The organism is Leptospira limi (assembly GCF_026151395.1).
GTDB lineage: Bacteria > Spirochaetota > Leptospiria > Leptospirales > Leptospiraceae > Leptospira_A > Leptospira_A limi.
In genome coordinates this window covers 1,095,760-1,211,102 of record NZ_JAMQPV010000001.1, presented here as the reverse complement: position 1 = coordinate 1,211,102, position 115,343 = coordinate 1,095,760, and the positions used below count along the sequence as shown (strand labels likewise).

Below are 115,343 nucleotides of genomic sequence, written 5' to 3'. Positions count from 1 at the left end.
TGATGCAATGGGTAAATCCATGCAAGGTGCAGGTGGAGCACTGGTATTTGGATCTGTATTCCAATCCATTGTCCAACGAACAAAAACAGATCCTGGTTTCAAAAACCAAAGCCCGGAAAACTGGCTCAGGTCCAATTTACAAGAACTCCAATTGATTTTTGAGACATTTGATGGAACCATGTTAGTTTCCTTAAGTATGGGTCTCATCGAAGAAAAAACTGGTAAATTGTTTTTTCTGAATGCAGAACACCCCATGATTGTACTCTTCAGAAATGGAAAAGCCAACTTTTTATATCCCATTGTATCCTATCGCAAACTAGGCACGCTGGGTGCCTTCCCCATAAAGGAAGTCAATCAGTTCCAACTCCAGCCCCATGATGTTCTCTTCATTGGTTCCGATGGGAAGGATGACCTTCTCACCAAAAATGATGAAGGAGAGTGGGAAGTGCTCTCAGAAGATGAGAATTTCTTAGAAATCGTGGAAAACACAAAAGGAAATTTAGATTCCATCATCAATGAAATTGATTCGATTGGCCAAGTCATCGATGACATTTCCATCATTCGAATCTCTTATGAAACAGAATGAACAAGTTTGCAAAAGGTTAGAAAAGCCTTCTCCCTTTGCCTCTAAAAGCCAATTTATTTCCCAAAAATCTGGGTCCGGACCGTCCAATACATGGAAACATGAATGAACCATTCTAAACTAAAACTTCCCATTAAAATGGGATATGGGTTTGCAGAGACTGGCATAACAGCCGTTCAACTTTTTACTCAAATTTATCTTCTCAAATACTATACAGAGATCGTTGGACTCAATTCCAGTTTAGCAGGAATTGCTTTGTCAATTTCAGTGATTTGGGATGCAATCAGTGACCCACTCATGGGGCGGATTTCTGACCATACCATCACTCGATTCGGTAGACGAAGGCCATTTATCTTCATCGGTGGAATTTTATTATCCATATCAGTGCTTTTACTTTTTTCGCCCCCTTCCCTTTCTTCCCAAATGGGTAAATTTGCGTATTTACTAAGTGTTTATCTTTTAGTGAATACAGCGATGACAGTTATCTCAGTACCTCATATTGCACTTGGTGGAGAACTAAGTTTTGAACGAAATGAACGGACTTCTGTGTTTGGTTGGAGGTTATTCTTTAGTAACATAGGAATGTTAATTGGAATGATTGTGCCAGCGGCCATCTTACAATCTCTAGGTGATGAAAGTGCTAAGGAAAATATCATCACCTCTCGGACTGTCGCTGGAGAAATTGTTTCACTCGTTATCCTTGTATCTTCTATCATCACCTTTTTAGTGACAAAAGGCAAAGATACAATCCAATCTGATAAAACAAAACAACTCCCATTCTTTGTGTCCTTTGGTTCTGTCTTAAAAAACAAAATGTTTCTCATATTATTATTTGCATTTATCATAGCAACGATTGGTAGAACGTTTAACTCCGCAATTGCATTATACTATTATGAATACCGATTGGGATTAAAGGAATCCCAAGTGGTCATCAACATCTTATTGCCATTTTTTCTTGTACTCATGTTATCCATTGGTTTTTGGGTTTGGATTTCCAAAAAGATCGGAAAAAAAATCCCTGCATTTCTTGGTGTATTTGGTTTAGGCCTTCTAACTGTGATCGTGTATCCTTTATTTCCTTACGGAGAACTAAGACCCCCGCTCATCGCAGCCTTCTTTGGTGGGATCTTCGCAGGATCCATTCTCATCATGGACTCCATCCTGACAGATGTTGTCGACTATGATGAATACAAAACGGGTGAAAAACGGGAAGGACTCTATTTTGGAATATGGAAGATGGGCGTAAAATTTTCCCAAGCCTTTGGAATCGCACTCACTGGTTTTTTACTCGATTTCATTGGGTTTCAAAATGGACTCACAGAACAATCGACTGAAGTAGGATTTCGCTTAGCTATGATTTTTGGTCCCGGAGTTGGCTTCTTCTTTATCTTGGGATCAATTGTTTTTTTATTTTTTCCCCTCACAGATGCAAAACACATCCAAGTGCAAAGAATCCTAACAAAAAGAACATTGAAAAAGATCCATCGGTAAATTATATTTGAACCCCATGGTACCAAAACAGAGACTTCAATTCATTGCCTTCCTATTGATTTATTTTATAGTCCCTTTTTCGGCCTGTTTATTTACATTATTGTTTGCAAATTACACTAGTAATGTTTTTTTACCAGAAAGGTTTTTAGTCTTATTTGAAGCGACCGAAACAACGCAGGACTTCACCTTGCTCGCGTTAACCTGGGGACCATTTCCCATCATCACAGTCATTTTGTTCTTTTATAGCCTTCCCGTTTCGAACTACCTATTCAATAAAAATAAATGTAATTATTTATCGGAAGAAAGAGCGCGCCATCGCATTGTCCACTCACCCCTCATCATCAGTTTGTTTGGTTTTATTGGTTGGGAATTATCCAATTTTTTATCTGTTTATCGAATTGATACACTGTTTCCTTCCGCTCCTCCTCAAAGTATCGTTACTGTTACTATCTTGTTTGCATTTTGGGGACTCTTTGCATTTGCTTTTTCTTATGCAACAACCAACTATTTAAATCGCAAATTAATCATTCCTTGTGTATTTCCAGAGGGTGGACTCGGGAAATATGCAAAAGGAAAACAATTTTCCATCGTCACAAAACAAATTATCTTTTGGGCCGCTTCTACATTATTCCCAATCATCTTATTGGTATTTGGATTATTAGAACGCACAAACCACAATATATTCCAACTACATGATTTAGTGCATACAGATGTTTTGTTTGGAGTGATTGCGATCATGTTATTTTTTTCCTTTGTATTCTCTGTCACATTTGCCATCAGCTTACAACACCCTCTCAACCAAATAGAAGAAGCAACAGAACTCATCAAAGAACAAAAATTTGATACAAGGGTAACTATTTTTAGTTCTGATGAACTTGGACTTTTAGGAGACGCCGTCAACGAAATGGCAGAGGGACTAGCGGAAAGAGAAAGGATCAAAGATACTTTTGGTAGAATTGTTGACCCGCGTGTTAGAGATTATCTACTTTCCAACGAACATAGCCTTGGTGGTAAAGTTGTTGATGCTACAATTTTATTCTCAGACTTAAGAGACTTTACGAAACTATCCGAAAAACGGACTCCCGAAGAAGTATTATATATCTTAAATCGATATTTCCAAGAAATGAGCAATGCGATCGAAGTTCACGGAGGATTTATCAATAAATTCATAGGGGATGCGATCCTTGCCGTATTTGGAACACCTATGCCCATGTTAGATCATGCAGATCGTGCCTTTCAAACTGCCTTGGAGATGCAAAGGAATTTAGGATTACTCAACCAACAATTTATGAAAGAAGGATTAACCGAACTCAAAATGGGAATAGGCATTCATACCGGAAGTTTGCTTGCGGGTAACATTGGTTCCACCAATCGAATGGAATTTACAGTTATTGGAGATACCGTGAATACCGCATCTCGAGTCGAAGGACTTTGTAAAGGTTTACAAAAAAACCTTCTCATCACAGAAAATACAGCAAACCTCATTTCACCATCCATCCGCTCTCAGTTGCAACTTGAAGGCGAATATGAACTCAAAGGAAGAGAATCAAAAGAAAAAATTTATTCTTATCCTATCTTATAAGTGAGGATAAAATTGGAATTTAGAGTTGAATCGTTTTAGAAATGAAGTCAGAATGGTGATTATGAAATTTGCAGTTGGGATACTTTTGTTTGGTTTCCTGTTCTCTTCTTGTAACGAGATCAAATTGGTAAACACACAAGATGTTCTTGATTTGCTAAAAGATGATGGAAGCTCAAATGCAAATTCGGCATCAAACTCTTCCTCTCCAACAAACAATTCTTCCTTTCCCAATGGAAACTCGCAAAACTTAAACTACTATGGTCTTACTGACTCACCAACGGGAACCAATACCTATGGTTCTTCGGGTTCCACGGTGGGCAATCCTCTCGGTTATTAATTCCGATTCTTTATTTAATAAACTCAAAGAAGTCATCAAGCAGTGGTCGGAAACAGGACCGAATCGTTACCTTTGCCACCTTCTCATTTTTCGGACCATAATTGAGTATGATATCATTTGGATCTCGGATGAAGGAAAAGATTTTATTGATCTGCATCTCTGCGTGCCCATCTTTTACCTTCACTATGTATTCAAATTCATGTTCATTGGCATCTACTTCCCCAATCCCATAAGGAACGTAACACTTAATCAGACCAATCCCTCGAAGTTCCCCCATCTCTTGGTTTTCAAATTCAATTTTGGAAAGTTCTGGGTCTAATTTGTATTCCAACCACTGTTTTGCTTTCAGAAAACTTCTCGTTTTTTGGTAGGATTTGTTGTCCCTTGCATCTTCAGTTGTACGCATATTTGCAGAAACAACCCAAAGTTTCAAACACATAGAGTTTTGGAACAAAAGGAAAAAAGCGAATAATAACAAGACTCGTTTTGGCATCATCTCTAAGCTTCTTTCCCCTCACTCGGATCGCAAAACAAATCTTCACATAAATGGAAAATTTTCTCCTTATTCGGTTGGACCGGAAATGGAATTACGTTTTTGGGCAATGGGGATGTGTTCTGGTTTGTTTTTTTGATCTTATGTCTCTTCGACTCGATTCTATCTCTCACCTTATTATTTTCGGAATTGGCCTCCCTCATTCTAGAGTGCCCAAATAAAAATTGGATTGAATTTGTTAGGGCATCACTTTCAATCTTGAACATGCCCGATTTTGATCGTATTGATCTAATGAATTATGCCATGTATGGAAATGATTTTGATCCCCAATGGGACGAAATCCGCGCCTTTATTAAGTCCAATGCTTCTGCTCAAAAAGAATTGGAGGAAATCAAACGTACCGTGCCAAGCCCCCATGTTGGGAAAAGACGTATGCCAAATGCTCCTACAAATGACCCAAGAGAATTGAGTGGAGAAAATCCAAACGCAGAGCCAAGAAAACCAAGTAGTGGGAATGACACCAAATCTTGGTGGCAAAAAATTTTAGGAGATTGAAATGGAAAATACCGTAGACCAAGTCAAAAAAAACGTCGAGAACATCAAAAAGTTTGTCACTCCGTTTTTTAATTTGGCTGTGAACACAACGGTTTACGGTTACCATAACATTGTCCCAACAGGCAAACTTATCCTCACATGTAACCATAGAAGTGATATGGATCCCTTTGTGATTGGATCTGTGTTTCCGAGGTTTATCTCTTGGATCGCCGCCGAATATACCACAAGGATTCCTCTTTTCAAAGACTTCGTGGAAAAAACAGGAACCATTCCTATGGCCATCGATGGAAACATTTCCATGGCCAGTATCAAAAAGGTACAACAGGTTTTTAAAAATGGAGATGTGCTTGGGATTTTTCCAGAAGGACATGATTATATGGTGCAGAATGATTTTTCTGCTCCCCTAGCTAAATTCCACTCTGGGTTTGCTGCGTTTAGTTTGCGTAACAAAGTGGACATCCTTCCTTCTGTCATCATTCCAGAAGAAGAAACCATCACTGATTACCCGATCCCACCACTCGTTCGTGCCTTTATGGGAATGCCAAAAGAAGTTTGTGATATCAAACGTAGAGTAGTGTATAAAAAAATCAATGTGGTCTTTGGTGAAGTCATCAAGTATGAGAACTTTGCTCACCTTCCGCTTGACAAAGGTATGGTGGCCGTTTCAGAAGAAACAAAACGGCGCATGGGTGAATTACAGAAAGTAGATTATTTAAAGAAATAATCGAACCCAAGTTGGGTTCAATTGTTTGGTAATTCCTTAGATTTCCACTTCTCCCGAGAACACTTCTTTGGCTGGACCTGTCATCATCACTGATCCATTCTCTTTCCATTCTACATGGAGGGTTCCCCCTCTTAGGTCAATGCGGACAGATCGTCCGGTTTTCCCATTGAGAATGGAAGATACCGTCACTGCACAAGCCCCTGTACCGCAAGCCAAGGTTTCACCTGTTCCTCGTTCCCAAGTCCTTTGGTAAAGATGGTCTTTTCCTCTAACGGATACAAATTCCACATTCACTCGTCTTGGGAACAGTGGATGGTTTTCAATGATAGGTCCAATTTCTCTTACGGGAAAGGCATCAGCATCATCCACATAAATCACACAATGTGGGTTTCCCATACTAACAGCAGTAAAACGATATTTTTTTCCTTGGACTTCGATTTCTTGGTTGATCACAGGTTCTTCCCCTGGCCATACTATTGGCACAAGTGAAGGTTTGAGAATAGGTTCTCCCATATCCACAGTCACCATTTCGACTTTTCCATTCGTACCTGTTTTTAAATCTAAGGTAAGAACACCTTTTCCCGTTTCGATGGTTGGTTTTTGGTTTTTGGTAAGACCATGGTCATACACAAATTTACCAACACAACGGACTCCGTTACCGCACATTTCAGAGGAACTTCCATCAGAATTGTACATATCCATTTGAAATTCGCCGGAATTTGAATTACGGATGAAAATCACTCCATCGCCACCGATCCCAAAATTACGGTCGGATAGTTTTTGGATTTGTTCTGGTGTGAGTCGGATGTCGTTTTTCGTAGCATCAATGTATACGTAGTCGTTTCCGATCCCTTCCATTTTGGTGAAGTTGATTTTCATCTGTTCCTCTCTTATCACCCAATGATTTTTTGGTCAGTGTCCTTGGCAAGTTCTATCAAGGATTTTTAGTTTGACCCTTGTTCCCAAGGATTAGACTGACAGAATCGAACATGAAATCTTGTATCCTTTGCCAATCAACCGAGTCCAAAACTGTTTTCAATGAAAATGGAACTCCCATTTTGGAATGCCAAAATTGTGGCCATGTCTATTCTTCTTATGAACAAGAAGAACACTACGAAGGGTATTGGGACGGCGCAGAACAAACATATGATTTGGAATGGTGGGACAACGCCCATAGAGCTGTCTATGCTGACTTCATCAAAACCTATCTAGGAGAATCCAAAGGAAATCTTTTGGATGTAGGTTGTGGGTTGGGATTTTTTGTGAAAGCTGTTCTCACACAAAAACCAGGTTGGACGGCCGTTGGGTATGAGATTTCCAAACAAGCAGTCAAGTTTGCCAACGAACAAAATGGTATGAAAACTGTCTATGCAGGCCTTGTACAAGATTCCAAACTCACAAAAGAAAGTTTTGATATCATCACACTTTGGGATGTGATTGAACACATTCCAAAACCACACTCACTTCTCACTTACTTACATGGACTCCTCAAACCTGGTGGCGTTTTATTTTTACAAACACCAAACTTCCCAATCCAATTGGCAAAAGCCAATCTTAAGGTAAAGTTAAAAGGAATGAAGGAAGGTGTACATTACTTAGAAGCGAAAGACCATGTGAACAATTATAAAATGTCCACCTTAGCAGAACTTGGCAAACAATGTGGATTCACAAAACCAGAATACAAGGTTCTTATGCCAATCCTTTCTGTATCAGGGAGTAAGAGTAAACTGGCAGTGTATGTAAAACTCGCTTATTATATCTTCACCAAACTTGTGTTTGCGATCAGTTTCAAAACCATCAACTGGAACAATACTTTATTTTTGACTCTGAAGAAGCCATGACCTAGCATATGTTAGGCCAGCAAGGATATTGGATGCCCTCCAAATTGGATTAGGATGGGCATTCCAATCCTTTTGAAGCGCAGAAGTTTCGTCCGCATCCAAAGGATTCACCTCATCTCCCTCTCCCCACATCTTTGGAATATGGATGCAAGCGATTCCATGAGAACTGGCACCGAGAATATCATCTTCCCAATTATCTCCTAAGAGGATACAATCTTTGGGATCTTCGTTGGCCGTTTTCATCACATACTGAAAAAACTCTTTGGTTGGTTTCTCAAACCCCACTTCTTCGGATGTGATGAGTGAGAAGCGAAACTCTTCTGGTAAAAATCCTCGGACCTTCAACAATTGCGTACGAAGGGTTTCATTTGTTGTGAGGTAAATGGGGAATTCTTTTGAGAGAGAAATTAATAAGGGAAATAAATAAGTTTGGTATCTCTCTTTCTTTTTTTCTTCTGCATAAAACGAGAGAAAATGCAAATAATACCGATCTTCCATCCATAAGACACCATCAATGTCTTGGGTTTGGAACCCATTCCTTTGAGTAGACCCCATCCTCTCCCACATCAATTTAAAACATAACAATCGGAGACGGTTGGAACTATGGTGTTTGAGTTGGGACTTCACATGTTTTCTTGCCGCTTCATATAACTCTAAAAAGTTTCCACCTAACTTTCGCCCCTGCCAATCCTTTGCACAATTTTCAATTGCGTATGCATACGCTTCTTTGGATGGTAAAATGGTATTGTCTAAATCTAAAAATAAAGCCATTACGGAAAGTGAAACGGAAACATTTCCTTCTGTCAACGGTTTGAGAAGGATTTATGGCTTGTCATGTTGTGAAAGTTTAAATAGAATCGTGGGATGATTTCCTTATCATCCATCCTCGCAACCTTATTCCTTTTACTTGGTTCCATTTTATTTGGATATGGAATTATCACGGATGGAGATCCCATTTATACAAAATCCCTAGGTTGGAATCTCAATCTGATATGGGGGAGTGTTGTATTTTGTGTGGGGATCTTATTTGGATTGGGGAATTGGCTTTCCAACCAAATCCCCCAAAAAGAAAAAAACTAAACGGTTACTTTCTCTAACACTAAAGATAGAAACGGCACTAACGATTCAAGAATTTCAGGAAGTTCGTATTCCAAAATATCACCAGCGTATACAATGTCATTTTTTTCCATTGCAGAAGCAATGTTCGAAAGAGTCGTATTCAATTGGCCAACCAAATCAGAAAGTTTTTTATCCTCAAACGACAATTCTTGCCAATTTAACTCAGTATGACGAGTTTGGATCGAAACCAGTGCCGACATAAGACCCGTTAAGCGACCCACAGCATCATTTAAGATTTCTGATGCTAAATGATCTTTTCCTGATTGGAAGTTTTCGTTCACTAACATAAAATCTTTGATCACTTTGTCTTTTTGGTCCACAAATTTAGAAATGATTTCGATCAGTTCGGATTCATCCAATCGCATTACGGCAAGCCTTGTGCTTAGGTCCATCAAAAACAATTTTACATCACGAAGGTCTTCTAAAAACGATTCGATTGCTTTTGTGGAATCAAGAACGAGTGACCCGTTGTCTAAGGATTCAAGTATTTCTTCTACGTTTTTTCCTTTTCCCATCGGTTGGATGAGGTTTAGATTGAGGTTGAGAAGTTTCGTTGTCGTACGAATCATGGAAATGATCCACGGGATCCCTTCTTTTAAATCCTCAGATTCTTTTTCAGTTAAAGAGTCACGTCCCACAAGAGTGGAACCCACTTTGTCTACGTAATTGTCTACTTCGACGAGACTATCTTCGATGACATCCAATTCTTCACCAACATATAAATCCAATCGTTTTGTGTCTTCAATGCCAACAGAGTCAAGGTCTGATCTATTTAATTCTTTTCCGTTCACGGTGAAATGTCGTAAATATTTGCCATTTGATTCGATCCATTTTTGAATTTGATCGAACACTTGGCCGAGGTTGGTTTCTCCATCCAATTTAGTATCTAACTGTTGTTCATTGATATAAATATTCATCATTCTCCACCGTTCCCTCTAAACATATTATTCTGTAAATAGTTCCCAACTGATTTGTTTTTTCCTACACCTTGTTCCATGTAGAGAAATCTTTGTTTTAATTTGGCTTCAAAGCTAATGAGATGGGATTCATGTTCTTTGATTTTTTTATTATTTCCAGCAACACTCTCTTCTAAGAGTTTTACCTTACTTGTCACAATACCGGAAGCATATTGGTTATAAGGTTTTAGAATTTCGAGAAGCCTTATCCCAACTCCCTCTTCCATCTTCGCATCATTATTCGGATCAGATGCAAATAAATCCCTAACTCCATCTGGGTTTTCAGATAGAACAGCTATGAGTTTTTCTTGGTCAATTTGTAACAAACCATCTTGGATTTTTTCCCAGTTAGATCCAACAGCACCAGTTGAAATTCCTATGTCTGTCAAAACACGGAATCCATTTTCTTTGGTGGCAGGATAATACGAGTTAGCTGTTGTTTTCAAAGAAGCGATGAGGCGTAAAATGGAATTTTCACCAGCTAGAAGCCCGGATTTGGATTTATTATCCCAAAAATCTCTGGAAATATCAGCGGCCTTAGAATCATCACTTTCTTTTTTATCTGAAATTTTTCCATTTTTTTCAACTGAAGTTACTTCTTTGGAGAACTTCATGAGATCATTATAAGCATCTACCCATTCTTTGATGAGGGCAGATCCTTTTGCATGGTCGACATGGATTTTTAAAGTAACAGGTTCCTCTGTCACCTTATGCACATTAAATGAAATTCCTTCTAATACATCTGCGATGCCATCATTGGTTTCTCGTGTAATCTCAACTCCATCAATTTTGATTTTAAGATCTTTGGCTTCTTGTAACACTTTCACAGGTTCTGCGGTTCCAGGTGCTTGGGGAGTGACAAGTGTTACCGATTTGATTTGGATAGGTGTCGTGGCAGAATTGGAAACAATGATGCCTGTGAGGTTTTTATCACTCGCAATATCACCTGCTTGGAAAATATACTTTAATTCTGTTTTATTAATGGGAAGGAATTTATTACGCACACTCCCTTCCTTCTCAAAACTCATCCCCATCTCCATAACAGCAGGAGCTTCCCCCACAACTTCCACTTCCAGGTACGCACGTTCTTTGATTTCGGTAACTGCAATGGGAATTGTATATGCGGTGTCTGGTTTTAGAAAAATTCCTTCTTCCGATTGTGAGATTTTTTCAGTTTCTAATTCTGATTTTTTAAATTTTGATAGGTCCCAAACCTTGGCTTTGGTTCCATCGAGGGAAAGAAGTTGTTTCGTGTCTTCAGTAACGGCTTTATTTTCACCAACAAGTCCAGCAAGTTTCAAAATTCCATTGGGATCTGAAAACTGAAGTTCGTTTTTTTTACCTGTTTTAACGGATGTTAATGTAATAATAGAAGAGTCTTTATCAATTTTGATGATGGAAGTTTCAACTAAACTACCTGCCATATTCTTAATGGCACTCGAAAGTTCAGAAAGCCCCCCACCTGGGAAAGTCACTGTCTCTTTGGATTTACCAGAATATACGGTAAAACTTCCTTCAGGAAGTCGAATGTCTGTATCAATTTCAACACCAGATAACTGGTGTTTACTTGCCATTTCAATGATTTCAAGTGAGCGATTTCCCGACTTGGCAGCACGGGATGCTTCTCCAGTGATCACTCCTTCCACAGAAGAGGACACGGATTTGGTAGCAAATGGAGCCGTAAACGAAACAAGGGCTCTGGTTTTGGTTTGTAAGTTGGTCGTTAGATTTTTGACCTCTCCCCAAATCTGAATCTGCATTTTGGCATATTCATTTTCGGTCTCCCATCGTTTGATGGGCCGGCGTTCCAATTCGACCAGTTTTTTAACGATATCGTTTGTGTTTTGCCCGGTCATCAGACCCGGCATGGTGTATGCTGGCATATCGTCCCAAATCCCTCTGAATCTAGTGTCGTCGAATTCTACAAAAGGATTAGGAATTTACAGAATTTTTTCCTTCCCAAATCCTAGAATTATGACTGCTAACCCTACAGAAAAAATAGAAATGGGGAACCAAAATATCTTTTTCGACCGCGAACTTTCCTGGATCGACTTCAATTACCGTGTACTAGAAGAATCCTTTGATAAAGAAAATCCACTCTTAGAACGGCTAAAATTTTTATGCATCACTGAATCCAATTTGGATGAGTTTTTTATGGTGCGTGTGGCGGGCCTTCTCAATTTGAAAAATGCGGGGATCGAAGAAAAAAGCCTGAATGGAAAAAGAACATCAGAAACCATCGCAGAACTTTATTCTAAAGTTGGCCAATTTGTTAAAAAACAATATGAATCACTGGATGAGATCTTAATTGAACTCAAACAAAACAAAATTGTAGTCGTACAAGATCCAAGTGAACTTGCAGGTGATGACATTCAGTTTGTGAAAAATTATTACAAACGCGAAGTATCATCCATTCTCACTCCACTGGCCATCGATCCATCTCACCCTTTTCCCCATATTCTCAATCGAACTCTAAATCTTGGGATCACATTGTATTCAGATGATGACAAAAACAAAATTAAGGAACTTTTTGCGATTGTCCAGGTGCCAAGTGTATTACCTAGATTTTTGCAATTACCTCCCAACCTAGAAAGTGATACTAGAAGGTATTTTCCATTAGAAGAGATCATTAAACTCCACTTAGGTGATTTGTTTTATGGAATGAACGTAAAACAAATCCATACCTTTAAGATTGTAAGAGATGCTGATATCTCAATCAATGAAGAACAAAACATTGGTGACCTTCTCACCACAATGAAAAACGAATTAAAAAACAGAATGTGGGGAGATGCTGTTCGTTTGGATGTCCACTCAGGTGCAGGCCATATCAAGGAACTACTCCGGGGTTTATTGGAACTCGAAGAATACCAAGTAATGGAGATTCCCACCTTACTTAGTTTAAACGACATGATGTTTTTCCAAAGTTTGGAAAAAACAAGCCATTTAAAGTATTCGTATCCAGTTCCAAAATCTGGTTTTGCAGCCAAAAAAAGTGAATCGATATTTTCTGAGATTCGCAAAAACGATCACTTACTCCACCACCCATATGAAAGTTTTAAATCGATAGAAGACATGTTAAAAATTGCAAGCCAAGACCCAAAGGTCCTTGCAATCAAAATGACCTTGTACAGAACTTCTGGAGATTCTCCCATTATACAATACTTAGGTGAAGCAGCTGAGAATGGAAAACAAGTAACAGTACTTGTGGAACTCAAAGCTCGATTTGATGAAGAAAGGAACATACGTTGGGCAAAAAAATTAGAAGATAGTGGAGTTCACGTTGTTTATGGTGTTGTGGGTCTTAAAATCCATTGTAAGATGTTACTCATCGTTCGTAGAGAAGAAGACAAACTAAACCGTTATGTCCACCTTGGAACAGGGAATTATAACTCAACAACAGCAAGGTATTACACAGACATTAGTTTGTTCACAGCAAATCCTGAGATCACAGAAGATGTTGCCATTCTCTTTAACACAATCACAAGTTCAGGCAAAATGCCTAGACTCTCTAAAATTTATGCAGCACCAACATTTCTAAAAGAAGAGTTTTTACGACTCATCCAAAGAGAAACTGACAACGCAAAATCAGGAAAACAGGCTCGTGTCATTTTCAAAATGAACTCTCTTGTTGACCCAGATGTGATTTTAAAACTTTATGAAGCATCCCAAGCAGGTGTAAAAATCGATTTGATTATCAGAGGAATTTGTTGTTTGCGACCAGGAATTCCAGGTGTTTCCGATCGTATAAATGTTCGTTCGATTGTTGGTAGGTACTTGGAACATTCCAGGATTTATAGTTTTGAAAATGGTGGAAAACCAGAAGTTTACTTAGCCTCTGCAGATTGTATGCCAAGAAACTTCCTTCGCCGAATTGAAGTCATGTTTCCGATCTTACAAGACAAACATAAAAAACGAATCGCAAAAATACTAGAATTACTCCTACGAGACAATACACAAGCGCGTGTATTGGAATCAGACGGAAGTTATACGAGACTCACTCCAGGTGATGATGATCCTGCTGTGAACTCACAAATTGATATGGTAGATATCTAAAGGAATCAAAATGGATTTTACAAAAACAAAAACTGAACTAGGAAAACTCATCGGAGAAAAAAAAGTCATCCAAAAAAACGATGGAACCATGGATGATGCCTTATTCGATTCTTACGGAACCGATCGCACAAAAGTATACCCTCCGAATTACCAAGTATTAGTATTCCCTGAATCGACTGAAGATGTAGCATCCATTGTTTCTTATGCATACCAAAATGGAATCTCTATAGTCCCATCCGGTGGAAGGACTGGTTATGCTGGTGGTGCTGTTGCAAAGGACGGGGAAATTGTGATTTCAATGTCGAAAATGAACCAAGTGATGGATTTTGATCCTTTTCTTGGCACCTTACACATCCAAGCTGGGATGATCACAAAAAACCTCCACAAAGAAGCAGAAGAAAGAGGGTTTTATTTTCCAGTAGATTTTGCTGCAACAGGATCCAGCCACATCGGCGGAAACATTGCAACAAACGCTGGTGGTGTTCGAGTTGTACGTTATGGACTCATCCGAGACTGGATTTTAGGGCTAACGGTTGTTACAGGTAAAGGAGAAGTTTTTCGTTTTAACGGCGAAATTTTGAAAAACAATACGGGTTATGATCTAAAACATTTATTCATTGGTTCGGAAGGAACCCTTGGTATCATCACAGAAGCTGTTGTCAAACTCACTAAACCACCCAAAGACATTCGTGTGATTTTCTTAGCAGTCCCAGAATACAAAAACATTTTGGAAATTTTCAAAGAAACACATAACTTCGATTTACCTTTATTAGCGTTTGAGTTTTTAACCGATTATTGTTTGGATAAAGTGAAAGAACACTTAGGTGTTCCAGACCCATTCCAGGCAACTAGCAAGTACTATGTGCTAATGGAATTTGAAGTAAACAACGAAACCGATGAAGAAAAACTCTATTCGATTTTAGAATCCATCACAGAAAAAGAACTCATCACCGATGGATCCATTGCACAAAACTCAAGGCAAAATGAAACCTTTTGGAAGTATAGAGAGGGAATTTCGGAATCACTTTCTCTTGCTTATACCGTTCATAAAAATGATATTTCCCTCCCACTCCGAAATATGGAGGCCTTTTTAGGGGAAATGACTGCTCTTCTTTCCCAAAAATACCAAGGATTTTCCATTGCTCTTTTTGGTCATATCGGAGATGGAAACCTTCACTTAAACATTGTGAAACCAAAAGACCTGTCGGATGAAGTATTCTTCAAACAATGCAAACAAGTGGACCCTGAGATGTTCCAACTGATCCAAAAATACAAAGGTTCCATTTCTGCAGAACATGGAATTGGACTTCTCAAAAAAGACTATTTGGGATTTTCCCGTTCCCAAGGGGAATTGGATACCATGAAAGCGATCAAATTGGCATTTGACCCCAAAGGGATATTGAACCCAGGAAAAGTGCTGTAAACAAAGACAAAGCATTTCGAATTGATATTTTTTTTGGTCGTTCTGCTTATTTGGTAAGCAATGGCCAAAAAAATGCTAGATTTTAATCAGAGATGGTCTAAACTGTAACTATGTTCAGAAAGATTACAAAAATCGTTGGAGTCACTCTCCTAACAATCTCTCTGGGCAGTGCATTCCTTTCGGAAGAAAATGTTTTGGTACGCACTCGCGGGGCTAAATCCAGCCGAGTGACAGGAAAGTCCCAACTTTCGGGATCTCATTTCCTTGTGAGCCAAAATACAACTTCAGAAGAAGGGACTGGCACAAAAGATTTAGAAGACATCCTCACTTGGAATGGAAAGGGAATCACTGGATTTTGGGCCATCACTGTCACCCAAGAACCATTTGAAGCTACACAATGGAATTCAAAACTCCTTTCTGACCAATATCTAAACTTACCTCCACCTGTATAACTCCTCTCTACCGCTTTAACCTGTGTCCCGTTAGGGGCACAGGATGTTTTTATTTTATTCCAATAGAATTGTTTCTCATTTGCCAAAACTTAACCGACTGTACCAGAGTGGTTTCGCGCTCTGGGCAGTCTTTTTTTTCATACTTTTTCGTCCCATCCACTAACAATTGTGCAGAATGTGAAATCCATTGCACATTCTCAAAATTTGGCACCGATTAAAAGATTGAGTATAGACTTCGGTAGGAATATGTGGACATTATGACGGGAAACTGGTCAAATAAACTGATTGCACTGCTACTTGTGGCAACCGTAGGTTTCCCATTTGATAGCAACTCAGACGCCGTTTCCGAATACTTCGAAGCAAACCTCCAACAGATCAAAAAATCATACACCAATGCCCTAGAAGCACCTGAGGACACTACAATTGAAGTCCCTCAGATCACGTCGATTGATGATAATGCTACTTTAAGCCGTTCACGAGCTGACTTTTTAGATTTTATCAATGAGTACAAAAACTATGATCTCTCAGAAGATTTAATCATCTCTTATATTGACTTACTTTCTATCGGGATACTAATCCCAAATTTACTTTCTTCTCTACTGCTCAACATTCCTCCCCCAATTTCTCTCGCTTAAACCTTTATCGGCACTTACGAATCCGGAAGTAAACCACCTAACAAGGATGGTATACCTGCATTCGTTGCACTCAAGAATTTAAAAAATTTGGTAACTTATGAACGCTTATTACAAAATCGGCATCTACCTATCCCTTCTGTTTGTGACATCCATTCTTTCAGAAGAAATGAAAGTCGCACAAGCAAGTGAGGCTCTCAGGAGACAACTAACGGATGATAATCCAAGGTCTTCCCTTGGATCTAGTCTGTATCCAGATGACCAAAAATACACCCGAGACATTGATTTAGAAAAAGCTGAATCCTTGTTATGGAAAAACAACTTACTCCTCATTGCATCTAGATTCCAAATCGATGTTAAAAAAGCGGGAATATTACAAGCAGGGTTATATGCAAACCCAAACATAGCCATTGACCAAAGTATTTATGCTGAACCTACACAGAGGTATTTTGATACAACTCGTTCGGGTCAATCTGTTGTCCAAATACAACAAGTTTTTTTGCTCGGTGGTAAAATTGATAAACGAGTTAAAGTCGCAGAACTAAATGCTAAAATTTCTGAACAAGAATTTTATGACTTAACCAGAGCACTCATTACAAAACTGAGAAGAACGTTTTATACAATTTACTTCTATAAAAAGGCAGTGGTTTTTTATGACCAAAGTATAGCTTCTATTGAAAAAACAGTAGAGTCCTCTGAACTCGCTTACAAACGAAGAGCTCTCTTACAAGCAGAACACTTACGTCTTAAAGCTTTATTATTCTTTCTGAAAAAAGAGAGAGAAGACTTAGCTATTAAAGTCTACGAAAAAGAAGCAGAATTAAAAATCCTATTGAATGATGATTTTTATCGCGATGCTAGGGTTGAATTTTCACCTAAAATCAATGAACAACATTTGGATTCCATAGTTCCAAATAATGTAAAACTCGAAGATTTAGTTGAGATCGCACGTGAGAATCGACCAGACCTTAAAAAAGCATTACAAACATTACGTTATGAAGAAGCAAATCTAGAACTCCAATATGCAAATGCCATTCCTGATTTATCCTTTGGTCCTGTATATAACAGAGGAGGAACGGCTTTTCAAAATTATTGGGGAGTAACTGCACAGTTAACTGTTCCATTATTTGATCGAAACCAAGGGAATATCCAAGCAGCGGAAAAAGCAATTTTAGTTCGTAAACAAGAACTAAAAAACAATATCTTGGAAGTAGAAAACGAAGTGGCTGTTGCTTACCAATCTGCTCGTATCAAAGACGCTTTATACAAACGATTCATCGATGCTTATATCAAGGATTACGGGAGTTTATCTTTAGATATGATTATGAGTTATGAAAAGAAATACATCACGATCCTCGAGTTCGCTGACTTCTTTGAAACTTACCGATCAAGTGTTGTTGAGATGTTAAAACTCCAAACGGATCGTATGGAAGCCATTGAAAATGTAAATTATGTCGTGGGAAAAGGAATCTTCATCCCCAAGTCCGAAAACCAAACTTATCCAAAATCTGAGGAATAAAATGTTAGTTACCTTAAAATCGTTAAATCAAAAAGCAAAAATCCTCCTGATTTCTGGAGTTGTATTGATTGTAGTCGCTGTTCTGTTTTTGGTGTTTTCCAAAAGTGCAAAACCTGCTCACAAACATCCTGAAAAGGCAGAAGTATTTGATGATGGATTACGAATTGAATTTAAACCCAACAGTCCAGGCCTTGAGATCGTTAGATCAACCGTCATTGGTGGAGGTGGAGAGTTTGTAAGTTTAGAAGCACCTGCAAGGCTTATTGCTTCCACTTCTCCTTCAGTTAGTAATGGCTCAAGAATCATTCTCTTCGAATCAGCCGAGTTAAACGATTTGTATGTCGGTTATGTCCATGCAAAGAACAAACTCCACAGATCCAATAAAAACCTAAATCGTATTAAAGATATGTTTGTTCACCGAGTTGCTACAGAAAAAGATTTGGTAGAATCTGAAACTGATGCTGGTAACGATGCAGCAGAACTCGCAGAATTCGAAGGAAAACTTCGGGCACAAGGATTAAATCCAAGTGAGTTAAGCACGGCAGGAAGTTTAAAAGCTTGGATCATTACTGATGTTCCTGAATCACAAATCTCTACCTTAAAAAAAGGAAGAAAAGTAAAAGTGGTTTTTGCCTCTTTCCCTGATGAAGAGTTTATTGGAACTGCTGAAGCCATCGGGGATAACGTAGACCCATTAACGAGAACTGCAAAAATGCGTATTATCGTTGTGAACGAAAAATACAGATTAAAACCAGGTATGTTTGGTGTTGTAAAATTCCCCGAACAAACTGGTGGAGATAGTGTTGTATTACCTTATACTGCAATTGTAACTGTTGAAGGTAAAAACTATGTGTTTGTCGAAGAAAAACCATTAACATTCAAAAGACGTGAAGTTGTTTTGGGAATCTCAACAAAAGAACGAGTGAACATCATCGAAGGACTTTCTCCTGGTGAAAAAGTTGCGATCCAAGGTTCCATATTGTTAAAAGGTCTCAGTTTTGGTTTCTAAGATGAAGCAGATAATCTTTAGTCTTTTATTTCTTACTGTTCTAGGAACCAATTTATATTCTCAATCATCTCCTTATCCAAAGGATAAAAATGGGAATGAAATCAAACCAGAATGGACTCCTTCTAAACCAAATGAATCTGCTTTTGGTGATGATGAAAAACTAAATCAAAATAGTTTAGATGAAAAACGATTACCAAAAACGACTAACTTTTGGGTTTATGGTGCATCGATTGGTTCTCCTGCGAGTATTAATTTTAATTTAGGTTATTACTGGAAAGACATCGTATTACGAGGGTCTGGTGGTGTATGGGGACCACAATGGAAAGGTGGCCAAATCGATTTGGGTTATACCTTTTGGAAAACACCTGTCATAACTCACAGTATCTCAATTGTAGGTGGTTATTTTGAAGTAAATCCATTTGCACCTGAAGTGGGTCGTGGTGGTCAATCCTCATACCCAACTGGAGTAAACATTCCTGGATACAATAGACGAGATCCAACACAGGAAGATTTACTCATTCGCTCCTATATTAATTCCATCGATTCCAATGTGGCTACTTATCTCGAATACGAAAGTAGAGAGAGACAAAGAGTTCATTTAACTCAAAGATATATTGGAGTTACGTACGACTTTTTACTTGGAAACTTCTTCCTTCAGTTAGGTGGAGGAATTGGCCAAGGCGATTATAGAAACCCTCAGCTTTTGCTACAAATGGGTTACCTCTTCAATACGAGGGAGTATCATGATTAAAGATTTTATCGAAACAGCACTTAAAAATCGAATTACCACAATCATTGCAGCAATTGTTGCAGTATTATTTGGAATTTGGGCATGGATAGACATTCGTAAAGAAGCATATTCCGACATCGCTGACACTCAAGTTCGATTGATTGCAAAATTTCCTGGGAAAGCAGCTGTAGAAGTTGAAGAAAGGGTAACTCTTCCCATAGAACGTGTATTAAACGCAATTCCTAAGGTTGCGGTGCGACGTTCAAGAACCATCAATGGTCTCGTTGTATTCCAATTTGTTTTTGAAGATGGAACAGACGATTATTTTGCACGTATGAGACTTATGGAACGTGTGGCAGATGCCGACATTCCAGAAGATGTACACCCTGCATTAGGACCCATGAGTTCACCTGTGGGTGAGATTTATCGATATGTTTTAGAATCTTCCGAGAATCACACCCCAATGGAACTACGAACCATCCAAGATTGGATTGTAATGCCTAAAATGTTACAAATTCCTGGGATTGCAGATGTTGTCACATTCGGTGGATTACCCAAACAATACCATGTTGTAACTTCTCCAGACAAACTGATTCGTTTTAAATTAACAATCGGTGATGTGATCAAAGCCATTCAAGAGAACAACTTAAATACAGGAGGGAATTTACTCCTCCAAGGGGAACAAGGTTTTCCTATCCGTTCTCTCGGAGCCATTCGGGATCCTAAACACATTGAAAACATCGTAGTCAAAACTGTGAATGGAGTTCCTGTGTTTATCCGTGATTTGGGTTCGGTTGAAATTTCTCATCCGATTCCAAGTGGGGTTTTGGGTTATACAGTCCAAAACGAAGAAGAAGGTTTAATTGATGTTGACTCATCTGTCCAAGGTTTGGTGGCGATGCGACGTTGGGGAGATCCCAATGAAATGGGAGAACGTATCCGTGAAAAAGTCAAAGAAATCAATGAAAACTACCTTCCTAAGGGAGTTCAACTTCGTAACACATATGACAGAACAGATTTAGTAAATTATACTCTTCGAACGATTGGAAAAACATTGGTTGAAGGTGTTGTTGTCGTAAGTTTAGTATTAATTTTCTTTATTGGAAGTGTAAGAGCAAGTCTTGTCGTTGTGGCAACCATTCCATTTGCCATGTTGTTTGCATTTTTACTCATGAACATGTCAGGAATTCCTGCAAGTTTACTTTCGTTAGGTGCCATTGACTTCGGTATTATCGTTGATGGTGCCGTCATCATGGTGGAAAATATCATGCGGCGTTATCGTGATGCAACACCTGAAGAAAAATCGCATGGGATCCTCGCATTTACAAGAGATTCTGCATCTGAAGTTGGAACAGAAATTCTATTTTCCATCTTAATCATCATCTTAGCCTATCTTCCAATTTTCTCATTCGAACGAATCGAAGGTCGATTATTCAAACCAATGGCGTTTACCATTTCCTTTGCGATTTTAGGAGCGCTCATCTTCGCAATGGCAGTGATCCCTGTGATCATGTCGATCATCTATAAACATTATTTTGAATCGGCAAATCCAGGACCAATTGAATGGCACAATCCATTTTATGATTGGATTGAGGGAAAATACAAACGTCTCATTGAATTCATTGTCAATCGTTCTAAAAAAGCAGTTCGTTATACATTCAGTGTTGTGACCATCTTCTTAGCCATTGGTATGTTTACCTTGGGAACAGAATTTTTACCGGAAATGGACGAAGGTGGATTTAACATTCGTATCTTTTTTCCAGTGGGAATTTCACTTCCAGAAGCTAGAAAATTTATGCCAAAGATCAGGCAAACGATCTATAAAAATGAACAAGTTAGCGTGGTCATTTCCCAGTTAGGAAGGAATGATGATGGAACTGACCCACTTCCGCCCAACCGACTCGAAGTATTGATTGGTTTAAAAGACTATAGTAAGTGGAAAGAAAAAATCACCAAACAAGAATTATTACTCAGAATGAAAAATGATTTGGAAGCCACTTTACCAGGTGCAAGGATCAGTTTTTCTCAACCGATTATGGACAACTTGTCAGAAGCAATCATGGGTACGATTGCCGACCTTGCTGTGTTTGTATCAGGAAATGATTTAAAAATCATGCGTGGGATTGGTAATGAAGTTCTAAAAGAAATCAAAGAAATGAAAGGTGCCAGTGAATATGGTATCGAACAAGAGGCGGAAAGTCCTCAGTTAACAATCAATATCAATCGAGAAGCTGCGGCACGTTTTGGTATCAATGTAATTGATATCCAACAAATGATTGAGGCCGCGATCGGGATGCAAAGAATTAGTACTTTGTATGAAGGTCCTTCTGACATTCCGCCAAAAACTCCAGCTCGTTTTGGAATCGTAGTTCGATTTTCAAAAGATTACCGTGCATCAAAACAAGCGATTGAAAATATGCCAATCATCTCTCCCAAAGGAGAAAGGATCCCATTATCTCAGTTAGCTGATATTGAAGTCATTGATGGACCAACGATGATCTTTAGGCAAGAAGGCCGTCGGGTTGTAACTGTTAGAACAAACATTAGAGGGCGAGACCAAGGTGGATTTGTTTCTGAACTCCAAAAACGTGTTAAGAAAAAAATCAAATTGCCAGACGGTTATGAAATCCGATTTGGGGGACAATATGAAAACCTTTCTAGGGTTGGGAAAAAATTAGCAATCGTCATTCCTATTACAATCCTCATCATCTTCGGAGTATTGTACTTGTTATATCGCAACCTAAAGTATGTCTATGTTGCACTTGCTTGTATACCTCTTTCCTTACTTGGGGGAATTTATGCACTATTACTTCGAGGGTATTACTTCAACGTGTCTGGTGGAGTTGGATTTATTTCACTCTTTGGAATTGCAACTATGGCAGGGGTGTTATTTGTTTCAAGGACCAACCACCTTCTCATTGAAGAACCAGATATTTCAACGAAGGCCGCAGTTAAAAAAGCTGCAGTCATTCAATTACGTCCAATGCTTATGACCATGTTACTCGCGTTACTTGGTTTAATTCCTGCAACTTTAGGAACAGGAGTAGGATCAGACGTACAAAGGCCATTGGCAACGGTGATTGTAGGTGGATTATTTTCAGCTATGTGCCTCGTTTTAACCATCCTACCTTCTCTTTACTTAGTTGTAGTTGGGGAAAGGAAACCAGATGCAAAAGAATTAGAAGAAATGAGTCACAAAAAACACATTCCATTTCTAGATTTTGTGAACGAACTGAGTGAAGAACCTTTAGAAGAAGAAGATGATGACGACAATGATACTCCTTCCAAGAAGAAGAAAAAACCTTCTAAAAAAAGGAAAAAATCTTAAAATACGAAACTATCATAAAAAAGTAAGTAGAGTGTAGAACTAACCTCTGGAAACAAATTCCAGAGGTTTTTTTATATCCTAACCGTTGCCGCGACCACAAACAATCGTTCCACTCTCGTCCTTCTATTATGATCCGTTTCAAAAACTGCATCCATCGATTCCCTTTGGATGGCTTCAAAACGTAATAGTCCAGGTAACCAATTCAATAAATCAAAAGTGATTGTATACCCATTAGTTAAAAAACCATTTCGTGTATATGTGGGAGCTAACACCTGTTTTGGATCGTAAAATCTCTCTAAACGCAAACTCACCCTAAATATATCTTCATACCGAAAGCTTGTCCAGAATGTACCATGATACCATTGGTTATAAACTCTAGACTCTCGGCTGATGTACATTGGCAAAACCGGATTGATTTCTTTCCACCAAGGTTCATAAGATAATGATTCCTTTGTCTTTTGTGCTCCGATGTCACCAGACATAGCAAAGGACAACCAATCTAAAACTTTCCATTCAACAATTGTATTATTGTACAACCTGGTTTGTTTTCGTTCATAGTCTGGTGCTTCATTGCCTACAAATTGATTCGCAGTCAGTATAAAATTAGGAGTAAAATGGTATTTAAATTGAGTTCCAAATGCTTTATCTTTATTTTGTTCTGTTATATTTTGCCAACCATTCATCACATGAAATTGAAATTGGAATTTTTCACTGAACTTAGTTGTTAGTCTTACCCCTGAGGAATAATAAGGAACATAGTCGAGTGCCATTGCTCTCGTATAATTCCAGTTATCGGACGAAATCCAAGATTCATGTCCAATATGACCGAAATAAATCCCAGCATCTAACCAAGTGTTTTTGGTTAACTTAAAACCTATATAGGCTTCTTGGATATGTTTAACGGCATTTTGATTCGAACTTAATTCCCGGTTACTTTCTGCCGCATAATTCGTATTGACTGAAGTTCCAAATTGTAAAGCAATTCTACCTCGGATTTTTTCTTCCTGCCACTTTGCATCGACAAATCCTAAATTGATATTAAACTCATCATTCCGAACCGCTTGTGTTGTATAAGCACGTTCTTTTGAGCGAGGATGATTTGCATTATGCGAATAATAAGTATCAACAAAAGCGCCGAATTTTAAACTTTTAGGTAATATATTTGGGTTTTCTTGATTTTGATTGGATGAATCGTTTTGGCTCTTTTGAACGATTTGATTTGACTCTTTATTTTGACTTGTTTCATTCGTTTCCTCAGCATATACATTTCCTGAGAGCAGAAAAAAAAAGGAAAGAATGAAGAGTAATGAAAAAAATTGATTCCGTGTTGGCATGAAATTCCGCTCATTACGAGCGGAGTTTAAAACTCATTTTTTAAGAAGTTCTTTGATCTCTTTTGGAAATGGTAGTAACTCTTCAGGGACTTGGATTAACTTTTTACGATAGTTCTTCTTGTACTCTTTCTTAAATTTTGTATGGCAAGATTTACAAGTCTCATCTGGTTTTCCCACAGCAAGTTTGGAATCAATGATTTCTTTCCATTCTGCTTTTTGGTCTTCTGGAGCCATGTCAGGAACTTTTGTGAGAATTTTATTGAGATAATCAGCATTATCCTTTTTGTCATATAACTTCGTCGCTGGTTTTGTATACTCTTCCATAAAATCATGGAGGTTCATCTCTGTGACTGATTTTGCTTTTTTTTCAGCGTTTAGTACAAACCCGAAAGAAACAAAAACCATCACCAAACTCAAAAATAATTTTAATTTCATATCTACCTTCTTGCGAAATTCTAAAGTTGATTGGTATGAGAATCAAGCCTGTTTTTGCGCATCAATTCTGATCCAAGACCAAATTTTTTGACTGATTCCAAATTGACCCGACCTGTATATTCATCCTCATATTGGGACAAATGGTTCACAAAATCCTGGTCCAAACCTGCCAGGTATCTAGTTTCAGGAAAAAACAAATATCCTTTTGCCCGTCTTGGTGTGAATGGAAATTGAATGAGAGTCAGGTAATGTTCCCAAGAGTTTTTTTCGGGAGGAATTGATTTTTCAAACGCACGCACTCCTCTTTTAACATGTTTCACTTCATCCTCAAAAATGGTGAGCATGATTTCGGATGTTTTTAAATCCCCAAAATAGGAAAATACTTTTGCATACACTTGCGAATAATCTAAGTTAGCTCCTTCAAACGACAATGACATAACTGCTGAAAAGGACTCTAAGGTGTGAAACTGTTCCATTTGTTTCCAAAAAATATAATTTAACGGGATATCTCCAAATTGAACACCAAAATCATTCATCCTATCTATGTACAATTTTAGATGGGATTGTTCTTCTTCTATTGTCTTCACCCATCCATTTCGGATGGATTTTGGCGCGTTTGGAAATGCTAAGATTGCCCAAGCAAACAGTTCAATTGCCATAAGCTCATGGTTTGCAAAATGATGTAGAGTCAGTCCTTTATTGGATTCTAAATTCAAATGCTCAAGTCGTGGAATTTTCACCTTTTTATCAGAAAACTGAAGTAGCGGACTTCTTCCAGGTTTTTGAAGGCGAAGGGGTTTATCGTCTAATTCTTCCTCCCAATGTTTTGCGGGAGCAAGTAATTTATCTTCCAAATTTGGAGCAAGTAACAGATGTTTTGCGTATTCGGAAAGTTTCATACTTTTATACGAAGAAAAGGGATTTACAAAAATCCATTTTCATTGATAGATAAATCCAAATTCAATGACCACTTCCAATTCGAAAAGTCCGAATTTTTACGAATCCGTTTATAACATCGTAAAAAAAATACCAAAGGGTAAGGTGACTACGTATGGACATATTGCATTATTACTAGGAAACCCAAGAGCAGCTAGAGCCGTTGGGTATGCATTGAATTCTCTCAAAAAAGATAGGGAGTCAAAAATTCCATGGCAACGAGTGATCAACCGCGAAGGGAGGATTTCGTTTAAAGGAGATAGTTTTCGCGCAGATTTACAAAAAAAAATCTTACAAACAGAAGGTGTTTTCTTTGATTTAGCTGGTGATCAATTGGATTTTGGCAAGTACGGATGGTTTCCATAAAATGAAAAAAGATTTCCCGATCACACTAACGATCGCAGGTTCAGATTCGGGTGGTGGCGCAGGAGTCCAAGCCGATCTCAAAACGTTTTCATCCTTAGCGACATTTGGAACCACAGTATTCACTTGTTTAACAGCACAAAACCCTGATGGTGTTTCCGGGATTTATGAAATCTCTCCTGATTTTGTTTCTTCCCAACTACAAGCTGTTTCCAATTATTTCCCGATCAAAGCTGCCAAAACAGGAATGTTATATTCTAAGGACATCATCAAAGCAGTTGCGGCATTTTTTTACGAAAATCCAGACATACAATTGGTTTTGGATCCTGTGATGGTGGCAACGAGTGGTGCCAAACTACTCAAGGATGATGCCATTCAATCACTCGTTGAAGATTTAATCCCGCTATCGAAGTTAATCACACCCAATCTAGACGAAGCTTCGCTTTTGTTAGGTGAAACAATCAATCAATATGATCAATTAGTGCCAATGGCAAATAAATTATACCAAAAATTCAATGTGCCAGTTTTGTTAAAAGGTGGTCATTTACCAAACGCTAGTGAAGCAACTGATGTTTTATTTGATGGAAATTCTGTTTATGAATTTTCAAAAACCTTTCTCAAAGACAAACATACCCATGGAACTGGGTGCACTTATTCAGCAGCGATCACAGCCTTCTTAGCTCATGGTAAAAATTTAGAAGAAGCTGTTGGTTCCGCTAAGGAATACTTACACTTAACATTGGAAGATGATATTGTAACTGGGCCCACGCATCATTTAAATCATTTCCCGGAACCAAGTAACTAATCGACTCAATATAAAATTAATACTCGATATTGAGTTCTTTGATTTTTTTATCCAATGTGTTACGATTAATGCCTAAAAATTTCGCAACTCTCGTTTTGGTGTAACGAAACTTTTTCATAGCATATTGGATCAAACGAGACTCAACTTCACTCACAACGATTTCCATTGCTCGCCCATCCAATCCATCCAGTTGCCCTGAGGTCAATCGACCAGACCCTAAATCCAGTGGTTCCATACCAGAAACTGATTCTACGTGATTTGTATTGGATACTTCTACCGTACTTTCAGGCAACTCTTCCATATTCGATAGAATATCAGAAAAATCTTCTTCATTCAATATCTCATCTTGCGCAAGTACAACAGCACGTTCGATTACGTTTTCTAATTCTCTCACATTACCAGGCCATCTGTATTTAAGTAATAGTCGGGATGCTTCTCGTGAGATGCCTTTGATCGCTTTATTATTATCTTTAGTGTACTTTTCTAAAAAGTGATTCATTAAAAGTGGAATGTCTTCTACTCGATCACGAAGTGGTGGAGTATTGATTTTGACAACATTCAAACGATAAAACAAATCTGCTCTGAATTTTTTCTCAGCAACTAACTGTTCTAATTCGGCATTTGTTGCAGCAATGATCCTGACATCTACTTTTTTAGCCTTGGTAGATCCAATGGCTTCAATCTCACGTTCCTGTAAAACACGGAGTAACTTCGATTGTAAATTTAAATCCATTTCACCGATTTCGTCTAAGAAAATTGTACCTGTATCTGCAAGTTCAAACTTTCCTTTTTTATCAGTCACGGCTCCCGTGAAGGATCCCTTTTTGTGTCCAAACAATTCACTTTCGAGTAAATTTTCAGGAATTGCTGCACAATTGATTTTGATAAAAGGATTTTCTGAACGAGAACTATTGTAATGAATTGCATTCGCTATCATTTCCTTTCCAGTTCCAGATTCTCCAGTAATGAGAACTGATGCTCTTGAATCTGCGACGAGTTGGATTTTTTCAAACATCTTCTCCATACTTGCAGCTTTTCCAATGAGTGATCCAAATTTATATTTATTTTTGAGTTCCCTCTTTAATTGGATATTCTCTCGAGAGATTTCCTTTTTGGCTTCTTCCACAAGATTTTGAATTTTAATCGATTGTGAAATGATTGATGCAACAACTTGCAAAAAATCTAAAAACGATTTTAAATCAGTATGTTTATTTTGAACAATAAAAGCATTCACTACCCCAAGTGTTGTTTGTTCACTTAAAATAGGTGCACACAATAAACTTACGTTTTGTGGATCATGTTTAAAATGAGATAAATAACCAACTCGGTTTAAAAAATCAGGATGTGATGCAACTGATTCAATGATGATTGGTTCTCCTGACTCATATACTTTACCAGTGATACCTTCTCCAGGTTGGTAGGTGCCTTTTTCAATTTCTTCTGGAGATAAACCTGATGCAGCGACAATGCGTAATAAGGCTTCCTCTTTATTGAATAAGACAATACTACCCTTCTCCAAACGAAGTGATTTCTCCATTGTCACCATGATGGAATCAAACACTTCATTTTGGTCTAATGTAGAACTGACAACCTTTGATATTTCGATGAGGGTTGCTTGGATTTTTGTTCGTTGTTCTAGGGAGCGAATCGTTTGTAAGTTTTTAAAGATCTGTCCCGCTTGGTTTGCAAGGACACTTACAATCTCCAACATATCTGGTGTAAATGCATTCAATCGATTTGAATCGAGCGAGATCACACCAATGATATCATCTTCTACAATCATTGGAGCGACTAATTCGGATTTGATTTCCTCTTTGACCTGAATGTAATCCGGATCTTTAGAAACATCATTAACCAATTTTGCCTTTCCAGTGGATGCGGCCACCCCTGTAATCCCTTGGCCAATTTTCAATTTGGTTTCCCTGAGTAATTGTTGGTTCATGCCACGAGAAGTAACGGCATCGAGGACACTCTGTTTCTCATCGATGAGCATAAGAGAGCCCGATTCCACCCCACAGATTTGAATACAACGGTCCAAAATGAGTTCCAAAAGGCCATCGGGGTCTTGGGTGGAATTCATTGCCGTAGCTACTTCGTGGATGGATTGGATGGGATTGAATTTTTTCGCGCTCATAGGTTTTGCTCTTTGTTATTACGGATTGCTGGAAAGGAACACAGATTCAATTTGCTTATTTTCTCATCACAATGCACGGTAAGCAAACAATTAAACGATTTTTTCAACATTTCACTTGCCTTCCTTTCGATTTCAGCAGAAAAAACAACATTTGCTTATAGATTAAGCACAAATCGTACCAGGTTTCTTGGATCGACACGAAATTCTTGTAGCAGACGAAAAAAGAAATCGGATACCCTGGCTCTGTGATGAACGAGGAATCGGATTTTGAAAGGATCTGTCTGTTATGCGCCGAACCTCGGGTACCCAGCGGACTCACCCAAAAAGGCCGTTTTTTTTGCCAAACATGCCAAAGGGAATGGATCTTAGAAAAAAGGAAAATTCCTCGTGTTGGTAAAAATGTTCTCAATTCAGAAGAAAAGACAGAATTCCTTTTAGAAAACCTTTCCCTCTTTAATTCATCACTTGGTTTAGAAGACCTAATGTTTCGATTTAGTGAACTGATTGCAGATCGATTAAAAAAAGATAAAATCGCAATATTTATCACCAACCTCGAGTTAGGTGAAATTAAATTAGCACATTATTACTCAAAACAAAAATACTTACAAAGAGCCATCAAACGTTTTACCCTAGATTATGATTTGAGTTATGGAATCCTAGTGGAAGCTATGGCGAATCGTGAGCCTTGTTTTTATAAGTTCAGTGACCAAACTCATCCTTTTTATTCTTTTTATTCAAAACTTACAGGAACAAAGTCACAATTAGTATTACCAATCTTATATGCAAATATAGCTGTAGGGATGATTACAATTGACTACGATGAAGAGGATCCAACTGAATACATCGAAGATGAGGAAATACTTAAAATTGTAGTCGGACAATTTGCTGTATCTCTAAGAAATTCTCTTTTATTCTCCAAATCAAAAAATCAGTCAAAACATTTCAGAAGTTTGCATACAGCTGCTCTTACACTTAGCCAATTGTATTTAAACAATCATAATGAAATGATACGTATGATCCTACTCACCTTGTCTGGAATTGTAGACTCTTCCATTTCCTGTTTAATTGAATACCCAATTGATAGCTCTAAGGTTAAAGTATTTAAAGTGTATCGAGATTTGGATAATTATGAATTAAAAACTCATACAGACTCCATTGAATCAAAAGAATTAACTTCAATTTTACAAACAAAAGAAATTATGACAATTGATCCCATTAAGATTCCAATCTTAGGAACTTTAGGAATCGTTGGGAAAGAATCAATAATCGTTCCAGTCAAATTAGAAAATGGAACCATCTGTATTTTTATATTAGCAAAACAAGATACTAGATTTCCAAATGAAGAAATCGAAGCTTTAAATGCATTTGTTTCCCTCGCTCGAATTACAATGGAAAATTCCAATTTGTACCAAAACCTTTCGAACAAAGAAAGATTGGAAAAAGAAATTGAAATTGCAAAAGAAATCCAAAGTAATCTTTTACCTAGACATGCACCTGAAGCAGAGGGTTTTTCCTTTGGTGGATTCATGGTTCCTGCGCGCGGAATCGGTGGTGATTATTACGATTTTATCCTGTCACCGAATCGAAATGAATTGTTTGTGTGTATCGGAGACGTGAGTGGAAAAGGTGTTGCTGCAGGCCTTGTGATGGCGACTGTCAGAACCATATTACATTCTCTTGTGAGAGTCAAAGACTCACCTTGGGAAATTTTAAACGATATAAACAATTATCTCTATTCTAGTTATAAGGAAGCCATTACACCGCGATTTATGAGTATGATTTTGATTCGTTGGAATTTGGTGACCGATGAAGTTGATGTGTCTGGAGCCGGTCATGGAAATTTTTACCATTACCAAGTGAATCAAAAGTCTTTACATTCTATCGAAACAGGTGGAGTCATTTTAGGAATTAGTCCCGATATTTCAAAATTCAAAAATGAATCTAAATTACAATTCCATGCGGGAGATACAATTTTACTTTTTACAGATGGGGTAACGGAAGCACGCAATGCATCGGAAAAACAATACGGTGAACCAAGTCTAGAAAAAAGTTTCCTTTCGAATATAGAATTTGAACCAAAAAAGATACTGGAGAATATATATTTGGATCTAAAAGCATTTGTCAAAGAACAGGAACAACACGATGATATCACTATGGTGGCTGTGAGAAAAATATGAATCTTGAAATTCCGGTCTCCATCTCCGCTCATTTTGAATCAATGCTCAAACGAATGGGAACCAATTTACCACATCATTGGGTTTCAAATAAAACTAGATTTTTACTTTCCTATTCTGGTGGAAAAGACTCCAGTATCCTTCTCTTATTTCTAAAATACTTAAACGACAAATACAAAATCGAAACTCCACATTTGTTTTATCTCTCCCATGGAATTAGAGAGATCCAAAAGGAAGAAAACGAAATGTTAGTTTATTTAGAAAACTTTGGTTTCCCCGTTTCGTTTGTAAAAAAAAAATTCCAAATCTCGCTTTAAAACTTAAAAAAGGACTCGAAGAAACTGGTAGATTGGTCCGCTACCATGAACTGAAAAAAATCACGAGAACAAACCCTTCTGTGATTCTGACAGGCCACCACTGTAAAGATTACACCGAATCTATTTTCTTACACCTAACAAGAGGTGGTGGGAAAAAATCGTTTTATACACTTCCTCCATTTGATGGCGAACGATTTTTACCATTAGTATTCCTAGAAGACCAAGAACTAAAGGATCTTTATGAATATGTATCAAACCATCTGCGAATTTTTGAAGATGAGTCAAATTCAGATCCCATTTACAAACGAAATCGAATCCGAATGGAATTGTTACCGATACTGGAACGAGAGAAATGGAATTTTCATAAAACATATTGGAATTTCCATGATCGATCACAACTCAATATCCAATTTGATGGACTCGCGAGTCCAAACCAAACGACATCTCCCAAAATGTTTCGGATCCCACATGAAACATGGATGAGTTTAAAATTACCTGCAAAAAAAGAATTAATCGACTTTCATTTAAAATTAATGGGAATGTATCCACTTTATAAATCCGGATTTGAAAATTTTCATCTACAATCAGAAGGAGAAAGAGCATTTTTAGAAAACAAAAATTGCTATTTATACAAATCAAAGTTTGGTGATCTTTTTATCATTGATAAAAAGTCTTCCGCATTTAAAAAAGCAATCTCTTATCGTGAAGGAAACCAACTTACGATTGAATGGAATCAAAACCAATTTAGAATCAAAGACCCTGAAGAAAGGTATTCACTTGGATCATGGCATCATGGACAAAAAATTCAAATTCGCTCAGGGAACAAGGAAATTTCAGAATGTATGCGGGAGAATGGTATTCCATTTTTCCTTAGAACTTTTATTCCCATCCTTTATTTTGAAAATGAACCGATTCAAATTTTATTTTCGCTCTTCTCCAAAAACGAAAAGAATTATCCCAAACGAATCTATTTGGAAAGGTGATCTAGATGCATAAATATTCCAAAGAAATTCCTTTTCCCGAAACTAAATTTTTCACGTCTATTGCCAAATTGGAAGAAAAGGAAGATTTAGACTCGGTTCAATCCATTGCATTTATGGGTAGATCCAACTCTGGAAAATCTAGTTTGCTCAATGCGTTATCCAATCATAGAGGTCTTGCAAAAGTATCAAAAACTCCTGGAAAAACAAAACTAATCAACATTTTCAGAACCAAAGTTGGCTTTAATTTGATCGACTTACCAGGATTTGGTTATTCAAAAGCATCTCACAAAGAACATAAAGATATGATGAATCTTTTAGAAGGATTTCTCAATTCATGGAAACAACTTAAAGTTTTATTTATACTATGTGATTCTCAAAGGGAGTTTCCAGAAGAGGAGTTGTCTACAATCGAAGTTGCAATGGAAAAAAAAATTAAACCCGTTGTGATCAGAACGAAAATTGATAAATTAAATCAAAGTGGGCAACACAAAGTACGAACAGAAATGGAAGATGCTATGAATGAAATAGGAGTTCCGTTTCGCGTATTTTATATTTCTGCGACTACGGGAAGAGGAATTGGAGAATTACGAGAATTTATCTTAGAAACACTTGGAATTCAAACAAACGTATCCAAAGTGGAACCGTAATTTGATTCCATTTTATAATTGAGCATTCCAAAAACATTGGAGGCCATCATTTTTCGAAAATCAGTCAGTAGAGCAAAGGTTTCTTTTAATTGTTCTTTGATTCGAAGCATTCGGACTTCCTCTTCTAATCGTTTTTTTTCAGATTCCAATTCTTTTTGACGTTCTGTCGAAGTTATATCAGATGTTTTTTTACTCTTTTCAGATTCTAATCGAGTTTCCAATTCTTTGATTTTTGATTCTAAGTTTTTTTCATAACTTCGTTTTTGGATTTCTTTTGGATTATTTCGATCAACTTGTTCAGAAGATTTTTCTTTTGCCTTTTTCTCTTCTTCTGCTTTTTGTTGGAACAAATCTTGGATAGATTTCCCATCTGAATATGGTTGTAAACTAGGATCGTCTTCTTGTTTGGAATTTGGTTTTGTCACTGCATGTGTTTCACCACTGACAGCAACCATTCGACCATCTCGAAGTTCATAATTGATTTTGACTTGAACGGATTGAATTTCTCTTCCTTCTCGGAAGGCTTCATTTTTAAATTCCTGTGCATGTCCTAATTCATGCGAAATGACATGTAAGGCAGACATTGTTTCAGGGGCACTTTCTAATTGTCCATGACCGACATAGTTCACCCTTCGATCTCTTTGGAGATCTACATTCATTCGGCTGAATGTGGATTCTTCTATTCTCATGAAAACCTAACCACCTAATGGGTACTTCGGTCTGAATGGATAAAAGTTTAGTATGAAATTGCTTTTTTGAAAAGTAAAAACTCTCCCAAAATTAGGAGAGTTTTTGATTGGTTTGTAAAATTAAGGACCTTGTCTCACACAACGGACATAATTCCTTTGTGTTTTTACGACAGACTTTTGGACTCCATAGGATTGGCGGTCAAACGAAATTGCAAACGCCGTTTCACCTGGTAAATCGTCTTGGTTAGACCAAGCAGTCCAATAATCTTCCTCTTGGGTGGATGGGAAAAATTGTAAAGTTGCCGCACGTCCAGGAATCACCAATCGTTGGTATTCAATTGGAGTTGGTACTCGCCAAGTTTGGCCCAAAAAATTGCTACTTTGGCATGCTGCATACAATTCACTTGTTCCCTGGATTCCAATGGATGAAAATCCTTGGATGACTTGGGGATAGTTGATGGAATTACAAGCATGAGTTTTGGAATCACAAAATGCAACTTGGATGGCACCAGCCCGACTGGAATCGTAAGGATTGTAAATCGATCCTTGAGGAGCCCCCAAACAATCGTTAAATCCTGATCGATAAACTTGGCCATGTGAACATTTTTGCCAAACCAAATTGGAAATTGCATCTGTCACAGTACCATTGCCATTATCACGCAAACTCTGATTTGCGATGAGTCCTGCGAAAAGTTGGTTGGTTTCTTCTGGACTTAATCCAAAGACATCGTCTACAGGTTTCATTTCGCAGTTGATGAATAATGAAATTGCCAAAAGAGCAAAACAGTAATGAAGTTTTTTCATAATCTTAAAGTGCTCCCTAAAATATGTGGTTAAAGTTAATAAAGGTCTGTCTATCTTCATTTGAAATTGCATAATCAAGGTAGATAACTGTTGCTTGGTTCCAAGGAATTCTTAGACCAATACCTCTTGAATGTTTGTAGTTCTTTAAGTTAGCATCTGAAGTTCGATCCCAAACTCGCCCTACGTCATAAAATGGAACTAATTGGAAATCAAAGTGTTGTCCACCAAATTCAGCTTCCGCAAATTTCCATCTAATCTCAAAGTTTGCGTACGCCATAGTTTGGCCAACAAAACGATCTTGTTTGTAACCACGAATGGTAGTTCTACCACCAAGACCAGATTGGTTCACTTCCGTTCCCCACATGTTACGGTATTCGTAAAAAGGTGCGTCTCCATTTGTTTGAATCATCGCACCACGTGCAGCTAATACAAATTTCTCTAGAAGCTCAGGTGGTTTATTCGTAAACCAAGTAACTGGACTTAGGAAAATACGACCGGAAACTAAGTTTTTGTTAAACTCGTAATTAGATCCAATCGCTTTTGTGGAACGTTCGTGAGTGTATTCTAAAAACAATCCTCTATTTGGATCTGGTTCAAAATCTCGTGTGTCATAAACAATACCAGCACGAATCGTATTGACATAACCACCATTGATCCCGCGAATTTTACCATCTTTGTCATCACGAGTCAGTTTTGTTTCCCCTTGTGGAGTTGTGATGGTTCGATCGATGTCTAAAAGCCCAAGGATTCCGTCAGCAGGCCCAAGGTATGCGTTGTTATTTGTACCATCATACCTTCGTATGATTTGTTTTGATAAACGCACTCCTGTTACTGCTCTAAGTGTTCCGCCAAAGAACGAGTATTCACCTGATGTACTGAAGTTAGGATTCTCAATGTCATAACGGTTGTATTTATTATCACTGACAATTGGAGATTCACCAACTCCAGCATCCCCTGGCCTTCTGTAACTAAGATTGTCTTCGTAATCGGCAAAAGGTGCATTCCTTCGGATCCTTCCACTGGGATCGTTTCTTTCTAAATAAGAAAGAGGTTGTAGTGTACTTTGTCCAATACCAAAATATAGGGAATTGGGATTTCTATCATACACTAAATCTGCACGTAACCGCCATTTGGTGTCAAAGATAAACGGTGCATCCAAACTTAACTGGTGGTATGGTGCATTCTTGGTCGTATTAAAATACTGAGCAAAAACTCTCACGCGGTAAGGTGTGTATTCAAACATAGGGGAAGTTCGACTTCCATTGTAAAAATACAAAACACGTGCACCGTAACCAATCCCTACGTTTGGATCGGAATTGATAAGAGGGAGTCCAGTGAAGTAACCCCCTTCTTTTTTATTCTTAAAATCACGCTCACTCAATCTCTTCTTTTCAGAGATTTCGAACGGAAGGTCGGTTCGAGGTGCTCTCTCCTGTGCAAAAACACTCGATACCATGGAAAAAAATAACAGAAGTATAAAACTTCTCAAAATAGAATTGTACATTCTCTACCTATTCGCCAAAGAAACTGCCTTATGGTGGGAAATTTGCAAAATATGTCAAATAGATTCGAAAATTTATGTTTTTTCCACTTCGATTCTGTGTAAAATTAGCAGTACCTCATCCTGTTGAACAAGTTCCCCTTGTTGTTTTCGGATTTCTTCTACGCGGCAAGGGTATGGGGCTTTGATGGCATTTTCCATTTTCATGGCTTCCAAAATTAACAGTGTTTCCCCTAAACCGTGTTCGCTTCCAACTGCAGTAGAGATTTGCACTACTTTACCTGGCATAGGGCTTTTGATCTCAGGGGAAGTTTGGCCTGCGACTTCATAGGAACGTTCTGCTAATTTTGCATTCCAAGTTTCCCCTTTCCAGTGAAAAAATATTTCACTACGTGTCTTCAGAAATCTAAGTAAGGAACCATCTTTCATTTGGACAGTGACCAAATTTTGGTCTTTGGGTTTCAATCCTTCAATCAGTGAATCAGTATCAATGGTAAAGGTCTGGTTTTCCAAACGTACACGAATGCGATTACCACTAACATGTACAGACGTTGGTTTCGATTTTGTTTCAAATAAAAAGTCCATACTGCTACCTTATGCCATCCAAGGATCAACGTTTTGTTTTGATGAGAAAAAAAGACCCGCTAACGCAAGTTTGAGTTCTTCTTTTGTATTCTCTTTTAATAATTCCACTTCATGGTCTGCAATATAATGAGTAGAAACCTTACCTTGGAAAAATTCCTTTGTTGATACCAATTTTTGCAAAAACTGCAAATTAGTTTTTGGGCCAAAGACAATTGTTTCAGACAAACATTCTACCAATCGCTGAATGGCTGTTTCACGATCTTCTCCCCATACAATTAGTTTTGCGATCATGGGGTCATAATACATTGTAATTTCGGATCCCGTCACCACTCCTGAATCGATCCTTAAGTCTTCTCTTGTGGGAAAGGACAAATGATGGATTTTCCCGATGGAAGGTAAAAAACCTTCTTTTGGATCTTCGGCATAAATTCGCACTTCGACCGCATGTCCTTTCTGAGGAGGAGTTTGGAGGATCGGAAGTGGTTCTCCTTGGCAAACGCGAATTTGCCATTCTACTAAATCAAGTCCCGTTGTCATTTCTGAGACAGGGTGTTCCACTTGTAACCGAGTGTTCATTTCTAAAAAATAAAACTCACCACTCTCACCTAATATGAATTCGACGGTTCCAGCACCTTCATATTGAACAGCTTTGCCAGCCATGACAGCTGCCTCTGCCATTTTTGATTTTAGAGAGGACGGAAAATTGGGAGCTGGTGTTTCTTCCACAACCTTTTGGTGTCTTCTTTGTAACGAACAATCCCTTTCGTGAAGGTGGATGATGTTTCCTTGGGTATCACCAAAAATTTGGAATTCAACGTGCCTTGGATTCACAATGTATTTTTCTAATAAGATACGATCATCACCAAAAGCCGACATTGCTTCTCGTTTGGCAGATAAAATTCCTGATTCTAAATCATCAGGTGAATTGATACGGCGCATACCCTTTCCACCACCACCAGCACTCGCCTTTGCCATGACAGGGTATCCAATATTATCCGCTTCTTTTTTGAAGATAGACATCTCTTGGGATTGGCCTTCATAACCTGGCACAACAGGAACTCCACTTTTAGCAACTAATATGCGTGAGCCGATCTTATCACCCATGGCTTCAATGGAGTGAGGTTTTGGACCAATGAATCGAATCCCGTTTTGTTCTAATTTTTTAGCAAAGTCCGTATTTTCGGATAAAAATCCATAACCAGGATGGACTGCATCTGCGCCTGTTGCCAAACAAGCTTCGATCACTTTGTCCACATTTAAGTAAGAAGAACGTGCATCTGTTCCACCTAAAGGATAGGCTTCGTCTGCGCTTAAAACGAACAAACTTTGAGAATCGGGATCAGAATAAACAGCTACTGTTTTGATCCCCATTTTTTTTGCAGTGCGTATGACTCGTACAGCAATTTCACCACGATTGGCGATGAGTATTTTTTGGATCGGCTTCATGTGAGTAGGATCAAAACTAAAGAATAGCGAAAATAAATCAACAGAAAGATCGTAAGTGAATTGACCATCCTAATCATTCACAAATTCTTTTTTTATGCTGAAGTTGTTTTTCAAACCTAGATTTTCAGACCGTATTTTTTTAACATATGTAGGCTTTGGATTTTTAACTCTTTTCCTTCATCGAATTCTATTTTTTTATGTATATTCCTACCGTTTAGAAAAAATCGATTTTCTCTTAATTTTCAAAGCATTCCTAATTGGCTTCCGATTCGACCTTGTGACAGTCTCCATCGTGTTAGTTGGATTTTATCTTTTATCGATTTGGGACTATGCTTCAAAGTTTAGGTTTTATAAAAATCTGTGGCTTGTAACACCACTCTTCCTTTATCCAATTGGAGTATTACATCTTTTTTCTGATTTATTATATTTTGAAAATGCAAATAAACACATTGGTTATGAGGCCATTGTATTTTTGGGAGATTTAGATGTGTTGGTTACTTCTGCCTTTACGGAAGCTCCCTTCAAAATTTTATCGTTTCTATTCTTCATAGGTGCTTATGTATATGGAATTCGGTTTTGGTTTCTTAAAAACAAAATTGGTTACCAAAGCAATGAACCTGAACCTAAACGTGATTCAATTTCAAAGTGGGTCATTTGGCTTTTATTCTTTTTTATCGGCTTACGTGGTGGCCCACAAGAATCACCTCTAAGGGCTAGTGAAGCAATCATTTCTGATGATGCTCTCATCAATCAAATTGCATTAAATGGAATTTATACCACCATCAATGATTTTAAAAGCCAATCCATTCCCAAACATCTCAAATTGAGCGAAGCAGAAATGCTTTCGATTGTAAAAGAGGAGGTTCAGTTTGAAGGTTCTGAATTTGTGAATGATCCAAACTTTCCATTATTAAGAAAACTAAATGAAACTCCTGGGAAAAAACCAAGCAATGTAGTATTAGTGATCCAAGAATCTTGGACAGGTAAATTTGTTTGGCCAATGTCGGATGGTATATTTTTAGGAAAGGAAGTCACACCGTATTACAATCAATTGGCGAAAAAAGGGCATAGTTTTAAACGTTTTTATGCCAATGGGGGACGAACAAGTAATGCGTTATTGTCTGTTTTAACAAGTATCCCCGACAGACCAGGACTTACAGCCATTCGAACACCACAAATCCTAAGTAACTTTTCTGCTTTAGGAAATATTTTCTCAGAATTAGGTTACGAAACTAGTTTTATCACTGGTGATGATTTGAAGTTTGATAGTTTGGTAACAATATTACCACATTTTGGATTTAAAACATTAATCGGCAAAGAAGACTTTCGTAAAGAAGGGTACAAAATTGGTGCATGGGGGTATGATGATGAACATCTTTATACCAAAGCATTGGAAACAATGGATGCATATGAAAAAAGAAATAAACCTTTTGTGATGACGATCCTTACCATGACAACCCATTATCCTTATAAAGTCCCAGATAAAAAATATGAAATTTTTGATTCGAGTGTTACAGATTATGATTATTTGAATACCTATCACTATTCTGATGCTGCGTTAGAAGTTTTTATGAAGGAAATACAGAAACGAAAATACTTTGAGGATACCTTATTCGTATTTGTTGGCGACCATACCCACCATCGGTATTTATCTTATTTTGAGGATCGAATGGTACCATTCCTATTATATGCACCAAAGTACATTAAACCAAGGTTAGATGACAGGATATCTTCCCAACTAGATGTATTACCTACAATATTAGGTGCCATTGGTAAAAAAACGTATTTTGCTGGATTTGGCAAAAATTTACTCGCGCCCAATGTAAAATCAGGGAGTACTTATTTTGCTTATGGAAGTGCTTGTGGTTGGATCGATGAAGAAAAGATCCTTTACCAAAGTGTTGATGGAGACACACAATTTATATTCCAAATGGTGCCTCCTTATGCAGAAGATCCAGTCTGTAACCCAAACCGAACTAATTGTACGGCACAAACCTTAAAAGCAAAAGCCTTTTTTAATTTGTCTTTGGAGTTAATGAATCGGAATTCAATTTATCCATTGGAAGGGAGTTTACGGTACACCAGGAAATGAATCTACATACTTCACTTTAAAGTCTGGAAAACTGGTTACAATTTGGACTTTAAAATCAGGAAAGGATGTAACTTCTTGCCACTGACCGCAGTCGGAAGGAAAACTAGTTACCTTTTTCACGTTGAGGTCTGGAAATGAATCTACCACTTGCACCTTAAAGTCAGGGAAACTTGTCACAAACTGAACTTTCCCTGCTAATTTTTTTCCTTTGAATGTACAATCAGATCCAACTTCACCTGCAGTCATTCCAAAAGTCATCACAACACCTAGTAAAAATACCAAAACAAGTTTCATAGTCCCTCCAAAATTTAAGAAATAAATTCTCGATTTATTTTTACGGATGTCAATCCTTTTGTTCATGAATTCAGAATCGGCAATTTTATTTACCCAATGTTTACAAAATGATTTCACATCTCTTTTGGATAAATACGATCCACTTCCCAATTCATTACATGTTGGTTATGCAGAAGCCAATCGATTATTAGGTGAAATGGTTGAAGACGGTCCTGTTTTTTCCCTCATGGACTGGGCATACGAATCAAATCCAAAACAACTAAAGATCATCCATATTCGAGATTGGCATGACCCAAACGCCAAACCACAAGAAGACCATCTAACCCAATTTGGATACCATTGTCTAAAAGATACAAAAGGAGCCGAATTTGTATTTCAAAATTGGATTGAATCTGATCCCAATCGCGCAGAGATCATCAATGCTTCTGGATTAAATGACTTTGTAGATACGAATTTAGAATCCGTTTTACGACCTTACAAAGGGAAACCATTAAAAGTGGGGATCACAGGTGTTTGGACAGAAGCCAAAGTTACCTTTTTATGTTATGACTTAAAAACAAGATACCCAGAATTTGAAATTGCAGTTTGTTCAGCCCTCACTGCAAGTTCCTCTTTATCAATGCATTTTATCGCATTAGACCAAATCAAACAAATATTAGGTGTGAAAGTGTATTCTTCCATTGGTGCGTTTACTGAATTTTTAACGGGTGAACAGCCAAATTTACAAAAACGAATCTCAACCAATGCAAGAATCTCAAGTGATAAACTAAAATTGGATCCTAAATATCCGATTTCAGATTTAGACAAACAAATCCTACTCTACTTATTCCGTGATTGTAAAGATGTTGAATTCAAAACATTGGATGGTGGTTTTTCAGGCAATGTTGTTTTGAAATCCAAATCCATAGATCATTTAGGCCATGCCCAAGTGCCTTGTGTTGTCAAAATTGGAAATCGTGATTTGATTGCAAAAGAAAGAACTTCCTTTGAAAGGATCCAAGAAGTTTTAGGAAATAATGCTCCTTCCATTGTCGATTTTTGTGAATTAAATGATCGTGGGGCAATCAAATACCGTTATGCTGCCATGTTAGATGGAAACGTAAGGACATTCCAAAAACTTTATGGATTGATGCCGAATGGCACTGGCCTTGATCGAATCATTGACATTGTATTTGGCGAACAACTTGGACGTTTGTTTGAAGCGACTTCCACTGAAAAACTAAATTTACTCGAATATTATGATTTCCAATCTAAGTATGCAAAATCAGTTCGAACGAGAGTAGAATCTTTATTAGGTGGTCCACAGACAACTGATACTATTTCTATATTCCCAGGTTATGAAGTCACCAATCCATGTTCCTTTTATGAGAAGGACCTATCTTCACTTAAAGAATACAATGCAATCACACATAATACATCTTATGTCCATGGAGACCTAAATGGAGCGAACATCATCATCGATGCCCAAGACAATGTTTGGATGATTGATTTTTTCCATACTCACCGAGGGCATATTCTCAGAGATTTATTAAAATTAGAGAACGATGTATTGTATATTTTTTGTAAAATCGAATCTGAATCTGAATGGAAAGAAGCCGTTGTCCTTACTAATATTTTACATAACCAAGAAGACTTAGGAATTCCACTTCCCTTCGATCCACCGAAAGAACTTTCCAATGAAAAACTTCGTAAAGCCTACCGAGTGATCGCCAAACTAAGATCTTATTATCCAAAACTTGTCAAACTAGACAGAGACCCATACCAAATGCATGTTGGTGCATTACGGTATGCGATGCACACTCTCTCCTTCGATGAATGTAATGATTTGCAAAAAAAATGGGCTTTGTATGTGGGCGGACAACTTATCAATAAAATCAAATCGTATATCCAAAAATCAAAGGTATTACGGATTGATTATTTAAAACCTATCAAGAATCAAAACGAAATCATTACCAAAATCGGTCTTACCATTTTACCAGGAAGAAAAGACCGAGGTAGAGTATTGTTAGATGATTTACACACCATTAAAGAAGAAGGTGTCACACACATCCTTAGCCTCATCACGGAACAAGAATACAATCAATACGGAGTGAATGAGCTAAAAACTGAAATTCCAAATTACGGAATTGAACAAAAACAAGTTTCCATCTTAGATCAAAAGGTTCCTAGTATGGAACAAATGAAGGAGATTGTGAATTGGATGGATACGATCCTCTCCAAAGATCAGAAAGTATTAATCCATTGTGTTGGTGGTCTTGGGCGTTCTGGAACCGTAGCGAGTGCTTATTTAATTTGGAAATATAAAATGGATTCTGATTCAGCGATCCAGAAGGTAAGAGAATCGAGAAGTGAACGTGCAGTTGAATCACACGAACAAATCCGATTCCTAAAAGAGTGGGAAAATTTTTATAAGGATTAAGTGGATCGAAGTTTATTTCGTTCCGCTTCTAACATTCCATCTAACTCAAGTTTTTTGGAATGCATTAATTGATAAAGATGATTCTGGAATTCTTCCCAGCTGGAAAAATCATTTGGATGATGAATGCCAAGTCCCAAATATCCGACCACATTTCCTTTTTGGTATTCTTGGTATGTGGTAACACCTGATTTAATTGCTACAAAGACCGGAATTTTTTGGTCAAAAGCAATTTTCACCATTCCCTTTTTTAAAGGTTGGATTTCCTCACTGTATGTGTTTTTCCCTTCGGGATAAACGATATAGGAAGTTGTTTTTAATCCCTCGATTAGATTTTTAACAGAGACTGCAATCGACATTGCTTTTGAGTTATCAAATACTTGTGAACCCATGGCAGTCATCCACCAGTAGGCAAACCATGCTTTTTTAATGACTTGGTTTGCTAAAAATGGTTTTCTGATCACATAACAATCATAAGGAAAATCCATTTCGTTCACGTGATTCAAAAAAATCATATGTCCTTTTTCAGGAACAGTAAATTGATTGAAGACTAAAACGTTTGTTTTAGTAATTTTTTTGACATCTTCGGCCCAAATTTTTGTGCCTTCTAAAAATTCCTTAATTCGCTTTTCTTTGTTCCCTGAGATTGCATGATAAAGACCACGAATTAGGTATGGACTCGCTTTCCCGAATACCAACAGAGTGATTCGTAAGTATACTTTCATCACCAAACGCCCGTAGTGAACGCTTAGTCCGTGTAAGTTTTTTTCAATTAAGTTGTCTACAACTGGAATTTTCGCCATAGCAACAATTAGACAAAAGAGTGGTTTCTATGGATATAAAAAAGCCCAAGAAATTTCTTGGGCTAATGCATTCGGAAACAGTGTTAGATATTGTTTCTTATTGTTGCGGAGTGGTAGTGCTTCCTTGGGCTGGTTTTGCAGGCACATTCAGAGCTTTTTTACGTTCTTGGTCGTATTTCATGAACACCATATTATTGGAATCCAAATCATAAACACGTCCTCTTACATCTGCATGGTCCACACGGTATTCTTCCGGAACTCTTACATCAAACATCGCTTGGAGTCTGTTGTCATACTTAACATAAGGGTTTTTAGAAAAATCATAAGTTACTCCATCAATTTTAACTGGTTGGCCTTCTACAGTTGCACCAGTTTCATCTTTGGATGCTTCTGTTTTTGCCTGTGAGTTATTGAGGTAGTAGTTATCATAAGGGTATTTTAATTTATAGATATTGATGGCATTGGCTTTCGAATCACGAGCCAAATTGATCGCACCAAAATACAAATCAATACGATACTTTCTATGTGTAGGTTGGAGTTTTTGGTGTTTCTCAAGATTTTTTTCCACCTTTAACGCATTGGCTCTCGCTTCTTTCGCAAGTCCTAAGTGTTTGTAACCAAGCTCCATATTTTTTTCAATGTCGTACTTATTGTAACTATAGTGTGCTTCTTTTGGGTCGTACATCCTTCTTTGGTAAGGTGCTTCACGCGGAAGGTCCATTACGTCTTGGCGGAAGTAAGATCCTTTTCCATACTCTATGGAAATATCAAGGAGTGCCTTGTCCATTGGGTTGTTTGGATTTTTGCGTTCCATAGCCGTTTTCATCATTTCTTCTGCACGGAGGATGTACAACTGGGAAAGTTCTTCTGTCATTTTTTCAATTCCCAATTGGCATTCTAGGAACCTTTGGTAAGCAGAGGAAAAATTACCTTCAAAATGGTATTGTAACCCTTCTTGGTAAATACGTTTGGCTTCTAGGTATTTTTTCATACGGAAGCCTTCTTTCCCTTCTGGAGCATTGAGCTCTGTTGGTTTTCCTTCCGCATCTTCACCACGAAAGTTTTTGACGATTGGCTCAAGCTCACGGAGGTAAGTCAAAAGCTCGATACGTTTTTGATAGGATTTACTCGAGACTGATTCTGCAAACATAGGTGCTTGCATCACGAGACTCATCATGAGAATAAGAAGGGATTGTTTCATTGCTCTGCCATTCATTCCGTTTCCGTACTTTCCTTCGTTAGAAGAATCTTACAAGTAATTTCAGGGTGTCCCCTGTGAGTATTATCGGAGATTTATGATATTGGATTGACAGATTGTATTTTAAAATTGAGCCTTTTCCTAGATTTTTCCTATGTCCCAAGCCGCCGCCCAGTCAAAAAAAGTATCTTTTCGTGCCAAAGAGTCTACAGCTTGCCCGATTTGTGATGAAAATCACCAAAAGGAGCAGATGTTCCAGGGGGGTGGACGACTCATCGCTGGGAAATTAGCCCAAGATTTACGTCGTTTGTATGAAAAAAATAGAAAATTTGGTCGTGTGAGTCCACTGGATTATGTCATGACCGTCTGTCCACGTTGTCTGTATTCTTCCTTTCCTAAAGATTGGAATGCACTAAACCCAGCAGACAACGAAGCCATTCGAATGGCAACTGATGCTCGCCGAAGTTATATCGAAAAAATCCTTGGGCCACTTGATTTTACTCAGGACCGCCAAATCGTGTTAGGTGCTGCTTCCTATTTACTCGGAATGGATTGTTACCAATTACGAGGTGTGAGTGTTGCCCCCACTCCCAAAAAAGCAGTTTGTGCGATTCGAGCTGCTTGGTACTTCTCTGACCTACATGATGAATTTCCAAATTTAGGATATGACAAAATCAGAGACTTACTCTACCAAAAAGCAGCAGTAATTTACGGATATACATTAGAACTTATGCAGAATGGAAACGAACCCGTTGACCAAGCTGCAGGTATGCTTGGACCTGATACCGATAACAACTGGGGATTCGATGGTGTCATTTATCTAAATGCATTCCTAACAAAAAAATTCAAAGACCAAATGGCTCCCAAACCAGAGGACCAGGTTTTACTTCTATCACGTGCTAAACGAACACTTGCTAGGTTGTATGGATCAGGAAAGGCAAGTAAAGGAAAACCAGGCCCAATTGTAGAAATGACACGCGAATTGTACGACGAATACAACGCTATCCTCGAAGCAATGGGAGGCGAGAAGTAAGGGTTTGCCCAATTACGCACTTCTTGTCGAATATGATGGCACCCATTTTTTTGGGTGGCAAAAACAAAAAGACCTACCTACTGTCCAGTTTTCGATCGAATCTGCACTTGAGATCATCTTAAGAAGGAATCCCGCTTCACGTCTGTCAGTTGCAGGAAGAACGGATACAGGTGTACACGGGCTTGGAATGGTTTGTAATTTTAAAACAGAATTTCCAATTCCCAATTTTCACAAATTATTAGTCTCACTCAATGCGTTAACGCCGAAAGGTGTTTCGATTAAAAATGTTGTCGAAGTTCCACCCGAATTCCATGCAAGGTTCAGTTGTACAGGTCGAGAGTATATTTATAAATTATACTATAGTAAATATGAAAGTAGTTTCATAGAAGGCCGAGCGTTTTGGGTGAAACACCATATCGATTGGGAATTGGTACAAAAACAATTAGATGTCTTAGTGGGAGAAAAAGATTTCCGATCCTTGGCAAAAGCAAAATCGATGTCGGGTAAACGATCCATCCGCGAGATTTTGGCCATCAATTTGGAACAATTGGCTCCTGATTGGTACCAAATCCGGATCCGGGCCAACGGATTTATGCACAATATGGTGCGAATCACAGTTGGAACTTTACTGGACATCGGAAAGGGACGTTGGGAATCTAGATCCATAGACTCCATATTGGAAGAAAAGAACCGTTCGCGAGCTGGGGTCACTCTCCCGCCGGATGGACTCTATTTTGTCCGTGCGTATTACGAAGATCATCCGGAAATTCATGAATTGTACAAAATCACTCTTCCTTAGTATCCTTTTATCACTCACTCTTTTTTCTGGACTCCTTTCCGCTCAAACCCTTGAAGAGTACAACAAACGCCGGTATGAGATCGGTGGTTGGGTGGGAGCGGCAAACCCAATGCCAGGAACCCCTACTGTCCGGGTCCTAGAAACGACACTTGGTGGTGGATTTTATGCAAGAATGCCATGGCCATGGATCTTTTATACCGAAGTCGGTGGTTCTTATGCCGTATTTTTATCCAGATCGGAACGAGCTCTCACGGCGATGCCCTTATATGCTGCCTTAGCCTATAAAATCCCACTCGAACTTCCCATTCAATTTTTTCTAAAAGGTGGTGGTGGTTCCTCGTATGTTGTGGCGCGTCCAGCCGATACCGCTCGTTGGAACCCTACCGCCTTTGCTGGGTTAGAAGCCAGTTTTATTGCTGGTCGTAGAATTCGAATTGGGGTACGATTGGATTATTATAAGATTTTTGAAACCCAAATGGACATCCCTAATCAATACCGTTACCCATTAGCAAGCCCATATGATGATCCACGTTTGCAAAACCCTGCGAATTACACCTTACAAAACGTTGATTTTTTCTATTTTGGTCTAACAGTAGGAGTATTGTTCTGATGAAATCTAAATTCCTGCATACTTGTTTTATGATAGTTTTGCTTTCCATACTGATGGACTGCAAAACCAAAATAGATTTAGGTGATGAAACCAAACTTCCCGTTATTTCAACTCTCTTCAATAATAGAATGTTACTCCTCCTGAAAGGTACGTATGCTACAGACAATCCACTCGATTGGAGTGAATTGAACAACGGTACGGGAGATTTGTATGTTGACTCCCAAGGAGAAGGTCTCGATCCAACGATGACTTTAACCAGTTTACCAAAAGCCGGTAGTTTACCCATCTTTTTGGACATAGGGGAAGTTAGAATATCCAGTAAGTATCTAAAAGGGTTAAATGAGTTAACACAAATTAGAGATACAGTGGATTCAAATAAATTTTGGGATTACATTGCCCCAAACCGACAAGTTTTTTGTACCGTTACTTACTCATTTGATAACAATACCTGTACAGAAAGTAACGGTATTTTGAAAGCAAATGATTTTTTCAATGGGATCGGTGCCCAATTCCCATCAAATGATCCTTCATCCGAAACTCTTAGTTGGGAACAAGCATATTCATCTGGCCAACCATGGTTAGGTAGAGAATACTACTATGCTGCAATTTATTTCAGATCACTGGTGACTGGTTATGCGTTAGATGCTGAAATACCAGTTAGAGGTAGATTTGACAATAGAACAATTGTGAATGGTCTAAATATCGTTCCGAGAAATAATTACGTTGCTGGTACAACCACTGCTGAAAAAAGTAATATCGTACCAAAATTATTCCCTGCATTATACACGCAATTGCCAACTCAATCAGTTCAGTCAGATATGAGGATTCGTGACGGATTTGATCCTTACATTCTAGAAGTCAGAATCAACTTAAAAGAAAATTTGATGTTACATTCATATACTTCAAGTCGGGCGACAACAGTCACTTATGTAGGAGTGAGCGATATATTTGCCGATCACAAAGGTGAAGGTGATGCAGGTGGAAATATATTGACTCGTGCTCGGGTCATTTACCCTGAAGTTGCTTCTAGTATAATCATTACTGGAGGTGGGAATTCTCTTTTACATTATTATGGGATTTTCCGTTTCCAGGAAACAGAATACATCAATGTGCTGCCTCTTGCGGCAACACCTGCAAAACAAAATGCAAAAATCAAATACTTAAATCCTGGAACCTATAAAGTAGTTTGTTTGGGCGATTTGTCAAAAAGAGACGGATATCCTGATACGGTTGTAAGGGAAACTGCTTTCACAATCCCTGATTATCCGTTCCGACAAACGTATGAAGTTGCATTGTCCTGCCCTTAGGAAAAAAATAGTTTCTAACTTCAATTTTACTTTTTCTCCCTAGAGTTTTCGATTGAATTGGTAAAAGTACCAATGATATGAAAACGATTTTGATCAAACTAAGAAACTTATTCGGGAATCAATCAAATACGCCTGGTGAATTCCAGTTCCCGATTCGTTACAAACTGCTGTTAATCACTTCCATTGTACTTTTGATTTCAATGTCTGGAGTGATTTTCCTTGCTTCTTATTTTTTTCGGAAAGATAGTGAAGTAAGAGTAAAAGAAAACAATATCAAAATCAACGATATCCTTTCCTTAAAAGTAAAATCCGACTTACATTCTATTAAACAAGATGTACACATTACAGCTTCAGCTGTATTAAGAAATGCACAATCGGCAAATAGCATTGCAAAAGAATTATTTGAAGAAGATCAAAACTTTGTATTTATTGGTGCATTCGATTCTAGTTTTAATCCAAAATTTGAAGTCGTAAATGATCAATTTTTAGAAAGGTATGATTATCAAAAATCTGAAGTCAAAAGTATAATCAAAAACATCCAACCTAAACTGAAAAAATCATTTAGTGGTACAACTCTTATATGGAACATCAGTCCGTTTTTCCGCAATCCCATCTTATGTATTAGTTTTCCATTGTCTGAAACAAAAGATACACATACCATTCTTGTCACATTAGTGAAGTTAGATAGTTTATTAGATGCATTTCAGACTTCAGGTCCTGTAGAAACATTTTTAGTCAGCGAAGATGGTAGTGTCCTCGCCCACCCTGATGCAAAAGTAGTTCTCTCTGGTATCAATCTAAATGATTTACCTATTGTAGATCGAATGAAAAAATCAACTGTTGATAATGGACAGTTCCGTTATGAAAACAAAGACGGAGAGTCTTATCTTGCATCGTTTAAAAAATTAGGATTTGGTGGGGTAGGTGTTGTATCACAAGTTCGAGAATCCAAAATTTTTGAAGAAGTAAACAATATCCAAAAACGTAATGTTTACCTACTCATTGTTTCACTATCTCTTTCTTTTATTGTAGTCTATATTTTTGCGAAATCACTCTCCACTCCTATTCTAAAATTGGTAGATGCCTCTGAAGAAATCAGAAGAGGAAATTACCACATCACTCTTCATGCAACAACCCATGACGAAATTGGAACTCTCACAAAATCATTCGTTAGTATGGGCCGTGGATTAGAAGAAAGGGAAAAATTAAAAGATTCATTTGGTCGATTTGTAAACCAAGATATAGCAGAACTTGCCGCCAAAGGGAAGTTATCGATTGGTGGTAAAAAAAAGTATTGCACCATCTTTTTTTCAGACATCCGTAGTTTTACTGCCATCTCTGAAAAACTGCAACCAGAAGAAGTGGTTGAGTTCTTAAACCAATACATGACAGAGATGGTTAAATGTGTTCAGGAGACGGGTGGCACGGTAGATAAATTTATTGGTGATGCAATTATGGCAACTTGGGGAGCCCTTCGAGATCACAAAGATCATGCAATTGCTTCTGTGGAAGCGGCTTTACGAATGCGTGATAAATTAATTGAATTTAATCAAAACAGAGGCACGGCAAAAAAACCCATCATTAAAATAGGATGTGGAATTAACACGGGATATGTGATCGCTGGCCAAATTGGAAGTTCCGACAAAATGGAATACACCGTCATTGGAGATTCAGTAAACCTTGCTTCCAGAGTAGAGTCATTTAATAAAGAAACACATACTGATATTTTAATTACAGAATCAACTTACCATGAAGTAAAATCAGAGTTTAATGTTGTGAGTATGGGAGAAATTGAATTTAAAGGAAAATCCAAAGCCCAAAAAGTTTATGCTGTTTTAGGCAAAAAATCGGATGTAAATGCGCCTAAAAATTTGGCTGAGTTACAAAAATTAGTAGGCATTGAAGTCACTACTAAAAAGGGAAAAAAATGAATTTAGACAAACGGGATTCATTTGTTCTACTTAGCCTAACAAGTATTGCGCTATTTTTCAGTGTCTTATTTTACTTAGATTTGAATCGAAAAATTGATATTGGTGATCGTGAAGTTGTAGGAACGATCTTTTTTAAAAACAACATTGTCCAACGTAAATTTGAAGATGAAGTCATTTGGGAAAAACTAGAAAACAATAGTCCACTCATTAATAAAGATACTATCCGTTCTGAAGCATTTTCTGATGCCATCATTCGCTTAAAAGATGGAACGGAGATCAACATTGATGAAAATTCAATGTTTAACTTAGATTTAACGGGTGAAGATCCAAACTTAGAATTTTCAGAAGGATCATTACAGGTAAAAAAGAATGATTCCAATGCAAATCAAATTAAAATCACAAGTTCAGGTAGCGAAATCAATGTTGATTCAGGAAATGTCAAAATTGAAAGAGTGAAAGACCAAGAGTTAAGTCTATTTGTAGAAAAAGGCATAACAACTGTTAAACAGAATGGTAAAGCTTTAGATGTAGAACAAGGGAAAAAGGCTGAATTTAAAAAAAGCGGAATTGAGATTAAAAAAATCCCAGTTGTACTCATCTCACCTCCTTCCCAAAAATTATTTTATGCAGAACCTAATGAAGTAAATGTGACTTTCACTTGGAAAATAGAATCAGGTTATGGGACGCCGACTTTAGAAATCTCGAGATCTCCCAATTTTAAACTTAGGTTTTTTTCGGAACCGGTTACAGATGGCAAAACTATGGTTAGCCTAAAAGAAGGAACTTTCTATTGGCGAATCAAAGTCAAAAATCAAAAAACTAATAGCATTGAATCAAGTGAAACAAATAAACTTTTCGTTTCAAAACTAGAATCTTTTTTGGGAGAATCACCTAATCATGGAACAGTGATCCCCTTTGTGCAATTATATCCGTTGGTCACTGTTTCTTGGACTAAATTGACAACTGTAAATTCCTATCTCTTTTTTCTATCTAATAACAATAGTTTTCAAAATCCAATTAAACGAATTGAAACTTCTGCGAATCAAATTTCATTTGATGATTTAAAAGAAGGAACTTATTATTGGAAGGTAATTGCAAAATCATCATTTCCTGATACGAAAGACCGCGAAACAAAAGTTTATTCCTTTTCCATTAAAAAACAAAACACATTCCCAGCACCTAAATGGCAAAGACCAAATCCAGGTGCTGAAATTAGTTTGGAGGAAATTAAATTAAACCAAGCCATTCTAATATGGGAAGGAAATGCTGAAATTCAATCGTATCATGTTAAAATTGGTAAGGATTCCAAACTTTCGAATGTGCTGATTGGTACCGAAACAAAATCAAATTTTTTAGTTCCCAATTGGAATCAACTTGGCCTAGGACAATTTTATGTAACGATCACCGGTAAAACAAAGGAAGGAAAGGAAACGGAACCTTCTGCGATCCTTAGTTTTACCATTATAGATAAAAAGAAAAAACAGGATACGATTGTAAATATTGAAGAAAATAAAACCCAAACGGTGCAAGAAGCAAAATTAGAAATACTTTCACCAAATGGATCTGTCATCCAAATGAAAGGGAAATCAAGTTTAGACTTCCATTGGAAGTTGAGTGGCATTTCTGCTGACAAATTTGATTTGGTATTGTACCAACATTTCACCGAGAAAAAAATTGCAATTTATAAAACTAGCACAAAGGAATCCCATTACCAACTTAAAGATTTAAGCATATTGGATGAAGGGAGTTTTTCATGGGATCTGAGTGTTTATAAAGATGGAAACTTTGTTTTGTCTCGCAAAGGAAATTTCATTTTAGCACTGGACCAATTAAAATCACTAAAGCCAACTGATATCGAATTTATCTCTCCCAAAAGACTCTATAAAGAAAAAAAATGATTCGATTTAACTTTAAAATATTTGTAATACATTTTTTGTTTGTTTCCTCTTTGTTATCGCAAGAAGGAACAAAACTCATCGCTTGGAAACCTATTGCCGATGCAAATGGATACCAAATTCAAATTAAAGACAAAACAGGAAAGTTGATCCTGGATAAAAAAATTGATACTGCTTATCATTCAATTGAAGAGTTACCTTCTGGAATTTACATGGTACGCACGGCTCCCCTTAATTTGTTCAAAAAACCTGCTGTTTGGTCAGTATGGAAAGATCTAGAAATCATCATTTCGGAACCTCCTCAAATTGTGAAAGAAGTTGAAAAACCTATCATACTTCCAAAAACCGAATCCAAAAAAGAAAAAATAATCTCTCCGATTACCATTGAAGGAGAACATTTCTTAGATGCCACAAAGGTGGATTTAAGTAAAAAAGAAGACCAACTACCAATTGTTAGTAAAGAAGTTAAGTCATCCGAACGCATTGAATTAAAAGTTGATACAACAGAAGCAAAAACCGGTCCATATGATTTAACTGTTACAAATCCATACCAAAAACCCAAAGTAGTCAAAAATTTTGTGCAGGTGGAAGTTCAAAAATCGGAAACAAAACAAGAGAACCTAGAAGAAATCAAAAAGAACGAAAGAGTCAGAACTGTTCCAGAATCAACAACACAAGTCTCAAATAACCAAACAATCAATGTAAACAATACGAACACTCAGAAACAAAAAGTAAGTCTTCCCAAAGGAAAACAATTTCGAGATTTTTCTTACGAAGAAATGATGCTGTTTTTAGAATCAGATGTTGCAGTGAATTGTAAAAACACTAAAATTCCTGCATTCACTTTAGGTGAGTGTCACAAAACATATGTTATACTAAATTTTTCAAGTGAAGACAATCAATCGGTTTTTGAGTTTTACAAATTAGTAAGCGAAAACGAAACCAATCGTATCAGCGCCTATCGATACTTTTCAAGTCATTGCCATCCAAAATTCAGGCCTGCTATCGAAAGAATGGAACTTCAATGGAAAAATAGAACCAATTTGGATCCAGAAGAACGCCAATCATTGGCAGAAGAATTGCCAAAATTTCGTACTTGTTCGAGATAAAATAGATATCTTTTGCTTGTAATGAATTCAATTTTTAGTCCAATGAATGCAATGAGACATTCGTTTTATCTACTCCTCGGAATTTGTTTTTTAAGTTTGCAAACTTTACATTCCGAACCTTCAGTCCTAAGCCAAAATGTGAAGGAAGTAACCACTCGTATCCAAGACTTAGCACTTTACCCCACCCTTTCAAAAAAGAGACTCTATGGTGCGGTTGCAAAAGGTGGAGCAATTCGATTTGAGTTGAAGGCCGGAGAATCTTCCCCGCAATCCATTGGCATCGGTGTAGCAACTGATGGTAAATTAAAAGAATGGATATTAACAGTTTATTCCGGAAGTGGACAAAGTGAAAACTCAACAATCCTTCGCAAAGAGAGAATTGAAGGAGAGTCCCAGTGGGTGTTTGAATTACTCGCCCCTCCTGATGAAATCACGATCGAAATCCAAAATGCCAATTCAGAAACGCCAGTAGCAGTCGTGGAAATCATCCATGGTTATTATTATGGTTATTCTGTTGATAAGGAAAACCACAACAAACCACAATCCCAAAATCCGACTAGACCCAACCCGACGGAACCAGAAAAACTTTCTCCAAATGACATTCAGAATCGTACTGAGTTTTACCGAGCTCCCATCACCAAAGATTGATTTAAGTTTTTAAAAATATAGTCGGTGTAATCATTATAACACGATGGTGACATGTGACCTGCATCACTAAACTCGTTGCAGGTGTATGTAGGATCATCATTCATATTCCAAAATGGGATTCCATTTTGTTTGTGGTATTCCACGATACGCGGATACCAATCTTCATAAACAGTTCCCTCTTTGTTCTCTGCTACTGATACTTTTAAATGCCTTATGTGATCCATATAAGGTAAAGATAACCTAACCCAAATGACAGCCGAAGGAACATTTAACTGTTTCGCTAATTGTAATGATTGGTCTGTGAAACTCAATATATTCTCAGAAAATCGGAATGGAACTAGATAAGAATGAAAATCACCAATGGCTGATTTTTTTAATAATTCTGGTGGAAGGACTGCTTGGTGTGTCCCTGGAGTCATCGCAGAACCTTTCCCCTTTTTCAAATTTGCCATAAGATTATTACGCAAACTTCTATAAGGATACAACAAAGTGTCTTTATTTTTGGCTCTTGTGATGATAACTTCCAATTTAGGACGGTATTGATATGCACGGAACATACGTTTTGCGATTAGTGTTGATATCTCATCAGTTGAAAATTTGGAAAAATGTTTTAGTACAAATGAAACATTGAGCCCATTGGTTAAGGTTTCATCCACTTTTAAGGTGGCAGTAGAGTTAAACATTTCTACAGAATGATCAAATAAAAAGAATTCCGGTTTTACTTCATCCTTTGCAAACTGCTCCATCCATTGTAATACGTAATCCGGTTTCCCGCCAGGAACAGAAAAATTAAACATCACCCAACCAGGGTACTTTTTATGAATGTATTCGTTATCAAAAAGGAGAGCTCTTGAATTTCCAAAGTAGACAATCACCTTATCTCTATCTTTGAGTTTTAAGTATTCTTTTAAGTCTTCATATAATTCGTTTTTTTGGATGTAATTGATATCAGACAAAGATTTTGAAAAATATGTATGAACATTTTCCAAAACCAATAATTTATCTAGACAAAATGTTAAAAAAACAACTAAAAATGGGACTAACAAATAACGATTTCGTATTAAATCCAAAGTTTCCACCTAAAAGCGATAATAGATAAACTCGCCACCATCTTGTGATAATGTGGCTAACAAAAAGATTGTGATGATACCGAGTGTTGGAACCAACCAAACATCATGTTTACGAATTTTTTCCCAAAATTCAGGAAAGTATTGTAGATGATGAAAGAATAATACTGCAAACGAAGTATAAAATATACGTTCCAAGTTTTCAATATGTAAGTATTTAAAAGAAGAACCTTCACCTAATAATGATGTTGCAGAAACAAGCCAATGATTGGAAGTTCCATCTAACAAGCGCTCTAAACTATGAGAAAAATGTGTGAAAATTCCATAAAAATGATCCACCATATTCGTTGCATTATTGGAACGAAACATGAGTCCTGAAATGGAAAATAAAACAAATACAATCATTGCTTTCAGTACAATTAAAACTTTGTTTTTTTCAGGTGTTAATTTGAGTCCTAATTTCCCTTCTAAGAAGCGTTCACCTGCTAAAATCACACCCCAATAAAATCCCCAGCAGATAAAAGTATAATCAGCTCCATGCCAAAATCCACCCAATGTCATTATGATAATTAAATTGAGATATGTTCTTAGTTCACCTTTCTTAGATCCACCTAACGGGAAATATATATAGTCACGTAACCAAAAGGAGAGGGTGATATGCCATCTTTTCCATAACTCCCGACCTGATGTTGAGAAAAAAGGTGCCTTAAAGTTTTCAGGAGTTTCAAAACCTAAATACAATGCAACTGACCTTGCCATATCGGTAAGACCCGAAAAATCACTGAATACCTGAATGGAATAACAAATTCCAGCAATGAACAATGAAAAAGAATCATAATCCGATGGAGAATTAAATACAGGTGAAATTGTAAGAGACATTGGATCAGCAACTAACACCTTCTTAACGAGACCTGACATCATCAAGTATGATGCTCGATACATCTTTTCTTTGCTAGGTGTGAGTTTGTCTAAGTTTGGAAAAAAATCTGACATCCGCATGATTGGTCCTGCAATTAATACAGGAAAAAATGCGACAAACAAGAAGTAGTCTTCCACTTTCACAGTGGGAAGATTAGGATTTCGATACGTGTCTACCGCTGCTGCAATGACTTGGAAGGTATAAAAACTGATCGCAAGCGGAAGTGCAATGTGGATAAGATTTGGAACTTGTTGGAAAAAAGGATAACTTGTTAGATCAGCAAGTACCTTACTAAAGAAATAGACATACTTAAAAAAACCTAAATTGATCAAGTTAAGTGAAACTGTAAGCCCCACCCAAAAACGAGTCGGAGTCGATTGGATCTTACGATACAGAAGGTAATTGACCGTTATGACTACAAGGAAGTGAACCGTAAGTGCTAATGAGAAATATGCATAAAAGCAAATCCCGGCGAAAAGAAGAAAACCCTTACGAAATTCTTTGGGGATGGCCCAATACAAAAGGTAAACGACAGAAAAGAAGATTAAAAATGGTATTGAATTGAACAACATATCAAGGAAGGAATTGTCTCTCCCAGTAATCGCTTTCCGAACTAGGTGTCAATCCTTCTTTCAGGTGGTTAAATTCGGTCTCATCCACTTCTGTTTCCCGTTTGACCCATTCCGCATAAAACTCTTCAGAAGTTTTACGTTTTACCCTTAACCTTCTTGCATAACTTAAGATCTCTTTGTCTGAAGTTACCACCAAACATTGAGAAGGTACTTGACAATAGTTTAAATACCCAATGATGAGTTCGTCCGCTTTTTTTTCATGACTGTAATGGATGGAAAATCCTTCCCACTCCTCGGAATAACATTCAGAAAGTAACTCCTTCTTTCCGTCAAAAAAGATGAGAACTTTGCGTTGGTTTAGGTCAGGAAAATGGCGTTTTAAATGAACGAGTAGTCCACTTCTAGCATCTAGGAGACGGTATTCCCCCAAACAAAATGCCAGGTCAGGAAATTTATACATCAAATTCATCCCGTCGATCAGGATTCTCTCATTTACGGGCACAACCCTATTGAAACCACTTGCCAGATTCGATTAAACCAAAAAAACGTAAACATGGGGAAAAAAATAATCGTCGTCGGTGCCTCGAGTGGGATCGGAAAAGCCATTGCTGAACAAGAATTGAACGCTGGGTCCTCCGTGGTCCTTTTAGCGAGAAGGGAAAAATCCCTAGAGTCCATTGCCAAAAAAGCAAATTCCTCCAAAGAGAAACGAGCCTTCCCTTTGGTCTTTGATGTGACTAAATTTGTGACAGCAGAAAAAACCTTCCAAAAAGCTGTCTCACTCCTTGGTGGTGTGGACGAAGTCTATTTTGCATCTGGTGTGATGCCGGAGATTGGAAAACAAGAATACAATGTAAGTAAAGATTTAGAAATGTTAAACGTTAACCTTCTGGGAGCTGTTGCCTTTTTAAATCCTGTTGCTACTTTTTTTACCAAACAAAAATCAGGAAAGATCATTGGAATCTCTTCTATTGCGGGAGAAAGAGGCAGGAAAGGAAATCCTGTTTATAACACTTCCAAAGCGGGTCTCAATACTTATTTAGAAGCACTACGAAATCGTCTATCAGAAGTAAATGTCCAAGTAACAACGATTAAACCAGGGTTTGTCAAAACTGAAATGACGGATGGTTTGGTTTTACCGGAAAAAGGTTTACTCAAAGCAATTACTGCTGAAGAAGCAGCCGAAAAAATTCGAGCCATCGTTGCGAGTGGCAAAGATGAAGCTTTTGTTCCCGGCATTTGGGCACTTGTTGCTCTTATCATTCGAAACATTCCCAACTTTATTTTCAAAAAACTGAGTATCTAATATGGTTACAAAAAAAACAAAATCCATCCCTAACATAAAAGTCCCAATGAAAGAAAAGGTAGAAGCATGGGGAATGAGTTCATTTTCCATGTCACCGGTGTTTCGACCAGAAACAGAGGAAGAAATCAAAGAACTTTTTGTTTGGGCGAACCAAACTGGCACCAAAGTAGCGTTACGCGGAGGTGGATGTAGTTATGGTGATGCATCAACCAATACAGATGGAATTGTTTTAGATTTAACTCGTTTTAATAAAGTATTAGATTTTAACTTAAAATCGGGTGTGATGACGGTCCAATCTGGAGCTCGTATCAAAGACCTTTGGGAAACAGGGATCGAAAATGGATTTTGGCCACCTGTTGTTTCTGGAACAATGATGCCAACTCTCGGTGGTGCTCTTTCCATGAACATTCATGGAAAAAATAATTTTAAAGTGGGAACCATCGGCGAACACATCAAAGAATTTACCTTTTTAACGGCAAAAGGTGATATCCTAGAATGTTCTCCTAAAAAAAATTCGGATCTATTTTATTCTGCCATTTCCGGCTTTGGTATGTTAGGTTGTTTTTTGACAGTACAAATCAAAATGAAACCAATTTATTCAGGAAAGATGAAAATTGATCCCGTGTATGTACGAAACTTCGATGAATTATTTGCTTATTTTGAAGAACACTACAAAACCGCAGATTATTTAGTGGGTTGGATTGATGCATTTGCATCTGGAAAATCATTAGGCCGTGGTCAAATTCACAAAGCAACCAATCTAAAAGAAGGTGAAGACCCAGATTTTCCAGGGAATTGTTTGTTAGAAAGACAACACCTTCCTTCCCGTTTATTTTATGTGATTCCTAAAAAATGGATGTGGATCCTTATGCGCCCATTCAGCTTTAATTTTGGAATGAGGATGATCAATTTAGCAAAATGTATCGCAAGCATTCTGGTAAACAACAAAGCGTATTACCAAGGTCATGCGGAGTACGCATTTTTACTAGACTATGTTCCGAATTGGAAATTTGTCTACAAACCTGGTTCAATGATCCAATACCAAGTGTTTATTCCAAAAGAAAACGCCAAACAAGCATTCAGTGAAATATTCACAAAATGCCAAGAACGCGGTATCGTGAATTACTTATCAGTTTTCAAAAAACACAAACCTGATCCATTCCTTCTCACACATGCGGTGGATGGATTTTCAATGGCGATGGATTTTCCTGTAACAAAAGGGAATCGTGAAAAACTTTGGTCTCTTTGTTATGAACTTGATGAGATTGTCTTAAAACACAAAGGAAGATTTTATTTTGCAAAAGATTCTACTCTCCGCAAACGTGTGATGGAATCTTATTTTCCAAAAGAAAATTTAAAGAAGTTTTATTCTTTAAAGAAAAAATATGATCCAAAAGGAATTTTACAAACAGATTTGTACAAACGAGTGTTTTTAAGTTAATCTTATTTTCACACGGAATCAGAATCAACAAATCAAACTGAAACCACATACCTACTTCTATTTGTTAAAATGCAAATGGAAGTAGCGTTTGATTCTAAATTCACAAGCCTTCGAATTGTGATTTAAATATTCATCCTTCGGTAGAGGAAATAAGCTGCGTAAGTGAAAATTACAGGAGTGATCCACATCCCGATCCAAATCGGCAATGCTCCATTTTCTGCTAATGTTTTAGCAGTTGAATTTAGAATATAGTATAACAACACCACAGCAATCGTGAGTCCAAGGCTTGCAACACCTGCAGAACGTTTTGTGATCGCACCGGCAAGTGCACCAAGTGTTACAACCACAAAGGACATAAGTGGCATCGCAAATGCCATATGTTGTTGTACGATCACATTCCGAAAGGGAATCCCTTTGGTAATTCGTGATTCAATTTCATCAGCGAGTTCAAAAAAGTTCATTTCCTCTGGATTTCGAACTGGTTTTGAAAAGTAAGCTAAATCCTCAACAAAATCATATGTTTTTTCCGCATATTTGGTTCTTGAAACCAGTTCTAAATTTTCATTGAATCTAACTTCTTCTGCGTCATATAAAACCCAACTATGCGGATTTGGAATGAATTTTGCTTTTTGGGATGACACGGTGTAAGTAGGAAATCCATCAGGAGTCATTTCAATATAATTAAATCCTCCCTTAACTGTGTTTTCCTTTTCATCAATCCAATATACGTAATAAAATCCTTTTTTACCTTTGATATGCAATTGATAGACAAAATCGATTAACCGATTGGAACCTTTTGCCATAATGCTAAATTCTATTTGTGCTTTTTTATTCGCAGGAATCACAACGGTTTGCCCAAACAATGTCATGATGAGCCACATGGCGATACCAAAAAATAAAATTGGTGTGATGATTCTAATGAAGGACACACCTGCAACCATCATTGCCACTAGTTCCTTATTCACGCTAAATTGTCCGATGACAAAACAAACGGAAAACATGAGAGCTGGTGCTACTACTTGATCTACCATTGATGGCAAAGAATACAGAACATGTAAGTATACATGGGACTGATTCACTTTTGAAGAAACTAAATACTTCATCACATCTGTGAATTTATAAATGACAATCATCGATGTTAACATGATTAATGTGCCAATGAAGGTTTTGAAAAAATCAAAAAATAAATATCTGTCGAGAGTTCGAAAAGGGATAAACTCTCGTTTGAACCAGAGAAACGGTGTTAAAATAAGGTTCATTGTATTTCCAATAATAACATACTCATATCATCCGAAATGCGTTTCGCGGAAAATGACATTGAGTCTTCATAAATAGCATTTAAAAATTCATCACCTTTTTTGTCAGAATGATTTTTGATGGAATCAAACAAATGTTCTTCACCATAGATTTCACCTGATTCGTCAAAGACCTCCAAAATTCCATCGGAATACAATAAAATCCTATCTCCTGATCCAAGTGTGATTTGGTAGTTTTTTAGGTTTGGTTTGAGAAAGGAAACAATGAGTGTTCCTAGTCCTTCTAAAAACTTTGGTCCATTTTCTTTTTGGATATGAATGATTGGAGGATGGCCTGCTATCGAATATTTAATTTCTTTTGTTTCTAAATCCACAAACAAAACACAGGCACTTATATGATTGTTTGGTACTAAACTTTGTAAATCATCATGTATTGCTTTCAAACATTCGGATGGTTGGTTTTGGTTCCCATGGATTTTAAAGGCCAAAACTGCCATCGCAGACACCATTGCTGATGCAATTCCATGACCCGATACATCCGCAAAAAATAATGCCATTTTGCCATCTTCTCTTTCAAAGTAACTGATCGCATCTCCTCCTACTTGGTCAAAGGAACGAAAAAAAGAATAAAATTTGATCCCCTTTTTTTTGGGCCAGTCGGTTGTGACTAAATTTGATTGGGTTTCATTTGCTAATTCCAATTCACTTAACATTCTGTCTTGGAATTTTTTAAGTTGGGATTCTGAACTTCTTAACTTTTCAACAGAACTCAGCCGTATATTTAGCGTTAGGTATGAAACCAAAGCAGGAGTGATAATTGCAGATAAATATAAAGACAAGTCGACTTGCTGATCTTTAGTATAAATTCCAACTAATATCCCAAATGAAGTAACAGTGCCCAGATAGGAAACAAGTGAACGTCTGTCCACAAAACTCACACCAATACAAGAGAGAACCAAAATCATTCCAACCAAATATCCGATGTATAAAGAGTTCCAATACAATAGGATTAAAGAGTGAGCACTCATTGTATAAAAAAATACCAACATAATGGTTTGGATATTTTTTCGTACCCAGCTTACAAAATAGGTAGCAACGAAAAATGAAATTGTAATGGAAGCATGGATCACTCGAATCCACTTAGGGTCGTATAATCCCAATTCATCGACAGGGGCAAAGATTCCAAATCCGATAAAACTAGAAAACACAACAAGGCAGATCCTAGATATTTTTAGAACCTCATCATCTAATTGGAATCGATCTTGAATTGATTGTAACATCATACCAAATTAGAATTTCCAAATTTTGTTTTGAAATGTTCAGGTAATGCAGAAGGTTTTTGCAATGAGAAATCAAACCAAACAAAGGAAGCATTCCCTGTTAAAACACATTCATTTTCTTCATTCCACATAGAACAAATCACAGAGAAAGCTCGAGACGAAATTGCATTCACTTCAAGAGTGATTTCCAAGGTGGCAGGGAAAACAACTTGTTTACGATAATCCATATCCAAATGGGTGAGTACTGGACCTGCTTTTACAGGTTTTAATGGAGAATCCCATAATCCTTCTTTTGTAAAATAATCTGCTCTTGCAGACTCAAAGTAACGAACGTAGGTGACATTGTTGACATGGCCAAAAGCATCCATCTCTCCCCAGACCACTTGTTGTGTGAATTTATGTTTGTACTTAGATGGTTTTGACATGTATGTTACCGAACTTCAAATAAAGATAAGGATACAACCTTTTGATCTTTGTCTTTGATTTCCAATCGATACTCTCCTTTTTTTGGCTCCCAGAGATATGGTTCTTTTGCATTCGCAAGAAAGGCATCGTTTAAATGATAAGAATACGAAACATCGTAGGAACTGATTGTAAAGAGGATTTTTTGTCGGCCATTCGGAATATCTGGATCCAATGCAAAAATACTCCCACTCACAGGTGTCAAAATTCGAAATGATTTTGTTTTCTCAATTTGATTCTCATTAGACGACAAAATTTCAAGATTTGGTTCGATCTCAGAATAATTGGATTCTTCTATCGGATGTAATTTTGAAATGAGTGATTCATGTAATAAGTCCATTGTTTCTCGCCAAACAGGTGCTGCACCTGTGATTCCAGACACATCCAACATTGGACTTCCAGTCGGATTGCCTACCCACACTCCAACAGTATAATGTTCTGAATATCCAATACACCAATTATCTCGCATATCTTGGCTTGTTCCCGTTTTTACCGCTGTAAAATACGATGTGGATAAAAAATTATCCCATCCAAAACCAAGAGACCTTGCTTCTCTGTCAGATAAAATTTCAGAAATCATATAACTTACCTGCGGAGAGAAAATTCTTTTTTGACTTTGGTTTGTTTCAAATTTTTTCCATTGGATTTGGGAATACATACCACCATTTGCAAACATACGATATGCATTAGTCAATTCTAACAAACTAATGTCTGCTGCACCTAGTGCAAGTGATGGACCGTAAAACTCTGGGTATTGTAATCCGTGAATTCCAAGATTTTCTAAAAGGGATACAAATTCATTTACATCTAAAAAAGACAAAGCTCGAATGGCAGGAATATTTAAAGAGGATGCTAAACTTTCCCTTACGGTGACGTTTCCTTTATATGATTTGTCATAATTCAGAGGTCTATAAATACCTTGGTAAACTGGAATTCCAATGGGTGAATCAGATAAAATGGATTGAGGAGTGAGCTTTTTCTGCTCAAAATTTAAAGCATAGACAAATGGTTTTAAAGTGGATCCAACTTGCCTTTTAGTTCGAACTAAATCCAATTGAGAAACCGAACTTTCTCTCCCAATATTGGGAACATACACGAGAATATTTCCCGTTTTGTTTTCCAATACAATCACAGCACCATCTTTTACATTTCTATTTTCTAATGTTTTTATATTTCTTCTCAGAATTTCTTCGATTTTCTTCTGGTAAATAAAGGATAAAGAAGTTTCAATTTTTTGTTTTTGAAATTGATTGTATCCACCTAATTCAATCACTGATTTTGCAAAAAGAGGGACATGGGAAGGCTCTTGTGGATAATCTAAATTACGAAACAAACTTTCCCTAACAAAACGAGAAAGTTCCTCACAATCGGATGTTTTCCCATCTCTTTCCCACTTAAGCGCACAAACTCGCTTTGCTACTTTTTCAATCGGACTTTGAGGAGAACGAATTAATGCTGCGAGTAAATACGATTCATTCGGAGTGATCGATGAAACCGATTTTCGAAACAATCCTTTGGAAGCAGAAGCAATTCCTTTCAGTTCCCCACGAAAATAAATCAAATTTAGATAGGCAGTCAGTATTTCTTCTTTGTTCCAAATTGATTCCAGTTCCATAACTCGATTGATTTGTTTGAGTTTTTGAAAGATGGATTTCCTTTGGTTTTTCTTTGGTTGTAACTCTGGATCAAGAAGAGTGACAAGTTGCATTGATATAGTGGATGCACCACGGAAGGAAGATCCTTTTAAACCAGTAAAAATGGAAGCTACGATTGAATTTCCATCCACTCCACCATGTTCAAAAAAACGTTTATCTTCTGCATGGATGACAGAATCGATTAAAAATTTTGGGAATTCTTTATATTCCACCCATTCTTCTGATCGAAAATCCTTTCGGATCCGAAGGCGTTGGATGAGTTCATTTTTTCGATCATACAAACGGATGTCAGATGGTGTGAAATTAGCTTTTACTTCCTGATAGGTAGGAAGTGCCCATACAATGGAAGGGAAAAATAAAAAAAGTGTTACAAATTTTACCGTGGCCATTCGGTGAAAATATGAGATCATTGTTTCCAATTCCACCGTACCATTTTCCAAAGGAAGATTACTCTTCCAAAGTTTCCATGGTTTCATAACCTGTTTCGATGATGAAATGACTTCCATACTCTCTGATTTTATAAGGAACATTGACCCAAATGTTTTTTGTGGATTGGTGTTCTGGAATCTGACAAAGAATCAAAAACGGTTTATTTGTCGAAAGGCAAAATTGGTATAAATCTTCCAACATTTCTTTCATTCGCATTGGAGTTTCCGACCAATAGGTGTAAGGTGGATCTAAGTAATAGATATATGCCAATTCTTCTCCCAGCTCCCACTTTAACGCATGTTTCGTGGCATCTTTTCGAAACAATTGTACATTTGGTAGTCCGCGAAATAGAGTATGTAAATTTCGAAATCGTGTTTGGTCTAATTCGTATGTTAGAAGTCGTTTGACTGAAAGGCTATACGCCTCTGCAGAGATTTGCCCACTTCCAGCAAAATAATCGCAAAACAAAACTGATTCAAAACTAAGGCCCCAAGACAATAACCGAGAATCCATAAGTGAAAAAATTGCTTTTTTAACGAGGCTATTGGTAAAGTTGAGATGACCAGATACATCGGGTGGTGATGGAATTTCTTTTCCTTTCCACTTACCTTGTGAAACACGAAGACCTTTCATTTATTTCCCAACTGTTTTGATCTCTTCCAATTGGACCAAAATATGTTTAGAAGGAGAGTTAGATTCAATTTCTGAAAAAACCTTTTTGGCTTCGGATTCGTTTTTTAAATCCATCAAACCAAGTCCATATAACAAAAGTGCATCATTGTATTTTGGACTTTGTTTTCCATTTTTTTGAAAATCCTTTCCCCATTCTATGAGTAAATCAGATTCTCCAAACACCAAAGCTCTCTCCATAAACAAATAAACTGCATTCCAATAATGTGGCGATAATCTAAAGTTAGGTGAGTTTTCCTTACTTAAATTGGATTTGAGTTTTGACCAGTTTTCTTCTGTAGAAACATAAAGAAAAAAAATCCGAGGATCTTTTTCGGGTTCTCGTCCATTTAAGTATTGGAGCGATTGTTTGGATACGAGAGAATAATTTCCTTTTTTGAATTCTGAATACAAAGTCGAAAATTGAGAAGAGTCGCTCCACAAAATGGACGGAACGACCAAAATACAAAAAAGAGAATGGGTAAAAGTCAATTTAAAGTTCGGTGATATTGGCTGATCCGCACATAGGGCAGATCAATTCCCATGAATCGAGGTATTCATCCTCACCTTCGGCTTCCCAACGATGGTCGCAGTCCTCACAAGCATACGTTACAACGTCTTCGTTTAGGCTATCTGCATCGAATTCGTCATCATCTAAAAAATCATCTTCCATACCCTTCTCACTAAATCACAAAGAAAAAGCCGTGTCAAGTGGGGAGGGCAAAAAAAAATGGGAACAAACGATGGCGATTTACTCCCGGTACGAACCGCATAGAAAGAAGAAATCAAAGGCACCGCTATTTTTATTGGTTTTAGCGCTTGGCCTCTCCACTTTAGGGTTTACCTATAGAAAAGAAATTTATTTTCTTTTTGCCAAAGACCAAAGTGTCAGAGCAGAAAAAACCAAAGAAAAAACAATCGAACTCTGGAAATCAGGGAATCTCAAAGAAAAAGAGATAGAAGATTTCCAAACAATCGCAACCAACTACTCAGAAAAAGACCCAACCGATCCTGTCGCCTTTCATTTGATCGCAAGGAGTTTGTTTTGGAATTTAAATCGATTGGGAATCCAATTTGACCACGATAGTTTGATCTTACATCTAGGATCTCCATTTCGTGAATTCATAGGAAGTTCCGTTCTCGCCGAATCGACATTAGACTCTATCTTTTGGAATGCAAGGACTGCGGAAGCCTATTCCTCCTCTCCCTTTACGGACTGGGAAAACAACCGAGTGTTGTTATTCCTCGGAGAAACTCATCGGAGTGTCAAACGTCCTCAAGTTTTAGTAGGAGAATATGGAAACGTCGATCGTTCAAAATTATCTCCCGAACTACAAACTGTTTACATATGGTTGTTAACCTTTAATACGATGCTTGCAGGTGATGCAAGTGGTCTCGATCATTTAATCACCATTACAAAAGATCCAAATTTTAAATTGGGAATTCAATTTTCTCCGAGAGAGGAAAACTTCTTACGGGGTCTTGGTAAATATTATAAAAAAGATTATGTGGGAGCTTTGTCATTACTCAGACAAGCTAAAACCAATAATCCTGATATGATCACTGAAACTTCCATCATCACAGAGGCTACTATCTTCCACTTGCAAAATTTATCGCAGAAAGGAATTGATTTGTTAGAAGAATTTTACATTGCCACTGGCAAAAAAAATACAGAAATCCCAATCTTAATTTCCCAATTCATCAAAGAAAAACCAGGCCTTAAAACAAAACTGGATCTAAATTTGGATAAAAAAGAATGAAACCATTTTTGTCCAAGTTACACTTATTAGGTGTTGTTTTCAGTTTTTTAACAAGTATTGGCTGTGGACTTTTTTACAAAGGAGTCCCAAAACCTGGTGAATTTTGTTATGTGCTTTCAAAACCACCTGAATGTCTGTTTGTCAATTTCGAGGAGAAAAAACTCATCTGGGAAAATGTTGAGTACTCATTGGAAGAAAAACTCCGAATGGATTATTTCTTTCATAAAAATGAAGATTTATACGAACTAACAGTCGCTACAGTCAATAGAGTCGAAATTAAAAATTTATCCCGCTCTGGTTTTAACCAGTTCTACATGAGAAAAAAAGAAAAATTCGCTGATATCCCAAAAGGAAGTTCTAATGATGAAACAAAACATTGAAGATATCCAAAAAGAAATCATCTCTGAGTTTTCGGAACTGACTGATTGGGAAGAAAAATTCCAATACCTTATCGAGTTAGGTGAGGAACTACCAAAGTTTCCTGATGAAAAAAGAACAGAAGAATATTTAGTACCGGGATGCCAATCTCGGGTTTGGGTTGCACCAAAACTGACTGAAGGGAAATTAGAGTTTGATGCAGATAGTGATACGGCACTTACGAAAGGACTGATTGCGATTCTAATACGAGTATTTTCAGGACAAAGTCCAGAAGATATAGCGAATGCCTCACTTGGATTTATAGAAGAAGTTGGTCTTGCAAAGTTTTTATCGATCTCAAGACGGAATGGACTATTTTCTATGGTACAAAAACTAAAGGGGTACGCAGAAAAAGTATAACATTCCTCTTTTTTCCTTTGCAAACTAGTTTTATCTGCTTAGAATTCTCTTTCGAATGAACGTTAGGAATTCTATGAAACAAATTCTGATTCTATTTTTTGTTCTTTTTACAATCCAATGTAGTAAAGACCTTTCTCCCTTTGGTGGAGAAGTAAATGTATCTCCCCTCCCCAAACGTATCAAACCTGAATGGCCAAATCCAAATTGGAAAATTGTCACTCCTGAATCAGTTGGTGTTTCTTCCGCAAAACTCAAATTAGTTGAAGAGTATGCATTTGCCCGAACTGGTGATGAAACAGACAGAAAAGGTAGACGAACTGATGCCGTTGTCATCCTTCGGAATGGAAAACTCATTTATGAAAAATATGCACGCAATTTTAAGGAAGACAAACTTCACCTAACTTGGTCAGTCTCAAAAAGTATTTTACAAACAATGTATGGAATTGCCGTCAAAGATGGACTGATCAAGTTAGATGACCCTGGATATTATCATTATGAACCACTCAGTAGAGACGAAGCCCATAAAAAAATCACCATCCGTCATCTTTTAAATATGTCTTCCGGTCTTGCTGCAGAAGAAGGGTATGAAAGTGGTCCACTCAAATCTTCTGTGATTGCCATGTTGTATACGAGGGGCCGACAAGACATGGGGAGTTTTTGTGCCAACCTTCCCCTCCGCGCCGAACCAGGTACACAAGTATATTACTCCAGTTGTGATACCAATATCCTTTCTGCGATATTGAAGAAAGTATATGGCAAAGAAGAATATGACAAACTTCCCTTTGAAAAAATATTCAAACCACTTGGAATTTCTAATGTAACATTTGAAAGAGATGCTTCTGGAACGTATGTAGGTTCTTCTTATCTCTATATGACAGCAAGGGATCTTGCCAAAATTGGATACCTGTATTTAAACGATGGTGTGTGGAATGGAGAGAGATTTTTGCCAGAAGGTTGGTTAACATTCACAAGGACACCTTCCCCTGGTTATAAAACAACTCCCTATTCAGATGATTTATCACAGGATAATTATACTGCACATTGGTATGCCAATACGGGAGTTCCTGATCGAGGTATCCATGAGCCTTGGCCTGATGCTCCAAAAGATACCTTCGCTGCTCTTGGACATTGGGGTCAAATGATGTATGTAATTCCAAGTTTAGACCTCGTAGTAGTTCGGTTTGGTGATGACCGCGAAAAAGCGTTTATCAAAAATGAATTTTTAAAATTGATCAAGGAATCAGTGATTCGGTAATCTTATGAAACGTAAAATTTCAATTTTCTTAGCATTATTCTTTTTAATTGTTTTGTTTTGGTCACAATGGAATTGGAAACACTTATCGAGTTTTCCATCCATCATCTCCAGTTTTTACTCAAAAGAATACTGTAGTTGTTACTTTGTGATGGAGTTATCAGAAGAACAGTGCCATGATTTTGCAAGACAGTGGGTTCCCATCAGTGAATTCAAATTAGACAAAGAAAATCAATTGGTGACAGTAAAAGGTCTGGGTAGAACCAATACAGCAAAATTCCAATCCAAAGAATATGGTTGTACCTTACTGAATGAATAATCCTTAGCGGTAATAACGCATCCCAGGAAAAATAAAATTGATGCCAAAGATTAATCCTTTGGCCTTCACTTCTTCTGGGACGGGACCAAAGTTTTGACCTCGTATCGAATCTAAACATGCTTGGTCGACAACAACTTGTCCTTGAGAAGAAACCAAACGAACATCCAAAACTTGTCCTTGTTCACTTAACATAAACAATACTTTAGTTTCTCCTTCCTTAATTCCTTCTCTGGCAACAATTCCTGCCATATCACGATAGGCATAATTTCCACCACCGGGAGGAGCAAAGGATTCTTCTATCCGTTTTAACATATTTTTGAAATAATAATAACCTGCTAATTGTTTGGTAGGAATGGTGAGAGCTTTTGCTCCATCCCAACGAAATAAAAAATCTTGTTGGAAACGATAGTTAAATGGAATTTTTGTCATCTGACCAGCGTTTGCAGCTTGGTTCGGACGTTCCTCAGAATTGGAATTGGTTTTTGGGTCTGCTTTAAAAATACCAAATTCAAAAAGTTCGTCTTCCTTGGATTCTTCTGATTTTGGTTGTGTTTTACTTGGAGTGGAAGTGGCACTTCCCATAATGAATTCATGGAATTGGGTTAATGTATGAAACCCTTGTTTCTCGGTGATCCCTCCGCCACCCGCCGAATCCTTATTAGACAAGGCTTTGTATTCATCTTTTTTATCGGGATTGATGAACTGTTGTTCTACTAATACTTCGTATATTTTTTCTTGTTCTTTGGGACTTAGGTTTTCGAGAGTTTGTTCTTCTGCCCACATCTTCCATAACATATTCCTCGTGATGAGGTGAGCTAAAAAAAAGGACGCAAGTAAGATCACAAATGTGAATGCAAAAAAGAGACGTTTTTCCCCTTCTTCTTTTTCGGGTAATCGGAAATCAAAAGAGAGTGGGGCCATTTTCACGATTTTCTCCCGTATTTCCAATATAAGGAAGTCCTAAATGTTCGTAAGCTTTTTTCGTAGCCACACGACCTTGCGGAGTCCGGTCAATGAGACCCACACGCACAAGGAAAGGTTCATAGGTATCTTCGATGGTTCGTTCTTCTTCCCCTAGGACAACGGCAATTGGTTTGATCCCGACAGGTCCACCCCCGTAACGGGAAATGAGAATATCAAGAATTTGCCTGTCGACGGCATCAAGTCCCAAATGGTCCACACCCATACGCTCAAATGCATAACGACATGTCTTTAAGCTAACAGACGTTTCATTGTTTACTTCTGCAAAATCCCGAACTCGTTTTAAGAGATGGTTGGCTATCCTTGGGGTTTTTCGACTGCGTTTTCCCACTTCCATCGCCACACCTTCGCCGAGGTTCACTCCTAGTAATTTTGCCGAACGATCTACGATGATTTGCATTTCTTCATCTGTGTAAAAATCAAGTTTGAGATGGATGCCAAACCTTGATTTTAAAGGATCGCTGACAAGCCCAGACCTCGTTGTGGCACCCACTAAGGTAAACGGTTGGAGTTGGATTTGTAAGGCATTGGCGGTAACACCTTCTCCCACAACCAAATCCACAAAAAAGTTCTCCATTGCAGGGTATAAAAGTTCTTCCTGTTTTTTGATAAACCCATGGATTTCATCGATGAAAAGGACTTCATTTGTTTTGAGTAAGGTAAGAAACCGAACCAAATCAGCACCCTTCGAAATGGCCGGTGCCGAGGTGGGAGTAAACGCAACTGCCAGTTCGTTGGCTATGATATTCGCGAGGGTGGTTTTCCCAAGTCCAGGTGGCCCCGAAATGAGAACATGGTCGAGTGGGCTCTTTCGTTTGCGAGCCGCCTCAACATATACCGATAGATTGGCCAGAACCTCTTTTTGTCCAATGAACTCAGACAGTTTTGTGGGGCGAAGGTTTGGTTCTTCTTCGCCCGCTTGCATCCAATCTTCTCGTAAACTCACCTCAATTGGGTTTCTTCTCTGGAGTGATGGACGTCAAGATTTCATTTTTATTTCGAATGATTTTTAGCTCCATACGTTTGCCAATCGGAGATGCTAATACAAAACTTACCAATTCTTCTGGGGAACGGACAGGTTTTCCATCAAAACTGATGATGACATCATTTAATGTGAGTCCTGCTTTATCTGCTGGGGATCCTTTCACAATTTGGCGGATGATGGCCCCTTTGTTGTCTTTTAATTGGAACTGGCGGATGTCTTCTTCTGCAATATTGTCAACACCTGCTCCAATCCAAGCCCTGGTGACCTTTCCATTGGTTTTGATCTCTTCGGCAACCCTTCTTGCTTCGTTGATCGGAATGGCAAATCCAATCCCTTCTGATCCACCTGATTGGCTCACAATCATACGATTGATCCCCACAACTTCGCCTCGGATATTGAGCAGTGGTCCTCCGCTATTCCCTTGGTTGATGGCTGCATCCGTTTGGATGTAGGAAAGTCCAGATGTATCAAGTCCTCCGCGTTGGATCGCAGAAACGACACCAACAGTAAAGGATTGTTCGAGTCCGAGTGGAGCACCAATGGCAATCGCCCAGTTCCCCACTTTCACTTTACTAGAATCACCAATCAAACTTGGAGTGAGACTTCCTTTTGATGCACTAATTTTTAAAATCGCAATGTCTGCTGTGGAATCAGAACCAATCAATTTTGCTTCGAATTCTTTTTTGTTTTTTAACCTAACAGTGAATTTATCCATGTTTTGGATCACGTGATGGTTGGTCATAATATAACCATCTTCGTTTAAAACAATTCCAGAACCAAGCCCTGAAAGTTTTTGTTGGCGTGAACTCCTTCTTGGATCTTGTCTTCCAAAAAAATATTCAAACGGGTGGAGTGGAACATTCACGGTCCCTTCCGTTGCAATGGAAACAACACTGGGGGAAACTCGATCAAACACTTCTTGGAACGCATCTTCGAGAGCAACTGCTTGGGTTTGAGCTGGTGATAATTTTTCTCCACCATCTGCTTTGAGTTGTAACGGGTTCTCGTTTGAATTTCCACACGTCAATATGGGAGACAAAAATGTCCCAAGTAATAAAAAGCTAAACGCAATGGCTATATATCGTAAAGGATTCGTTTTTTTCTCAGTCATAGACAATGAACACTCTCTCCTATTCTATCAGACCCCAGAAACGGGGGGAAAGTTCCCATTTCTTGGAATCGTTTTTTCATAAAAAACTTGAACATTTTGTAACAAGCCAAACAAGTCATTGTATGGCAACTCAGGTTTTAATTCCACTATGCCCTGGTTTTGAAGAAATGGAAGCAATCATTTTGATTGATGTCCTGCGCCGAGGAAACGTAAACGTTGTCTCGATTAGCAAATCGAAAGAACCAGTGATTGCATCGCGTCATACAATTCACCTGGCAGACAAAACTTTTTCAGAAATTAATCCCAATGATTTTGATGCCATTGTTCTACCAGGAGGTCTTAACGGCACAAAGAACCTTATGGCAGAACCTGAAATCGAAACACTATTGCATTCCTTCCACCAATTGAAAAAAACAATTGGTGCCATTTGTGCTGCTCCTGCTGTTTTACGAAAGTTTCAGATTCTGTCGGGAGAAAATCCATATACTGCGTTTCCATCGCCTGAGGATTTGGTGAGTGGAGCCGGCGGAAAGTATACAGGAAAACGAATTGAGTCGTATAAACACATCCATACGAGTGTAGGGCCTGGATCTGCTTTTGAATTTGCTTTGTATCTTTTAGAATTATTCGAAGGGAAAGAGGTAATGGAAAAGGTAAAACAGGGATTGTTATTACCCTAATCCGAATGAGTGTTACGTTCGTTGATCATAGAAGTGACTGCCATCTCTTCGGTTTCAAACACTTCCAAGTGACTTTCCATTCCAGTCATCTTAAACACTTTTGCAACAGAACCATGCACACTACATACTTTTAAATTACCATGGTATTTTTTTAATTTGTACATCGCAGTTACGAGGGTTCCTATTCCAGAACTGTCCATAAACGGAACCTTTTCCAAATTCACAACAATCTCGTATTGGTGTTTGCGCATTTTGTCATCCAGAATGTCTTTCAATTCTTTTGCATTGTACAAATCGACTTCACCTTCAATGGTGATGACAACTACCTGATTGGAAGACGTTTCGTGAATGACCATTTGATGTACGTTGGCTCCTTAAAAAGAAATGAAAAGGAAAAAAATTACATTCTAAAGACACCGAATGGTTTTCTTTCTTCTTTTCTTCTACTGAGAACAGACAATGCCCTACCCAAAATGTTGCGAGTGTCAGCAGGATCGATGATTCCATCATCCCATAACCTAGCAGAACTGTACACTGCAGACGATTTTTTTTCATAATCATCCAAAATTGGTTTTTTGAATGTGGATTCTTCTTCAGGAAGGATGGTTTCACCTGCTGCTTCTTTTTGGTCTTTTTTCACAGTCCATAACACATTGGCCGCTTGTTCGCCACCCATCACAGAAATTCGTGCATTTGGCCACATCCATAAAAATTCAGGTGCAAAGGCACGACCACACATTCCATAATTCCCTGCACCATACGATCCGCCAGTAACAATCGTTAACTTAGGGACTGTGGTTGTGGAAACAGCATTCACCATCTTTGCACCATCACGGGCAATCCCATTGTTTTCATATTTTTTCCCTACCATAAAACCAGTTATATTTTGGAGGAATAATAATGGGATCCTTCGTTGGTCACAAAGTTCAATAAAATGAGATGCTTTTAGTGCCGATTCAGAAAACAATACTCCATGATTGGCAATGATTCCAACTGGGTATCCATAAATTTCAGCAAAACCTGTTACAATTGTAGTAGCATAAAGTTTTTTAAATTCATGAAACCTAGAACCATCCACCAAACGTGCAATGATTTCTCTTGGATCATAAGATTTTCTAGAATCACGTTCAATGATTCCATAAATTTCTTCCGAAGGATATAAAGGTTCTTCTGTTTCTTTCGATAATGTTTGATTTTTTACATTTAAATTTTTAATGATGGATCTAGTAATTTCCAATGCATGATAATCATCTTCTGCATAATGATCAGTTACACCCGAAATACGGCAATGAACATCGGCACCACCTAACTCCTCACCTGTCACAACTTCACCTGTTGCTGCTTTCACAAGTGGTGGACCACCTAAAAAGATTGTTCCATTCCCTTTTACAATCACTGACTCATCTGACATTGCAGGAATATAAGCACCACCAGCCGTACAAGACCCCATAACAACCGCTATCTGTGATATACCCTTTGCACTCATTCGTGCTTGGTTAAAAAAGATTTTACCAAAATGATCTTTGTCAGGAAACACTTCATCTTGCATGGGCAAAAATGCACCACCCGAATCTACTAAATAAATACATGGTAAGGAATTGTTTTCTGCGATCTCTTGGGCTCTTACATGTTTTTTGACTGTTAAGGGATAATATGTTCCCCCTTTGACGGTTGCATCATTGGCAACAATCATACAATCTACACCTTCTACTTTTCCAATCCCTGTGATAATTCCAGCAGATGGAACTGGGTCTGGGTAAACACCTTCAGCAGCAAGGCCACAAATTTCCATAAACTCAGTATCTGCATCTATCAATTCACTGATTCGTTCGCGAGCAGTGAGTTTACCTCTTGATTTATGTTTCTCAAGGGCTTTTTTACCACCACCTAACTTCACTTGTTCGATAATCTTTCGTATCGGTACAAGGGTTTCTAAATAAGTAGTTCGATTTGATATAAAATCGGATGAGAGTGGATTAATTTTCGAGATCAGTCTTTCCATATTAGTCCTTATTGCTTTTGTTAAAATGGAATGTTTTGGTTTTTTTATGAGAAAAACTATCTACAAAATAATGAAGTTTTTCGAAGACTACTGTTGGGCATTCTTCCATCGCTAGATGTTTACAAGGCAAAAACACTAAACTACTGGTCCTTAGAGTTTCTTTCATGTATTCAGTTTGGTTTGGAGAAATGCGAAAATCTTCTTCCCCTATGTAAATTTGTCGTAATCCAACAAATTGTTTGGCACCTTCTTCAATCTCACGAAGGGCATGAGTGGACCTGTCTACATTACGAATGAATTCTAACGTATTTTTGCGATTTTTTCCCTCAAATAACAAGTGATACATGGTCTTCTCCCATTCACTTGTGAAATGATGGCTTTTTTTTACGAGAAACCATTTATAAAAAAATCGAAGTAGTGGTGGGCGAAACAAAAAAGAAAAAATTTCACCAATGATTGGCAAACGAAGAAAATGTAACGGAAAGTAGAATTTAAATTTAGGTAAGTTCATAAACCCACCTAATATGGATAATGATTTATATTGGTTTGTCTGATCTTTAAATGCAAAACACATAATTGGTAATGCATAATCAAAAGCAACAACATGTACTTTTTTATCACCTACAACTTTCTCTAAAAAAGGAGATAAATAATGAGCTTGTAATCGATGTGATAAAGGACCGTCAGGACGACTACTAAATCCAGTTCCTAAAAAGTCCAAAGCCAAAACACGGTAGTGAGTCGATAACAATTCAATTAGTTTGCGATAGTTATAGGAAGTGGTCAAAAAACCAGGCAACAGGAGGATGATTTCATCTCCTTTTCCTTCATCTAAATAAAAAAAACTTAAACCATCAATTTCAACAGATTTTCCGGAATTGATATGCGCCAACAAACTAGGTGTCATGTTTCACTCCGTACACTTACCAAAGAGTTTTCTTAGATACAATTCTTCAAAATCAAATAAATTTATACTTCGTCGAGCCATGATTTTTTTTGTATCAAATAAAAATTCTTCAAGTCGATAACGTCCACCTGGTTTGATCCAAGTAAAAGGAGGGACATACCCTTGTATCCTTGATTCAACGACATTACTAGCAACATCAAAAACTGTCCCTGTGTTAGACATCACACCAATCGCCAACTTCGTAAACGGACCAATGATAGAACCAAATTTAATTGTTCCAGTGTTAACCACCGAATCACCTACTTTTAGTTTTACGATTCCATAATTATTTTTTAAATCACTTGTAGTTGATAAGGCTCCTAAGTTGACCCAGTTAGAAACAAAACTATGACCCAAAAAACCTTCATGGTGTTTATTGGTATAATCCAAAATAATAGAATTTTCTACTTCACCACCAATACGGCATTGGTTTCCGATTAAAGTGCCACCAGTGATTCGTGCATTGTCAATCTGGCTATTTTTACCAACAAATAATGGTCCTTCCAAAAAACTAAAGGAGGAAATTTTGACACCATCTTCAATGAGGATTGGTCCATGAGTTGTATCAAAAACTACACCAGGATACACAGTGGCACCTGCATGGATGTATAAATGTTTGTCTTTTCCTACAATGTGAAATCCAGATTGTTTTGCTTTGTATTTTTGCCTAAAACGTTTCCATTCTTTTTCGATGGTAAGTGTGTCCTCAATGATGGATGTAACTGTCCCCAGTAACTCCCAAGGCAAAAACGAGTCTGCACTATAAATAGAATCATATGAATCTAAGTTAGCTGGTACTACATGAGGATAACGATTAAAAATTAATGTTTCAAATTCTTCGTTGGGACCTTTGTAATAGATTTTGGCACCAGGGTATTTTCTTTCTAACTTTTCAAGAAGTGTCATCCCTCCCAAATTCCATTCAAAAAAAGAATGGAACCTGGAAAGTGGTTCTAGTGAAGGATTTCGTTTGGAATCATCTAATAGGAGATTCACATTTTACTCCACAGTTACAGATTTTGCTAAATTCCTAGGTTGGTCCACATTACATCCCCTAAGAATTGCTATGTGGTAAGATAAAAGTTGTAATGGAATGACTGCGAGTAAAGGAACCAGTGCATCTGCCGTTTTCGGAATTTCGAAAGTAAAGTCTGCCATTCCTTTGATTTCTGTATCTCCTTCTGTAACAACTGCAATGACTTTTCCTTTTCTTGCTTTTACTTCTTGGATATTGGAGATCACTTTTTCATAAGAACTGTCTTTTGTGGCAATGAAGACAACAGGCATATCTTCATCTATGAGTGCAATTGGGCCATGTTTCATTTCTGCTGCAGGATACCCTTCGGCATGGATATAGGAAATTTCTTTTAGCTTTAATGCACCTTCCAAAGCAACTGGGAAGTTAAACCCACGTCCCAAATAAAGAAAGTTAGATGCACGGTAATAATGTTCAGAAATACTTCGTATCTCTTCGTCTTTGGTTAAAATTTTTGCCACTTTATCAGGGATGGAATCAAGCTCTAATAAAAGTGTTTGGTAATCAGACAAGGATATTGATCCTTTTTTTAATCCCAAATACAAAGCCATCATCGTAAGAATCGTTACTTGAGATGTAAATGCTTTGGTGGAAGCAACTCCAATTTCAGGTCCAGCATGTAAATAAGCACCTGCGTGGGATGCCCTTGCAATGGAAGAACCAACAACATTACAAACACCAAAGATCAGAGCACCTCTTGACTTGGCTAATTCGATCGCTGCAAGAGTATCTGCTGTTTCTCCAGATTGAGACACTGCAATGACCACGTCTCTTTCTGTTACAATTGGATTTCGGTAACGAAATTCTGATGCATATTCTACTTCTGTTGGAATCCGTGCCAAGTCTTCAAATAAATACTCTCCGATGAGACCAGCATGCCAAGATGTTCCACAACCAACCAATATCAATCGATCCGCATTTAGAAATCGATTTAAGTATTGGTCAATCCCACTTAAGAACAAATGGTGTTCCCGAGAAACCAATCTTCCACGCATAGCATCTTGGATTGATTTTGGTTGTTCAAAAATTTCTTTGAGCATGAAGTGAGGGTAACCACCCTTTTCAATGTCTTCTAAATCCAATTCTAATTTTTGAATGAAAGGAGTTTTGGTTACATTTTCTAAGTTTTTAACAACCAAACTTCCGTCTTTGATGATAGCCATTTCTTGGTCATTGAGATAGGTAACATTGTTTGTGTATTCAATGATAGGCGTTGCATCAGACGCAACAAAGTATTCATCCTCACCTATTCCAATAACTAAGGGTGATCCTTTTCTTGCGGCAATCATACTCCTTTCATTGTCTTTGGATAGAACAACAATTGCATAGGCACCAACAACTTCGTTTAAAGCAAGACGAACCGCTTCCTCGATGCTACATTGGTTTTGTTTTTTGATTTCTTCAATTAAGTGGATGAGGACTTCAGAATCAGTATCGGACTTAAAAATGTGGCCGTTACTTTCGAGTTCTTTTTTGATGGAACTGTAATTTTCAATGATACCATTATGAATGATGGCTAACTTACCATCCGAACTTGTATGTGGGTGCGCATTACGATCATTAGGTTCACCATGTGTCGCCCAACGAGTGTGTCCAATTCCAAGGCTAGCTTCTAATTTTCGATTTCCGATTTCGGTTTCTAAGTCGGCAACTTTTCCTTTTTTTTTGACGATTTCTAAACCGCCATTTAACAGAGCAACACCGGCACTATCATAACCTCTGTACTCTAATCGTTTAAGACCTTTGATGATGACAGGTAATGCCTGTCTTTTTCCTAAATAACCTACGATTCCACACATTGTTTTACCCTCTTTAAGGTAGATTCCAAATCGGATTTGGATTTTGTTTCTGTAATAACTCGAAAGATTGGTTCCGTATTGGAAGGCCGAATGTGGATCCAAGAATCGGAAACATACATCCACAATCCATCTTTATCTGAAATGAGTTTTGGAGAAAACTCAGATTGAAATTTTTCATATAAAGTTTCTAATGACATCCCTTTTACCAAAGGGAAAGACTGTTTGTCCATATACAAGTTCGGTAACTCATCCATAAGTGCATCAATGGACTTCCCAGTTTCTGCCATAATGTTTAGGATATGGGCAATGCCAGATAATGTATCACGACCAAAGGAAGGAATGTTTGGATCAATGATTCCACCATTCCCTTCTCCACCAAACACTGCTTTGGTTTTGATCATTTCTTCCACAACATTTGCTTCACCTACTTTACTTCGGATCACCTCTCCGCCAAATCGAGAGGTTACCTCTTCATTTAAAAAAGAAGTCGAAAGATTCACAACTACCTTCGATTTCTTTTTGTTTGAAGAGAGAACATTCATAAGGGCAAGAGGAAGAGTGTATTCTTCTGATATTGCTCCTCTTTTTGGAGTGAATAAAACTAACCTATCAGCATCTGGATCAAGAGCAAAACCAATATCCGCTTTGGATTTTTTAAAACTTGGTTCAACTGTTTTTAAAGCTGTCGCTGTCGGTTCTGGAGGGCGAGGAAACGTTCCATCTGGTTTACAATTATGTGAGATTACTTTACAACCTAACATTTGTAAAAACTTGGGAACTACATAAGACCCTGCTCCACCCACTGCATCTACAAATACTGTGAACTTTTTCTTTTTGATTTTGTTTACATTCACTCGTTTTAAAACTGATGATAAATGTAAGTCGATATAATCTTCACCTGAATCGATATAACCTTTAGGGGAAATTTGTTCTTTGGTATAACTTCCTGATTGCAGGATCGAAAGTAATTTTTGATTTTCTTCTGCTGAGAAGAAAAACCCTTTTTTGGAAATAAATTTAAAGGCATTCCATTCCATAGGGTTGTGAGATGCAGAAATCATAATCCCACCATTTGCTTTTGCTAAATTGACAACTGCTTTGGTTGTGGGTGTGGGAACAAGACCCAAGGTTAATACAGAACTTCCAGAGGCTAACAAAGCGGAGGTGAGAAGAGATTCTAAATAAGGGCCACTTGGTCTTGAGTCCCTACCAATCACTACAGTTCCACCATTCATGATGGTTGCAAAGGATTTCGAAAAAGCGAGTGCTTCCTCCAATCCAAAACCTTGTCCAATTTTTCCCCGTACACCGGAGATCGAAATCATAAGGGAGGACAGATCATACTCTTTTGTAAAATGCATACAATACTATCAAGGCTCGTGGATTCGCACTGTAAGTCTATCTTTTTGCTTTGTGAGATGTGTCTGTGATGCGGAAATAAAAAATAGAGTGTGAGGTAAACGGTTTGGGCGATGACAGGATTGAACTGCCGACCCGCTGCTTGTAAGGCAGCTGCTCTCCCAGCTGAGCTAATCGCCCGTTGTTATGACCAGTAAACTAGGTGTTCGGATTCTGTAAATGAGAAATAGAAATAAAAAAGGCCACACGGTGGTGGCCTCATTCCAAGGTGCTAAAAGCGAATGTTAGGCGGCTTTTGCCTCAATTGAATTGATGCGAAGTGCCATACGAGATTTTTTACGATCTGCATTTTTTTTATGGATGAGTTTTGTTTTCGCTGCACGGTCCAATTTTGAAGAAAGTTTTGAGAAAACAGATAATGCTTCCGTTTTGTCGCCAGACTTAATGGCTTTAATGAGAAGGCGTGCGTAAGTGCGTAATTCACTACGGTCTTCCCCATTTCGCTCTTTTCTACGAGCAGATCTACGAATGTCTTTTTTAGATGATTTTAAATTAGCCAAGGAATGTCCCCTATGAGGAATTTTTACTTATCTTTTGAGTACCACTCTGACGGTCAAGGCGAAAGAGAAAAAAATGAGAACCAAATGCCTCGGTTCGAACCTCCTTCCTAAGAGGTTTGTATGTTTTCTGCACTGGTCTGGATTGATTCCGAACTCTACAAAATTTTGAAAGAACGCCATTTAGACTTGGGCCTTGTCATAAAAATGGCTATCTTATCCTTAAAGTTAGAAGGTTTGGAACCTGGGGTCTTTCCTAAAGGTGAGATGGGGCATTATGAGCGGTTGGAATTATCGCGGTATGATTTTTTTACATTAAGTATGATTTCTAGGGAGAAGGAAGTTGACCCGAACGTGTTACTCTCATATGCTTTCACAGAAGCTTTGTTGGAAATTTTGCGATTGTGACTCCTGAAAAATCAAAATATCATTATATAAAAATTGATTCGATTTCAGATATCGACCCTCTTAAATTATCCATTTCACAGATCCAACAACGTTATATTGATAAAGATAACAATCGTTATGCCTTAAGATTCAACAAGGAAATCCGTAGGATTGAGATCCTAAAACTAGTAGGGAATCATTTTGAGCTTGTCCCTCACCACCAAACAACAAATTCTAAAGGAGAAGGAGCACCAAATGAGGCAAAACCAGGGAACCAGACCCAACCAACCCCTCCACCCATTATCTCAGAGGACCTTCGGGCAAATCCAATTTTAGGGAAATTAATTTCCACACCAGACCCAAAACCAAACACACCTGAAACAACCTCCAAACCAATCGAAATTTCCAAAGACAAACTTTCTCCAGTCGTTGAAGAAAATCTGATGCGTGAGGATGTCGATTTGGATATCTTTGATGGAGAAGAACCTCCTAAACCAGAAGAAACTCTCTCTCACGAAGGACTCTTAAATACACCCGAACCTCCAAAACCAGAGGAAGAGATCGACCACACTCAGATCAATGCAAACACCAGACTTGAAGAAGGGTCAGGGGAAAAAACGGCACAACAACGAATTGATGATTTTTTAAAAATCATCGCCACTTACAGAGAAAGAATCACTGCCATCATTCGCAACTTACAATCCTCTCGAATTTTTGAGCTCACTGGGGACCCTTCCGAAAATAAAAATATTGTAGGGAATTTTTCCAGAGAAATGGAAGCAACCGTATTTGAAGCCATAGATAAAATGATCGATTTGCATAAAGAAATGACTTCTTATCCTCGTCCAATTACCTATTACATTTCCAAAGCACCTGTGGAAAAACGGGAAGAGATGAAATTAATCGAATCTGATAAAGAAAAATTAAACAACCTTCACTTGTTTGAAATGCAAAGGCATACAGATGCGATCATCAAAGATCTTAAAAAATTGAGTTTGCAGTTATTGAATATATTGAATCTCAAAAATGAAATTCAAGTCAAACAATTACAGTATGCAAACCAATTGATGTTTGTGGATGCAAAGAACGCGTCTCTTTATTTTGCACAAGATTTAGACAAAACCATTTTGGAAATTGAACACTGGAAACAATCGAAATGAAAGAACTGTCAGAAGCAGAAACAAAAGCCATATTAGAAAAAATACGATCAGAATATAGAGAACATGGAAAACTCAATCCCAAAGCTTTTGACCAAACTGGGTTTGAACAACGATACTTACAAGTATTGAAACTTCGTGGAAACATTTCAAAATTTCTCACAGAAGAAGTTACTTTTTTAGAACAACTCAAATCAAAATTCCAAGAACTTGCTGCCAAAAAAGAAGCTGCAAAAGCCCAAACACTCAACCGCATTATGGATGAGTCGATTGAGAAATTAGCCAATTATAAAAAGGTAGACTTTCATCCGTTGGCAAAAGTGGAAACTCGTTATTTTTATGGCGCTATGTTGGATTTTACAGAAATCGAACTGCCTGTTCTCATTTATGTTTTTAAGGGAACACCTGAATACACACATTTACAAGATGCAGTTTTACAAGTGGAACGAATTGGACTCACACGCCGAGGACTACCTTCCATGAAAATGCAGGAGTTCATGAAAACCTTGTTAGATGCCAATGGAAACGCTATCGTGATTGAAAAGGCATCCCAAAATCTTTTAAAAGATGGATGTATTGCCCTAAAGAATATCATTGTTGCTGTACAAGATCTGACTGCCAAGAACAGAATTAATCCAGATATGATTGTCCAAGTGAATGAAAAAGAATACCCGAATTCCTTTAATGCATACAACGGCAAAAAGTTTGGGGAAAGTTTGAACCGTATCACTGAACGATGCAAACAAATCATACAAGATTTTCGAATGAATGCGTTGATGAATATCGAAGGTTGATTCAAATGTGGCTTCATGGACCCTATTTTACTTGGTGTCAGCGACACAATTGAATCAGAATTTGATGCGGAAGTTTATAAAAACCTAACTCCCCTCGAGAAATACCATTCCTTACTTTTTAACTCAGTAGACAAACTGTTTGGATTCTTAGGAACCGACAGAGAAAAACTCAAACCCTATCTCACTGATTTTGTTTCTGTAGAAGCCCAGTCCCTTGGAAGAGAAGGGTATGGGTTTACGATCAAAGATGCAAACGATATGGGATTTGGAGGTCTTGCCTGCCATACGGTGGACCTCGGTGGGGCAAGTGTGGGTGGTGCGATCCAACAAGCTCATACGATTGTAAAAGCCAATCCCTATGCTGTGGTTCTTGTAGCAGCAGCTGATATTCCAAAGTCAGTATTCAAACAAGTTTCCGACTTAAAACGACTCACAGCGACTGTTTGCCATAAAGATTGGGAGATGCCGTATGGAGCTACACTCATTGGTCTCTATTCACTGTTATGTGAACGAATGATGTTTGATACTGGTGTGACAAGTGAAGACTTGGAAGAAATTACCAAACACTTTCGCACGTTAGCAGAAACCAATCCTCGTGCCTTCCAATACCAAAAACCATTGGTGGAAAAACAACTAAAGAAACCACTTTCGGGTGTTTATAGCACACCTATGATTGCCATTGTCACTGACCATGGATTCGCAACCCTCATTACTTCCGAGACCATGAAACAGAAGTTAATCGAAAAGAAAGTAATTAAATCCGATGCCAAACACATCTATGTGATTGGTTCTGGACATAGTGCTCATGCTGAATACCTGATCCAAAAAAAGGATTTAAAAAGCCCAGCTGACCTTGCATGTGAGAGAGCAGTTGCTTCGGGTGGAATCAATCGCTCGGAGATTGAATATGCGTGGATTTATGATTGTTTTACAGGGATGATTATCCATGAGGCATCTTTGTATTTTGGAGTGTCTCCAAAAGAAACTGCGAGTGCACTTCGTTATGGGAAAATATCCAATGGAACAAAAGAGATCCCCATCAATTTAGGTGGTGGGATTTTGAATTACCAAGCGGCGATGGCTCTTTCCGGAGCAACGGGGCTTGTGGATGTCTGTAGCCAATACGGACTTTCTGTCCATCCCCTGCCGAATGTGTTGAGTGAACCACCTAAGGTAAGTTTGCTTGGAGGAAACGGAGGGATTGATAGCATCAATTCTGTGATCCTTTTTTCCAAAGAGAAAATGGAAAAAACACCAAAAGAACCGATGAACTTAAAACCATTAGAAGTGAATGTTCCAAGTCCCAAGGAAAAGGAAAAAGCCACCATTCTTTCTGCGACGACGATTTACTTCAATCCAGGCGGAGAAAAAAAACCACCGTATCTCATTGTCTGTTCCAAGAAAGAGAATGGAGAAATGGTGCTTACTAATCTTTATGACAAGGAAGGAAAGGAGATCGTATCAAAAGAGGGATTGGAACTTGGAAAAACCCAAGTGGAGTTCCAAGTGATCGATGGTAAAATCCAAGCGGTAGTGGTGTAACGATACAAAAAAACCAGTGAGGATTGTTTGTCCTTCACTGGTTTTCCTTGTAGCTTACGGATTGAATCTGATGTAATGGGCTTCATTCGATTCCATACATTTGGATTCGAAGCTTTCTAACTAAAACTGTTTCAAAAAACGTAAGTTCCCTGATTGGAAATAACGGATATCATGGATTCCGTAACGCATCATCACCAATCGGTCAAGTCCCAGTCCAAAGGCAAACCCTGTCCATTTTTTGGAATCAAGGCCAGCCGCTTCTAATACATTCGGATGGACTAACCCACAAGGGAGAAGTTCGAGCCATCCTGATTGTTTGCAAACACTACACCCATCTCCATTACAAACAAGGCAATTGATATCCAGTTCAAACCCTGGTTCCACAAATGGGAAGTATCCTGGGCGGAGTCTTGTTTTGATTTCCTTGCGGAACACACGAGAGAGAAGTGTCTCCATTGTATAAATCAAATGAGCAACCGAAATGTTTTCTCCTACCACCATCCCTTCCACTTGGTAAAAGGTATTTTCATGTGAGGCATCCACTTCTTCATACCGAAACACACGACCAGGTGCAATGATACGGAAAGGTGGCTTAAGTTTTCGTAGGGCACGCACTTGGATCGCGGACGTATGTGTCCTTAGCAAATTGCCATCCACCGTATAAAACGTATCCTGCATATCACGTGCTGGGTGGTCGTCCGTAAAGTTTAAGGCAGCAAAATTGTTTTCATCTGTTTCCACTTCGGGTCCATCCATCACAGAAAAACCCATGGAAGTGAAGATGTCTTCGATCTCGTATTGGATTTGGGAAATGGGATGTAAACTCCCCCTTTCCTTTTTAGGAAGTGGGCGGAGTGTATCAAAAAATTCCTTACCCAATTGGTTCTCATAAAAACTTTCTTTGAGGGAAATTCGTTTGGTTTCGACAAAGGATTCGAGTCGTGTTTGTGCTTCGTTTGCTTCTTTTCCGACTGTCTTTTTTTCTTCCACGGAAAGAGACGCAAGGCCTTTGAGGACAGAGGTAAGTTTTCCCTTTTTACCGAGAAACTGGTTCTTAAATGCATCTAACTCTTGTTCATTCGTTGCAGAACTTAATACAGTTTCGGCCTCTTTGATAAGTGATGCGATTTCTTGGGATAGGCTCATATTGATTCTCGTGATTCCATTAAGGATTTTAGTTCAGAATAAATTCCACCAAACGCACCATTGGACATGGCAAGGATGATAAGTTTGTCTTTTTTGTATTTTGGTAATATCTTTTTCAAAAGAGAAGGAATGTCTTTAGGAGATGGAGCGTAAACAGACTCTTTTTTGGTATTGGTTTTGATGTCCTTTACCAACTTTTTTACATTGAGACGAAGAGATTTATTCACTTTGTCTACTTGGTAAACTTCTGTAACAATACTCACATCACTTCCTTTGAAACATTTGGCAAAATCATCTTGGAACACATTTCGGTGAGATGTAGCACTTCTTGGCTCAAAAAGAGAAATGATTTTGTAACCTGGATAGGCTTCTTTATGTGCTTTGATGGTTTCTTGGATGGCAACAGGGTGGTGGGCAAAGTCTTCCACAAGTAAACTCATATCGGAAACATATAGGTTTTCTTGTCTACGTTTGACACCAGGGAATGTTTCCACTGCTTCTAAAATTTCTTTTCGTTTTTGAGGAGCAATTTCCAAACAAACACGCACTGCTACTTCCACATTTCGGTAGTTATGTGATCCAATCAGAGATGGTTTTAATTTGGATTTAGTGCGGATCTCTGTTAAAATTCCTTTTTCATACTTAAAAATGGAATTTTTATCACCTAACTCAAACGTTTCGACAGGTGCATGTTGGTAATCTTTTGTAATATCACTTAAATTTTTAGATCCTTTCCAATAAAAAACCTTTCCGCGACTTGGAACTAAGTTTAACAACCGTTTGAACATGACTTTGATCGCATCCAAATTGGCAAAAATATCAGCATGGTCAAAGTCAAGCGCGTTCATTACAAGGTAATATGGTCTATAGTGTAAAAACTTAGAACTTTTATCAAAGAATGCGGAATCATATTCATCCCCTTCGATGACAAAATAATCTCCCTCTCCCAGAGCAAATCCAGGGAATCCATCTTTACGGATTCCACCTACAAAGAGACCGGGTTTGAGTCCAATGGATTCTAAAATCCAATGTGTGAGAAAGGTGGTAGTGGTTTTGCCATGAGTCCCAGAAATCACGATTGGTTTTTTCCCTTTCAGAAAAAAATGTCCAATGGCTTCGGCCATACTCATGTATTCAATTCCTGTGTTTAATACTTCTTCGACCTCTGGATTTCCACGTGATATGGCATTTCCGATGATGACAAGGTCTGCCCCTTTCACACTCTCTTTGCGATAACCAGATTTAGGTGAAAGACCCCACTCTTCTAATTTGTCTGACATTGGTGGGTATAGGTTTTGGTCTGAGCCAGAAACATCATGACCTTGTTGTTTGAGCATATATGCTAAATTGCCCATAGCAATTCCGCCGATTCCGACCAAAAATATCTTCAAAAGAGTACCGTCCTAATGAGGTTATAAAGGAATAAAGGAACCGAAAGTAGAACCAAAAAGAATAAGACTACTTTCATTAAAAAAAACAAAAAATCAAAAGAACTCCAAGTCCTTCGAATGGATAAATAAAAATAAGACAAATGTAAAGAATATAGGAAACCAACAGCTAACATAAACAAGGGGATTGGTGCAGGGAAAATCCAAAAGATTGATGTAGCAGTAAAAGCCAAAAAGGATATGATAAAAACATGAGGTTCAGGCCCTTCCCAATCTTTTGTACGATCACGCATTTGGTGGTACATCCGAAAACTATCCACAAGGCGAATGACAAAATAGAATCCAAGGTAAAAAAAGAAAACAGTTCCAACCCCTTGGGTATAAGTGAGTCTTGTTTCCTCTTCCACAAACGAAACTTTAAAAATCAGAATTTGGATGCAGTTACCTAGAAACTTAGCAATTGGTGCCAGTAACATCAACTGCAAATGAGCAAACCATAGGTCACGCCCACCCAAATCTGCTTTGTGGTAATACGATTCGAAAGCAGACATTGGGGAATAAAACAAATCACGGATGAGTTGCATCCGTTGTGTGATGGTTGAAACTTTTTGCACCTTATTGGATTTTCTGGTTGGGACGCTCGTATCGGGAAGCACTTTTCACTTTCATGACTGCATTCACTAAATTTTGGAAGGATTCTTCTTTCATCCAAGTGATGGACTCATCGAAATAGGGAGGAAACTGCCTTCGGACTGGCCGCCACCTTCCTTGTTCGGATTCCCAAACAGGGAAAAGAGACAATCGGATTTTGTTCCCACCAGAAATGGTAATCTCTAAGACGGCCTCTGGATTTGTTGTTTCCGTCAAACTCGGAAACTTGGGAGCCCCAACTTCGTCAGGATAAAATTCTACTTTTAAACCTTTTACAACCGTTTCCCATTGGTTTCCTACATCGGGAGGTAATACAATCCGTTCCCCAGTGGTGCGACTCCATTCATTTACAAATACATTGTATTGGTTTTTTTTGGCTCTGTTTTCGACTTGGACAGTGATGCCTTGCCCAATGAATTTGAGCTCTTGGATATAACCTTCACTCATAGTGACATACATTTTTTCTCTAAAATTCGAAACGGGTGTTCTGAATTTTTCAATGATGTACTGGTAAGGAGCAATGATCTCATCATTGACTAAAACCGCAATCCGTCCTTCCTCAGCTCCTATCTTCTTTCCAAATAACAACCGTTTGTTAGGTTGAAATTTTATATCTGCTCCATTTTCTTCGGACAAAGACAGAGAAGGAGAAAACTCGCCCAAACAATAAGTTTTTTTGATTTCTTGTGAAGAAGATTCAATGAGTTTTGTTTTGAGAACACTGAGTTCGGAAAAACTATTTTTCACATTGTAATTCCCTTCATACGCAACATTGTTTCCATTCACAAGTGTTGTGACTGTATACAAAGCTGGTTCATTCCAGCCACGTGAAATCTTTCGAAACACCATTGGGAATTCGGCAAAACTAGGAACCAAGTTTCCACACCAATCGGACTTTGGAGGATTGTATTGGATCGATTTCCAATCTTCTTTCCAATAATTCGTTTCAGAAATATTTTCTGGATGGTCCTCCATTAAATAAAATAGGAGGAACAAACCAATAAATGCAACGAGAACTAAACTAATTTTTTGTTTCATACTTCTAATAAAGAATGTTTACGCCTTGTGTAGACAAAGTAAGATCCAACTGCCAAAATAAATCCTGGGAATAGAAATACCCCAATGACCCATGCAACTAACTTTTGATTGTCGGATAATGAAATGGTATCCACTTCTTCCTTTTTTAATGGAATCTCAGCGACAATATTATCTTGGAATAAACCAGTGATCGAAACTGTTGAAAATTGCGAGTTCATCACATAAGGTATGAATTGGTCCGTAAGCCAACTAGTCCCTGTGTGCAGAATGATTTTTCCTGACTTTTCCCCTGTGAGTGACATGGGAGACAAGACTACCGAAAGGATTTTACTTTCTTTCTTTTCGTTTGCATCCATTTTACCATTTTTGTTTAGGTCTTGGTAGGCATCATATCCAGATTCAAGTAAGGTAGCTGATTTCCAAACAAATGGAGTTGGTGCATTGGGTTCGGTTTCCAAATAACCACTGTAAGGAAACAAAATTCCCATATCTTTTTTCTGTAAAAGTTCTGTGATTGGATTTTCAGGGAAACGTTTTGCAACAATAAATCCAGGTTTTTCTTCCCTTTCAATCATTGGAGAAACATTAAACTTCAAACCAGCTGATTGTAATAACCAACCAAAATCCTCACTCCCTTTTGGTTCCATGGTGATGAGAATTTTTCCATTTTTTTCTAAAACATACTTGGTGATTTCATCTCTTGCTTCTTTCGAAAAGGGAACCGTTGGCCCAAGGATCACAAGCATATCTGCATCTTCAGGAAGTTTAGAAGGCCAACCTTGTGCAAATCCAAGTTCTGCTACTTTAAAATTTAAGAATTGTAAAGCGGATACAAATCGATTTACCTGTTCGTTGGGAAGTGCCCGAAAAGCCATTCCATATCGCTCCCCATTGGCAACAGTGAAATAAACTTTTTTTTGTTCGGTTGTGACATTGAGGAGAGCACCAACTAACTTACGCTCTAAGTCTTCCAGATCCTTTGGTTCTTTCGCAATTACTCTTTCTTCTGCAAAAGGAATAGCAGAAGTTAATACAGATTGTTTTTTAGAACGAACAAAAATGGTTCCATTAGAAACTTGTCCAAATTCTTTTAATAAATCAATTTCTACATCCGCATTGATGAACTGGACTGTAATGTGAGAATTTTCAGACTTAATTTGGTCGAGTAAAATCTCAATGTCTGGTCTTACGCGTGTTAAGGCAAAAGCCGCTAATTTATCTCCATTCGCTGGCCCATCGGCTTCGAGAGGCCTTGGGTAAAACGCTGTAATTGTTACATCTTGCGTGATTGGTTTGATGAGGTTTCTTGAAATTTGGGAAAGAGAAAATTTCCCTTGGCTACTCAAATCAAAATTATAATTCCGTTTGATCGCAAAATAATTGACTGCCACAAGAATCGGTAATACAAACAAAAATCCTAATACTGCATTTTGTAATAAGGAACTTTTGGATTTTGCTAAATTACTTTGTGCTTCGAGAGAGGATTTGCCAATCTCAAGAAGGATGATTTGTAAAAGGAAAACCAAAGAAAAAAGAACCACACATAATAAGAGGAATTCTCTAACTTTTGGAATGGCGCTCACTTCTTCATTAAAACCAACAACAGGTTTTAAATCTAAAAAATCACGTAAAACAGATAACAAAAAGGCTGCAATACCAAATACGGCAGCAATGTATCGGTTTTGGTCTTCCTTTCTAATCCCTTTAGAAAACGCACGAACGATTGTGTCTGATGCTAAAAATAAAAACACCACACCCAAAAAGATGATTTTTCGTTTTGGATCCACCACCATTCCATCAAACAAGAAATAGGCGAAAAGAGAAACTAAACTTACAAACGGTAAAACTCTATCAGCTGATAATAACATGATCTAACCTCTCCATCTCCTGGATTCCAAGACCTTTACGGTTAAGTATAAAAATAGGAAAGTTCCACTTAAGAAAAATACAATCCCCGTCAAAGGCAAAACACCTTTGGCAAACGCAGCGAAGTGGGAAAATATATGCAAATGGAATAAAACCTTTCTTGTAGTAGCTTGGAACAAATGTGAGAAATAACCCACTACCCAAAGTGTCAAAATGATGAGCACTGAGATAAGAAGTGAGATCATTTGGTTTTTGCCAAGACTAGAACCAAACATTCCAATCGCGAATGTAAAAACTCCAAGTAAAAATACCCCTACACTTCCCGATGCCACCATATAAAATGGTGCTTTCCAAAACGCATAAAGTAAAAGAGGAAAAAGTCCATTGATGAAAACTGTAATGATACCACATACAGTCACACCAAACATAAATTTACCGAAGACAATTTCTAAATCCGTAATGGGAGAGGTAAACAGTAACTCAAGGGTTCCTTTGTTTTTTTCTTCTACGATGGAACCCATGGAAATGATCACCATAGCAATTAGGATGGTTGTCATAAATGAAATAAAGGTGATGTAGGTTGCAATTTCATAATTGGCAGTTCCATTAAAATTGAGAATCATCACAAATAATGCATTCAAAAAAGCAGTTCCACCTAACACAAGAGGACCCATGTAAGTTCCAAAAAATAATTTTAATTCTTTTTTATAGATCCAAACAGCCGTTTGCCAGTTCATATTTTCTCCATAAAAATTTGTTCAAGTGACACATCTTGTTTTTTTAAAGATTCAATTTGAATCCCAAGAGACAATGCTTTCGAAAACAAAGACTCTTTGAATTGTTTTGGATTTGTTGTGCGAACTAAAAACATTTCTTCTTCTTTGTTTGTTCCCATTTCATTATAATGATCAGCATCTGAAAGTACAGATTTCATAAATTGGTTTAGTTCTTCTTTTGGTTTCCCTGATAGTCCCACCTCCCAACCCGCAAGACGGTTCATCTCTTCCTCTAATCGAGTGAGAGAAAGTTCTTGTTTTAAACTTCCTTTATGAAGGAACAAAAATTTATCACAGGTTTTATAAATCTCTGTCAAGATATGACTAGAGATAAGAACGGTGTGACTTCCCGCCAAACTTCGGATAAGACTTCTAATTTCGACAATTTGTTTTGGATCAAGCCCGGAAATCGGTTCATCCATGATGACAATCTCGGGGTCCCCTAAGATGGCTTGTGCAATTCCCACTCGTTTGCGGTACCCAAGGGATAAGGTTCCAATGAGTTTGTCTTTTACATGGCTCAGATTTGTTTTTTCAATCACCTTCTCGATCTCTAAAGGTAATTTTGATTCTTCAATTTTTTTGATCCTACCTACAAATTGGAGGTATTCGGATATCGTCATATCCTCATACAGTGGCGGAGTTTCTGGTAAATAACCGATCTTTTGTTTTGCTTCCAATGGATAATCAAAGATAGACTTACCATCAATGGAGGCATCCCCCGCACTTGGGATCAAATACCCTGTGAGGATCCGAATGGTTGTGGTTTTTCCCGCGCCATTCAAACCGAGGAGACCCACAATCTCACCTTTCTCTAATTTAAAATTGAGCCCTGAGATGGCTCGTTTTTCGCCGTAAAATTTGGATAAATTGCTGACTTGTATCATAACTTTGGTTTAGTTTTCGTATACCTGCACCTATGAATGAATTTCTAGAAAAAATCAAAAGCTTTTTCAAGGATGAAGAGAGCTTTTTTGATGCAAAGCAACTTCTAGGCCAAAATTGGCACAATTTTGTCCCACAATACTTTGACAAAATCCTAGAAACACGTACGAATTCGGTGTTTGTCTTAGACAGAGAAGGAAATTATACCTATGTCAATGCCAAAGCGGAAGAAATGGCAGGCAAATCCGCTGAAGAAATGTTAGGGCAGAACATCTGGAATTTATTTCCAGTTTTAAAAACCCTCGAATTCGGAACACATCTCATGGAAGCGATTGAAGAAAAAAAAACCTTTCGCTCAGAGGAAACATACTTTGATGGAATGGGTTGGTATGATATGCAAGTTTTCCCGCAGGAAAATTTCACAATCATCATCGCAACAGAAGTCACACACGCCAAAAATGCAAAAGATGAATTTAGCCAAATCATCACCAAAAACAAAACCATTTTAAATGCCTTACCAGACTCCTTGTATGGGATCCATAGGAATGGAAAAACCATTAATCATAAAGAATTCCCACATTTTACAGGATGGGATTGTAAGAACAAAGAAACAAACCTTCGTTATTCGGACATAAGCGAAATTTTCCCAGAAAACAAATTAGAGGAAATTCGTTCCATATTGGAACAGGTCATTGATTTAGGAGAAACCAAAACGGTTGAATATTCCATCCATGATTCTGATGGTGAAAAATGTTTTGAAGCACGTTTTACCAAAACTGGAGATGTGGACGCACTTGCCATCATTCGTAATATCACGGAACGAAAAAAAGCGGAAGCATTAAAAAATGAATTTATCAGTTTGGTAAGCCATGAACTGAGAACCCCACTTACTTCCATCAAAGGATCAATTGATTTGTTACTTGCGGGAGTTGCCGGAGAAGTTTCCAACCAAACCAAGTCCTTACTCAATATCTGTAGGAAAAACACACAAAGACTTGTTCGTTTTGTTACGGATTTACTTGATATCGAAGCCTTAGATTCAGGGAATATTAATTTTAAATTTAGAACCTATTCATTAAAAGAAATCCTACAAACGTCAGTGGATGGTATGCGCACATTTGCGGAACAATACCATGTTTTGTTAAACTTTGATTCTAACTTTCCACAAACAACTGTTTATGTGGATGAAGATAGGTTAAATCACTGCATCACCAATTTGATTTCCAATGCCGTAAAATACACACCTAAATTTTCTGAAGTGACAATCTCCGTTCAATCAGAGGGAACAAAGGCAAAAATTCTCATCAAAGACAATGGACCTGGTATCGATCCAAATTTTGCTCCTAGATTATTTCATAGGTTTGCACAAGGTGCACCTCCAAAAGACAAACTCGTAGGTGGATCTGGACTTGGTTTATCGATTACAAAAGGGTTTGTTGAAGCAATGAAAGGGACAATTTACTTTTTATCAGATGATACTGGCACTGTTTTCACGATTGAGTTACCCATCGTAAAACCAGGACAAATTCCTGCAGGATTTGGCCAATGACTCTTCCTAACTTAAAACATGTATTAATCGTAGAAGATGAAGAAGACATAGTTGAAATTCTAAGAATTGCATTAGCATTTAACTCAAGTTATGAAGTGAGTTTTGCAAAAACTGGCCCAGAAGGTTTACAAAAAGCCATTATCCTACAACCTGATTTAATTTTGCTTGATGTACTGATGCCAGGAATGAATGGAATGGAACTGATTGAAGAATTAAAAATTTTTCCAGAAACTAAAGAGATTCCAGTTGCATTCATCACATCACGTGTGCTAAAGAATGAAATATTGGAATACCAAAAAAGAGGGGGCATTGGTGTGATTGAAAAACCGTTTGCCCCTCTTGAAATTGCAGATAAAATCCAAACCTTATGGATGGACTTTCACAAAAAATAAATCGATTTCTTATTTGTCTTGGAACCCAGTTAAAATTTCATCTTGTCTACCCATGAGTCTTACTGATAACCTTGGACCGACTTCACAAACAATTCGAGAAGCAACATAATTGCCCCATCTCGCTGATTTTTGTGCTGAATACCCTTGTGTGAGTCCATACAAAACTCCCGCAGCAAAAGCATCCCCTGCTCCTGTGGTATCAATTGGTTTGACTGGAAATCCTGGAACCAACGTAATTTTTCCATTTTCTGCTACATAAGCTCCATCTTTTCCTGCGGTCATAAATACCAATGGACAAAGTTTAGATACAAATTGTACGGCTTCCTCTGGAGTTTTTGCTCCACTTAAAGCAAGCCCTTCTTCCGAATTACAAAAAACTACATCAACATATTCTTTGGTTAGGTGGATAAATTCATTACGAGAACGATTTACACAAAATGGATCACTATAAGTAAAGGAAACTTTGATATTGTTTTCTTTTGCAAGTTTCATGGTGAGTTCACTTGCTTTTTTCGTAGAATCCCCATCCCACAAATAACCTTCTACATAAACAAACTTACTTTTTTTTAAGTTTTCTACATCGATGTCATTTGGTCCTAGAGATGTCGAAATGGCTAGATTTGTAAGCATAGTTCGTTCTGCATCTGGAGTGGTGAGAACAACACAAGTACCAGTATGTCCGTTTTTGTCAGGAGTGGTTTCAAATAAAACTCCCGCATCTTCCATATCTTTTTTATAAAATTCACCATAGGTATCATGTGTGACTTTGCCAGTGTAACAACAAGTCCCACCTGAATTGGCGATTGCGATCATCGTGTTGGCAGCACTTCCACCAGAGCGAAGTTCCTTTTTCTCATTATGGAGGTCGGCAAGAATTTGACCTTGTCTCGTTTCGTCAACTAAGGTCATCACTCCCTTTGTGATATTTTGTTTTTCTAAAAAGTTTGGGTCGATGAATGCAATGATATCTACCAGGGCGTTTCCTACGCCGAATACGTCGTAATGTCTCATGGGAACAATGCTTTTTTCCTTTAGGGAATTGACACTCAATTTTCCTATTCCAGTTTGGCTAGGTACCGAGAAAAAACGGCTTCATGATTTCCAAATTCAAATTATTTTTGCTCGTTTGTTTGTTCCTCGGACCAAATTTTCTATTTTCTCAAACTTCTCCTAACAAAGAGCCAGAAACTGTTGAGATCAAAGCAAATGTGGAATCCTCCTCTAAAAATACAAATTTTAGTAAAAACCCAACTGGCTTTCAAAAAGAGATCAATCTCGAATCAACAAACACTCGCTATATGAGTCTTCCTGATATTTTGAATCGAGAAGCGGGAGTTAGAATTCGCCAATACGGTGGACTTGGTTCCTATTCGACACTTTCCCTACGTGGCACAAATCCCAACCAATCAAAAGTGTATTGGAATGGAGTTCCAATCAATAACTCGTTAGGTGGTGAAATCAATCTTGCCGACTTACCCTTTGATAATTTGGAAAAAATTGAAATATACAAATCGGGAACACCTGCTGGTTTTTCGGGATCTGCCATTGGTGGTAGCATCAATTTAGTTTCCAAAACTAAAATTGATAAACCAATCACTCGTGTGAATTTGATGGGAGGCAGTTTTAAAACGGCAAAGGCAACCGTTACCCATATGGACCAATTCTCAAGTGGTTCTTATTTTATCCAGGCATTACAGGAATCTTCAGACCAAAACTTTGCTTACCTAAATAACAAAGGGACTGTTTTATTCAATACCTATGATGATACCATCGATGAAAGGAGAAATGCACAGTTTCGGAAAACTGGCTTCACTGGTAATGTATCATTTGATGTTGGTAAAACAAAAATTAATTTTTTAAACGATTATATCCACAGAAAACAAGGGTTACCAGGTCCAGGCAATCGGCAAACCACTTCGGTTGGTAGGGTATTTAGCAAATTATCTTCAGCAGTTACGACAGAAACAAATGAGTTTTTATTAACAAATTTGACATTGGAAACGAAAACCTATGGGAATTTTGCAAAAGATGATTTGTTTGATCCAAAATCAGAATTTAGTTTTGGAACACCAGATTCTTTTACGAAAACAAACCAATATGGATTTCAAATCTCTCCCACTTTGTACTTGTTAGATTATTATCAAGTTTTGCGAACATCGATCCAAACAGAACAAGAGTTTTTTACTCGATACGAAAAACGTGCAAATCACGAAACAGAACGTAAGGAACCAAAAAAAAGAAGGGATACCCAAAGTTTCACCTTCCAAGATGAAATCCGTCTCTTTTCGAACCGATTGTTTTTAGTCCCACAAGTACGTTTTGAACGATACACTGATCGATTTGGAAAAGACGAAACAAGTATACGAAATCAACTTTTGGATCCTACTTCTGATGTTTTTTATGTCAGACAAAACTTCACCAATCCAAGTTTCGGGATCAAATTCATATTGATTAAAAAAGAAAATTTGGAATTTGGATCACTTGCTAATATCAGCAAGGATTTTAGAATACCCAGCTTTTTAGAGTTATTCGGTGAAAGAGGAAGTATCGTAGGAAATACAAAACTGAGACCTGAACAAAGTCGAAATGGTGATATTGGATTTTATCTTAATTCAAAAATTGATTCCAATTGGAAAATTCAGTCTGACATTTCCTATTTTCAAAAACAAATATATGATATGATTTTGTTTTTGCCAAACTCTCAGTTTACATTACGCCCAGAAAACGTGGACCAAGCTTTTATTCGTGGTGTTGAAACAAATCAAAACATCATTTGGAAAAAAGGAATTAAGTTTAATTTAAATTATACATACCAAGATGCAAAAAATTACTCCGATTCACCTGCGTTAAATGGCAAATACCTTCCACTTCGTTCCAAAAGCCAAGGCAGTGCCTTACTCGCTTTTTTTAATGAAAAGTCGGAATTAGGAATTGAATACCAGTACATTGGGGCAAATTTCCGAGACAGAACCAATGAATATTTGGGTTACTTACCAGCGCGCCAATTTTGGAATCTATATGTTCAGTATTCACCCTACAAAAATATAGAAACTGGAAATGAATTGATTTTAAGTTTTGAAGTGAGAAACCTTACTGACAAACGTGTAGAAGATTTGGTTGGTTATCCATTACCGGGTCGCAGTTATTATGTGACAGGGAGTTATCGATTCTAATGAAAGTTCAAAGTTCATACGGAAATTGGAAACAATTAGTTAACATCCCAATAATACTTTTTCTTTTTGTGCAGTGTAGCCAGTTAGAAATTGAAAAACCAAGTTTATTCCAATTTTTATTTTTATCTGCATCCCCGACTTCTGTTGGTGTTGTCACTTCCGATTTTGCAAGTGGAGGAAGGTTCAAAACTTTCGAACCAAATTCGTTTACTACGTTTCCGACTTCCATTCCCATTCATTCGGATGCAGTTGGCAGATATACAAATGACCGAGTTTTTATCGTCAATCGATTGAATCGTGATTCGATCCAAGTTTTAAATCCTCAATTCGGATTTCTCACCGAACAAGAGTTTAGTGTTGGGCAAGGAAAAAACCCCCAAGATATTTCTGTTTGGAATGATAAATATTTTATCAGTTTGTACAATGCTGATGAACTTGTGATTTATAACCGCTCTTCAGGAATCAAAACTGGAAGTGTATCATTTACATCCCTTCGTGAAACCTATTCAACATCCGGAATTCCAGATAGTTCCGTAGAAGCTTCCTATATGATCCAAGACGGTTCGAGTTTGTTTGTATTACTACAACGACTTGATCGAAATGATGTCTCTGGATACCTTCCTCCTAACTCCGATTCCTATTTAGTAGAAGTGGATATGGATTTAAATCAAATCAAAGCAGTGTATACACTTCCTTATCGTAATCCAAGTTCCAAAATCCAAAAAGTATTTTTATTCGGAGAACCACATTTAGTATTTTCATGTGTAGGGAGAGTTGGTTTCATTTCGCAAATTGATGCAGGTATCATTGCCTTCCGATTGAGCACAAGACAGTTTCATCCCAATCGATTGTTTGCAGAAGAAACAGCTGGTGGTGATATCCTATCGTTTCAGATTAAAAATGAAGAATATGGTTACGCGTCTGTTCTAGATGCAGGATTTAACAAAACCATCCAAGTTTTTCGCCCTCGCACTGGTGAAAAACTAGGAACTCTATTACAAATTCCAGGCAATATTGGAATTAGTTTATCGGGTTTGTTACTCACAAACGAAGGAAAACTACTCGTGGGTTCCACTGATTTTTCAAGGCCAGGGATTTATGTGTATGACACGAACATAGGAAATGTTTTGCTAAACCCAATACCTAGTTCCGTGGAGTTAACTCCATTCGACATCTTCCAGTTGCAAAATCTTCCCTAATTTTCAAAATGGAAAAAGACAGGGGAATCTAATTTATGTTAACTCTAAAGAAACATCCACAAGGTGCATTGACCAAACAAGTTTTACTCATCGTACTCGATGGAGTGGGTTACACAGAAAAAGGATTTGAAAATGGGAATGCCGTTGCCAAGGCAAATATGCCAGTTTTAAAAGGACTTTGGAAAAACCACCCAACTGTATTACTAAAAGCTCACGGGACAGCCGTTGGTATGCCGAGCGACGAAGACATGGGAAACTCTGAAGTGGGTCACAATGTGCTTGGTTCAGGACGTATCTTTGACCAAGGGGCAAAACTTGTTTCTTTATCCATTGAGAATGGAAGTTTGTTCAATGGACCTATCTGGAAAAAAATTGTCTCCAATTGTTTAAATCATCAATCCACATTTCACTTGATCGGACTATTCTCTGATGGAAACGTTCATAGCCATATCGATCACTTAAAAGCACTCATCGACAATGCTATTAAACAAAATATAAAAAAAATTCGATTACATATTTTATTAGATGGAAGAGACGTTCCCGAAAAATCCGCGTTAGACTACTTAATCCCATTTGAAACCTATTTGGATTCCCATAGAAAATCAGGCATAGACATATTCATTGCATCTGGTGGTGGTCGGATGGAGTTAACTATGGACAGGTATGATGCAGACTGGTCCATGATTGAAAGAGGATGGAAACACCATGTGGAAGGTGAAGGAAGGATATTCCCTTCTGCAAAAGAAGCAATCGAGACTTTCCGCACTGAAAATCCATCTGTGATCGACCAATACCTGCCAGGATTTGTGATTGGTGATGGAAGTGGTAACCCTGTTGGAAAAATTTTAGACAATGACTCTGTTGTATTTTTTAACTTCAGAGGTGATAGAGCCATAGAAATTTCAAGAGCATTTACTGAAGAAAATTTACCACTACTCAACCGCAAACGATTTCCAAAAGTAGAATTTGCAGGAATGATGCAATATGATGGCGATCTCTTTATCCCCAAACAATACTTAGTTGCTCCACCAACTATTGACCGCACTATGGGTGAATACTTTGCCAATGAAGGTATAGCACAATATGCATTGTCCGAAACACAAAAATTTGGCCACGTAACTTTTTTTTGGAATGGGAACCGATCTGGTTACTTCAATCAAAACTTAGAAACATATGAAGAAGTGAAATCTGATATTATTCCTTTTGACCAAAAACCTGAAATGAAAGCAAAAGAAATCACTGACAATTTGGTCCTTGCTCTCACTTCTCATAAATTTCCATTCCTTCGAGTTAATTATGCCAATGGCGATATGGTCGGACATACAGGAAATATGGATGCAACAATCAAAGGATTGGAATACCTAGATGTTTGTTTGGACCGAATCAAAAAAATTTGTGATGAAACAAATACGGTTTTATGTATCACAGCAGACCATGGTAATGCTGATGAGATGTACCAATTGGACAAAAAAGGAAATGCTCAAAAAGCAAAAGATGGTAAACCCGTTCCAAAAACAAGTCATACCCTTAATCCCGTACAATTTGTACTGTATGATCCAAAAGGTAAAATCCAACTCGAACCAAATGTAAAAGAATCAGGTCTTGCAAACGTAGCCGCAACCATGATGGATTTATTAGGTTTTGAAGCTCCGGAAGGTTATCACCCAAGTCTAATTCATAGAAATTAAATTTTCCAAATTCCTATGATGTTTCGAATCTTTACCTATCTTTTGTTCAGTGTATTTGTATTGAACTGTTCAGAAGATGGGATTGGATCTTTCTCAGAAGAAACCAAAGAAAAAATCCGCAAAAAAATCAAACAGGAAGGATTCCAAGGTGTTGTCCTTATCTCTCAGGATGATACAGTTTTATTCCGAGAAACTATTTATTCAGGAAAACGCAGAAAACGTTCACAACTCTTTCAAAAACGTGCTTTTCCGTTAGGTGAATCTTCCAAATTATTCACTACATATTTAATCCATCGATTGGCAGACGAAAAAAAAATATCCATTGCCGATCCCATTCAAAAATACCTTAAATGGTTTCCAAATTCGAAGATCACAATCGAACATTTGTTACGTCATACATCTGGCCTTCCAAAAATCATTGAGTTTATGCCAAATTTTGACTCGGAAAGATCAAACTTAAAACGTGATGATATCAAAAGGTCATTTTTAGAATCCAACTTTAAACCTAACTTTGCACCAGGTGAATACTGGAAATACAGTCGATTGGATTATTTATTTTTGGCTTATCTCATCGAGTTTGTAACCAATCAACCTTACACAAGTGTTGTGAAAAAAGAAATATTTGAACCTTTGGAAATGAAACATTCTCAAGTGGATCCAAACGACCTACTTCTTGGCAACAGTGGTATCTTAAGTTCACCAGAAGATTTGAAAATTTTTGCAGAAGCAATTCGGACTAATAAAGGAATTTCCAAAGAAGCAAAAGAATCTCTTATCAAAAGAACAGTTCTTACGGATGTTATATCAGACGATCCAATCGCATTCGGAGAAGGAGTGTATGTTGGAGACTATTTTTATTGGGCTTATGGAAAAAAAAATGGAGTTTCCAATTTCATTTATCATGACTTAAAAAGTAGAATTTTTATCACCATCGTAAGCCCTTTTGGAGCAAGTAAAGGTGATTTGTCTTCAATCAAATCAACTTTAACAGAAATTATATTCAATGCCAAAAAGTTAAATCTCAGAAAAAAGACAAACTCACCAAACGAAATCTATATTGAAGATTTTATGAAAGAAGAAAAAGTTCCATCTCTTGGTATTGCTGTTTATAAAAATTATAACTTACAATGGAAAAAGATGTATGGAACAAAAACCCAACAGACAGTTTTTCGAGCTGGTTCATTGTCCAAAACGATGACAGCAACTGCAACATTACGATTAGTTGAATCAGGGCAGTTAGATTTATATTCCAATTGGATTAACAAACTAAAACAGTACAAAGTGTCCGTTCCAAAGGGCAAAAAAAGAAGTGTAGTGAATTTAGATTTACTCTTATCACATACGAGTGGACTAACTGAAAAAGGGAATTGGGATGATCCAATTAACTCAGGTAAAAAACACCTGAAAGATTTAAAGGATACCAATGTTTCAAAAGGAAACGGGCTCAAACTTTATTATAGACCTGGAACAAAGTCACGTTATTCGGGTGGTGGCTATAGTATTGTCCAAGAAATATTAACAGAACGAACAGGAGAACCGTTTCCCACTTTGATGGAGGAATATGTATTTAATCCATTACATATGAAACGAAGTACGTTTCGTCAAAATCTAACAGAAAAAGATGATAGATGTGATGGTTATGATGAACTTGGAAAAATTTTACCTGAAAAAAAATTTGTAACTCCTGAACTTTCATCTGGTGGTTTATGGACAACTCCAGAAGACATTGGAACCGTTTTTAATGAAGTGGCAAAAGCCAAACAAGGTCGTTCTGAATTTTTAAGTAAAGAATCAGCAGAATACCTACTATCACCAAAAATGAATGCAGCGAGTTTAACCGTTCATGCACTTGTCGCCCATGGATTTTTTCTGAACCGGACCGGAAAAACAGAGTATTTTTTCCATGGTGGCCATACAAAGGGACATAAGTCCTTAGCCATTTTTAACGCTGAAAAGGGGTATGGAGTGGTGATTATGACCAATTCAGAGAATGGATCCAAACTGATTTGGCGGATTTTAAGGACCATTTCTGTGGATGAAAAATGGGATAAGTTTGTGAATTAAACTATTGACCAAATTATTAAATTGGCTATTCTCTAAGCGATTCGATGGAATATACAGAATCTAAATCTAACGGAATTGTAGTCCTTAAATTGTTTGGCAACTTAGATATGTTAAATGCCGGCATTCTCAAAGAAAGGATCAAAGAATCTGCGTCCCAATCCGAACATCGATTTATCTTTGATTTGGAAGGGGTCAGTTTTATCGACTCCTCTGGATTTGGCCTCATCATGTCTCTCAATGACAAACTCACAGAATTAGGAGGAGGTTTAAGAATCGTAAATGTTTCCAAAACCATCCGTCAAATTTTTAGAATCTCAAAAATTTCATCTGTAATCCAAATCTTCGAATCCACAGAAGAAGCAATCGAGTCCTTTCACCCTTAATTTTTCTCAAATATTTATCACCTAACATATATTAACTTTATGTGACAGACGTTGTTACCATTTTTTTCCAAAAGTTTTTAAGTTTTTGTACTTTTGGATTTTCTGGTGCCATTTCTTGTAATGCCAGTAAAACTTCTTTGGATCGTTCAATGTCTCTTCTATGCATCAATATCTCTGCTAACAGAAGCAAGTTGTTAAAATTCTTTGGATCTCGATACCTGAGTCTCTCTGCATAGTCTGTCGCAAGCACAAAATCTCTTTTTTGTTTATGAGCATATGCGATGTAAAATAAAAAGTCTGTATCACCTGGATTTAATTGTAGATATCGATTTGCAAGTACAATTGCTTTTTCATAATCTTTAGATTTCATGTACAGTTTGGACAATTCTCTCAAACAATACAAATCATCTGGTTCAGATTCCAAAGCAAGTTCCAAAGCAAAAATAGCATTATTCCATTCTCCATCTCTGTAAGACTGAATTCCTTCACCTAACATTTTATAGTATGTATTGTTTTTTGTAGATTCTTTTGCAGCATAGGCAACTTCCTCTAAAAATGAAATCCTCATCAGACTCAAATCATCAGTTAACTCACCGAATAACATCATCACACGGCAGATCTCTGTTAAATCTCCAGCACCTTCTGTAACATGGCGAAGGAAAACAGTTTCATCATCGTTGATCATCCTATTTCCACCAGAATGACCCACAAACAAATCATCCCGGCCATCAGAACCCAAAATCAATACATCACCAGGACGTAATGGATAAATTTGAATGACTACTTCATCACCACTCATTTCCGTAAAACCAATCTTACGCAACGAATGTTCGTTTTCCAAAAAACTTGCCACACCATCTCGGTATAAGACAATCCACGGGTGTTCGGCATTGATGTAGTACAATGTACCTGTTTCTTCATCCACCAAACCTAAAATAGCGGAAAGTAACATATGACCATCAAAACTAATAAATACATTATGTACTTCCTGGAAACATTCCTTTAGCCAACGTTCGGGGTGCCTGTCCTGCATGTATCTTAGTTTCTGAGTACGTGTGATGATGGATTTAAATACAGTTCCCATAACCAAGGCACCACCTGCACCTTGTATAGATTTTCCCATTGCATCTGCATTTAAGAATACAGTGTATTTTTTCCCCATGAGATAAATTGAATCAGAGACTGATAAATCACCACCAATCTCAGATTGTTTATTTCGAAATTGAAACTGTTTCATTTGCCTTTCAAAAATTTGAATCGAAACAGTCTCTGATTTTGCAAAAGAACCTTTGAGTGGTTTGATGAGTAATGACGTTAAAAAATAATCTCCATCCTGTTTTTCTTGCATCTTCTGCATTTCGGATAATGTATCATTCAGTTCTCTAGTGCGCTGGTTTACCATCTCTTCAAGATGATTTTGGTGTTCAGCTAACTCTTCTTTCATTTCAACAAATACACGACCCATCTGTCCTATTTCATCACTTCTATGGGTTGGTAAGGTTTCAGGTTTCCATTGGTCCAAATCTACCATAGCTGATGTAAGGAGTTTGATTGCTTCGACCATATCCCGAGAAAATAAAAATGATATCAGAAAGATAACGCCACATAACACTAAAGATGCGACTACAAAAAAAGACCAAATTTTCCACGTTTTCGATTCTACTTCGTTCTCATCTATCATCACATGAAATACAAGTTGTTTGATTGTTTGAGAACTTCCAACGTATGGAATTTTTACTAAATAATAAGGTTTATTTTGGAAATGAAATCTTTGTTCTTCTAAAAGTAAGTCTGGGTATTCATTCATCACCATTCGGATCATATCCGATCCTACAGTTTTCACCTTTCCTTCCTGAAAAATTGCCAGATGGATCCGATTGTCTTTTGAAATTGTTTTTGTAAAATTATCATCAACGACTTGTCCAATGAGAATCGTACCTCGACCAAAAAGAGGTGCTGCCAAACGAAATCCAAGTCCACTATGCCCATCTTCTAAGGCTGCAGTCGCTTGGCCATTCAGAGCATTTTGAATGATGGGTTGGTTTTTTTTATCATCCCCAAAATCTTTGGGTCTATGGACACGAAAGACCACTTTTCCTTGGTTATCACCGAGTTCAAAAATGGAAAGGCCATACCGTTTTAAGATTTGTTGCAAATAAGGAAGTTCTCTTTGTAAAACTTGACGATCACTAAGTCCTCTTTCCAAAATCTCCCTTGTTCTTGCATTAAAGGTAATTTCTTCCAATAGTAACCTGAGTTTTTCTTCTTTAAACTCTAACTCTCGCTGAAAGTTCCGTGATAAGTCTTCTGCTCTTTGTGTTTGCGGGATATTTTTGACAGATTGTAAAAGGTAGGCAAAACTAGTTGTGAGAGCAATTACAAGAAGAATTTGACTCACACTCAATATTAATAAGAATTTGTAACGTATGCTCATAGAAAACTACGTGCATCTTCGCAAATTTACGTTACAATCAAATTACATTCCTTTGAAGGAAATGTATCATCTGGAATTTTTAATATGAAACCAAATGCCACCTTATTTTTTCTCATTATTTTGGTTTTAGTAATTTATTATACAATTGAGGTGATTTTACATAATCTAACTTTAAAAAAATTCAAACATAGAATCCACGTCAACGGTACTAGGGGAAAGTCAAGCGTAACAAGACTTATACGGGCTGGTCTCTCCGTATCTGGACATTCAGTATTTGCAAAAACAACAGGAACACTTGCTCGTATGATATTCCCAGATGGTTCCGAAAAATCCATTTCAAGATTTGGAAAACCATCAATATTGGAACAAATTAAAATTCTCAAAAAAGCAAAAGCATCTGGAGCAGACATTGTTGTATTAGAATGTATGGCTTTGGAACCACGATACCAGTGGGCAAGCGAAGGTCAAATTTTGCACTCTGACATTGGAGTGATCACAAACATTCGAGAAGATCACTTGGAAATTATGGGACCAAAATTAATTGATGTCGCAAAAACATTGTTATCAGCAAGCCCAATCAATGGAACACTTGTTGTGGGTCCAAACGATTTTGAAAAAGAAGTTCTAGATGTTTGTTTGGACCGAAATACGAAAGCAATCATTCTATCGAAAGAAGAGATTGAATCTGTTACTGATCAAGAAATACTAAAGTTCCCATATTGGGAACACAAAGAGAACGTATTTCTCGCACTTAAAGTTTGCGAATTATTGGGTGTGGAACGTAATGATGCCTTAAATGCAATGTGGAAAGTAAATCCAGATCCAGGAGCACTTTCCGTATTACCAATTCACTTTTTCGGGAAAGAGTTTATCTACGTAAATGCAATGGCGGCCAATGATCCGAGTAGCACAAAACTCATCTGGAATTCTATTTTACAGAGATATCCTGATATTAAAAAACGATTCATTTTATTCCATACAAGAGAAGATCGCCCAGAACGAACCATACAACTAACAAAAGAGTTTGCTAATTGGGAAGGTTATGATGCCATTATTTTAATTGGTTCATCTACTACATTTGCGTTTCAATGTTTAAAATCATATTCGAATACGGATGTTCCTATTTATGTATGGGAACACTTAAGTTTAGATGGAATATTTGAATCATTACTATCGATACTTCCAAAACAATCATTAGTATTTGGAATGGGGAATATAGTGGGACTTGGTATGGATTTGTCTTTATACTTTAAGAATAGGTCAGAACAAACATATGAATGAAATTCTTCCTTTGTCGATTGGACTTAGTTTGGTGATCAGTTTAGTTTTCTCAGAATTATTTGGTATTTTAGGTACAGGACTCGTTGTACCTGGATACCTTGCCTTATCCCTCACACATCCCAAAAATATCGCTCTCACATTTCTCATCGCATTTTTATCATTTATCTGTGTTGAGCTTCTCTCAAAATTTTTAATGATCTTTGGCAAAAGAAAGATAGTCTTCATCTTATTATTTGGATACTTCTTTGGTTATCTATTAAATTATCAAATTTTACCAGACATAGATTTATCGTATTTATCAGAAGTAAGAGGAATCGGATTTATCATACCTGGACTCATCGCTGTATGGTACGAAAGACAAGGAGTATTGGAAACAACTTCCGTATTAATCTTAGCTGCCATATTCGTAAAAATTCTTTTAATTTTTCTTTTAGGAAATGAATTAGAAAACTTATGATTACAAAAGTTTATTGGTCACCTTGGCAACATTCACGTGTAGCATTATTTTTACTGGCCGTCCTTGGTGTTATGGGATTACTATTAATCGAAACTTGTAAGGTAAAAAAAGAACAACCATACTTCAAAAAAAAATTACATGCAGCTAAATTAGCTGAACGTGGGTTCCAAATCTTAAAACCTGAACTTCTAAAACATAAAAAACCTGATTATAGAGAATTTGATCCAACCAACTCAGGTTTAATTGGAGAATTTTTAACTCCAGTGACGAGTAACAGTGGTTCATTGCAGGCAAAACAAACTTCCGTAAACCCAAATTTTGCTGCTGTAATGGTTCAATTCCTGAAAAAAGCAAAAGTAGAGGAAGGAGACACGGTAGCTGTTGCCATCTCAGGTTCATTTCCTGCATTAAACATTTGTTTGTTTGCTGCATTAGATACATTAAAACTAAAACCTATCATTGTATCGAGTGCTTCCGCATCCCAATTTGGAGCGAATCATCCTCAGATGTTATGGCTTGATATGGAAAATGAATTAGAATCTTCTGGTATATTTTCGTATCGATCCAGTTATGCATCATTAGGTGGTATCCAAGACAAGGCAGCAGGAACTTCAAAAGAAGGGAAAGAAATGCTTTTACGTGCACTAAAACGTAACAAAGTCAAATTATTAGATCCAATCCACTTTGAAGACTCCATTGAAAAAAGAATGAAATACTATGATGAGTTATCGCAAGGGAAACCCATCAAACTTTTTATCAATGTAGGTGGGGGTACAACGATTTTAGGAACAAGTTTGGGCAAACAAGTTTTTAAAAATGGATTGATCACTGATTTACCAGAAGAGGTTCATATTCCCAATTCCGTGATTAAGTCGTTTTTAGAACGGGAAATCCCTGTTATCAATTTCATTCAGATTGAATCATTAGCGAGAAAATTCGGGCTTCCTTTAACTCCTAAAAAAGTTCCAAAACCAGGTGAAGGAAAAGTATTTTATTCAGAAGAATACAATCCGTTTTTGTATGTTTCTGTTTTCCTTTTTTTGCTCATTGGATTGTATGGAGTAACGAGACTCGGTTGGGGTGAAAATGAAGAAGATCGTTACCTTCCGATCACACTCCGTTCCAGGTGATTCCATATGGCAAAGATCATTGTATTATCAATTTTACTTTTTTTCATTTTACGTTGGGTGAGTCGCATATTGATCTTACCTGCAAAAATTGCAGAAGAACTTGGTAAAAACCAAAGGGAAACATTCCAAAATAGGCCAAATTCATCCCCATCCAAAGAAAAAGACATCTCAGACCGTGGAAAAATAATCGAATAACTTCCAATTTCAGACGAGAAAATTTCCAATTTGGACGAAATTCTAAATAAGATGAGACAGAATTCGTCGGCCAAATTTGCCCATTGTTTCCACGCGAATCACCTAAAAAACATAACTCGTTTCCTAATCACATTATCTTTGTTAGTATTTGTTCAATGTGGTGTTCCCAAAGGTGAATTTGGTTGGACAACTACCAAAATGGAAGAAATGGACATTCTGGAACAACACATCCAAACCATCACCGATTATAAAATGATGAGGGATGATCTTATTTTTTCACCAACTGATACCATCCATTATGTTTACCAATTTTCAAGGAATCCTGGACTTGAAACAGATTTTCATATTTCACTCAACCGATATGAATTGGATTTTGTGGAAATTGATATTAAAAAGAAACGAGTAGAACCAGATAGTCTGGCAATACGAGATGAATTTTCTTTACTAAGAACAGGTGAATATTTAATTAAAATCGTACATGAAGGTGATACGGTTGATGAAGTAAAATTTAGAGTTTTGCCTGATGAAGGATATACACAGGAAAATCTAGAACAAGAATTAGCTGGTGATCAAACCGACGAAATCATTAAATACTCTCGTTAATCGGCGGCTCTATATTTCCCGTTTCTAATATTTTTTTGATTCGTTCCAATTCTTTTAATGCAACACGGATGTCTGTTTCTCCACCTTCTTTGATTACAAATTCGTAATACTCTTTGGCTTTTTTATAATCACGGTTTTCCTCTGCGAGAACCCCTAATCGAAATAAGATTTTAATGAGAGGAATTTTATTCCGTTTCGTTTCTAAAACTCGAATCACAGCATCTTGGTCTTCAATTTTTAAATCCATTAATCTATATTGTGATAATGCATCATCAAGAGTTGTGACCATTAAATCTTTTTTCAAAGTTTGTTTTTTCTCAATTAATTCCAAACGTTCTTTTTCTGCTGAGATGAGTTTCTCATCTATTTTTTTCCACTGCATGAGAGCAATGTTTAGTTTGTTTTGTTCTAATTCGAATTGTTTGAGTTTTTTATCTTTTTTACTAAGATGAAAATAAGCAATCGATTCCATTTCTGGAAGCCCTGTATCCTCCGTGAGGGATGGATTCCAATCTTTACTGTTTTTCTCTAACCAATAGGTTAAAAAACTGGCACCTCTTTCAGGATCTCCAATCTTTTGATTAAAAAACACACCGATTTCATAAGAAACCCTTGTTTTTTCAGGTGTATCTGGACTTAATTTAAAAAATGATTCATAATAATTTCCAGCTAAAATATTTCTTTTTAAATCTGCATTAATCGTTGCTAAACGCAAATTGGCTTTTATTATTTTTTCTTTCTCTTCGTCAGTTGGATTTGGATTTTTTAAATACTCGTTTAATGCTTTTTCATAAAAGTCAGCAGCTCTTTCTTTTTTCCCATCTTGCCTAAATTGTTCAGCGATGTCATTTAATACATTGGGGTTTTCATTCCAAATACGATAAGCTCTTTCTAAAATCAGTTCATAAGCAAAAAAATCAGTATTTCTTTTATAATCAAAAAGAACGTAAATCCCTTTACCTGCGGTTCCTAATTTATTTACAATCTTGAGTCTTTCTTTGTTATCATCTTCTAGTTTTTTAACAACATTGGCGAAAGCATAAAGATCATTTGATTCAATTTGTTTTCGTTTGTTAAGGTAAACCAAATACCTTTTATTATAGGAATCATCATAATTTGATTTTGCTCTTTTTCTAGTTTCTTCTATCAAACGAACTTCATCATTCCAAAGTTTTCTTTGAGGTACTAAATCTGATAACTGTTTTCCTTCTCGAATCCAATTACTTTCCTTAAGATGAATGTCATCCTTTGCTTTTTTTAATTTTTGTTCTGCTTGGATCCACTCATTGTACAATCGTTCATGTTCTTTGGCAGAACTTTCATCATATCCAAGTACGTCTTCTTTTTGCCATTCTCCTATACGGAACCCTTCTTCCGTCATCTCTAATGGATGGTATCGAAAGGCAGCGATATAATGCCTAAGTGCAGGCGCAAACTTTTCAGATTCTACATATAGTTTTGCGAGTTTGGTATGTAAATAATACAAAAGTGGTGAGTCACGAACAATAAAGGTTTCAGAATGTTTGTGAGTACTTTGCCAAAGTAATAATCGAATGTCATTCATCTCCGTGCGAGAATTATAAACATTTCCTTTTTCACGATCTTCCCAGATTCGTTTTTCTTCGATGAATTGGCTATAATATCGTTTGAGAAGACCTTCCGCCTCACGGATCTTAGTTTCCAAATTTTTTGGACCCGTCTCCTGTCCTGGATCCACAGGTAAATCTGCACCAGGGATGACAGGTACATCAGGTGCATTCGGATCCACTGGTTTTGGTTCATCTCGAAGGGCAATCCCAGAATCTTCATCGATGTTGATTCTTTTTTCAGTGTCGAGAGATTTGACTTCCTCCAAGGAAATCACCTGGAGGGGAGAGAGATACAAACCTGAGAGTGGATTCCTGCGGTCTTCCTCCCCTGCCCAAATTGAAAATTGTAAAATGAAAAAAAGGAACCAAATGGACAACTTGGACTTATTTCTTTTTGAAACCTGATTGTCCGAGAGAGAAAACTCCAATTGTGATTCCTACCTGTAGTCAATTATCGGCGAAATTTCAATTTTCCCAATACAAAAGGTGTTGTATTCTTTTGCCAGATGGCGTTCACTAAAAAACAAATCCAAACCCAATCAACAAAAATCTCATGTCAAAAAATATAGTCGAAAGGTATCTTGTTCTCAAAAATAAATACAGGAATTATGATACAAAATATGCCTTAAAACGGATGCAAGCTTTTCGACTTGCGACTCAAGAACTTTCCAGAAAGGGTTATGAGGTTGCTCTTGAGTTACTAGGCTCCATCAATTTTGGGATTGTTGATCCAACTTCAGATGTGGATTGCATATTATTACTCGAATGTGATTTACACAAAGACCAAGGTTCATGCCCCCACCATTGCAACAACCTAACTTTCGTTAAGACTGAAATTTCGAAATTTGTTACAAAACGATTAGCACCTGAATCGTTTAATATTGATTATTTAGATTCTATCAATCTAAAATATGTAGAAGAAAAAATCAGAACAGAAACTGTCCTCGGAGATGAGACACTTTTTTGCCTGTTATTCTATCGCAATATTGGTAGGCCTGTGAATCGCCCACTTTTTATTCCCTTCTGTGATCAGTTAGAGGAGAATCATGATTTTGTAAAAGAAATCATTCCTTGGGCATCAGAAGCTTTGGAAGGGTATCTAAATACCAACCAACATCGTATGTCTTTTAATAAGTACAATGAAAGAATCCGTGCTAGAGGCCTTAGCCTTCCAGAAGGATTACAACAAGAACTACAAGCCTATATGGAAGGTGAGTCTTAGAAAATAGCATATTTAGTAGAAACAACAATGACTATGCTGGAACATGTTACAAAGATCCAGAATTGAGTATTCATTTTGTCTCATCATTAAATTTAGCATTGATTTGAATATTATTCTTTACTACTTTTCATTTTTCAGTAGAGTGTCGCCATGTTAGATGCAAGTTGGATGCCAAAAGGGAGACTGTTCCCTTACTTACTTACCAATTTTGTCTTATTTATTTTTGTCTCCATTGCCTTTGCCTATTATACTGCTAGCGAAAGAAACATTGATGCCGCGGAAGAAAATCGTTATAAATCCTTACAAATTGCAAACGAATTAAGACAATCTTCCGACCAACTAACAAACTTAGTTCGTTTGTATGCAATCCAGAAAAAACCAAAATATAAAGCCTACTTCCAACGAATTTTAGAAATTCGAAATGGTGAAAAACCAAGACCAAAAAGTTACGATTATGCCTATTGGGATTTAGTCATCGCAGATGAATTACCTCCTCCACCAGAAGAAGGAGAACAGATCAGTATCTATGATGCAATGAAACAAGCTGATTTTGAGAAATCGGATTATTCATTACTCTCTTTATCAAAAGAAAAATCGGATCAACTTACCAAAATCGAATTTGAATCTATGTCTTTGATTGAAGAAGAATTAAAAACAGGAAGGTCAAATCCAAAAGCAATTAGGATTTTATTTGATGATCATTATTTGAAGTGCAAAGCAGAAATCATGAAACCAATTAATGATTTGTATGTCCAACTCGACGAAAGGACTTCAAAAGCAATCTTAGATGCAAAGGAAAAAGTTTTTTTCTTACGTACTGTCTTAATCCTCTCTGGTATGATTTTTGGCATTAGTTTATATTTAACCCATAGATCATTAGTGTCCATTATGGGAGGAAGTGTAGATGAAATTTTCCGCCGAATTTCATTACTTGGCGAAGGTAAATTTACAGGTGAAATTCAGACTACAAATAACAAAAATTCAATCCTAAACAGTTTAAATATCACACAAAAAAGATTACAAGAGTTATACGAAGAAAAGGAAATGGCAAGTCATGCAAAATCAGAATTTTTAGCATCCATGAGCCATGAAATTCGCACTCCTCTCAATGGAGTCATTGGTATCACTCAAATTTTATTTAAAACCAATTTAGATGCAGAACAAAAGAATTATCTAAAAACCATTGTCGATGCGGGAAAATCGCTCTTAAATATTTTAAACGATATTTTAGATTTCTCTAAGATAGATGCTGGGAAATTAAAAATTGAAAATATACCTTTCCATCTACCAAATTTGATCAAAGAAATTTTCGATTTATTTTTGATCGAATCTCAATCAAAAAATTTAGAATTTTCTTATCAAATTGATTCCATGGTTCCAAATACTATCATATCAGATCCAAGTAGGATTCGTCAGATATTATTCAATCTCATAGGAAATGCGATCAAATTTACTGAAACTGGATATGTAATCCTTCATGTCGAAATCAAAGACCAAATGATTCTCTTTGAAATTAAAGATTCTGGAATTGGCATATCATCAGAGAAACTCCCCTCTTTATTCCAAACATTTTCACAACTGGATGCTTCCACCTCACGGAAGTATGGCGGAACAGGACTTGGTTTGGCAATTTCAGAACGTTTGGTAAAGTTATTGGATGGGAAAATTGGTGTAAAGAGTGTGGAAGGTGTAGGTAGCACGTTTTGGTGTATGATTCCTCTTTCCACACCGAAGGAAACAGTTTCCAAACCAATTCTTAACCGAGAGGATACAGAAGATACAATCACAGAACAAAATGATTCTGAAAATTTTTCCAACCAATCTTTCTTAGTTGTAGAAGACAATGTTTTAAACCAAAAAGTAATCGGTGGATTACTTAAAAAACAAAACATCAATTTTGATTTGGCCGAGAATGGAAAAATAGCTGTTGAGATGTGCCGATTGAAACACTATGACTTGATTTTAATGGACTGTGAAATGCCCATCATGGACGGATTTGAAGCAACCACCAAAATTAGGGAAATGGAAACAAACAAAGACCAAAAATCAGTCATCATAGCTGTGACAGCACACGTGTTAAATGAACATAAACAAAGGTGTTCAGAAGTAGGTATGGATGGATTTATCGGCAAACCCTTTTACATGGATGATTTATTGCATACTTATAAAAAATTGTTAAAAATTAAGCGATCCAAATAAAGAGAGATCACAACAATCTATTTTCTGGTTTGATTGATGCGAAGGTCTGATATCAAATCTCCTTCCGCAAATAATTTTAAAATATTTGAAACATCCCTAATGGTTGCAGAAGTATTTCCAGTCAATTTCCATAAAACAAAAAACAATATAGAAATCATGATCAAAATGAAAACACTCAAATCCAAACTTATCATTTCCAATTGCTGATCACTTAGGAAGTTTCGAAACTGAGAATAGATATAAAATGAAAACATAAAGTATTCGATTACAAATGTAGAAAAAATAGGAAACAGCAAATTCGCAAACAAACTAAGTGGTTTTAAACGTAATTCATTGTACACATCATACATCTTTTTCTCAACATAAATGTAGAAGAAGGATGAAATCGCCATTGCAAGTAATACACCAAGTAGGGAAAAAACAGAACCTCCCCGTACGTTTTAAACAAACCAAAAATAAGTAACATTCCAGCAAAAAAAGAAAAGGATCTAGGTTGGTGATGAGTAAGTAAGAAAGGAAAAAACTTTTTGGTTTCGGTTGGAAAACATACTCTTTTGGTTTCATTGGCAGTGAATTCTAAAACCTAAGAATCCATTCGTACTATTTGTGCGCAACATGGACAATTGTTTGGAATTGATAAGAAGGAAAAGGTTTAAGGGTAAGAGGAAGATTTTGATTTGACGTTTTCTAAATGGCGGATGTCTTTTCCAGTATTCAACCTGACAAGTTCTTCCGCCACATTCACAGCATAGTCACCTAATCTTTCAAGTGCGAGAATAATCCTATACACGTCGGCAAATTCTTGTTTTTCCATATCAGGAACAGCTCTATACTTTTGGAATGCTTGGTCACAAAGTTCGTTCAGTTCGTCTTCCAAGGAATTCACACTTCCCATAAACCTTTCTTTTTCTTCTACTAAAGATTCAATTGCCATTCCTGCAAGAGTAGTGACTCTTGAAAGAATCAAAGTCATTGGTTCTTCATTTTTAAAGAGGCCATTGCGGATGGTTTTGTGACGAAACACATCAGCACAGTTGACCACTTGGTCTCCCATCCTTTCCATGTTCCGAGTGATCCGTATGGCCGAAAGTGCAAAGCGCAAAGGATCTTTTTTCAATACGATGTCATTGTCCACATCGCCCATCCCGAGAATGTTACGATTACTCACTGCTTCCAATATTGCATTTTGGGAAAGGTTATCGTTTTCCTTTTCTAAATCATCAATGAGGTCATCACGTTCTACAATTTTCTCAGCTTGGGCATAGTCATCTGATTCGAGAGCCTCACTGAGTAAGATCACTTGCTCCAAAACAAGTTCCGCCATGGAATATAAGTTTTTACGTAAGTAATAAAATTTAGAGATGATCATTTGAATTTTATACTACTTACTTCCGTTATACGGTAGCTAGTTCTGTCATCT

108 protein-coding genes and 1 tRNA gene (2 of these 109 only partly in view) are annotated in these 115,343 nt (G+C 37.4%); 58 read left to right on the top strand and 51 right to left on the bottom strand.

The features are described from left to right. From ND812_RS05700 to ND812_RS05685, 4 genes are all read left to right on the top strand, one after another. A protein-coding gene (locus ND812_RS05700; RefSeq protein ID WP_265374649.1) for a SpoIIE family protein phosphatase crosses the window boundary here: on the top strand, window positions 1-586 show its end. The gene continues 1,214 nt to the left of window position 1, outside the view; 586 of the gene's 1,800 nt are visible here — the last part of the coding sequence; its start codon lies beyond the left edge, outside the window; it ends in the stop codon at window positions 584-586. 102 nt (window positions 587-688) lie between these two features. Beyond that, window positions 689-2,074: an MFS transporter gene (locus tag ND812_RS05695; RefSeq protein ID WP_265374648.1), complete on the top strand. Its 1,386-nt coding sequence runs from the start codon at window positions 689-691 to the stop codon at window positions 2,072-2,074. 16 nt (window positions 2,075-2,090) lie between these two features. Beyond that, a complete protein-coding gene (locus ND812_RS05690) occupies window positions 2,091-3,656 on the top strand; it encodes an adenylate/guanylate cyclase domain-containing protein (RefSeq protein WP_265374647.1) in 1,566 nt (521 codons plus the stop codon). Between the two features lie 25 nt (window positions 3,657-3,681). Beyond that, window positions 3,682-3,993, top strand: a complete 312-nt coding sequence (locus ND812_RS05685; RefSeq protein ID WP_265374646.1) for a hypothetical protein — start codon at window positions 3,682-3,684, stop codon at window positions 3,991-3,993. Between the two features lie 10 nt (window positions 3,994-4,003). On the opposite strand, the gene ND812_RS05680 is transcribed toward ND812_RS05685, so the two are convergent. Next, entirely contained in the window at window positions 4,004-4,489 is a 486-nt protein-coding gene (locus tag ND812_RS05680) for a DUF4468 domain-containing protein (protein WP_322113648.1), read from the bottom strand. A 261-nt stretch (window positions 4,490-4,750) separates the two neighbouring features. Here ND812_RS05680 and ND812_RS05675 point away from each other — a divergent pair, with 261 nt between their 5' ends. Beyond that, on the top strand, window positions 4,751-5,041 hold the full coding sequence (locus tag ND812_RS05675; protein ID WP_265359407.1) for a hypothetical protein: 291 nt from the start codon (window positions 4,751-4,753) through the stop codon (window positions 5,039-5,041). Window position 5,042: 1 nt separating this feature from the next. Continuing rightward, complete coding sequence (locus ND812_RS05670) at window positions 5,043-5,765, top strand: lysophospholipid acyltransferase family protein (protein ID WP_265374644.1); 723 nt, start codon at window positions 5,043-5,045, stop codon at window positions 5,763-5,765. Between the two features lie 36 nt (window positions 5,766-5,801). Here ND812_RS05670 and dapF read toward each other — a convergent pair whose 3' ends face one another. Beyond that, a complete protein-coding gene (dapF, locus tag ND812_RS05665; protein WP_265358775.1) occupies window positions 5,802-6,644 on the bottom strand; it encodes a diaminopimelate epimerase in 843 nt (280 codons plus the stop codon). Between the two features lie 110 nt (window positions 6,645-6,754). Here dapF and ND812_RS05660 point away from each other — a divergent pair, with 110 nt between their 5' ends. Continuing rightward, entirely contained in the window at window positions 6,755-7,606 is an 852-nt protein-coding gene (locus ND812_RS05660; protein ID WP_265374643.1) for a class I SAM-dependent methyltransferase, read from the top strand. Here the strand turns inward: ND812_RS05660 and ND812_RS05655 are convergent. Further along, entirely contained in the window at window positions 7,580-8,377 is a 798-nt protein-coding gene (locus tag ND812_RS05655) for an HAD family hydrolase (RefSeq protein WP_265375912.1), read from the bottom strand. The two genes, ND812_RS05660 and ND812_RS05655, sit on opposite strands and share 27 nt — an antisense overlap. Window positions 8,378-8,470: 93 nt before the next feature. Between ND812_RS05655 and ND812_RS05650 the strand changes: the two genes are divergently transcribed. Continuing rightward, complete coding sequence (locus tag ND812_RS05650; RefSeq protein ID WP_265374642.1) at window positions 8,471-8,686, top strand: hypothetical protein; 216 nt, start codon at window positions 8,471-8,473, stop codon at window positions 8,684-8,686. On the opposite strand, the gene ND812_RS05645 is transcribed toward ND812_RS05650, so the two are convergent. Both ND812_RS05645 and fliD read right to left on the bottom strand, forming a co-directional pair. Next, the gene (locus tag ND812_RS05645) at window positions 8,683-9,645 is read right to left on the bottom strand and encodes a hypothetical protein (protein WP_322113647.1); all 963 of its coding nucleotides are present in this window, start codon (window positions 9,643-9,645) and stop codon (window positions 8,683-8,685) included. The genes ND812_RS05650 and ND812_RS05645 overlap by 4 nt on opposite strands. Beyond that, window positions 9,642-11,564 carry a flagellar filament capping protein FliD gene (gene fliD / locus ND812_RS05640; RefSeq protein WP_265374640.1) on the bottom strand — a complete coding sequence of 641 codons (1,923 nt, stop codon included), beginning with the start codon at window positions 11,562-11,564 and terminating at the stop codon, window positions 9,642-9,644. The genes ND812_RS05645 and fliD overlap by 4 nt, the downstream gene beginning before the upstream one ends. 91 nt (window positions 11,565-11,655) lie before the next feature. Between fliD and ppk1 the strand changes: the two genes are divergently transcribed. The 8 genes from ppk1 (at window position 11,656) to ND812_RS05600 (ending at window position 22,827) form a co-directional block, all read left to right on the top strand. Continuing rightward, window positions 11,656-13,734 carry a polyphosphate kinase 1 gene (gene ppk1, locus ND812_RS05635; protein ID WP_265374639.1) on the top strand — a complete coding sequence of 693 codons (2,079 nt, stop codon included), beginning with the start codon at window positions 11,656-11,658 and terminating at the stop codon, window positions 13,732-13,734. Between the two features lie 10 nt (window positions 13,735-13,744). Next, complete coding sequence (locus ND812_RS05630) at window positions 13,745-15,157, top strand: FAD-binding oxidoreductase (RefSeq protein WP_265374638.1); 1,413 nt, start codon at window positions 13,745-13,747, stop codon at window positions 15,155-15,157. 110 nt (window positions 15,158-15,267) lie between these two features. After that, window positions 15,268-15,609: a hypothetical protein gene (locus tag ND812_RS05625; protein ID WP_265374637.1), complete on the top strand. Its 342-nt coding sequence runs from the start codon at window positions 15,268-15,270 to the stop codon at window positions 15,607-15,609. A 257-nt stretch (window positions 15,610-15,866) separates the two neighbouring features. Beyond that, a complete protein-coding gene (locus tag ND812_RS05620) occupies window positions 15,867-16,244 on the top strand; it encodes a hypothetical protein (protein ID WP_265374636.1) in 378 nt (125 codons plus the stop codon). Between the two features lie 97 nt (window positions 16,245-16,341). Beyond that, entirely contained in the window at window positions 16,342-17,760 is a 1,419-nt protein-coding gene (locus ND812_RS05615; protein ID WP_265374635.1) for a TolC family protein, read from the top strand. Between the two features lies 1 nt (window position 17,761). Next, entirely contained in the window at window positions 17,762-18,769 is a 1,008-nt protein-coding gene (locus ND812_RS05610; protein WP_265374634.1) for an efflux RND transporter periplasmic adaptor subunit, read from the top strand. A gap of 1 nt (window position 18,770) precedes the next feature. After that, the gene (locus ND812_RS05605; protein WP_265374633.1) at window positions 18,771-19,520 is read left to right on the top strand and encodes a hypothetical protein; all 750 of its coding nucleotides are present in this window, start codon (window positions 18,771-18,773) and stop codon (window positions 19,518-19,520) included. Then, on the top strand, window positions 19,513-22,827 hold the full coding sequence (locus ND812_RS05600; RefSeq protein WP_265374632.1) for an efflux RND transporter permease subunit: 3,315 nt from the start codon (window positions 19,513-19,515) through the stop codon (window positions 22,825-22,827). The genes ND812_RS05605 and ND812_RS05600 overlap by 8 nt, the downstream gene beginning before the upstream one ends. A gap of 71 nt (window positions 22,828-22,898) precedes the next feature. On the opposite strand, the gene ND812_RS05595 is transcribed toward ND812_RS05600, so the two are convergent. The 3 genes from ND812_RS05595 to ND812_RS05585 are packed head-to-tail and all read right to left on the bottom strand — an operon-like array spanning window position 22,899 to window position 25,495. Then, entirely contained in the window at window positions 22,899-24,161 is a 1,263-nt protein-coding gene (locus ND812_RS05595; RefSeq protein ID WP_265374631.1) for a porin, read from the bottom strand. A 33-nt stretch (window positions 24,162-24,194) separates the two neighbouring features. Continuing rightward, window positions 24,195-24,596 carry a hypothetical protein gene (locus ND812_RS05590; RefSeq protein ID WP_265374630.1) on the bottom strand — a complete coding sequence of 134 codons (402 nt, stop codon included), beginning with the start codon at window positions 24,594-24,596 and terminating at the stop codon, window positions 24,195-24,197. A 20-nt stretch (window positions 24,597-24,616) separates the two neighbouring features. After that, window positions 24,617-25,495: a ferritin-like domain-containing protein gene (locus ND812_RS05585; protein WP_265374629.1), complete on the bottom strand. Its 879-nt coding sequence runs from the start codon at window positions 25,493-25,495 to the stop codon at window positions 24,617-24,619. 64 nt (window positions 25,496-25,559) lie between these two features. Between ND812_RS05585 and ND812_RS05580 the strand changes: the two genes are divergently transcribed. After that, window positions 25,560-25,898 carry an MGMT family protein gene (locus ND812_RS05580; protein ID WP_265374628.1) on the top strand — a complete coding sequence of 113 codons (339 nt, stop codon included), beginning with the start codon at window positions 25,560-25,562 and terminating at the stop codon, window positions 25,896-25,898. 1 nt (window position 25,899) lies between these two features. Continuing rightward, window positions 25,900-26,700 carry a bifunctional hydroxymethylpyrimidine kinase/phosphomethylpyrimidine kinase gene (thiD, locus tag ND812_RS05575; RefSeq protein WP_265374627.1) on the top strand — a complete coding sequence of 267 codons (801 nt, stop codon included), beginning with the start codon at window positions 25,900-25,902 and terminating at the stop codon, window positions 26,698-26,700. 16 nt (window positions 26,701-26,716) lie between these two features. Here thiD and ND812_RS05570 read toward each other — a convergent pair whose 3' ends face one another. Continuing rightward, window positions 26,717-28,780 carry a sigma-54-dependent Fis family transcriptional regulator gene (locus ND812_RS05570; protein ID WP_265375911.1) on the bottom strand — a complete coding sequence of 688 codons (2,064 nt, stop codon included), beginning with the start codon at window positions 28,778-28,780 and terminating at the stop codon, window positions 26,717-26,719. Between the two features lie 302 nt (window positions 28,781-29,082). Between ND812_RS05570 and ND812_RS05565 the strand changes: the two genes are divergently transcribed. The 4 genes from ND812_RS05565 to yihA are packed head-to-tail and all read left to right on the top strand — an operon-like array spanning window position 29,083 to window position 32,955. Further along, window positions 29,083-31,011 carry a SpoIIE family protein phosphatase gene (locus tag ND812_RS05565; protein WP_265374626.1) on the top strand — a complete coding sequence of 643 codons (1,929 nt, stop codon included), beginning with the start codon at window positions 29,083-29,085 and terminating at the stop codon, window positions 31,009-31,011. Then, window positions 31,008-31,325 carry a tRNA lysidine(34) synthetase gene (locus ND812_RS05560; protein WP_265374625.1) on the top strand — a complete coding sequence of 106 codons (318 nt, stop codon included), beginning with the start codon at window positions 31,008-31,010 and terminating at the stop codon, window positions 31,323-31,325. Before ND812_RS05565 ends, ND812_RS05560 begins: the two co-directional genes overlap by 4 nt. Window positions 31,326-31,357: 32 nt before the next feature. After that, window positions 31,358-32,308: a tRNA lysidine(34) synthetase gene (locus ND812_RS05555; protein ID WP_407658460.1), complete on the top strand. Its 951-nt coding sequence runs from the start codon at window positions 31,358-31,360 to the stop codon at window positions 32,306-32,308. 5 nt (window positions 32,309-32,313) lie between these two features. Continuing rightward, complete coding sequence (gene yihA / locus ND812_RS05550; RefSeq protein ID WP_100726125.1) at window positions 32,314-32,955, top strand: ribosome biogenesis GTP-binding protein YihA/YsxC; 642 nt, start codon at window positions 32,314-32,316, stop codon at window positions 32,953-32,955. On the opposite strand, the gene ND812_RS05545 is transcribed toward yihA, so the two are convergent. From ND812_RS05545 to ND812_RS05525, 5 genes are all read right to left on the bottom strand, one after another. Then, window positions 32,925-33,644: a hypothetical protein gene (locus ND812_RS05545; RefSeq protein WP_322113645.1), complete on the bottom strand. Its 720-nt coding sequence runs from the start codon at window positions 33,642-33,644 to the stop codon at window positions 32,925-32,927. The genes yihA and ND812_RS05545 overlap by 31 nt on opposite strands. 120 nt (window positions 33,645-33,764) lie before the next feature. Beyond that, entirely contained in the window at window positions 33,765-34,448 is a 684-nt protein-coding gene (lsa25, locus tag ND812_RS05540) for a surface adhesin Lsa25 (protein WP_265374623.1), read from the bottom strand. Between the two features lie 16 nt (window positions 34,449-34,464). Then, the gene (gene omp85 / locus ND812_RS05535) at window positions 34,465-35,952 is read right to left on the bottom strand and encodes an Omp85 family outer membrane protein (protein WP_265374622.1); all 1,488 of its coding nucleotides are present in this window, start codon (window positions 35,950-35,952) and stop codon (window positions 34,465-34,467) included. Window positions 35,953-36,024: 72 nt separating this feature from the next. Further along, window positions 36,025-36,534: an acyl-CoA carboxylase biotin carboxyl carrier protein subunit gene (locus ND812_RS05530; RefSeq protein WP_265374621.1), complete on the bottom strand. Its 510-nt coding sequence runs from the start codon at window positions 36,532-36,534 to the stop codon at window positions 36,025-36,027. 9 nt (window positions 36,535-36,543) lie between these two features. Continuing rightward, on the bottom strand, window positions 36,544-37,980 hold the full coding sequence (locus tag ND812_RS05525) for an acetyl-CoA carboxylase biotin carboxylase subunit (RefSeq protein ID WP_265374620.1): 1,437 nt from the start codon (window positions 37,978-37,980) through the stop codon (window positions 36,544-36,546). A 94-nt stretch (window positions 37,981-38,074) separates the two neighbouring features. Here ND812_RS05525 and ND812_RS05520 point away from each other — a divergent pair, with 94 nt between their 5' ends. Beyond that, window positions 38,075-40,072 carry an LTA synthase family protein gene (locus ND812_RS05520; protein ID WP_265374619.1) on the top strand — a complete coding sequence of 666 codons (1,998 nt, stop codon included), beginning with the start codon at window positions 38,075-38,077 and terminating at the stop codon, window positions 40,070-40,072. Here ND812_RS05520 and ND812_RS05515 read toward each other — a convergent pair. After that, window positions 40,052-40,366 carry a 7(1) septoil knot domain-containing protein gene (locus ND812_RS05515; protein ID WP_265374618.1) on the bottom strand — a complete coding sequence of 105 codons (315 nt, stop codon included), beginning with the start codon at window positions 40,364-40,366 and terminating at the stop codon, window positions 40,052-40,054. The genes ND812_RS05520 and ND812_RS05515 overlap by 21 nt on opposite strands. Window positions 40,367-40,430: 64 nt before the next feature. Here ND812_RS05515 and ND812_RS05510 point away from each other — a divergent pair, with 64 nt between their 5' ends. Continuing rightward, entirely contained in the window at window positions 40,431-42,785 is a 2,355-nt protein-coding gene (locus tag ND812_RS05510) for a dual specificity protein phosphatase family protein (RefSeq protein ID WP_265374617.1), read from the top strand. Here ND812_RS05510 and ND812_RS05505 read toward each other — a convergent pair. Both ND812_RS05505 and ND812_RS05500 read right to left on the bottom strand, forming a co-directional pair. Beyond that, entirely contained in the window at window positions 42,782-43,585 is an 804-nt protein-coding gene (locus ND812_RS05505; RefSeq protein WP_407658459.1) for a lysophospholipid acyltransferase family protein, read from the bottom strand. The two genes, ND812_RS05510 and ND812_RS05505, sit on opposite strands and share 4 nt — an antisense overlap. 97 nt (window positions 43,586-43,682) lie before the next feature. After that, window positions 43,683-44,786, bottom strand: a complete 1,104-nt coding sequence (locus tag ND812_RS05500; protein WP_265374616.1) for an LIC11274 family protein — start codon at window positions 44,784-44,786, stop codon at window positions 43,683-43,685. Window positions 44,787-44,937: 151 nt separating this feature from the next. On the opposite strand from ND812_RS05500, the gene ND812_RS05495 reads away from it, so the two are divergent. The 8 genes from ND812_RS05495 to ND812_RS05460 all read left to right on the top strand — a co-directional run bounded on the left by ND812_RS05495 (window position 44,938) and on the right by ND812_RS05460 (window position 54,115). After that, window positions 44,938-45,816, top strand: a complete 879-nt coding sequence (locus ND812_RS05495; protein WP_108959933.1) for a DUF2225 domain-containing protein — start codon at window positions 44,938-44,940, stop codon at window positions 45,814-45,816. Between the two features lie 4 nt (window positions 45,817-45,820). Next, window positions 45,821-46,615: a tRNA pseudouridine(38-40) synthase TruA gene (truA, locus tag ND812_RS05490; RefSeq protein ID WP_265374615.1), complete on the top strand. Its 795-nt coding sequence runs from the start codon at window positions 45,821-45,823 to the stop codon at window positions 46,613-46,615. Then, the gene (locus ND812_RS05485; protein ID WP_265374614.1) at window positions 46,587-47,225 is read left to right on the top strand and encodes a hypothetical protein; all 639 of its coding nucleotides are present in this window, start codon (window positions 46,587-46,589) and stop codon (window positions 47,223-47,225) included. The genes truA and ND812_RS05485 overlap by 29 nt, the downstream gene beginning before the upstream one ends. After that, window positions 47,225-48,532, top strand: coding sequence for an LIC11270 family surface protein (locus ND812_RS05480; protein ID WP_265374613.1), 1,308 nt, complete (start codon window positions 47,225-47,227; stop codon window positions 48,530-48,532). The genes ND812_RS05485 and ND812_RS05480 overlap by 1 nt, the downstream gene beginning before the upstream one ends. 77 nt (window positions 48,533-48,609) lie before the next feature. Next, complete coding sequence (locus tag ND812_RS05475) at window positions 48,610-50,463, top strand: adenylate/guanylate cyclase domain-containing protein (protein WP_265374612.1); 1,854 nt, start codon at window positions 48,610-48,612, stop codon at window positions 50,461-50,463. Continuing rightward, window positions 50,460-52,361: a FecR domain-containing protein gene (locus tag ND812_RS05470; protein WP_265374611.1), complete on the top strand. Its 1,902-nt coding sequence runs from the start codon at window positions 50,460-50,462 to the stop codon at window positions 52,359-52,361. The genes ND812_RS05475 and ND812_RS05470 overlap by 4 nt, the downstream gene beginning before the upstream one ends. Beyond that, entirely contained in the window at window positions 52,358-53,467 is a 1,110-nt protein-coding gene (locus ND812_RS05465; protein ID WP_265374610.1) for a hypothetical protein, read from the top strand. Before ND812_RS05470 ends, ND812_RS05465 begins: the two co-directional genes overlap by 4 nt. A 51-nt stretch (window positions 53,468-53,518) precedes the next feature. After that, window positions 53,519-54,115: a hypothetical protein gene (locus ND812_RS05460; RefSeq protein ID WP_265374609.1), complete on the top strand. Its 597-nt coding sequence runs from the start codon at window positions 53,519-53,521 to the stop codon at window positions 54,113-54,115. On the opposite strand, the gene ND812_RS05455 is transcribed toward ND812_RS05460, so the two are convergent. From ND812_RS05455 to ND812_RS05445, 3 genes are read right to left on the bottom strand one after another with little or no spacing between them, the layout of a single operon-like run. Continuing rightward, window positions 54,088-55,194 carry a DUF1574 domain-containing protein gene (locus ND812_RS05455; RefSeq protein WP_265374608.1) on the bottom strand — a complete coding sequence of 369 codons (1,107 nt, stop codon included), beginning with the start codon at window positions 55,192-55,194 and terminating at the stop codon, window positions 54,088-54,090. The two genes, ND812_RS05460 and ND812_RS05455, sit on opposite strands and share 28 nt — an antisense overlap. After that, entirely contained in the window at window positions 55,195-56,673 is a 1,479-nt protein-coding gene (locus tag ND812_RS05450) for an MBOAT family O-acyltransferase (RefSeq protein ID WP_265374607.1), read from the bottom strand. It abuts the gene before it with no gap. A 1-nt stretch (window position 56,674) separates the two neighbouring features. Further along, window positions 56,675-57,175 carry an NYN domain-containing protein gene (locus ND812_RS05445; RefSeq protein WP_265374606.1) on the bottom strand — a complete coding sequence of 167 codons (501 nt, stop codon included), beginning with the start codon at window positions 57,173-57,175 and terminating at the stop codon, window positions 56,675-56,677. 51 nt (window positions 57,176-57,226) lie between these two features. On the opposite strand from ND812_RS05445, the gene ND812_RS05440 reads away from it, so the two are divergent. Further along, on the top strand, window positions 57,227-57,979 hold the full coding sequence (locus tag ND812_RS05440; protein ID WP_265374605.1) for an SDR family NAD(P)-dependent oxidoreductase: 753 nt from the start codon (window positions 57,227-57,229) through the stop codon (window positions 57,977-57,979). 1 nt (window position 57,980) lies between these two features. Then, on the top strand, window positions 57,981-59,420 hold the full coding sequence (locus ND812_RS05435; RefSeq protein WP_265374604.1) for an FAD-binding oxidoreductase: 1,440 nt from the start codon (window positions 57,981-57,983) through the stop codon (window positions 59,418-59,420). Between the two features lie 122 nt (window positions 59,421-59,542). Here ND812_RS05435 and ND812_RS05430 read toward each other — a convergent pair whose 3' ends face one another. From ND812_RS05430 to ND812_RS05400, 7 genes are read right to left on the bottom strand one after another with little or no spacing between them, the layout of a single operon-like run. Beyond that, window positions 59,543-60,679 carry an LptF/LptG family permease gene (locus tag ND812_RS05430; protein ID WP_265374603.1) on the bottom strand — a complete coding sequence of 379 codons (1,137 nt, stop codon included), beginning with the start codon at window positions 60,677-60,679 and terminating at the stop codon, window positions 59,543-59,545. Then, complete coding sequence (locus ND812_RS05425) at window positions 60,676-61,959, bottom strand: PP2C family protein-serine/threonine phosphatase (protein WP_322113644.1); 1,284 nt, start codon at window positions 61,957-61,959, stop codon at window positions 60,676-60,678. The genes ND812_RS05430 and ND812_RS05425 overlap by 4 nt, the downstream gene beginning before the upstream one ends. Next, entirely contained in the window at window positions 61,956-62,381 is a 426-nt protein-coding gene (locus ND812_RS05420; RefSeq protein WP_108959945.1) for an acyl-CoA thioesterase, read from the bottom strand. The genes ND812_RS05425 and ND812_RS05420 overlap by 4 nt, the downstream gene beginning before the upstream one ends. 5 nt (window positions 62,382-62,386) lie before the next feature. Then, on the bottom strand, window positions 62,387-64,483 hold the full coding sequence (gene pbpC / locus ND812_RS05415; protein WP_265374601.1) for a penicillin-binding protein 1C: 2,097 nt from the start codon (window positions 64,481-64,483) through the stop codon (window positions 62,387-62,389). A 37-nt stretch (window positions 64,484-64,520) separates the two neighbouring features. Next, a complete protein-coding gene (locus ND812_RS05410) occupies window positions 64,521-65,135 on the bottom strand; it encodes an RsmD family RNA methyltransferase (RefSeq protein WP_265374600.1) in 615 nt (204 codons plus the stop codon). Beyond that, on the bottom strand, window positions 65,136-65,615 hold the full coding sequence (locus ND812_RS05405; protein WP_265374599.1) for a tetratricopeptide repeat protein: 480 nt from the start codon (window positions 65,613-65,615) through the stop codon (window positions 65,136-65,138). Between the two features lie 49 nt (window positions 65,616-65,664). Further along, window positions 65,665-65,844, bottom strand: coding sequence for a hypothetical protein (locus tag ND812_RS05400; RefSeq protein ID WP_108959948.1), 180 nt, complete (start codon window positions 65,842-65,844; stop codon window positions 65,665-65,667). 70 nt (window positions 65,845-65,914) lie between these two features. Here ND812_RS05400 and ND812_RS05395 point away from each other — a divergent pair, with 70 nt between their 5' ends. From ND812_RS05395 to ND812_RS05375, 5 genes are all read left to right on the top strand, one after another. Then, window positions 65,915-66,931, top strand: a complete 1,017-nt coding sequence (locus ND812_RS05395; protein WP_265374598.1) for a hypothetical protein — start codon at window positions 65,915-65,917, stop codon at window positions 66,929-66,931. Continuing rightward, on the top strand, window positions 66,928-67,311 hold the full coding sequence (locus ND812_RS05390; RefSeq protein WP_265374597.1) for an LIC12806 family lipoprotein: 384 nt from the start codon (window positions 66,928-66,930) through the stop codon (window positions 67,309-67,311). The genes ND812_RS05395 and ND812_RS05390 overlap by 4 nt, the downstream gene beginning before the upstream one ends. Continuing rightward, window positions 67,295-67,708 carry a SufE family protein gene (locus ND812_RS05385; RefSeq protein ID WP_265374596.1) on the top strand — a complete coding sequence of 138 codons (414 nt, stop codon included), beginning with the start codon at window positions 67,295-67,297 and terminating at the stop codon, window positions 67,706-67,708. Before ND812_RS05390 ends, ND812_RS05385 begins: the two co-directional genes overlap by 17 nt. Before the next feature lie 73 nt (window positions 67,709-67,781). Beyond that, window positions 67,782-68,963 carry a serine hydrolase domain-containing protein gene (locus tag ND812_RS05380; RefSeq protein ID WP_265374595.1) on the top strand — a complete coding sequence of 394 codons (1,182 nt, stop codon included), beginning with the start codon at window positions 67,782-67,784 and terminating at the stop codon, window positions 68,961-68,963. 4 nt (window positions 68,964-68,967) lie between these two features. Continuing rightward, window positions 68,968-69,279, top strand: a complete 312-nt coding sequence (locus ND812_RS05375) for a hypothetical protein (protein WP_265374594.1) — start codon at window positions 68,968-68,970, stop codon at window positions 69,277-69,279. Window positions 69,280-69,282: 3 nt separating this feature from the next. On the opposite strand, the gene ND812_RS05370 is transcribed toward ND812_RS05375, so the two are convergent. The 3 genes from ND812_RS05370 to ND812_RS05360 are packed head-to-tail and all read right to left on the bottom strand — an operon-like array spanning window position 69,283 to window position 72,356. Continuing rightward, the gene (locus ND812_RS05370; protein WP_265374593.1) at window positions 69,283-70,200 is read right to left on the bottom strand and encodes a TonB family protein; all 918 of its coding nucleotides are present in this window, start codon (window positions 70,198-70,200) and stop codon (window positions 69,283-69,285) included. Beyond that, the gene (ruvB, locus tag ND812_RS05365; RefSeq protein WP_265359412.1) at window positions 70,181-71,185 is read right to left on the bottom strand and encodes a Holliday junction branch migration DNA helicase RuvB; all 1,005 of its coding nucleotides are present in this window, start codon (window positions 71,183-71,185) and stop codon (window positions 70,181-70,183) included. Before ruvB ends, ND812_RS05370 begins: the two co-directional genes overlap by 20 nt. A 22-nt stretch (window positions 71,186-71,207) precedes the next feature. After that, complete coding sequence (locus ND812_RS05360; RefSeq protein ID WP_265374592.1) at window positions 71,208-72,356, bottom strand: trypsin-like peptidase domain-containing protein; 1,149 nt, start codon at window positions 72,354-72,356, stop codon at window positions 71,208-71,210. A gap of 122 nt (window positions 72,357-72,478) precedes the next feature. On the opposite strand from ND812_RS05360, the gene ND812_RS05355 reads away from it, so the two are divergent. Next, window positions 72,479-73,036, top strand: coding sequence for a DJ-1 family glyoxalase III (locus ND812_RS05355; protein WP_265375908.1), 558 nt, complete (start codon window positions 72,479-72,481; stop codon window positions 73,034-73,036). Here ND812_RS05355 and ND812_RS05350 read toward each other — a convergent pair. The 8 genes from ND812_RS05350 to rpsT all read right to left on the bottom strand — a co-directional run bounded on the left by ND812_RS05350 (window position 73,033) and on the right by rpsT (window position 80,738). Next, on the bottom strand, window positions 73,033-73,392 hold the full coding sequence (locus ND812_RS05350) for an STAS domain-containing protein (protein ID WP_265374591.1): 360 nt from the start codon (window positions 73,390-73,392) through the stop codon (window positions 73,033-73,035). The two genes, ND812_RS05355 and ND812_RS05350, sit on opposite strands and share 4 nt — an antisense overlap. 44 nt (window positions 73,393-73,436) lie before the next feature. Beyond that, entirely contained in the window at window positions 73,437-75,038 is a 1,602-nt protein-coding gene (locus ND812_RS05345; RefSeq protein ID WP_265374590.1) for a carboxyl transferase domain-containing protein, read from the bottom strand. Between the two features lies 1 nt (window position 75,039). Further along, complete coding sequence (locus ND812_RS05340; RefSeq protein ID WP_265374589.1) at window positions 75,040-75,945, bottom strand: alpha/beta fold hydrolase; 906 nt, start codon at window positions 75,943-75,945, stop codon at window positions 75,040-75,042. A 3-nt stretch (window positions 75,946-75,948) separates the two neighbouring features. Further along, entirely contained in the window at window positions 75,949-76,980 is a 1,032-nt protein-coding gene (locus tag ND812_RS05335) for a GlmU family protein (RefSeq protein ID WP_265374588.1), read from the bottom strand. Between the two features lie 3 nt (window positions 76,981-76,983). Next, window positions 76,984-78,819, bottom strand: coding sequence for a glutamine--fructose-6-phosphate transaminase (isomerizing) (gene glmS, locus ND812_RS05330; protein ID WP_322113677.1), 1,836 nt, complete (start codon window positions 78,817-78,819; stop codon window positions 76,984-76,986). Further along, window positions 78,804-80,180: a phosphoglucosamine mutase gene (glmM, locus tag ND812_RS05325; protein WP_265374586.1), complete on the bottom strand. Its 1,377-nt coding sequence runs from the start codon at window positions 80,178-80,180 to the stop codon at window positions 78,804-78,806. Before glmM ends, glmS begins: the two co-directional genes overlap by 16 nt. Before the next feature lie 105 nt (window positions 80,181-80,285). Further along, window positions 80,286-80,358: transfer RNA gene (locus ND812_RS05320), tRNA-Val, on the bottom strand. Between the two features lie 104 nt (window positions 80,359-80,462). After that, entirely contained in the window at window positions 80,463-80,738 is a 276-nt protein-coding gene (rpsT, locus tag ND812_RS05315; RefSeq protein WP_265374585.1) for a 30S ribosomal protein S20, read from the bottom strand. A 120-nt stretch (window positions 80,739-80,858) separates the two neighbouring features. Here rpsT and ND812_RS05310 point away from each other — a divergent pair, with 120 nt between their 5' ends. Genes ND812_RS05310 through ND812_RS05295 form a run of 4 tightly spaced genes read left to right on the top strand, consistent with a single transcriptional unit; the run spans window position 80,859 to window position 84,615 of the window. After that, the gene (locus ND812_RS05310; RefSeq protein ID WP_100728660.1) at window positions 80,859-81,143 is read left to right on the top strand and encodes a hypothetical protein; all 285 of its coding nucleotides are present in this window, start codon (window positions 80,859-80,861) and stop codon (window positions 81,141-81,143) included. Beyond that, window positions 81,140-82,282: an LIC_10450 family protein gene (locus tag ND812_RS05305; RefSeq protein ID WP_265374584.1), complete on the top strand. Its 1,143-nt coding sequence runs from the start codon at window positions 81,140-81,142 to the stop codon at window positions 82,280-82,282. The genes ND812_RS05310 and ND812_RS05305 overlap by 4 nt, the downstream gene beginning before the upstream one ends. Beyond that, on the top strand, window positions 82,279-83,073 hold the full coding sequence (locus ND812_RS05300) for a hypothetical protein (RefSeq protein WP_265374583.1): 795 nt from the start codon (window positions 82,279-82,281) through the stop codon (window positions 83,071-83,073). Before ND812_RS05305 ends, ND812_RS05300 begins: the two co-directional genes overlap by 4 nt. Window positions 83,074-83,088: 15 nt before the next feature. Further along, complete coding sequence (locus ND812_RS05295) at window positions 83,089-84,615, top strand: thiolase C-terminal domain-containing protein (protein WP_265374582.1); 1,527 nt, start codon at window positions 83,089-83,091, stop codon at window positions 84,613-84,615. A gap of 120 nt (window positions 84,616-84,735) precedes the next feature. Here the strand turns inward: ND812_RS05295 and pheS are convergent, their stop codons facing one another. The 7 genes from pheS to ND812_RS05260 are packed head-to-tail and all read right to left on the bottom strand — an operon-like array spanning window position 84,736 to window position 92,367. After that, window positions 84,736-85,761, bottom strand: a complete 1,026-nt coding sequence (pheS, locus tag ND812_RS05290) for a phenylalanine--tRNA ligase subunit alpha (RefSeq protein ID WP_265374581.1) — start codon at window positions 85,759-85,761, stop codon at window positions 84,736-84,738. Further along, entirely contained in the window at window positions 85,758-87,152 is a 1,395-nt protein-coding gene (locus ND812_RS05285; RefSeq protein ID WP_265374580.1) for a UDP-N-acetylmuramate--L-alanine ligase, read from the bottom strand. Before ND812_RS05285 ends, pheS begins: the two co-directional genes overlap by 4 nt. Further along, window positions 87,149-87,763, bottom strand: a complete 615-nt coding sequence (locus ND812_RS05280) for a hypothetical protein (protein ID WP_265374579.1) — start codon at window positions 87,761-87,763, stop codon at window positions 87,149-87,151. Before ND812_RS05280 ends, ND812_RS05285 begins: the two co-directional genes overlap by 4 nt. Before the next feature lies 1 nt (window position 87,764). Then, window positions 87,765-88,838, bottom strand: a complete 1,074-nt coding sequence (locus ND812_RS05275) for a hypothetical protein (protein WP_265374578.1) — start codon at window positions 88,836-88,838, stop codon at window positions 87,765-87,767. Beyond that, window positions 88,835-90,706, bottom strand: coding sequence for a motility-associated ABC transporter substrate-binding family protein (locus ND812_RS05270; RefSeq protein WP_265374577.1), 1,872 nt, complete (start codon window positions 90,704-90,706; stop codon window positions 88,835-88,837). The genes ND812_RS05275 and ND812_RS05270 overlap by 4 nt, the downstream gene beginning before the upstream one ends. Window positions 90,707-90,709: 3 nt before the next feature. Beyond that, window positions 90,710-91,441, bottom strand: coding sequence for an ABC transporter permease (locus ND812_RS05265; RefSeq protein ID WP_108959969.1), 732 nt, complete (start codon window positions 91,439-91,441; stop codon window positions 90,710-90,712). Beyond that, window positions 91,438-92,367 (bottom strand): ABC transporter ATP-binding protein, encoded by a 930-nt coding sequence (locus tag ND812_RS05260; protein ID WP_265358840.1) that lies wholly within the window; start codon window positions 92,365-92,367, stop codon window positions 91,438-91,440. The genes ND812_RS05265 and ND812_RS05260 overlap by 4 nt, the downstream gene beginning before the upstream one ends. Window positions 92,368-92,399: 32 nt before the next feature. Here ND812_RS05260 and ND812_RS05255 point away from each other — a divergent pair, with 32 nt between their 5' ends. Together ND812_RS05255 and ND812_RS05250 are read left to right on the top strand one after the other, a co-directional pair. Continuing rightward, on the top strand, window positions 92,400-93,914 hold the full coding sequence (locus ND812_RS05255; protein WP_265374576.1) for a PAS domain-containing sensor histidine kinase: 1,515 nt from the start codon (window positions 92,400-92,402) through the stop codon (window positions 93,912-93,914). Continuing rightward, entirely contained in the window at window positions 93,911-94,306 is a 396-nt protein-coding gene (locus tag ND812_RS05250; protein WP_108959972.1) for a response regulator, read from the top strand. The genes ND812_RS05255 and ND812_RS05250 overlap by 4 nt, the downstream gene beginning before the upstream one ends. Window positions 94,307-94,315: 9 nt before the next feature. Here the strand turns inward: ND812_RS05250 and ND812_RS05245 are convergent, their stop codons facing one another. Next, window positions 94,316-95,317 (bottom strand): adenosine kinase, encoded by a 1,002-nt coding sequence (locus tag ND812_RS05245; RefSeq protein WP_265374575.1) that lies wholly within the window; start codon window positions 95,315-95,317, stop codon window positions 94,316-94,318. 83 nt (window positions 95,318-95,400) lie between these two features. On the opposite strand from ND812_RS05245, the gene ND812_RS05240 reads away from it, so the two are divergent. From ND812_RS05240 to ND812_RS05220, 5 genes are read left to right on the top strand one after another with little or no spacing between them, the layout of a single operon-like run. After that, entirely contained in the window at window positions 95,401-97,479 is a 2,079-nt protein-coding gene (locus tag ND812_RS05240; RefSeq protein ID WP_265374574.1) for a TonB-dependent receptor plug domain-containing protein, read from the top strand. After that, complete coding sequence (locus ND812_RS05235) at window positions 97,479-98,678, top strand: hypothetical protein (RefSeq protein ID WP_265374573.1); 1,200 nt, start codon at window positions 97,479-97,481, stop codon at window positions 98,676-98,678. Before ND812_RS05240 ends, ND812_RS05235 begins: the two co-directional genes overlap by 1 nt. Window positions 98,679-98,713: 35 nt before the next feature. Next, window positions 98,714-100,366, top strand: a complete 1,653-nt coding sequence (gpmI, locus tag ND812_RS05230) for a 2,3-bisphosphoglycerate-independent phosphoglycerate mutase (protein WP_265374572.1) — start codon at window positions 98,714-98,716, stop codon at window positions 100,364-100,366. A 15-nt stretch (window positions 100,367-100,381) separates the two neighbouring features. Continuing rightward, window positions 100,382-102,430 carry a serine hydrolase domain-containing protein gene (locus tag ND812_RS05225; protein WP_322113643.1) on the top strand — a complete coding sequence of 683 codons (2,049 nt, stop codon included), beginning with the start codon at window positions 100,382-100,384 and terminating at the stop codon, window positions 102,428-102,430. A 44-nt stretch (window positions 102,431-102,474) separates the two neighbouring features. Beyond that, on the top strand, window positions 102,475-102,813 hold the full coding sequence (locus ND812_RS05220; protein ID WP_265358847.1) for an STAS domain-containing protein: 339 nt from the start codon (window positions 102,475-102,477) through the stop codon (window positions 102,811-102,813). Window positions 102,814-102,850: 37 nt separating this feature from the next. Here ND812_RS05220 and ND812_RS05215 read toward each other — a convergent pair whose 3' ends face one another. Beyond that, entirely contained in the window at window positions 102,851-105,247 is a 2,397-nt protein-coding gene (locus tag ND812_RS05215; RefSeq protein ID WP_265374570.1) for a SpoIIE family protein phosphatase, read from the bottom strand. 84 nt (window positions 105,248-105,331) lie between these two features. Here ND812_RS05215 and pgsB point away from each other — a divergent pair, with 84 nt between their 5' ends. From pgsB to ND812_RS05190, 5 genes are read left to right on the top strand one after another with little or no spacing between them, the layout of a single operon-like run. Continuing rightward, window positions 105,332-106,528 carry a poly-gamma-glutamate synthase PgsB gene (gene pgsB / locus ND812_RS05210; RefSeq protein ID WP_265374569.1) on the top strand — a complete coding sequence of 399 codons (1,197 nt, stop codon included), beginning with the start codon at window positions 105,332-105,334 and terminating at the stop codon, window positions 106,526-106,528. After that, window positions 106,521-106,985, top strand: a complete 465-nt coding sequence (gene pgsC, locus ND812_RS05205; RefSeq protein WP_265358850.1) for a poly-gamma-glutamate biosynthesis protein PgsC — start codon at window positions 106,521-106,523, stop codon at window positions 106,983-106,985. The genes pgsB and pgsC overlap by 8 nt, the downstream gene beginning before the upstream one ends. Then, window positions 106,985-108,115 carry a poly-gamma-glutamate system protein gene (gene pgsW / locus ND812_RS05200; protein ID WP_322113676.1) on the top strand — a complete coding sequence of 377 codons (1,131 nt, stop codon included), beginning with the start codon at window positions 106,985-106,987 and terminating at the stop codon, window positions 108,113-108,115. The genes pgsC and pgsW overlap by 1 nt, the downstream gene beginning before the upstream one ends. 6 nt (window positions 108,116-108,121) lie before the next feature. Continuing rightward, window positions 108,122-108,310, top strand: a complete 189-nt coding sequence (locus tag ND812_RS05195; protein WP_265358852.1) for a hypothetical protein — start codon at window positions 108,122-108,124, stop codon at window positions 108,308-108,310. A gap of 51 nt (window positions 108,311-108,361) precedes the next feature. Continuing rightward, a complete protein-coding gene (locus ND812_RS05190; RefSeq protein WP_265374567.1) occupies window positions 108,362-108,913 on the top strand; it encodes an LIC_12238 family plasminogen-binding lipoprotein in 552 nt (183 codons plus the stop codon). On the opposite strand, the gene ND812_RS05185 is transcribed toward ND812_RS05190, so the two are convergent. Next, window positions 108,897-110,879, bottom strand: coding sequence for a tetratricopeptide repeat protein (locus tag ND812_RS05185; protein ID WP_265374566.1), 1,983 nt, complete (start codon window positions 110,877-110,879; stop codon window positions 108,897-108,899). The genes ND812_RS05190 and ND812_RS05185 overlap by 17 nt on opposite strands. A 176-nt stretch (window positions 110,880-111,055) precedes the next feature. On the opposite strand from ND812_RS05185, the gene ND812_RS05180 reads away from it, so the two are divergent. After that, window positions 111,056-111,724: a hypothetical protein gene (locus tag ND812_RS05180; protein ID WP_265374565.1), complete on the top strand. Its 669-nt coding sequence runs from the start codon at window positions 111,056-111,058 to the stop codon at window positions 111,722-111,724. 150 nt (window positions 111,725-111,874) lie between these two features. Beyond that, window positions 111,875-113,923, top strand: coding sequence for an ATP-binding protein (locus ND812_RS05175; protein ID WP_265374564.1), 2,049 nt, complete (start codon window positions 111,875-111,877; stop codon window positions 113,921-113,923). Window positions 113,924-113,940: 17 nt separating this feature from the next. Here ND812_RS05175 and ND812_RS05170 read toward each other — a convergent pair whose 3' ends face one another. The 3 genes from ND812_RS05170 to ND812_RS05160 all read right to left on the bottom strand — a co-directional run. Then, a complete protein-coding gene (locus ND812_RS05170) occupies window positions 113,941-114,315 on the bottom strand; it encodes a hypothetical protein (RefSeq protein WP_265374563.1) in 375 nt (124 codons plus the stop codon). A 260-nt stretch (window positions 114,316-114,575) separates the two neighbouring features. Further along, the gene (locus ND812_RS05165; protein ID WP_265375907.1) at window positions 114,576-115,289 is read right to left on the bottom strand and encodes a phosphate signaling complex PhoU family protein; all 714 of its coding nucleotides are present in this window, start codon (window positions 115,287-115,289) and stop codon (window positions 114,576-114,578) included. Between the two features lie 28 nt (window positions 115,290-115,317). After that, window positions 115,318-115,343 carry the 3' end of a chemotaxis protein CheW gene (locus ND812_RS05160; protein WP_265374562.1) on the bottom strand. Its footprint extends 451 nt past the window's final position, so only the last 26 of its 477 coding nucleotides appear in the window; its start codon lies off the right edge, out of view; the stop codon is at window positions 115,318-115,320.

Excerpts from the sequence above, each read along its gene's own strand:
- ND812_RS05695 (WP_265374648.1), top strand. The coding sequence starts at position 689 with ATGAACCATTCTAAACTAAAACTTCCCATTAAAATGGGATATGGGTTT.
- ND812_RS05690 (WP_265374647.1), top strand. The coding sequence starts at position 2,091 with ATGGTACCAAAACAGAGACTTCAATTCATTGCCTTCCTATTGATTTAT.
- ND812_RS05680 (WP_322113648.1), bottom strand. The coding sequence starts at position 4,489 with ATGATGCCAAAACGAGTCTTGTTATTATTCGCTTTTTTCCTTTTGTTC.
- ND812_RS05675 (WP_265359407.1), top strand. The coding sequence starts at position 4,751 with ATGCCCGATTTTGATCGTATTGATCTAATGAATTATGCCATGTATGGA.
- ND812_RS05670 (WP_265374644.1), top strand. The coding sequence starts at position 5,043 with ATGGAAAATACCGTAGACCAAGTCAAAAAAAACGTCGAGAACATCAAA.
- dapF (WP_265358775.1), bottom strand. The coding sequence starts at position 6,644 with ATGAAAATCAACTTCACCAAAATGGAAGGGATCGGAAACGACTACGTA.
- ND812_RS05660 (WP_265374643.1), top strand. The coding sequence starts at position 6,755 with ATGAAATCTTGTATCCTTTGCCAATCAACCGAGTCCAAAACTGTTTTC.
- ND812_RS05655 (WP_265375912.1), bottom strand. The coding sequence starts at position 8,377 with ATGGCTTTATTTTTAGATTTAGACAATACCATTTTACCATCCAAAGAA.
- ND812_RS05650 (WP_265374642.1), top strand. The coding sequence starts at position 8,471 with ATGATTTCCTTATCATCCATCCTCGCAACCTTATTCCTTTTACTTGGT.
- ND812_RS05645 (WP_322113647.1), bottom strand. The coding sequence starts at position 9,645 with ATGATGAATATTTATATCAATGAACAACAGTTAGATACTAAATTGGAT.
- fliD (WP_265374640.1), bottom strand. The coding sequence starts at position 11,564 with ATGCCAGCATACACCATGCCGGGTCTGATGACCGGGCAAAACACAAAC.
- ppk1 (WP_265374639.1), top strand. The coding sequence starts at position 11,656 with ATGACTGCTAACCCTACAGAAAAAATAGAAATGGGGAACCAAAATATC.
- ND812_RS05630 (WP_265374638.1), top strand. The coding sequence starts at position 13,745 with ATGGATTTTACAAAAACAAAAACTGAACTAGGAAAACTCATCGGAGAA.
- ND812_RS05625 (WP_265374637.1), top strand. The coding sequence starts at position 15,268 with ATGTTCAGAAAGATTACAAAAATCGTTGGAGTCACTCTCCTAACAATC.
- ND812_RS05620 (WP_265374636.1), top strand. The coding sequence starts at position 15,867 with ATGACGGGAAACTGGTCAAATAAACTGATTGCACTGCTACTTGTGGCA.
- ND812_RS05615 (WP_265374635.1), top strand. The coding sequence starts at position 16,342 with ATGAACGCTTATTACAAAATCGGCATCTACCTATCCCTTCTGTTTGTG.
- ND812_RS05610 (WP_265374634.1), top strand. The coding sequence starts at position 17,762 with ATGTTAGTTACCTTAAAATCGTTAAATCAAAAAGCAAAAATCCTCCTG.
- ND812_RS05605 (WP_265374633.1), top strand. The coding sequence starts at position 18,771 with ATGAAGCAGATAATCTTTAGTCTTTTATTTCTTACTGTTCTAGGAACC.
- ND812_RS05600 (WP_265374632.1), top strand. The coding sequence starts at position 19,513 with ATGATTAAAGATTTTATCGAAACAGCACTTAAAAATCGAATTACCACA.
- ND812_RS05595 (WP_265374631.1), bottom strand. The coding sequence starts at position 24,161 with ATGCCAACACGGAATCAATTTTTTTCATTACTCTTCATTCTTTCCTTT.
- ND812_RS05590 (WP_265374630.1), bottom strand. The coding sequence starts at position 24,596 with ATGAAATTAAAATTATTTTTGAGTTTGGTGATGGTTTTTGTTTCTTTC.
- ND812_RS05585 (WP_265374629.1), bottom strand. The coding sequence starts at position 25,495 with ATGAAACTTTCCGAATACGCAAAACATCTGTTACTTGCTCCAAATTTG.
- ND812_RS05580 (WP_265374628.1), top strand. The coding sequence starts at position 25,560 with ATGACCACTTCCAATTCGAAAAGTCCGAATTTTTACGAATCCGTTTAT.
- thiD (WP_265374627.1), top strand. The coding sequence starts at position 25,900 with ATGAAAAAAGATTTCCCGATCACACTAACGATCGCAGGTTCAGATTCG.
- ND812_RS05570 (WP_265375911.1), bottom strand. The coding sequence starts at position 28,780 with ATGAATTCCACCCAAGACCCCGATGGCCTTTTGGAACTCATTTTGGAC.
- ND812_RS05565 (WP_265374626.1), top strand. The coding sequence starts at position 29,083 with ATGAACGAGGAATCGGATTTTGAAAGGATCTGTCTGTTATGCGCCGAA.
- ND812_RS05560 (WP_265374625.1), top strand. The coding sequence starts at position 31,008 with ATGAATCTTGAAATTCCGGTCTCCATCTCCGCTCATTTTGAATCAATG.
- yihA (WP_100726125.1), top strand. The coding sequence starts at position 32,314 with ATGCATAAATATTCCAAAGAAATTCCTTTTCCCGAAACTAAATTTTTC.
- ND812_RS05545 (WP_322113645.1), bottom strand. The coding sequence starts at position 33,644 with ATGAGAATAGAAGAATCCACATTCAGCCGAATGAATGTAGATCTCCAA.
- lsa25 (WP_265374623.1), bottom strand. The coding sequence starts at position 34,448 with ATGAAAAAACTTCATTACTGTTTTGCTCTTTTGGCAATTTCATTATTC.
- omp85 (WP_265374622.1), bottom strand. The coding sequence starts at position 35,952 with ATGTACAATTCTATTTTGAGAAGTTTTATACTTCTGTTATTTTTTTCC.
- ND812_RS05530 (WP_265374621.1), bottom strand. The coding sequence starts at position 36,534 with ATGGACTTTTTATTTGAAACAAAATCGAAACCAACGTCTGTACATGTT.
- ND812_RS05525 (WP_265374620.1), bottom strand. The coding sequence starts at position 37,980 with ATGAAGCCGATCCAAAAAATACTCATCGCCAATCGTGGTGAAATTGCT.
- ND812_RS05520 (WP_265374619.1), top strand. The coding sequence starts at position 38,075 with ATGCTGAAGTTGTTTTTCAAACCTAGATTTTCAGACCGTATTTTTTTA.
- ND812_RS05515 (WP_265374618.1), bottom strand. The coding sequence starts at position 40,366 with ATGAAACTTGTTTTGGTATTTTTACTAGGTGTTGTGATGACTTTTGGA.
- ND812_RS05510 (WP_265374617.1), top strand. The coding sequence starts at position 40,431 with ATGAATTCAGAATCGGCAATTTTATTTACCCAATGTTTACAAAATGAT.
- ND812_RS05505 (WP_407658459.1), bottom strand. The coding sequence starts at position 43,585 with ATGGCGAAAATTCCAGTTGTAGACAACTTAATTGAAAAAAACTTACAC.
- ND812_RS05500 (WP_265374616.1), bottom strand. The coding sequence starts at position 44,786 with ATGAAACAATCCCTTCTTATTCTCATGATGAGTCTCGTGATGCAAGCA.
- ND812_RS05495 (WP_108959933.1), top strand. The coding sequence starts at position 44,938 with ATGTCCCAAGCCGCCGCCCAGTCAAAAAAAGTATCTTTTCGTGCCAAA.
- ND812_RS05485 (WP_265374614.1), top strand. The coding sequence starts at position 46,587 with ATGAATTGTACAAAATCACTCTTCCTTAGTATCCTTTTATCACTCACT.
- ND812_RS05480 (WP_265374613.1), top strand. The coding sequence starts at position 47,225 with ATGAAATCTAAATTCCTGCATACTTGTTTTATGATAGTTTTGCTTTCC.
- ND812_RS05475 (WP_265374612.1), top strand. The coding sequence starts at position 48,610 with ATGAAAACGATTTTGATCAAACTAAGAAACTTATTCGGGAATCAATCA.
- ND812_RS05470 (WP_265374611.1), top strand. The coding sequence starts at position 50,460 with ATGAATTTAGACAAACGGGATTCATTTGTTCTACTTAGCCTAACAAGT.
- ND812_RS05465 (WP_265374610.1), top strand. The coding sequence starts at position 52,358 with ATGATTCGATTTAACTTTAAAATATTTGTAATACATTTTTTGTTTGTT.
- ND812_RS05460 (WP_265374609.1), top strand. The coding sequence starts at position 53,519 with ATGAGACATTCGTTTTATCTACTCCTCGGAATTTGTTTTTTAAGTTTG.
- ND812_RS05450 (WP_265374607.1), bottom strand. The coding sequence starts at position 56,673 with ATGTTGTTCAATTCAATACCATTTTTAATCTTCTTTTCTGTCGTTTAC.
- ND812_RS05440 (WP_265374605.1), top strand. The coding sequence starts at position 57,227 with ATGGGGAAAAAAATAATCGTCGTCGGTGCCTCGAGTGGGATCGGAAAA.
- ND812_RS05435 (WP_265374604.1), top strand. The coding sequence starts at position 57,981 with ATGGTTACAAAAAAAACAAAATCCATCCCTAACATAAAAGTCCCAATG.
- ND812_RS05430 (WP_265374603.1), bottom strand. The coding sequence starts at position 60,679 with ATGAACCTTATTTTAACACCGTTTCTCTGGTTCAAACGAGAGTTTATC.
- ND812_RS05425 (WP_322113644.1), bottom strand. The coding sequence starts at position 61,959 with ATGATGTTACAATCAATTCAAGATCGATTCCAATTAGATGATGAGGTT.
- ND812_RS05420 (WP_108959945.1), bottom strand. The coding sequence starts at position 62,381 with ATGTCAAAACCATCTAAGTACAAACATAAATTCACACAACAAGTGGTC.
- pbpC (WP_265374601.1), bottom strand. The coding sequence starts at position 64,483 with ATGATCTCATATTTTCACCGAATGGCCACGGTAAAATTTGTAACACTT.
- ND812_RS05410 (WP_265374600.1), bottom strand. The coding sequence starts at position 65,135 with ATGAAAGGTCTTCGTGTTTCACAAGGTAAGTGGAAAGGAAAAGAAATT.
- ND812_RS05400 (WP_108959948.1), bottom strand. The coding sequence starts at position 65,844 with ATGGAAGATGATTTTTTAGATGATGACGAATTCGATGCAGATAGCCTA.
- ND812_RS05395 (WP_265374598.1), top strand. The coding sequence starts at position 65,915 with ATGGCGATTTACTCCCGGTACGAACCGCATAGAAAGAAGAAATCAAAG.
- ND812_RS05390 (WP_265374597.1), top strand. The coding sequence starts at position 66,928 with ATGAAACCATTTTTGTCCAAGTTACACTTATTAGGTGTTGTTTTCAGT.
- ND812_RS05385 (WP_265374596.1), top strand. The coding sequence starts at position 67,295 with ATGAAACAAAACATTGAAGATATCCAAAAAGAAATCATCTCTGAGTTT.
- ND812_RS05380 (WP_265374595.1), top strand. The coding sequence starts at position 67,782 with ATGAAACAAATTCTGATTCTATTTTTTGTTCTTTTTACAATCCAATGT.
- ND812_RS05375 (WP_265374594.1), top strand. The coding sequence starts at position 68,968 with ATGAAACGTAAAATTTCAATTTTCTTAGCATTATTCTTTTTAATTGTT.
- ND812_RS05370 (WP_265374593.1), bottom strand. The coding sequence starts at position 70,200 with ATGGCCCCACTCTCTTTTGATTTCCGATTACCCGAAAAAGAAGAAGGG.
- ruvB (WP_265359412.1), bottom strand. The coding sequence starts at position 71,185 with ATGCAAGCGGGCGAAGAAGAACCAAACCTTCGCCCCACAAAACTGTCT.
- ND812_RS05360 (WP_265374592.1), bottom strand. The coding sequence starts at position 72,356 with ATGACTGAGAAAAAAACGAATCCTTTACGATATATAGCCATTGCGTTT.
- ND812_RS05355 (WP_265375908.1), top strand. The coding sequence starts at position 72,479 with ATGGCAACTCAGGTTTTAATTCCACTATGCCCTGGTTTTGAAGAAATG.
- ND812_RS05350 (WP_265374591.1), bottom strand. The coding sequence starts at position 73,392 with ATGGTCATTCACGAAACGTCTTCCAATCAGGTAGTTGTCATCACCATT.
- ND812_RS05345 (WP_265374590.1), bottom strand. The coding sequence starts at position 75,038 with ATGGAAAGACTGATCTCGAAAATTAATCCACTCTCATCCGATTTTATA.
- ND812_RS05340 (WP_265374589.1), bottom strand. The coding sequence starts at position 75,945 with ATGACACCTAGTTTGTTGGCGCATATCAATTCCGGAAAATCTGTTGAA.
- glmS (WP_322113677.1), bottom strand. The coding sequence starts at position 78,819 with ATGTGTGGAATCGTAGGTTATTTAGGAAAAAGACAGGCATTACCTGTC.
- glmM (WP_265374586.1), bottom strand. The coding sequence starts at position 80,180 with ATGCATTTTACAAAAGAGTATGATCTGTCCTCCCTTATGATTTCGATC.
- ND812_RS05310 (WP_100728660.1), top strand. The coding sequence starts at position 80,859 with ATGTTTTCTGCACTGGTCTGGATTGATTCCGAACTCTACAAAATTTTG.
- ND812_RS05300 (WP_265374583.1), top strand. The coding sequence starts at position 82,279 with ATGAAAGAACTGTCAGAAGCAGAAACAAAAGCCATATTAGAAAAAATA.
- ND812_RS05295 (WP_265374582.1), top strand. The coding sequence starts at position 83,089 with ATGGACCCTATTTTACTTGGTGTCAGCGACACAATTGAATCAGAATTT.
- pheS (WP_265374581.1), bottom strand. The coding sequence starts at position 85,761 with ATGAGCCTATCCCAAGAAATCGCATCACTTATCAAAGAGGCCGAAACT.
- ND812_RS05275 (WP_265374578.1), bottom strand. The coding sequence starts at position 88,838 with ATGAAACAAAAAATTAGTTTAGTTCTCGTTGCATTTATTGGTTTGTTC.
- ND812_RS05270 (WP_265374577.1), bottom strand. The coding sequence starts at position 90,706 with ATGTTATTATCAGCTGATAGAGTTTTACCGTTTGTAAGTTTAGTTTCT.
- ND812_RS05265 (WP_108959969.1), bottom strand. The coding sequence starts at position 91,441 with ATGAACTGGCAAACGGCTGTTTGGATCTATAAAAAAGAATTAAAATTA.
- ND812_RS05260 (WP_265358840.1), bottom strand. The coding sequence starts at position 92,367 with ATGATACAAGTCAGCAATTTATCCAAATTTTACGGCGAAAAACGAGCC.
- ND812_RS05255 (WP_265374576.1), top strand. The coding sequence starts at position 92,400 with ATGAATGAATTTCTAGAAAAAATCAAAAGCTTTTTCAAGGATGAAGAG.
- ND812_RS05250 (WP_108959972.1), top strand. The coding sequence starts at position 93,911 with ATGACTCTTCCTAACTTAAAACATGTATTAATCGTAGAAGATGAAGAA.
- ND812_RS05245 (WP_265374575.1), bottom strand. The coding sequence starts at position 95,317 with ATGAGACATTACGACGTATTCGGCGTAGGAAACGCCCTGGTAGATATC.
- ND812_RS05240 (WP_265374574.1), top strand. The coding sequence starts at position 95,401 with ATGATTTCCAAATTCAAATTATTTTTGCTCGTTTGTTTGTTCCTCGGA.
- ND812_RS05235 (WP_265374573.1), top strand. The coding sequence starts at position 97,479 with ATGAAAGTTCAAAGTTCATACGGAAATTGGAAACAATTAGTTAACATC.
- gpmI (WP_265374572.1), top strand. The coding sequence starts at position 98,714 with ATGTTAACTCTAAAGAAACATCCACAAGGTGCATTGACCAAACAAGTT.
- ND812_RS05225 (WP_322113643.1), top strand. The coding sequence starts at position 100,382 with ATGATGTTTCGAATCTTTACCTATCTTTTGTTCAGTGTATTTGTATTG.
- ND812_RS05220 (WP_265358847.1), top strand. The coding sequence starts at position 102,475 with ATGGAATATACAGAATCTAAATCTAACGGAATTGTAGTCCTTAAATTG.
- ND812_RS05215 (WP_265374570.1), bottom strand. The coding sequence starts at position 105,247 with ATGAGCATACGTTACAAATTCTTATTAATATTGAGTGTGAGTCAAATT.
- pgsB (WP_265374569.1), top strand. The coding sequence starts at position 105,332 with ATGAAACCAAATGCCACCTTATTTTTTCTCATTATTTTGGTTTTAGTA.
- pgsC (WP_265358850.1), top strand. The coding sequence starts at position 106,521 with ATGAATGAAATTCTTCCTTTGTCGATTGGACTTAGTTTGGTGATCAGT.
- ND812_RS05195 (WP_265358852.1), top strand. The coding sequence starts at position 108,122 with ATGGCAAAGATCATTGTATTATCAATTTTACTTTTTTTCATTTTACGT.
- ND812_RS05190 (WP_265374567.1), top strand. The coding sequence starts at position 108,362 with ATGAGACAGAATTCGTCGGCCAAATTTGCCCATTGTTTCCACGCGAAT.
- ND812_RS05180 (WP_265374565.1), top strand. The coding sequence starts at position 111,056 with ATGTCAAAAAATATAGTCGAAAGGTATCTTGTTCTCAAAAATAAATAC.
- ND812_RS05175 (WP_265374564.1), top strand. The coding sequence starts at position 111,875 with ATGTTAGATGCAAGTTGGATGCCAAAAGGGAGACTGTTCCCTTACTTA.
- ND812_RS05170 (WP_265374563.1), bottom strand. The coding sequence starts at position 114,315 with ATGGCGATTTCATCCTTCTTCTACATTTATGTTGAGAAAAAGATGTAT.